At 61.6% G+C, this 115,343-nt stretch carries 95 protein-coding genes and 2 pseudogenes (2 of these 97 only partly in view); 50 read left to right on the top strand and 47 right to left on the bottom strand.

The features are described 5' to 3' along the window. The 21 genes and pseudogenes from G6P99_RS13750 to G6P99_RS13850 form a co-directional block, all read right to left on the bottom strand. A protein-coding gene (locus G6P99_RS13750; RefSeq protein WP_165128506.1) for a xanthine dehydrogenase family protein molybdopterin-binding subunit crosses the window boundary here: on the bottom strand, positions 1 to 1,250 show its 5' portion. 952 nt of this gene lie to the left of the window's left edge; the window shows 1,250 of its 2,202 coding nt (coding positions 1-1,250); its start codon is at positions 1,248 to 1,250; the stop codon falls past the left edge of the window. A 12-nt stretch (positions 1,251 to 1,262) separates the two neighbouring features. Next, positions 1,263 to 2,243 (bottom strand): FAD binding domain-containing protein, encoded by a 981-nt coding sequence (locus G6P99_RS13755; RefSeq protein WP_029078379.1) that lies wholly within the window; start codon positions 2,241 to 2,243, stop codon positions 1,263 to 1,265. Beyond that, the gene (locus tag G6P99_RS13760) at positions 2,240 to 2,914 is read right to left on the bottom strand and encodes a 2Fe-2S iron-sulfur cluster-binding protein (protein ID WP_035976062.1); all 675 of its coding nucleotides are present in this window, start codon (positions 2,912 to 2,914) and stop codon (positions 2,240 to 2,242) included. The genes G6P99_RS13755 and G6P99_RS13760 overlap by 4 nt, the downstream gene beginning before the upstream one ends. 514 nt (positions 2,915 to 3,428) lie before the next feature. Beyond that, positions 3,429 to 3,803, bottom strand: a complete 375-nt coding sequence (locus G6P99_RS13765; protein ID WP_205751492.1) for a TolC family protein — start codon at positions 3,801 to 3,803, stop codon at positions 3,429 to 3,431. Continuing rightward, positions 3,800 to 4,858, bottom strand: coding sequence for an efflux transporter outer membrane subunit (locus tag G6P99_RS13770; protein ID WP_256434753.1), 1,059 nt, complete (start codon positions 4,856 to 4,858; stop codon positions 3,800 to 3,802). The genes G6P99_RS13765 and G6P99_RS13770 overlap by 4 nt, the downstream gene beginning before the upstream one ends. A gap of 42 nt (positions 4,859 to 4,900) precedes the next feature. Continuing rightward, entirely contained in the window at positions 4,901 to 6,121 is a 1,221-nt protein-coding gene (locus G6P99_RS13775; RefSeq protein ID WP_205751494.1) for an HlyD family secretion protein, read from the bottom strand. An 8-nt stretch (positions 6,122 to 6,129) separates the two neighbouring features. Continuing rightward, the gene (locus G6P99_RS13780; RefSeq protein WP_205751495.1) at positions 6,130 to 7,680 is read right to left on the bottom strand and encodes an MFS transporter; all 1,551 of its coding nucleotides are present in this window, start codon (positions 7,678 to 7,680) and stop codon (positions 6,130 to 6,132) included. Between the two features lie 1,691 nt (positions 7,681 to 9,371). Continuing rightward, a complete protein-coding gene (locus G6P99_RS13785; RefSeq protein ID WP_156928362.1) occupies positions 9,372 to 9,707 on the bottom strand; it encodes a hypothetical protein in 336 nt (111 codons plus the stop codon). Between the two features lie 465 nt (positions 9,708 to 10,172). Then, positions 10,173 to 10,660 (bottom strand): annotated as a pseudogene (locus G6P99_RS13790) (GlcG/HbpS family heme-binding protein). A gap of 72 nt (positions 10,661 to 10,732) precedes the next feature. Continuing rightward, positions 10,733 to 11,065, bottom strand: a complete 333-nt coding sequence (locus tag G6P99_RS13795; RefSeq protein WP_029078373.1) for a c-type cytochrome — start codon at positions 11,063 to 11,065, stop codon at positions 10,733 to 10,735. A 13-nt stretch (positions 11,066 to 11,078) separates the two neighbouring features. Further along, positions 11,079 to 12,317: a molybdopterin-dependent oxidoreductase gene (locus G6P99_RS13800; protein WP_029078372.1), complete on the bottom strand. Its 1,239-nt coding sequence runs from the start codon at positions 12,315 to 12,317 to the stop codon at positions 11,079 to 11,081. A 673-nt stretch (positions 12,318 to 12,990) separates the two neighbouring features. Beyond that, positions 12,991 to 13,425, bottom strand: coding sequence for a hypothetical protein (locus G6P99_RS13805; RefSeq protein WP_165128508.1), 435 nt, complete (start codon positions 13,423 to 13,425; stop codon positions 12,991 to 12,993). Positions 13,426 to 13,576: 151 nt separating this feature from the next. Next, positions 13,577 to 16,690 carry an efflux RND transporter permease subunit gene (locus G6P99_RS13810; protein WP_035976060.1) on the bottom strand — a complete coding sequence of 1,038 codons (3,114 nt, stop codon included), beginning with the start codon at positions 16,688 to 16,690 and terminating at the stop codon, positions 13,577 to 13,579. Then, on the bottom strand, positions 16,687 to 17,868 hold the full coding sequence (locus G6P99_RS13815; RefSeq protein WP_165128510.1) for an efflux RND transporter periplasmic adaptor subunit: 1,182 nt from the start codon (positions 17,866 to 17,868) through the stop codon (positions 16,687 to 16,689). Before G6P99_RS13815 ends, G6P99_RS13810 begins: the two co-directional genes overlap by 4 nt. A gap of 70 nt (positions 17,869 to 17,938) precedes the next feature. Further along, entirely contained in the window at positions 17,939 to 18,727 is a 789-nt protein-coding gene (locus G6P99_RS13820; RefSeq protein WP_156928360.1) for a hypothetical protein, read from the bottom strand. Positions 18,728 to 18,846: 119 nt separating this feature from the next. Next, a complete protein-coding gene (locus tag G6P99_RS13825) occupies positions 18,847 to 19,062 on the bottom strand; it encodes a hypothetical protein (protein ID WP_156928359.1) in 216 nt (71 codons plus the stop codon). 113 nt (positions 19,063 to 19,175) lie between these two features. After that, positions 19,176 to 19,580: a cupin domain-containing protein gene (locus G6P99_RS13830; protein ID WP_051345988.1), complete on the bottom strand. Its 405-nt coding sequence runs from the start codon at positions 19,578 to 19,580 to the stop codon at positions 19,176 to 19,178. Continuing rightward, entirely contained in the window at positions 19,580 to 20,602 is a 1,023-nt protein-coding gene (locus tag G6P99_RS13835; protein ID WP_305852398.1) for an aldo/keto reductase, read from the bottom strand. Before G6P99_RS13835 ends, G6P99_RS13830 begins: the two co-directional genes overlap by 1 nt. A gap of 255 nt (positions 20,603 to 20,857) precedes the next feature. Continuing rightward, positions 20,858 to 21,304 carry a hypothetical protein gene (locus G6P99_RS13840; protein WP_165128512.1) on the bottom strand — a complete coding sequence of 149 codons (447 nt, stop codon included), beginning with the start codon at positions 21,302 to 21,304 and terminating at the stop codon, positions 20,858 to 20,860. A gap of 322 nt (positions 21,305 to 21,626) precedes the next feature. Next, complete coding sequence (locus G6P99_RS13845; protein ID WP_029078365.1) at positions 21,627 to 21,872, bottom strand: hypothetical protein; 246 nt, start codon at positions 21,870 to 21,872, stop codon at positions 21,627 to 21,629. 655 nt (positions 21,873 to 22,527) lie between these two features. Next, positions 22,528 to 23,460, bottom strand: a complete 933-nt coding sequence (locus G6P99_RS13850; RefSeq protein ID WP_084518264.1) for an NAD(P)-dependent oxidoreductase — start codon at positions 23,458 to 23,460, stop codon at positions 22,528 to 22,530. Positions 23,461 to 23,858: 398 nt separating this feature from the next. Here G6P99_RS13850 and G6P99_RS13855 point away from each other — a divergent pair, with 398 nt between their 5' ends. Then, a complete protein-coding gene (locus tag G6P99_RS13855) occupies positions 23,859 to 24,539 on the top strand; it encodes a response regulator transcription factor (RefSeq protein ID WP_029078363.1) in 681 nt (226 codons plus the stop codon). Between the two features lie 60 nt (positions 24,540 to 24,599). Continuing rightward, positions 24,600 to 25,967, top strand: a complete 1,368-nt coding sequence (locus G6P99_RS13860; protein ID WP_035976058.1) for a sensor histidine kinase — start codon at positions 24,600 to 24,602, stop codon at positions 25,965 to 25,967. Between the two features lie 169 nt (positions 25,968 to 26,136). On the opposite strand, the gene G6P99_RS13865 is transcribed toward G6P99_RS13860, so the two are convergent. Further along, positions 26,137 to 27,486 carry a PQQ-dependent sugar dehydrogenase gene (locus G6P99_RS13865; RefSeq protein WP_051345987.1) on the bottom strand — a complete coding sequence of 450 codons (1,350 nt, stop codon included), beginning with the start codon at positions 27,484 to 27,486 and terminating at the stop codon, positions 26,137 to 26,139. Then, positions 27,483 to 27,932: a DUF2231 domain-containing protein gene (locus tag G6P99_RS13870; RefSeq protein WP_029078361.1), complete on the bottom strand. Its 450-nt coding sequence runs from the start codon at positions 27,930 to 27,932 to the stop codon at positions 27,483 to 27,485. The genes G6P99_RS13865 and G6P99_RS13870 overlap by 4 nt, the downstream gene beginning before the upstream one ends. A gap of 276 nt (positions 27,933 to 28,208) precedes the next feature. Here G6P99_RS13870 and fdhD point away from each other — a divergent pair, with 276 nt between their 5' ends. From fdhD to cydB (G6P99_RS13885), 3 genes are all read left to right on the top strand, one after another. Continuing rightward, complete coding sequence (gene fdhD / locus G6P99_RS13875; protein WP_165128514.1) at positions 28,209 to 29,036, top strand: formate dehydrogenase accessory sulfurtransferase FdhD; 828 nt, start codon at positions 28,209 to 28,211, stop codon at positions 29,034 to 29,036. A gap of 152 nt (positions 29,037 to 29,188) precedes the next feature. Continuing rightward, positions 29,189 to 30,592, top strand: coding sequence for a cytochrome ubiquinol oxidase subunit I (locus G6P99_RS13880; RefSeq protein ID WP_165128516.1), 1,404 nt, complete (start codon positions 29,189 to 29,191; stop codon positions 30,590 to 30,592). A gap of 2 nt (positions 30,593 to 30,594) precedes the next feature. Continuing rightward, positions 30,595 to 31,584 carry a cytochrome d ubiquinol oxidase subunit II gene (cydB, locus tag G6P99_RS13885; RefSeq protein WP_029078358.1) on the top strand — a complete coding sequence of 330 codons (990 nt, stop codon included), beginning with the start codon at positions 30,595 to 30,597 and terminating at the stop codon, positions 31,582 to 31,584. A 239-nt stretch (positions 31,585 to 31,823) separates the two neighbouring features. Here cydB (G6P99_RS13885) and hemA read toward each other — a convergent pair whose 3' ends face one another. Continuing rightward, positions 31,824 to 33,083, bottom strand: coding sequence for a 5-aminolevulinate synthase (gene hemA, locus G6P99_RS13890; protein WP_165128518.1), 1,260 nt, complete (start codon positions 33,081 to 33,083; stop codon positions 31,824 to 31,826). 126 nt (positions 33,084 to 33,209) lie between these two features. Beyond that, a complete protein-coding gene (locus G6P99_RS13895; protein WP_165128520.1) occupies positions 33,210 to 34,673 on the bottom strand; it encodes a catalase in 1,464 nt (487 codons plus the stop codon). Between the two features lie 429 nt (positions 34,674 to 35,102). Between G6P99_RS13895 and G6P99_RS13900 the strand changes: the two genes are divergently transcribed. Beyond that, a complete protein-coding gene (locus tag G6P99_RS13900; protein WP_029078356.1) occupies positions 35,103 to 36,011 on the top strand; it encodes a LysR substrate-binding domain-containing protein in 909 nt (302 codons plus the stop codon). Between the two features lie 131 nt (positions 36,012 to 36,142). Here the strand turns inward: G6P99_RS13900 and G6P99_RS13905 are convergent, their stop codons facing one another. Further along, positions 36,143 to 37,390 carry a cupin domain-containing protein gene (locus G6P99_RS13905; protein ID WP_035976147.1) on the bottom strand — a complete coding sequence of 416 codons (1,248 nt, stop codon included), beginning with the start codon at positions 37,388 to 37,390 and terminating at the stop codon, positions 36,143 to 36,145. A 239-nt stretch (positions 37,391 to 37,629) separates the two neighbouring features. Between G6P99_RS13905 and G6P99_RS13910 the strand changes: the two genes are divergently transcribed. Then, positions 37,630 to 39,945 (top strand): FdhF/YdeP family oxidoreductase, encoded by a 2,316-nt coding sequence (locus tag G6P99_RS13910; RefSeq protein WP_165128522.1) that lies wholly within the window; start codon positions 37,630 to 37,632, stop codon positions 39,943 to 39,945. A gap of 4 nt (positions 39,946 to 39,949) precedes the next feature. Beyond that, positions 39,950 to 40,357: a thioesterase family protein gene (locus G6P99_RS13915; RefSeq protein WP_165128524.1), complete on the top strand. Its 408-nt coding sequence runs from the start codon at positions 39,950 to 39,952 to the stop codon at positions 40,355 to 40,357. Positions 40,358 to 40,453: 96 nt separating this feature from the next. Here the strand turns inward: G6P99_RS13915 and G6P99_RS13920 are convergent, their stop codons facing one another. Together G6P99_RS13920 and G6P99_RS13925 are read right to left on the bottom strand one after the other, a co-directional pair. Continuing rightward, a complete protein-coding gene (locus tag G6P99_RS13920) occupies positions 40,454 to 41,143 on the bottom strand; it encodes a helix-turn-helix domain-containing protein (RefSeq protein ID WP_205751497.1) in 690 nt (229 codons plus the stop codon). Positions 41,144 to 41,341: 198 nt separating this feature from the next. Further along, a complete protein-coding gene (locus G6P99_RS13925) occupies positions 41,342 to 41,782 on the bottom strand; it encodes a DUF305 domain-containing protein (RefSeq protein ID WP_165128526.1) in 441 nt (146 codons plus the stop codon). Between the two features lie 235 nt (positions 41,783 to 42,017). On the opposite strand from G6P99_RS13925, the gene rpoH reads away from it, so the two are divergent. From rpoH to G6P99_RS13950, 5 genes are all read left to right on the top strand, one after another. Then, complete coding sequence (gene rpoH, locus G6P99_RS13930; protein ID WP_165128528.1) at positions 42,018 to 42,926, top strand: RNA polymerase sigma factor RpoH; 909 nt, start codon at positions 42,018 to 42,020, stop codon at positions 42,924 to 42,926. Positions 42,927 to 43,151: 225 nt separating this feature from the next. Beyond that, on the top strand, positions 43,152 to 46,334 hold the full coding sequence (locus G6P99_RS13935; RefSeq protein WP_165128530.1) for an efflux RND transporter permease subunit: 3,183 nt from the start codon (positions 43,152 to 43,154) through the stop codon (positions 46,332 to 46,334). Continuing rightward, positions 46,331 to 47,596 (top strand): efflux RND transporter periplasmic adaptor subunit, encoded by a 1,266-nt coding sequence (locus G6P99_RS13940; protein ID WP_165128532.1) that lies wholly within the window; start codon positions 46,331 to 46,333, stop codon positions 47,594 to 47,596. The genes G6P99_RS13935 and G6P99_RS13940 overlap by 4 nt, the downstream gene beginning before the upstream one ends. 239 nt (positions 47,597 to 47,835) lie before the next feature. Continuing rightward, positions 47,836 to 47,997 carry a hypothetical protein gene (locus G6P99_RS13945; RefSeq protein WP_156928358.1) on the top strand — a complete coding sequence of 54 codons (162 nt, stop codon included), beginning with the start codon at positions 47,836 to 47,838 and terminating at the stop codon, positions 47,995 to 47,997. A gap of 36 nt (positions 47,998 to 48,033) precedes the next feature. Beyond that, positions 48,034 to 48,825, top strand: a complete 792-nt coding sequence (locus G6P99_RS13950) for a hypothetical protein (protein ID WP_165128534.1) — start codon at positions 48,034 to 48,036, stop codon at positions 48,823 to 48,825. Here the strand turns inward: G6P99_RS13950 and G6P99_RS13955 are convergent. Continuing rightward, complete coding sequence (locus G6P99_RS13955; protein ID WP_165128536.1) at positions 48,822 to 49,064, bottom strand: hypothetical protein; 243 nt, start codon at positions 49,062 to 49,064, stop codon at positions 48,822 to 48,824. The genes G6P99_RS13950 and G6P99_RS13955 overlap by 4 nt on opposite strands. A gap of 260 nt (positions 49,065 to 49,324) precedes the next feature. Here G6P99_RS13955 and G6P99_RS13960 point away from each other — a divergent pair, with 260 nt between their 5' ends. The 4 genes from G6P99_RS13960 to G6P99_RS13975 all read left to right on the top strand — a co-directional run bounded on the left by G6P99_RS13960 (position 49,325) and on the right by G6P99_RS13975 (position 51,125). Beyond that, positions 49,325 to 49,630, top strand: a complete 306-nt coding sequence (locus tag G6P99_RS13960) for a hypothetical protein (RefSeq protein ID WP_029078347.1) — start codon at positions 49,325 to 49,327, stop codon at positions 49,628 to 49,630. 12 nt (positions 49,631 to 49,642) lie between these two features. Beyond that, positions 49,643 to 50,050, top strand: a complete 408-nt coding sequence (locus tag G6P99_RS13965) for a CidA/LrgA family protein (RefSeq protein WP_205751498.1) — start codon at positions 49,643 to 49,645, stop codon at positions 50,048 to 50,050. Positions 50,051 to 50,068: 18 nt separating this feature from the next. Beyond that, a complete protein-coding gene (locus G6P99_RS13970; protein WP_165128538.1) occupies positions 50,069 to 50,782 on the top strand; it encodes an LrgB family protein in 714 nt (237 codons plus the stop codon). A 115-nt stretch (positions 50,783 to 50,897) separates the two neighbouring features. Beyond that, the gene (locus tag G6P99_RS13975; protein ID WP_156928356.1) at positions 50,898 to 51,125 is read left to right on the top strand and encodes a hypothetical protein; all 228 of its coding nucleotides are present in this window, start codon (positions 50,898 to 50,900) and stop codon (positions 51,123 to 51,125) included. Positions 51,126 to 51,190: 65 nt separating this feature from the next. On the opposite strand, the gene G6P99_RS13980 is transcribed toward G6P99_RS13975, so the two are convergent. From G6P99_RS13980 to G6P99_RS14000, 5 genes are all read right to left on the bottom strand, one after another. Next, positions 51,191 to 51,523: a cytochrome c gene (locus tag G6P99_RS13980; RefSeq protein WP_165128540.1), complete on the bottom strand. Its 333-nt coding sequence runs from the start codon at positions 51,521 to 51,523 to the stop codon at positions 51,191 to 51,193. Between the two features lie 10 nt (positions 51,524 to 51,533). Beyond that, on the bottom strand, positions 51,534 to 52,775 hold the full coding sequence (locus G6P99_RS13985; RefSeq protein ID WP_165128542.1) for a molybdopterin-dependent oxidoreductase: 1,242 nt from the start codon (positions 52,773 to 52,775) through the stop codon (positions 51,534 to 51,536). A gap of 45 nt (positions 52,776 to 52,820) precedes the next feature. Continuing rightward, a complete protein-coding gene (locus tag G6P99_RS13990) occupies positions 52,821 to 53,054 on the bottom strand; it encodes a hypothetical protein (RefSeq protein WP_156928355.1) in 234 nt (77 codons plus the stop codon). 172 nt (positions 53,055 to 53,226) lie between these two features. Next, positions 53,227 to 54,117, bottom strand: a complete 891-nt coding sequence (locus tag G6P99_RS13995) for a LysR family transcriptional regulator (RefSeq protein ID WP_029078341.1) — start codon at positions 54,115 to 54,117, stop codon at positions 53,227 to 53,229. 8 nt (positions 54,118 to 54,125) lie between these two features. Continuing rightward, positions 54,126 to 55,184: a YeiH family protein gene (locus G6P99_RS14000; protein WP_165129377.1), complete on the bottom strand. Its 1,059-nt coding sequence runs from the start codon at positions 55,182 to 55,184 to the stop codon at positions 54,126 to 54,128. A gap of 1,035 nt (positions 55,185 to 56,219) precedes the next feature. Here G6P99_RS14000 and G6P99_RS14005 point away from each other — a divergent pair. From G6P99_RS14005 to G6P99_RS14035, 7 genes are all read left to right on the top strand, one after another. Beyond that, entirely contained in the window at positions 56,220 to 57,125 is a 906-nt protein-coding gene (locus G6P99_RS14005) for a 3-hydroxyacyl-CoA dehydrogenase (protein ID WP_165128544.1), read from the top strand. A gap of 21 nt (positions 57,126 to 57,146) precedes the next feature. Continuing rightward, complete coding sequence (locus G6P99_RS14010) at positions 57,147 to 58,097, top strand: 3-hydroxyacyl-CoA dehydrogenase NAD-binding domain-containing protein (protein WP_165128546.1); 951 nt, start codon at positions 57,147 to 57,149, stop codon at positions 58,095 to 58,097. An 85-nt stretch (positions 58,098 to 58,182) separates the two neighbouring features. Then, the gene (locus G6P99_RS14015) at positions 58,183 to 59,400 is read left to right on the top strand and encodes an acyl-CoA dehydrogenase family protein (RefSeq protein ID WP_165128555.1); all 1,218 of its coding nucleotides are present in this window, start codon (positions 58,183 to 58,185) and stop codon (positions 59,398 to 59,400) included. 55 nt (positions 59,401 to 59,455) lie between these two features. Then, positions 59,456 to 60,277 carry an enoyl-CoA hydratase-related protein gene (locus tag G6P99_RS14020; RefSeq protein ID WP_165128557.1) on the top strand — a complete coding sequence of 274 codons (822 nt, stop codon included), beginning with the start codon at positions 59,456 to 59,458 and terminating at the stop codon, positions 60,275 to 60,277. Positions 60,278 to 60,313: 36 nt separating this feature from the next. Next, a complete protein-coding gene (locus G6P99_RS14025; RefSeq protein WP_165128559.1) occupies positions 60,314 to 61,528 on the top strand; it encodes a CaiB/BaiF CoA transferase family protein in 1,215 nt (404 codons plus the stop codon). Between the two features lie 73 nt (positions 61,529 to 61,601). Beyond that, positions 61,602 to 62,387, top strand: a complete 786-nt coding sequence (locus G6P99_RS14030) for an enoyl-CoA hydratase (protein ID WP_165128561.1) — start codon at positions 61,602 to 61,604, stop codon at positions 62,385 to 62,387. An 83-nt stretch (positions 62,388 to 62,470) separates the two neighbouring features. Then, the gene (locus G6P99_RS14035; RefSeq protein ID WP_165128563.1) at positions 62,471 to 63,061 is read left to right on the top strand and encodes an NADPH-dependent FMN reductase; all 591 of its coding nucleotides are present in this window, start codon (positions 62,471 to 62,473) and stop codon (positions 63,059 to 63,061) included. 3 nt (positions 63,062 to 63,064) lie between these two features. On the opposite strand, the gene G6P99_RS14040 is transcribed toward G6P99_RS14035, so the two are convergent. The 5 genes and pseudogenes from G6P99_RS14040 to G6P99_RS14060 form a co-directional block, all read right to left on the bottom strand. Continuing rightward, on the bottom strand, positions 63,065 to 63,514 hold the full coding sequence (locus G6P99_RS14040) for a hypothetical protein (RefSeq protein WP_165128565.1): 450 nt from the start codon (positions 63,512 to 63,514) through the stop codon (positions 63,065 to 63,067). 60 nt (positions 63,515 to 63,574) lie between these two features. Continuing rightward, positions 63,575 to 64,894: an NAD(P)/FAD-dependent oxidoreductase gene (locus tag G6P99_RS14045; RefSeq protein WP_414645593.1), complete on the bottom strand. Its 1,320-nt coding sequence runs from the start codon at positions 64,892 to 64,894 to the stop codon at positions 63,575 to 63,577. A gap of 116 nt (positions 64,895 to 65,010) precedes the next feature. Next, positions 65,011 to 65,517: a threonine/serine exporter family protein gene (locus G6P99_RS14050; protein WP_414645594.1), complete on the bottom strand. Its 507-nt coding sequence runs from the start codon at positions 65,515 to 65,517 to the stop codon at positions 65,011 to 65,013. A 60-nt stretch (positions 65,518 to 65,577) separates the two neighbouring features. After that, positions 65,578 to 66,304, bottom strand: a pseudogene (locus G6P99_RS47675) (threonine/serine exporter family protein); the annotation flags it as partial. Beyond that, a complete protein-coding gene (locus tag G6P99_RS14060) occupies positions 66,271 to 66,912 on the bottom strand; it encodes a hypothetical protein (RefSeq protein ID WP_245284509.1) in 642 nt (213 codons plus the stop codon). The gene G6P99_RS14060 and the pseudogene G6P99_RS47675, both read right to left, overlap by 34 nt. A gap of 88 nt (positions 66,913 to 67,000) precedes the next feature. Here G6P99_RS14060 and cyoA point away from each other — a divergent pair, with 88 nt between their 5' ends. From cyoA to G6P99_RS14105, 9 genes are all read left to right on the top strand, one after another. Beyond that, entirely contained in the window at positions 67,001 to 67,879 is an 879-nt protein-coding gene (gene cyoA / locus G6P99_RS14065) for a ubiquinol oxidase subunit II (protein ID WP_029078328.1), read from the top strand. Further along, a complete protein-coding gene (cyoB, locus tag G6P99_RS14070; protein ID WP_029078327.1) occupies positions 67,876 to 69,858 on the top strand; it encodes a cytochrome o ubiquinol oxidase subunit I in 1,983 nt (660 codons plus the stop codon). The genes cyoA and cyoB overlap by 4 nt, the downstream gene beginning before the upstream one ends. Beyond that, positions 69,855 to 70,490, top strand: coding sequence for a cytochrome o ubiquinol oxidase subunit III (gene cyoC / locus G6P99_RS14075; RefSeq protein ID WP_035976046.1), 636 nt, complete (start codon positions 69,855 to 69,857; stop codon positions 70,488 to 70,490). The genes cyoB and cyoC overlap by 4 nt, the downstream gene beginning before the upstream one ends. Beyond that, complete coding sequence (gene cyoD / locus G6P99_RS14080) at positions 70,487 to 70,882, top strand: cytochrome o ubiquinol oxidase subunit IV (RefSeq protein WP_029078326.1); 396 nt, start codon at positions 70,487 to 70,489, stop codon at positions 70,880 to 70,882. Before cyoC ends, cyoD begins: the two co-directional genes overlap by 4 nt. A gap of 173 nt (positions 70,883 to 71,055) precedes the next feature. After that, positions 71,056 to 71,856, top strand: a complete 801-nt coding sequence (locus G6P99_RS14085) for an acetoacetate decarboxylase family protein (RefSeq protein ID WP_035976044.1) — start codon at positions 71,056 to 71,058, stop codon at positions 71,854 to 71,856. Between the two features lie 114 nt (positions 71,857 to 71,970). Beyond that, positions 71,971 to 72,789: an acetoacetate decarboxylase family protein gene (locus tag G6P99_RS14090; protein WP_245284508.1), complete on the top strand. Its 819-nt coding sequence runs from the start codon at positions 71,971 to 71,973 to the stop codon at positions 72,787 to 72,789. A 236-nt stretch (positions 72,790 to 73,025) separates the two neighbouring features. Further along, complete coding sequence (locus G6P99_RS14095) at positions 73,026 to 73,613, top strand: helix-turn-helix domain-containing protein (RefSeq protein WP_198031100.1); 588 nt, start codon at positions 73,026 to 73,028, stop codon at positions 73,611 to 73,613. Beyond that, positions 73,610 to 76,459 (top strand): ATP-binding protein, encoded by a 2,850-nt coding sequence (locus G6P99_RS14100; protein ID WP_165128569.1) that lies wholly within the window; start codon positions 73,610 to 73,612, stop codon positions 76,457 to 76,459. The genes G6P99_RS14095 and G6P99_RS14100 overlap by 4 nt, the downstream gene beginning before the upstream one ends. A 114-nt stretch (positions 76,460 to 76,573) precedes the next feature. Continuing rightward, positions 76,574 to 79,465 carry an ATP-binding protein gene (locus G6P99_RS14105; RefSeq protein WP_165128571.1) on the top strand — a complete coding sequence of 964 codons (2,892 nt, stop codon included), beginning with the start codon at positions 76,574 to 76,576 and terminating at the stop codon, positions 79,463 to 79,465. 86 nt (positions 79,466 to 79,551) lie between these two features. On the opposite strand, the gene G6P99_RS14110 is transcribed toward G6P99_RS14105, so the two are convergent. Continuing rightward, on the bottom strand, positions 79,552 to 82,230 hold the full coding sequence (locus G6P99_RS14110; protein WP_156928353.1) for a LuxR C-terminal-related transcriptional regulator: 2,679 nt from the start codon (positions 82,228 to 82,230) through the stop codon (positions 79,552 to 79,554). A 329-nt stretch (positions 82,231 to 82,559) separates the two neighbouring features. Between G6P99_RS14110 and G6P99_RS14115 the strand changes: the two genes are divergently transcribed. Continuing rightward, the gene (locus G6P99_RS14115) at positions 82,560 to 85,514 is read left to right on the top strand and encodes an ATP-binding protein (protein ID WP_165128573.1); all 2,955 of its coding nucleotides are present in this window, start codon (positions 82,560 to 82,562) and stop codon (positions 85,512 to 85,514) included. Positions 85,515 to 86,090: 576 nt separating this feature from the next. Next, positions 86,091 to 86,906 (top strand): poly(3-hydroxyalkanoate) depolymerase, encoded by an 816-nt coding sequence (gene phaZ / locus G6P99_RS14120; RefSeq protein ID WP_029078321.1) that lies wholly within the window; start codon positions 86,091 to 86,093, stop codon positions 86,904 to 86,906. Positions 86,907 to 86,960: 54 nt separating this feature from the next. Here the strand turns inward: phaZ and G6P99_RS14125 are convergent, their stop codons facing one another. The 3 genes from G6P99_RS14125 to G6P99_RS14135 form a co-directional block, all read right to left on the bottom strand. Continuing rightward, a complete protein-coding gene (locus G6P99_RS14125; protein ID WP_051345974.1) occupies positions 86,961 to 88,862 on the bottom strand; it encodes a potassium transporter Kup in 1,902 nt (633 codons plus the stop codon). A gap of 127 nt (positions 88,863 to 88,989) precedes the next feature. Beyond that, positions 88,990 to 89,994, bottom strand: coding sequence for a cytochrome d ubiquinol oxidase subunit II (cydB, locus tag G6P99_RS14130; protein WP_165128575.1), 1,005 nt, complete (start codon positions 89,992 to 89,994; stop codon positions 88,990 to 88,992). Between the two features lie 2 nt (positions 89,995 to 89,996). Then, positions 89,997 to 91,415: a cytochrome ubiquinol oxidase subunit I gene (locus G6P99_RS14135; RefSeq protein WP_035976041.1), complete on the bottom strand. Its 1,419-nt coding sequence runs from the start codon at positions 91,413 to 91,415 to the stop codon at positions 89,997 to 89,999. Between the two features lie 408 nt (positions 91,416 to 91,823). On the opposite strand from G6P99_RS14135, the gene G6P99_RS14140 reads away from it, so the two are divergent. The 12 genes from G6P99_RS14140 (at position 91,824) to G6P99_RS14195 (ending at position 106,576) form a co-directional block, all read left to right on the top strand. Beyond that, a complete protein-coding gene (locus tag G6P99_RS14140) occupies positions 91,824 to 92,912 on the top strand; it encodes an AraC family transcriptional regulator (protein WP_029078318.1) in 1,089 nt (362 codons plus the stop codon). Between the two features lie 442 nt (positions 92,913 to 93,354). Then, entirely contained in the window at positions 93,355 to 93,819 is a 465-nt protein-coding gene (locus tag G6P99_RS14145) for a MaoC family dehydratase (RefSeq protein WP_165128577.1), read from the top strand. Positions 93,820 to 93,914: 95 nt separating this feature from the next. Further along, positions 93,915 to 94,343: a phasin family protein gene (locus G6P99_RS14150; RefSeq protein ID WP_035976129.1), complete on the top strand. Its 429-nt coding sequence runs from the start codon at positions 93,915 to 93,917 to the stop codon at positions 94,341 to 94,343. A 143-nt stretch (positions 94,344 to 94,486) separates the two neighbouring features. Then, a complete protein-coding gene (locus tag G6P99_RS14155; RefSeq protein WP_051345973.1) occupies positions 94,487 to 94,768 on the top strand; it encodes a DUF6489 family protein in 282 nt (93 codons plus the stop codon). A 56-nt stretch (positions 94,769 to 94,824) separates the two neighbouring features. Further along, positions 94,825 to 95,739, top strand: a complete 915-nt coding sequence (locus G6P99_RS14160; protein ID WP_165128579.1) for a bestrophin family protein — start codon at positions 94,825 to 94,827, stop codon at positions 95,737 to 95,739. A 179-nt stretch (positions 95,740 to 95,918) separates the two neighbouring features. Further along, entirely contained in the window at positions 95,919 to 96,128 is a 210-nt protein-coding gene (locus tag G6P99_RS14165) for a dodecin family protein (protein WP_165128581.1), read from the top strand. Positions 96,129 to 96,258: 130 nt separating this feature from the next. After that, on the top strand, positions 96,259 to 98,643 hold the full coding sequence (locus G6P99_RS14170; RefSeq protein WP_029078313.1) for a 3-hydroxyacyl-CoA dehydrogenase/enoyl-CoA hydratase family protein: 2,385 nt from the start codon (positions 96,259 to 96,261) through the stop codon (positions 98,641 to 98,643). Positions 98,644 to 98,691: 48 nt separating this feature from the next. Further along, positions 98,692 to 99,894: an acetyl-CoA C-acyltransferase gene (locus G6P99_RS14175; RefSeq protein ID WP_029078312.1), complete on the top strand. Its 1,203-nt coding sequence runs from the start codon at positions 98,692 to 98,694 to the stop codon at positions 99,892 to 99,894. A gap of 165 nt (positions 99,895 to 100,059) precedes the next feature. Further along, complete coding sequence (locus G6P99_RS14180; protein ID WP_051346004.1) at positions 100,060 to 101,397, top strand: NAD(P)/FAD-dependent oxidoreductase; 1,338 nt, start codon at positions 100,060 to 100,062, stop codon at positions 101,395 to 101,397. 34 nt (positions 101,398 to 101,431) lie between these two features. After that, complete coding sequence (locus G6P99_RS14185; protein WP_165128583.1) at positions 101,432 to 103,432, top strand: acyl CoA:acetate/3-ketoacid CoA transferase; 2,001 nt, start codon at positions 101,432 to 101,434, stop codon at positions 103,430 to 103,432. A 111-nt stretch (positions 103,433 to 103,543) separates the two neighbouring features. Continuing rightward, positions 103,544 to 104,755: an acyl-CoA dehydrogenase family protein gene (locus tag G6P99_RS14190; protein ID WP_029078309.1), complete on the top strand. Its 1,212-nt coding sequence runs from the start codon at positions 103,544 to 103,546 to the stop codon at positions 104,753 to 104,755. Between the two features lie 108 nt (positions 104,756 to 104,863). Further along, positions 104,864 to 106,576 carry a PHA/PHB synthase family protein gene (locus G6P99_RS14195; RefSeq protein ID WP_246709542.1) on the top strand — a complete coding sequence of 571 codons (1,713 nt, stop codon included), beginning with the start codon at positions 104,864 to 104,866 and terminating at the stop codon, positions 106,574 to 106,576. Positions 106,577 to 106,820: 244 nt separating this feature from the next. Here G6P99_RS14195 and G6P99_RS14200 read toward each other — a convergent pair whose 3' ends face one another. The 3 genes from G6P99_RS14200 to G6P99_RS14210 all read right to left on the bottom strand — a co-directional run bounded on the left by G6P99_RS14200 (position 106,821) and on the right by G6P99_RS14210 (position 108,627). Further along, positions 106,821 to 107,666, bottom strand: a complete 846-nt coding sequence (locus G6P99_RS14200) for an HD domain-containing protein (protein ID WP_029078307.1) — start codon at positions 107,664 to 107,666, stop codon at positions 106,821 to 106,823. Positions 107,667 to 107,880: 214 nt separating this feature from the next. Continuing rightward, entirely contained in the window at positions 107,881 to 108,162 is a 282-nt protein-coding gene (locus tag G6P99_RS14205; protein ID WP_334262028.1) for a hypothetical protein, read from the bottom strand. A gap of 102 nt (positions 108,163 to 108,264) precedes the next feature. Further along, the gene (locus G6P99_RS14210) at positions 108,265 to 108,627 is read right to left on the bottom strand and encodes a hypothetical protein (protein WP_029078305.1); all 363 of its coding nucleotides are present in this window, start codon (positions 108,625 to 108,627) and stop codon (positions 108,265 to 108,267) included. Between the two features lie 386 nt (positions 108,628 to 109,013). Between G6P99_RS14210 and G6P99_RS14215 the strand changes: the two genes are divergently transcribed. From G6P99_RS14215 to G6P99_RS14225, 3 genes are all read left to right on the top strand, one after another. Beyond that, positions 109,014 to 110,291 (top strand): OpgC family protein, encoded by a 1,278-nt coding sequence (locus tag G6P99_RS14215; RefSeq protein ID WP_035976039.1) that lies wholly within the window; start codon positions 109,014 to 109,016, stop codon positions 110,289 to 110,291. Between the two features lie 159 nt (positions 110,292 to 110,450). Then, positions 110,451 to 111,632 (top strand): OpgC domain-containing protein, encoded by a 1,182-nt coding sequence (locus G6P99_RS14220; protein ID WP_029078304.1) that lies wholly within the window; start codon positions 110,451 to 110,453, stop codon positions 111,630 to 111,632. Between the two features lie 171 nt (positions 111,633 to 111,803). Beyond that, positions 111,804 to 113,477 (top strand): hypothetical protein, encoded by a 1,674-nt coding sequence (locus G6P99_RS14225; RefSeq protein WP_051345971.1) that lies wholly within the window; start codon positions 111,804 to 111,806, stop codon positions 113,475 to 113,477. 144 nt (positions 113,478 to 113,621) lie between these two features. Here the strand turns inward: G6P99_RS14225 and G6P99_RS14230 are convergent, their stop codons facing one another. Further along, positions 113,622 to 115,343 carry the 3' portion of a winged helix-turn-helix domain-containing protein gene (locus tag G6P99_RS14230; protein WP_165128585.1) on the bottom strand. Its footprint extends 291 nt past the window's final position, so 1,722 of the gene's 2,013 nt are visible here — the last part of the coding sequence; the start codon falls outside the window, past its right edge; its stop codon occupies positions 113,622 to 113,624.

The raw sequence follows: 115,343 nt of genomic DNA on the forward strand, positions 1-115,343 counted from the left end.
TCCCATCCAAATCGGCGCGCACCTTCCTGCATACAGGCAATCAAATGGCGGCTCGAAAACGGGATGTGCTTTTCCGGGTCTTCGCTCGGCTCGTTTTGAATGCGAAGTTCGATCGGGTCGAGGTCGAGTTTTTCGGCGAGTTCGTCCATAGCGCATTCCAGCGCCATCAGCCCGACGGACTCGCCCGGTGCCCGCATCGAGGACGCGACCGGCATATCCAGCGGCGCCAAACGATGTCGCGTTAGCCGATTGGGCCCGGCATACAAGGTGCGGGTTTGGAGGGCGGCGCCCTCATAGGTTTGCTCACTGGGCAGATTGCCGGAAAATACATCGTGGCCGATCGCTAGAATACGGCCATCGCGATCAGTGCCAAGGCGTACCCGCTGGATGGTAGCGGAGCGGTGCGTCGTGACGTGAAAGATCTGCTGACGCGTCAGTGCGACTTTCACCGGCCGCTTGAGCCGCCGCGCGGCGATTGCCGCCAGTATGGCGTCGGCATTGACCCAGAGTTTGCCGCCGAAGCCGCCGCCGATGAACGGGCTGACGAGGCGGATGTTCTCGACGGGAATCTTCAGGGTTCTCGCGATGACCTGCTGACCCTGGTTGAGCATCTGATTGGCGGTGTGCAGGGTGAGTTTGTCGCCATCCCACATCGCGAGTGTGGCATGGGGTTCCATCATCGCGTGGCTTTGCAACGGAGTGGTGTAGGTCACATCGAGTTGCACAGGAGCGCTGGCGAACGCCCCGGCGAAATCGCCTACGGCGCTGTCAGCCGGCTGACCATCGCTCGGCCGCGGAACGCGAGCTTCGCCGAGGTTGGTGCGGAGCGCATATTTGCCGACGGCTCGATCATATTTCACCTCGACGAGATAAGCGGCCGCTCGGGCCTCTTCGAAGCTCTCGGCGACCACGAAGGCGACGGGCTCACCGTAATGCCTCACGCCCGCCCCGGTGAGGACCGGGTGCGCTTCCCGGTGATTGCCGGTGCCCTGTACCGGCGCGTTCTGATAGGTAAGCACCAGCACGACACCCGGCGCCTTCTCCGCCGCGCGGACGTCGATCGACTGGATTGTTCCTTTCCCGATCGAGGCTTCGACCACGAAGCCATAGAGCACGTTATCCTGCTGCATCTCGTAGGCGTAATGGGCCCCGCCGCTAACTTTTGCCCGGCCGTCGACGCGGTCGAGCGGCTTGCCGACGACGCCCTGTGCATCGAGTGCATTGGTGCCGACAGGTGAATTCATTTCCATGCGCTGGTCTCCCTAGGCCTGCGTCATCTCTGCCAGCACGCTGTGCAGCGTACGCCGCGTCAGTGGTATCTTGAAATTGTTTCCGCCGAATCCCCGTGCGTCCTCGAGAACTGCGTTTGCCGCCGCATCGAAGGCGGCTGCTTTCGCCGGGGAATTGACCAGAGCTTGCTCCGCGCGCGACGATCGCCAGGGCTTTGGAGCGAGTCCGCCGAATGCGAGCCGAGCCGAGCGAACCGTTCCATGCACGCTGTCGACTATTGCGGCGACCGAAACCAGTGCGAAGGCGTAGGAGGCGCGATCTCGGACCTTGCGATAGACCTGCACACCGGGAGGCGGTGGGGGCAGCGTCACCGACGTAATGATTTCGCCTGGCTTGAGTGACGTCTCGATCTCCGGAGTCTTGCCGGGCAGGCGGTGGAGGTCCTCGATCGGAATGATTCTGGCGTGACCCTCGCTGTCGACCGTCTCGACCTTGGCATCGAGCGCCCGCATTGCAACCGCCATATCCGACGGATGGGTCGCGATGCAGTGCTCGCTGGTGCCCAGGATGGCGTGAATGCGGTTGAAACCCGCAAGCGCCGCACAGCCGGAGCCCGGGTTCCGCTTGTTGCAGGGTTTCGTGACGTCATAGAAATAATAGCAGCGAGTTCTCTGCAGTAAATTACCGCCGGTCGTGGCCTTGTTGCGCAACTGCGCGCTGGCACCGGCCAGCAGCGCGCGGCTAAGGACGCCATAACGATGCCGCACGCGCCGGTCGGCGGCAAGATCGCTATTGCGAACCAGCGTTCCGATGCGCAAGCCGCCATCGGCAGTATCTTCGATCTTGTCGAGCGACAGATCGTTGATGTCGAGCAGCTTTGAGGGCGTCTCGACCTGCAACTTCATCAGGTCGAGCAGATTGGTGCCGCCAGCGATGATCTTTGTGCCGGGCTTCGCGGCAGCGGCGGCGGCATGCTCCGCCGTGTCGGCGCGCTGATAGGTGAAGGCTTTCATGCCGGCATTCCCCCGGCTTGCTTGATGGCGGCCACGATGTTGGGGTATGCGGCGCAGCGGCAGATATTGCCGCTCATCCTCTCGCGAATTTCCGCATCGGTGAGCTCAACGGCCGCCTGCGCCAGATCCTCGGTTACATAGCTCGGCATGCCCAGCTGGCTTTCGGCCAGCATTCCGATGGCGGAGCAGATCTGGCCGGAGGTGCAGTAACCGCACTGAAACCCGTCATGCTCGACGAACGCAGCCTGAACGGGGTGCAGATCATCGCCCAGCGCCAGTCCCTCGACGGTGGTGATGGATTGCCCGTCATGCATCACGGCAAGCGTCAGGCAGGAATTGATGCGGCGCCCCTCGATCAGCACGGTGCACGCGCCGCATTGGCCGTGGTCGCAGCCTTTCTTCGAGCCGGTTAGCGCGAGATGTTCCCGCAAAGCGTCGAGCAAGGTCGTGCGGGTATCCAGCATCAGGGAATGGAGGTGGCCGTTGATCCGAAGCTGGACCTTCACAGCAGGAGGGGGCGGCTCGTCGCCAACGAACGGATCTGTTGCAAGGGCTGCACGCGGCAGCGTGCTCAAAAGCAGGGCAGTGGCTCCGGTCTCAATCACCGTACGGCGAGTAACTTCAGAAGTGGGCCGTTCATCCGGCACGGTGTAGGAGTCTTGTTCGTCCATATTGGCTCCTTGCTTGCCTAATCAGCAGGAAACTCAGGCTTACGGCCCGCAGTGTCCTGTTGTCTGAGAAAGGACATCGGGCTTACGACCAGATGTCCTTGAACGTTGATGGGGTGTCACCGTGCTGCGCGCACGACGGCCCATCGAAGCGGTTCAATTTCGAGGGTTGATCTCCGTATGCAGGTCCGCGCTCCCGGCTCAGCTTCGAACAGGAAGCCAGGATCGAACTTGGCCGGAAATGACGATGTGGATCGCAGAAGCTCTGATGGTCTCCTCGATCAATTGGACCTTCACCAGAGAGTTAGGCAGCCGCAAATCGGAGGCCGACTAAATTGGAGTTTATGGAGTTCACTTCCAGTTGAACCGGCATTCTCTTGGGAGCGACCATGCGGTGCTTGAATCGATCGCTCGTATCGAATCACCTGCAGCGCTTGATCGAGGCCGCGCAATGGCAAGAAACGGCAGCTTCGGCTCGTCGACGGCGTGCCGCGGCGAAGGCGGTGACGGTCGCGCTCTAGGGTGCTACGATATCCTGTCGGGACGTGCCGTATGCGGTATCGACAATCTCCCATCCTCCGCCAAGGGCTCGATAGAGATTGACGAGGCCCGTCGCGATCTGCGTGTTGCTGTCGGCCAGATCATTTTCGCTCTGCAGCAGCTGAGTTTGGGAGGAGAGCACATTCAGAAAGTCGATCGCCCCCTCCGAGTAACGCTGCCGCGCGGCTTGCAGGGCGGCCTGATTTTCAGTGACGGCGCGGGCGATGTCGGCGCGTCGGCGTTGCGCTTCGCGATAGGCCGTCAGCGCATCGTCGACGTCCTTCCAGGCCCGCAGAACCGTTTTCTGAAACAGGACAGCTGCCTCGCGCTGTTGCGATTCCCGCAGCGTCAATGTGCTCCGCAGATCGGGATAGAAATCGCTGGCCCCACGGCGAATGTGGTCGATGCCGGGGAAAATAGGTTGCCCAGGCGCAAGCTCTCGACGCCGGCTGCGCCGTTCAATGTGACGTCGGGGTAGAAGTTCGCCACCGCGACGCCAGTCTGCGCCGTGGCTTCATGAAGTCTCGCCTCGGCCTCGCGCACGTCCGGCCGGCGGCGGACCAGCGTTCCAGGCAGACCCACTGGCACCCTGCGCGGAACGCGCGGCGCTATCTGGGGACGGCGCAGCTCGGCCTCGAGCGCGCGGGGCGCGTCGCCGAGCAGGAGTCCGATGGCATTGATGAGTTCCGCCTCCTGGACGCGCAGTGGCGGCAGGGTCGCGGCGATCGTTGCTTGTTGAGCCCGGGCTTGAGCGATGTCGAGTGTTGTCGCCACACCGTTGCCGAAACGTGTGTTCACGAGCTGCACATTCTCTTCGGAGAGATGAAGATTGCGCTTCGCAATCGCAAGTCGGTTCTGCGTTCCGCGCAACAGCATGTAATTTTGCGCCAGTTCGGCGACCGCCGCGAGCGCGACGCCGTGCCGGTTCTCCACAGCCGCCAAAGTGTTGGCGTCGGCGGCTTCCACGGCCCGACGGACGCGACCGAACAGATCCAGCTGCCAGGAGGATGTCAGGCCATCTCGAAAATCCGCATAATCCAGCATGGCGCCGGGGGCAGGTACGAACAAGGAGACCGGGCCGTTCGGGCTTGCCCGGTTATAGGTCGATGATGACTGGCCTTCGATGTGCGGCAGTCCCTGAGAGGCTGCGACCTGGCGCTGCGTAACGCTCTGAACTACGCGTTCTGCCGCCGTCTGAAGGTCTAGGTTTTGGTCGACCAGCCTTTCAACGAGCGAAGTGAGCCGGGCGTCCCGAAAACTTTTCCACCAGGTCAGGTCGACCGCGCCCGCGACTGTCCGGCTCGGCACGCCTGCGTCGTCTGCCGTCGATCTCGTGGGTGATGCGCTAATCTCCTGGCTTTGGAAGTTCGGCCCAACGGTGCAGCCGGTTAGCCCGACGCCCAGCATCGGCGCGGAAAGGTACGCCACGATACGTAAGACACGCACCCGTCAATGCCCGATCAAGCGTTCGCTCGATCTGCGCTGTTCGTCCACGACATCCTCCAGTTCTGTGTGGATTGTGGTCTCGACCGACAAGCCAACGCGCAGGAGCTTAGCCAAAGGCTGCCCCGGCGTCACCACGATCTTGACCGGCAGCCGTTGCACGATCTTGGTAAAATTGCCGGTGGCGTTGTTTGGAGCGATCGGTGCGAAGACAGCGCCGGAGGCCGGTGGCACGCCATCCACCGTTCCTTTGAGGTCAATGTTATAGGCGTCCAGATGAATGGTTACCGGTTGGCCGCTGCGGACGTGCAGCAACGCCACTTCGCGATAGTTCGCTTCGATATAGACCTGGTTGAGCGGCACAACCGTCATCAAGGTTGTGCCGGGGCCCACATAGTTGCCGACCTGGGCGGAGCGCTCACCCACCATGCCGTCGATCGGTGCGCTGACGCGCGTATAGGACAGATTGAGCTTGGCTTGCTCGAGTTGGGCCAGGTCGGCCCTGACCGCGGCTTCCGCAGCTGATCTCTGGGCCTTGAGCACATCCAGTTGCCGGCGTGCCGCATCGAGCGAAGCCTCGGCGCTATCCAGCGTGGCCTGACTTTGTTGAAGGGCACTGTCGGCTCGCTGGTACTCCTGCGTCGAGCCGGCGCCCGTCGTGGCGAGGTTACCGTAGCGGCTCGCGTCGTCGTGTGCGAAAGCGAGCGCGGCGCGCGCCGACGCAACGGCGGCTTGTTGCTGTTCTATGATCGCCGGCTGACGTGACACGTTTGCGGAGATCTCGTCGAAAAGCGATTGGTCGCGTGCGACCGTCGCCTCCGCGGAAGCTAGGGCGGTCTCATTGTCTTGCGGATCGAGAGTTGCAAGCACCTGTCCCGCCTTGACGACCTCGTTGTCGTCGACCGGAACCGTGGCGACCTTGCCGGAGATGCGCGGCGCGATCGTGGCGTAGTGGACCATCACATAGGCATCATCGGTCCAGACGTCCGGGCGTGGCCGTAAAATGATGTACAGCACCACTATAGCGAAGGTCGCCACCACGAGCCCGACAATGACAAGTGGCCAACGCGGCAGCGGTGCGGGGCGGGCAACTTCCTGCTCCTTCGGGTCCTTCGACTCCATGACGTTCAGATGAGGTTGATCGTGGTCTTCGCGCGGCAGGGCTGGCCTTTCGTTCCGCGTCAGATCGGCGGGCCGCGTTTCCAGTTCGGCGATATCCTCTGCCATGCGGGTGCCTAGCGCTTGGTAAAGAGGACCCGCGGCGGGACCGTGCGGACCGGCAATGTCATCACCACGACCATCATGCAAACAGTCAGGGCTCCGAGGATCAGGAAAGTGTCGCTCGTCGATAAAATCGCGACCTGCTGCTCCACCGCATGGCCAAAGGCTCGCAGGCTGTTCGGCATGCGGGGGTGGCCGTCCGGCGTCAGTGGCGGCGGATACTGCGGGAGCACCTGGTTGCCCTGAATCACCCGCCAGCGGTCCTGGCCGGCTTGATCGATGATGCGGTTGAAATGCAATGCGCCGCGCCAACGATCGATCAACGCCAGGAGCCACACGCTCGTTGCCTCAGCGACGGCGCGCAATGTGTTGACCAGTGCGGCCGCGAAAGGACCTTCTGCCGGGTTGGTCACGCTGTTCGTGGTCATCATAAGCAGCGGCATGATGACCATCGGCTGACCGACCGCCTGGAACAGCTGCCATAGATAGAATTGATCCCGGTTCCAATAAACCGTGAGAAAGGACGAACCGATGCAAGATGCGAGGATCATGGCCAGTCCGATCAGGCTGACGACGCGCGGACCGACCCATTTGTAATCCAGCAGCAGCGCCATGCTCGGCAGCATCGCAAGCTGCACCGCCGCGATCTCCAGCGTGATCAGGTTGGATTGCACCGGTCTGTAACCCTGGACGTCCTGCAGGTATCGCAACGGCACGGACGAGCCGGATTGGCCGATAATCAGAAAGATGAATAGGCCAAGAGCGCCGTAGGCGATGTTGCGGCGTCCGAGCATCTGCAGCTTCAGGAACGGCAAAGGGTGGAACCATTCGTTGACCAGGAATAGTGGGATGGCGATGGCGCTCACCAGCGCCAGCACACAGATTAGGCTCGAGTTGAACCAGTCGAGCCGATCGCCCTGATACAGCAGGGTGCTCAGGGCGCCGGTGCCCGTCACGAGAAGCAGCGCACCGCGCCAGTTCAGCATACGCAACCGCTCGTATTTCGGCTGATCCTGATCCAGGCAGTACCAGACCAGCACGCCGGCAAGAGAGCAGAGCGGGATCGTCTGAAAGAACACGAAGCGCCAGCCGACCATATCAGTCCAGAACGCGGACAGCGTTGCGGCCAGCGCGGGCGTGAAGGTCGCGCTCAAGGCGTACACCGCCAGGCCGTAAAGCCGGATGTTCGGCGTCAGGACACGAAGCGCCGTTGTCATCAGCAGCGGGATGATCAATCCCCCCGCGAGCCCTTGCAACAGCCGCAAGGCATAGATCGCCTCGATGTTGGGGCTGAACGGAATCAACATGCTCGAGGTCCCGCACAAAGCGATCGCAAAGATCGTCCATCGTCTCAACGTGAAGGTCACTAGCAGCCAGGGCGAAAACGCCATGCCGACGATCTGGGCCGACACATAAAGGCTTTCGATCCATGTTTGGGAATCGTGGCTGATCCCAAGCGCGCCGCTAACGTCGCGGAGTGCGATGGCCGCCACTTGGTCGTTGAATTCTGAGGTCATGGCAGCGATCAGGACACCGCCGAGACCAAACAAGGGCTTGATATCCAAGGAGCTACTTCCGCTGAGCTTATGGTTGCAATGGGACCCTGCGGTTCATCCAGAATGTAGAAGGGGCCACAGAATGAGCGGCGAAACCACAGAAGGGACATAGGATTTGGGAACAGGAAATCCAATTCGCCTTCCGCAGATGTTCGATTCATAAACTTGAATTTAATGGTGGCAACACATCGGCCCCCCATCTTCAGTGCATCACAGCTCGCAAGACACGAGCGCCCGGTGCTCGCCGGAAAAAAGCCGCGGCTGCGGGCACCTGCTTGCGGTGGTCGGAGCGCTGGAATTCACAGGAGCTTGGCATTGACCGGTTTGCATCAATTCAGCGTTTTCGCTGCAACACGAAACGAGGGTCTGCATCCGAAACTTCGGGCGTTGCTTGAGCGCGCGGCCGCCTCTCCATTTTCGGAGGTTTCGATACGCCATGATGGTTCGATCCAGGCCGGGCCCAGTCCGGGTTCGGAAGACGTTTCATCACCAGTCGAGCTGGTGTTGTTTTCACGAGAGTTACTTCACCCCTGTGGTCGCCGTGGAGCGGCGATTGGCGGCCGCGCGCCGGCGGTTGACGCTGCCGGATAACCGGGCATCGAGATGGCGCATGCAATTGCCGACTTCGATTCCCTAGTATGTCGGGAAAATGCGCTGTTCGTCGAATTATCTTTTTTTTGTCAATCGAAAAGGGCGGTGGCACGGCGGTTTTCGACCCCGATATCGTCTCCATAGCCGCAAAACTGCGATGGCCCTGTGGCCTCGCAACCCGCGTCCGCTCCTCCGAACGGCGGTCAGACTGCCGCCGTTCGGAAGCGTTCCCCCGACTCGAACTTCCGACAGATCGACGAGCGAAAGATGAAATTGAAGTCGATCTGCCAACTGATGAGGTTTGGTCGCAAACCTTATCAGTTCAGGACTCCGTAACGCTCGATCGGCAAACTAGCCGATCGTTCACGACCACTCGCTAGCAGTCGCGTGTTCGCGTCGATCTGACCGAACTGCTCAAAGCTGATGTTCGCCTCGAGTGATCTAGCGGACTCAGGGCAGGGCATTTCTGCTTGGGTGTTGTCTGCATGTCACGCGCGCGCATCAGCGGTTGCCGACGTAGCGGTTGATGACGCGGAATAGTGCGCAGAAGAGTTCTTGGTTCGTGGTGATCGAATCCAGGTTCCATGTCAAGAGACGATCATAACCGAGCTACGGGGGCTGTCGGGCGGGGCAATTCTATTGGCATTGCCAGAGCCCGCGCCCCATGACCACCAAAATTGCGGGAGGTAATTTGGGGCGCAGGATCATGGGCGCGAAGATGCGAGCCGAGACTACCCGCGGAAGGCCGACCGCGCGGAGGCACAGGAGTGGTCGATCCGCATGGAAGGTTACGGCGAGCCCGCGTCGCCGACGCGCGATGAAAAGCAGGGCCTAGTGCGGAAGTGGTCGGCTTTAAGGGCGAGCGCCATAAACCTTAGTATAGTTTCCGTGGCCCCTTTAGATGCCGGACGTTTACCTAGGTTCAATTGAGCCGCTGATCGCGATCATCTTAGCTAAGGTGTGCGGTAGCGCCCCGCTATCGCTGCCCTCCTTGGGCGTTTCCTCCCTAGACTTGGGCCGCTTGTGGCAACTCAGGCGGCCTATCTTTTTGTGTATGCCGTCACGTCCGCACCAATTCCGCGCTCGGGCCGCCTCAGTTGGTGCCTCTTTCATGATAGCCTTGGCCCACGCGGCGCGTGGCCTTCGCCGCGCGTCAAATGACCTTCGATGTTATCGGCGATCTCCTTGCAGACCGAAGCCAGCGCTAGCAGCTCGGCTTTAACGAGAGGATCGTCGGCCTGCTCGACAAGCTTCTTACACTTGGCCGTTTGATCACGCAGGTAATTAAGCCAATCATGTATGCCGAACACAGTACCGTTGGGCTTGGAGCGGTCACAATCCATGGCGGAGCTTTCAGAAGAACGCCGATGCGTGAAGGTGATGTAGCTTCGCAGGCTGCCGACAGTAAGGCCACTCTGTTGGCGGCCACTTTCGCGCGCGATCAACTTCGAAACAAGGCATTGTGACGTGACGAGACCGGGCAACCATGCAAACACAATCTAGGGCGCCCCAGTTGTCTCTACGCTCGGATCGGACGGCTTGGAGATCCACAGTGCTGTAGGTAAAACGCGTTGCTGAGGATCAGTGAAAGCGAAAGCGGCGAACGGCTGCCGCGTCACCGGAGCGGTGGCGCTGGCGTTCAAACCGCCGGACGTCCAGCAGGCGCAAGCTCATTTAGAGCGGCCGCTCGGTGTTGCGAGAGCGGATGGCCAAATCCTTCGAATTGAGGGCGGCCGAAGGCTTGGCCACACTTTCCCGGCGGAAAGGAAGCGCGCGGGGAGATCGGTTCCGCTGACATCAGTTCCTGGCCCATCGGGTCATTTCGCTGCCGTGCGGAATTTGATTGATACTGAAGCGCAATGGACTCTCGCGAGCTGTCAGCTCGGCGGCTTTATGGGTTCACGGTCAAGTTAGCTGACTTCTTCAACACAATCGGCGCGAAGCGCCGCCGCCGCGGTGTTCGCGATCCCGGTGTCCGCTTCGTTGCTCAAGCCGGCAACACCTACCGCGCCCACGACTTGGCCGTTTACGCGCATCGGAACGCCGCCGCGCAGAGCTGCGATGCCGGCAGTGACGAATGCCGTTCGCCTCGATTGATGTTGTCCTCGATCTCCTCCGTTGGCCGCTGCAGCCGCGCAGCCGTTCGCGCCTTCTCGATGGCGAGGTCTGCGCTTGCCGGGCGGACATTATCCATACGCTGGAAAGCAAGCAGATCGCCTGCGGGATCCACCACCGCGACCGCCGAGGGCGCATTCCGCTGCTCCGCGCCCTCCTTTGCTGCTCGCAGGACCTGCTGGGCTCCCGCTTGGTCAAGGGACATTGCGTTAATGGTCTGAGCCTCGACCGAGAAGCAGAAGACGGTCGTCAACACTCCAACGCTGATTCCAGGTTTCTTCATAGCGAGCCCATTTCGATTCGTTAAAGCTTAGGGGTGCGAGGATGCTATCGCTGAGGATCTATGTCACCAGGCCTATGAAGCGCCCTTGATGCGAACCAAATAGTCCACGATCGCCTTGGCGTCGTCAGGGCTAATAGGAGCCTTGTAGGCCGCAATCATCTTGTTGACGACCTCTTGCCAGGCTTCCCTGGACAACGAAGGCTGGTTCAACACATGGTCGGCCGAGTGGCAGGCGAGGCAGTTGTTGTTGATCGCATCAGATCCCGGACCGGCGGGGAACATCGCGTCACTGGTGGGGACATCCAGCTTCAGCGACTTCAATGTTGCGATCGTTGCAGTGTGGCCGGAATGTGCAAGCAGAACGAGACCGAGACCAGTGGCCATCGACAGAACAGCACGGAGCATTCCTGATTCCTTCTCAGGCCGCGACCACATGAGTCGTTTCAATAGTGTTGTACATGTAGCCGGCCGGATTCCAGATCTTGAAATCGGGCTGCGTCTCGTTCTTGGTGTTGGTGCAACGAACCATTAGGGTGCGCGCGCCGCGCCAAGGCAGCGCAACTTGAGTCTGCCATTGCCTGAAGCCGTATTTTCCCTGCTCGGCACCGAGCTGGGTCGGCTGCCAGCTCGTGCCGCCATCGATCGACAGATCGACGCGGGCGACGCCGCAATCGCCGCCAAAGGCGATACCCCGCGCCGAAGCATGCGCTCCCGCCGGCAGGCTATCGCCGTCACGGATGTTGGTGATGAACGACCGCGGAACATTGCGGGTCACCGGCACCATCTTGAATCCGGTCTCGCCAGGCTTGACGTAATTGTGCGGCGTATCGGGCACGCGGTAGCCCGTCGCCGTCCAGTAATTGGTGTCGGGCTGATCCAGCACTTCGATGTCGTTCAGCATCTTGATCCAGTAGACCCCGCACCAGCCGGGCACGACGAGCCGCAGCGGAAATCCGTTCAGCAATGGAAGCTGCTCGCCGTTCATGGCGAAAGCGATCATCACTTCGCCATCCCGAGCGTGATCGATGGTGAGCGACTTCAGGAATTTCGGCGAGTCCTGCATCACCGGTTCGTCCAGGCCGCCGAAGCGGACCTGAATGGCGCCAGACTTCACACCAGCACGGTCAAGCACGTCCTTGAGACGCACGCCGCTCCAGATCGCGTTGCTCATCGAACCATTTGCCCATTGAGCGCCGGCAACGCGTGGTTCGGCGAAAATCCGCGAAGCGCCGGCGCATTGGTTGACCGCGGCGATTTCGAATCTCGGCAAGCCCTGCAAAACATCCTTGAGCGACAGCGAAAGCCGCTGATTGACCTGGCCGCGAACCGTCAGGCGAAAGCTATCCACATCGATGTCGCCGGGAAAAGTCGCCCAGTGCCAGCTGACATAATGCTGGTCGTTTGGGGTGAACACGCCCTTGTCGAAGACTTCAAAGGGTGTCTCGAGCCATGGCGGGCTCGAACGCTGCAGTATCATTCGGCCCTTTTGCGGATAAGCCGTCGTGATCGTCCTTGTACTCGGACCGCCCGGCACGTGTAGATCGACTGTCTCTTGCGCCGATGCCCGCGAGGACATCAGTGCCAGGCTGGCGATCCCCATTCCAGCCAGCACGCGCCGTCGCGACAGTCCCTTAGGTGGCACGTCATAATCCTGCATCAGCTACGTCTGTCCTGTACCTGCGGTACGACAAGACAAGGTCCGCCGCGTCAGATTTGACGAGAGCCGACTTTCCTGGATCGATCCTGTTAGAGGAGCAGTCGCGCCGGGTGACCGCACCGCCTGCAAAACCGTCGATCGTACCGTTTTCTCGAATGTCAGACCTGTTTTCGAATCCTGGCTCTCGCTTTTTGTCGGAATGCAAGCCAAGAGCCTCATTTCCTGAAGTAGGAACAAATGAACACCATGCTCATCACATTTGAGTGCTCGGCGACGCTGCGGAAACTCGTTGTTTGAGGTACCGGGGGCAGAGCGGATATGCTCTGCCCAACCTTCAATCGTCGGTTTGTGTCAGCAGCGGTCGAAAGACGAGCCGTTCTCATTTTGCGACTATCCTTGGACGCCGAACGTGACGGAGCAGTCTCGAGCGGTGTCTCATCGCGGAGATGAATAAAGCAATCAACAGCTGGCCGATCAAGATGCGATTGGTGCATAAACTCGTCGGTCAGCGTCTGCATGAAGAGAACGAGCGGTGTCCGACAGACCCAAACGACTAACTTTGGTCGTTTTCACATTGGCGGTTGACTCCGGCGCTGGCCAGCAGGTCGTACCTTCGCCCAGATTATGGGGCTGGCAGCGCGCACGCCGGTTGCCCACGGCCTTTGTCAATCTTTCAGAAGCTTTCGCTGTTCCCCAGTCCGATTGCTATCCCATAGCAAAACGTATCCAAAAGATCGTCTTCTCGCTTGCTGTCCTTGTCGCCGATCCGAAAGCTTTCGATCTGGTCGACAAAGTGATTGCGCGATTTACGCTTGTGGACTGTAGTCTTGTCGAAGGCATAGTCAGTGTATTTGACACTCTCCCGGTAAACGTAGCCGGAAACCGAGAGGGCTCGCTCGTCCTTGCCCATGGCAGTCAGTTTCGAATCAATAGCGGTTGCTGGCCATTGGCTGCGGATAGCCTGCTGTAACAAGATAGTCCCGGAGTTCTTGTCCTCGATCCATACGCCAATCGAACCATGGCGGGCGCCGCAGAGCCGTGATAGGGTGAAATCGTCCCAGGGGCTCGGGTGTTTCTTGTCGAATAGCTCCGGGTGCAGCCGACGCATGATCCGCCATACCTTGCGGCAGAGCCTAGACGGGCATTTGCTCCGCCGGACCGGTCGACTTCGATACCGGCAGAGACGGGTCCGGGGCTTGACCGGAAGCCTGAGCGAGCGGGGAGGCGAGCGTGTTTCCGGGCCGATGAGACACGTGCGTCTATTCCGCAGGCGTCGGATAGACATCCTGCGACACCGCCTGGTGCCGTCGCGTACCGAACAGCCAGTTCTGCAATCGATCGAGGTAGAGATAGACGATCGGCGTGGTGTAGAGCGTCAGGACTTGCGACAGGGCCAAACCACCAACGATGGCGTAACCCAATGGCTGGCGGATCTCTGATCCGACGCCGGTGCCAACCATCATCGGCACGGCGCCCAGAAGCGCCGCCATCGTCGTCATCAGAATCGGGCGGAAGCGCTTGATGCAAGCCTGGTAGATTGCCTCCTCCGGTGCGAGCCCATCATGCTGCTCGGCCTGGATCGCAAAGTCGACGAGCATGATGCCGTTCTTCTTGACGATGCCGATCAGCAGGATGATTCCGACCACCGCAATCACGCTCAGATCGAAATGCGCCGCCATCAACAGCAGCAGCGCGCCGACACCGGCCGACGGGAGCGTCGAGATGATGGTGATCGGATGGATCAGACTCTCATAGAGCACACCGAGGATGAGGTAGATCACGAACAGCGACGCGGCGATCAGGACGGGCGTGCTCTTCAACGAGGCACCGAAGGCCTGTGCATTGCCCTGGAAACTCGTCTGCAGCGACAGCGGCGGATGCAGCTGCTTTGCGATGGCTTGAATGCCGTTCACGGCTTCTCCGATCGCCGCCCCGGGCGCCAGATTGAACGAGATCGTCACAGACGGGAATTGCCCCTGATGGTTCACGACGAGCGGCGCCACCTTCACGGCTGAATCGACCAGCGTCGAGAGCGGCACCTGCTGACCGCTTGATGACTTGACATAGATGCCGTTGAGCGCCTCGGGCCCATACTGGAACTTCGGATCGACCTCGAGAACGACATGGTATTGCTGCAGTGTCGTGTACATCGTCGAGACGATGCGCTGGCCGAAGGCGTCATCGAGGGTGTTGTCGATCGTATAGGGCAGAATGCCGTAGGACGAGGCGACGTCGCGCTTGATCGTGATGTCGAGCAGTGGCCCGGAATTGAGCTGATCGGTCGTCACGTCAGCGACCGTGGGCAATGTCTTGATCCTGTCGAGGAACAGGTTTGCCCAGTGGTTGAGTTCGCCGGGATCGGCGTCGTTCATGGTGTACTGGAATTGCGTCTTGTTCAGCCGCGCGCCGATGGTGATGTCCTGCGCGGGCTGCATATAGAGGGTGATGCCCTGGATTTTGGCGAGGCTGGCGCGCAGCCGCGCGATAACCTTGTCGATCGGATCGCGCTGGTCGGCTGGCTTGAGCTGAATGAACACGCGGCCGTCGTTGACCGTGGTGGTGCCTCCGCCGGCGCCGACCGCCGAGCCAACCGTGGACACGGCGGGATCGCGCACGACCGTATCGAGCATGGCCTGCTGGCGCTCCGCCATCGCCTGGAACGAAATGTCCTGAGCGGCTTCCGATTGACCCAGGATCAGGCCGGTATCCTGTTGAGGAAAGAAGCCCTTGGGAATGATGACGTAGAGATATCCGGTCACCGCGATGGTTGCGATCATCACGATCAAGGTGATGAAGCGATGCCGCAGCACGACCTTCAGGCCCGCCTCATAGGCATTGAGCAGTAGATCGAAACCGCGCTCTGACCAGCGATACAGGCGCCCGTGCTCATGGCTCTCCGGCTTGAGCAGATAGGCGCACATCATCGGCGTCAGCGTTCGGGAGATCACCAGGGAAAGCACCAGCGCGACGCTCACCGTGATTGCAAATTCACGGAACAGGAGACCGACATAGCCGCCCATCAGGAAGAGCGGAATGAAGACGGCGATCAGCGAGAACGTGATCGCCATGACGGTGAACCCGATCTCGCCGGATCCCTTCATTGCGGCGTCGTAGGGGGACAAACCCTCCTCGATGTGCCGCGTGATGTTCTCGATCTCGACCACCGCGTCGTCGACCACGAATCCGACGGCAATCGACAGCGCCATCAGCGACAGATTGTCGAGGCTGTAACCCATTTCGTAGAGGATCGCGAAAGTGCCGATCAGCGAGAGCGGAACGGTGACGGCTGGAATGATGGTCGCCCAGAAGCTGCGAAGGAAGATGAAGATGACCATCACGACAAGGGCGACCGTCAGCAGCAGCGTGAACTGCACGTCCGCAACCGAAGCGCGGATCGTCTGGGTGCGGTCCGACACGATGTTGATCTTGATCGCGGCGGGGATCGACGCCTGGAGCGTCGGCATCAGCGACTTGATCCGCTGAACCGTCTCGACGACGTTGGCTCCCGGCTGACGCTGGACCGAAAGCATGATGGCGCGATGGTTGTTGTACCAGCCCGCAATCAGATCGTTTTCGCCGGCGCTGACCGCGCGCCCGATGTCGCGGATGCGCACCGGCGATCCGTTGCGATAGGCGATCACGAGATCGGCATACTGATCGGGCTGGAACAGCTGGTCGTTGGTATTGAGCGTGTAGGTCTGGCGCGGGCTGTTGAGCGTCCCCTTGGCGAGATCGACGTTCGCCTGGCCGAGGACGGTGCGTACGTCCTCCAGATTGATTCCGCGTGCGGCAAGCGCCTGCGGATCGACCTGGATGCGAACCGCCGCCTTTTGCTGGCCGCCGATGCCGACGAGGCCCACGCCCTGGATCTGCGAGATCTTCTGCAGCAGAATGTTTTCGGCATACGCATCGACCGTGGTGAGCGGCAGGCTGTCCGAGGTGAGACCCAGCACAAGGATCGGTGTGTCGGCCGGATTGACCTTCCGGATCGTCGGCGGATAGGGCATGCCGGTCGGCAAATACGGGCTCGCCGCGTTGATCGCCGAAAGCGTATCGCTGACCGCACCGTCGATCTGGCGGCTCAGATCGAACTGAAGCGTGACCTGGGTGTAGCCAAGCGCGCTCGCCGACGTCATCTGCGTGAGCCCGGGTATCTCGCCGAATTGCAGCTCGAGCGGCGAGGCAACCGAAGACGCCATGGTCTGCGGGTCGGCACCCGGCATCTGAGCGGTGACGGTCAGCGTCGGATAGTTGACGTTTGGCAATGCGGCCACCGGCATCAGCGGGTAGGCGACAAGCCCTGCGGCCAGCAATCCGACCATCAACAGGGCGGTTGCGATCGGGCGCCGGATGAAGGGGGCGGAGATATTCATGGTATCGGCGCCTGCATCGCGTCCTGTGCTGCGGATTCCTGTGCGGCCTTGCCATGCAGCAGGACGACATGCGTTCCCGGTTGCAGCTTGTACTGACCGTCGACCACGACCTGCTCGTTGGCTTCGAGGCCGGAGTCGATCAGCGCCTGACCGTCGCTGATTTGCGCGACCTTGATCTGACGGATGGAGACCGTGTCGTCGGAATTGACGACATAGGCATATGCTCCGTTCGGTCCTTGCTGGACGACGGAGGCGGGAACGGTCAGGCCGTTGTGCCGCGTGTCGAGCAGCAGTCGCGCATTAACCAGCCCGCCGGGCCAGAGACTCCGCTCGGCATTCGGGAAATTCGCTTTGAGCTGGATCGAGCCGGTCGTCTGCAGGATCTCGTTGTTGACGAGTCCAAGCTGTCCCTCGCCGAGCCGGACCGTGTTGTCCTGATTGTAGGCCAGAACGGTGAAAGGCGCTTTCGTCTTTCGTTGCTGTTGCTGGATCTGCGGAAGCACGGTCTCGGGCAGCGTGAAGATCAGCGATATCGGGTTCAATTGCGTCACGACGCACAGGCCATTGGTACTTGAGGGGCTGATGATGTTGCCGACGTCGATTTGGCGAATGCCGACGGTGCCGTTGATTGGTGACGTTAGGCGCGTGAAGCTCAACTGCACTTTCGCGGCATCGATCAGGGCCTGGTCGGCTTTGATCGCAGCCTGAAGCTGTCCAACCTGGGCATCCTGGGTTTCGATCAGTTGAGGTGTGGCCCAGCCCTTGTCGCCCAACTGTTTGTACCGGGTTTGATTAGTTCGCGCGTTCGCAAGCTGCGCCTGATCGCGCTCGAGATTGGCGGTATATTGGTCGACCAGGGCCTGGTAGGGCCGCGGATCGATTTGTGCGAGCAGGTCACCGGTATGGACCTGTTGGCCCTCGGTAAAGTTGATGCTGATGATTTGCCCCTGTATCTGCGCCCGCACAATATCCGTGTTGTGGGCAATCACCGTGCCGACGCCGGTCAGGTAGATCGGAACGTCGTGCTGCGTCACCGTTCCGGCGACGACTGGAACGCGAGGGGGAGCGGGAGCGGCCGCGGCCTTCCGCATCGGATGGAGATCAGCAGAATGCAGCAGAGCGGCGCTCACGATGGCAGCGACCAGTATCGCGGCGGATATGACGATCTTCGTTTTCATGGATGTTGCTCCCAACGGCAAAGTGCACTCAGCAACTGCCTGGTAATCCCGTGGATGTGCCGAAGGACGGTCATTGAGACGGCACAGTCGAAGTCGTCGCCGGAGCGGTCATCGCCGGCACCATCGGGGCGGTCAACGCGACGCCGGCGGTCGCGACCGGCACGGCCGGCGTGGCAAGCACCGCGGCAGAGCTGACGCCGAGATTGCTGATCTCCGTCGAACCCAGGGGTACCCCGGTTCGCGGGTTTCCGCCGGGCGTTATCGGAGACGTCGCGGTGGGAGCCGACGATGCGGTGACGCTGGTTGAGCCGGATCCGCACATGCCCGACATGCCGGCGGTATCGAGCGTGCCCGACGAGGTCGACATCGTCGAACCTTGTGTCAGGCCCGACATGACCGAAGTCGATGAGGTGAGGTCGCCCGACATGGCTGTGTTGCCGGCGGCCGTCGCGACGGTTGAGTTGCCAATCGCAATTCCGCCGCCGTCATAGGTCGACGTTGAGCCATACATTGCGCTTGGCGAGACTCCGAGGATTGAGCACGGGCTGCCGGTCGCCGGAGCGGAAATGCTGCCGGTGACGGTTGGCGCGGGGCTCACACCTGACGAAGGCAGTTCGGTCGCGCCCAGGCCGATCCCCACCGGTGAAATCGGCGCTCCAGTCACGCTGCCGAGCGGAGAGGTGGCACCGACCGCAGGAGTCGGGAGAGCCATTCCGGTCATTTGCGCAACCGCCGTTCCTGACGCGAAGAAGGCAAGACACGCAGCCATCAACCAGCTTCTCACGTGCATCTCCATTGGAATGAGGGAGCTCAGTGGAAATCTATCGATTGCCGCGCGCGTGTCCTTGCCCGTTTGCACGAAAATCGTCCGGTGGATATGAGAAGACAAAATGAGACCCGCCGAAGCGGGTCCATTCTTCAGGCCACTGCTCTGCCTGCGACATCATCGCGCGCGGGCGCCGCAATCGCCCGGCAGCATCAGTTGTTCAGTTTTGGACCGCCGTGATAGGCGTGCTGATTGAGCGCGGGCGCCGATGCCGGCATTTGCGATTCGTGCGCGGCATACGGGTTGTGTGTGTAGACGACAGTTCGATCGGATTCGCGGGGCATATAGGTTGCGCTCTCCGCCAGAGCCGGCACGGCAAGTGCAACAAGCATTGCAGTGGATGTGATGACGGTCGATATCGTTCTCATGGTTTGCTCCTGTTGTTCGCCCCTCGTAAGCGATCTGGACACTTCATGATGGGAAGCAAGCCGGCGCGCGAGGAGTTGAACGCGTCGGTACGCGCCTGGGCCTGCTTGCCGGTTCACGACCAGAAGGCGTCCGGGAGATTGACGACGATGGGTGTCGGCGTGCTGCGCACCACGACCCAACGGAAAGGCTCGAGCCGTGATGGATTGAACTCCATGTGCGGAACGAAGGCTGGAATGTGAATGAAGTCGCCGGCCTTGGCGTGCGCGGAGAACTCGCCCTTTTCGCCCCAGCGGACTTCGCACCATCCTGACAGCACGAACGCGATGGTGTCCTGTTCGCCGTGGTGATGGATCCCGGTTCGTGCGCCGGGCTCGACTTCGAAGAGTCCGCCCCAGATGCTCGAAGCGATGCCCAGCGACGGTCCAATCGCAGCATAACGCTGGGCGCCGGATGTTTGGGCCGTCGCCAGGTCGAAGCGGTTCCGGGTGACGACATGGATCATGGGTCGGGTGGCCATCATGCAGCCTCGCGAGCGGGAGGTGCCATGAATTCGGGTCCGACAGGATCCTTGATTGTCACCTGAAGAATCCGGTCGATCTCGACCATCGCGGCCTCGTCGATCCGCCAGCCGAGCGCGTCGGCAATCGGTGAGAGCTGTTCCGCGCGTCGAGCGCCCCACAACGCAATGTTCAACTCGCCACGATCGAGCACCCAGCGCACAGCCAGATGAAGCACTCGCCTGTTGAAACGATCTCGCGCGAACTGGTCAAGGCGCCTCACCGCGTCCAGGTACTGCTCATAGCGCGGCGATCGAAACTTGGGGTCGCTCTTGCGAAGGTCGTCGCCGGTGAAAGCGCTCGGTGATGACATCGTGCCGGACAGCAGGCCGCGGCATAGCGAGCCGTAGGCGAGGAGGGCGATCTTCTCCTCCCGGCAATAGGGCAGGACGTCCTGCTCGATCGACCGTTCGAACAGATTGTAGGGCGGTTGAGCCGTATGCAGCGGCGCGACCTTGCGGAATTCGTCCATCTGCGACGGACTGAAGTTGCTGACGCCGACGGCGCGAATCTTGCCATCGCGGTGCAACGCGCTGATTGCTTCGGCGGTTTCCGCAATGGGTGTATGCGGATCAGGCCAGTGCACCTGATAGAGATCGACGACGTCGGTTCGAAGTCGGCGCAGCGAATTCTCGACTTCCTCGATGATGCGCGCCTTGCCGGCGTTGCGGAACGGTTTGTCGTTCTTCCAATCGAGGCCAACCTTCGTGGCTATGATGGCGTTCTGGCGGCGCCCGCCGGCAAGGGCCTTTCCAACAATCTCCTCGGAACGGCCAAACCCATAGACCGGCGCGGTGTCGATGAGATTGATCCCGCGGTCAAGCGCCTCCTGGATCGTCCTGATCGCATCGCCTTCATCGGTCCCGCCCCACATCCAGCCACCGATCGCCCATGTTCCGAGTGCGATCCGGGATGCACGGATTGACGTGCCGGGAATGTCGATGAACTCCATATTCGTGTTGGGTGCTTGGACGATAGTCATGGCTTGTTCCTGCTTGATCTAGGACCCGCTCTCGCGGCGCTGACGTCCGCGCGGACGTCGATAACGCGTGCAACACGTTGACGGTGTTGGAATGGGTCACTTGCGAAGCCCGCGCTTTGGCCGCCAGGATTGCGACGCCATTAAACTGGACTTCAGAATGGTCACTTTGGATTGAGGGCGGCGTCTGCTCGCCCACGCCGTCGGTCCGGACCTGTGCGAATGGATCCGGACCGAAGGCTGAATGCGACTTGCGCACTAGCTGCAGCTCAGCGGCAACGGCTGATCGGGGTGCAGCGCATACCAGTCGTTGCAGGAGGGATCGCTGTAATAGGCGCCGTACCCGCGCGAATATCTGCCGTCGTGATGCATGGCGTGGTCGTGGAAGCCGGCGCCAGGGTGATCGCCTCCGACGTGGATCAGGCCGCCGCTATGAACGCCTCCGCCGAAACCGCCGACGTGCATGCCGCCGATCGGCGCACCGGCACCCATGCCACCGAGATGAGCGCCGCCGCCGATGCCGCCCAGGTGCGCGCCGCCGCCAAACCCGCCCATGTGGCCGCCGCCGCCAAATCCGCCCATATGGCCGCCGCCGCCGCCGCCGAAACCTCCACCGCCGCCTCCGCCTCCCCGGGCGTCGGCCGCGCCGACAGCCAGCGCGGAGACAAGCGCGGCCGTTGCGAGGATGATCATTGTTCGTTTCATCAGAATACTCCTCTGTGCCTGGAGTCTTGCCGGTCAACGTTGGACAGGAGCGTCACCGCGTCACCGACCAGACCCTTCGATGACCAGACAACTAGGAACGATCGCCGGCCCTGCCATTAAATTTGCCTTCAACAATGGCTGGAAGGCTGCGTCATCGCGGCAAGTTGAGAATGCGCGATGCTGAGGAGGCGTTGATCTTCAGCGCTGAGGCCAAACGATCAACGAAGCGGGCTGGAACGGAGTCCAGCCCGCTTCGTGGTTCAGAACAGCGTTGCTTCGCTCGCGCAACGTGCGAGAGCAGGGCGACGCGTGTTGGGGCAGACTAGAACGCACCCGTGCCAGGTTCGCAGGGAACGTTGTCGCCGGTCCACGGCGCCGTCGCAAAAGAACCGACACGCGGCGCCGGAACGCAGGCGCGTTCGCCCTGATAGATCGGCGCGTTCGAGGCAGCGGCATTGGTCTCTACCGCGACCCGCCGGGTGGCGGCGCCGTGCTCGCGAGCCATTGCAGGCGTAGCGAGCATTGCGACCGCAATCAGTCCGGCCGACAGAATCTTGAGATTGGTCATTGAGCTTCTCCGTTGAAACAGCGGGCCAGGTCGATGGACAGCCCGCACCTGCAAGTGGGATCGCGACGGACCAGCCAAACACACGATGTGCTCACACGAGTTCAACGCGGCGTGAGCCGCGAACAGACGAAGCGGATCGTGACGAGAGTCATCCTGCTCGTGATTGTTGGGCGCATTCGCGTGGCGCGCATTACGCCGGAGGTCATCGATCACTTCGCGGTGCACCGACTGCCAGGCGTGCGAATTCGCAACATCGGCATCCATACGTCCGCACTTGAGGGATGTCAGGCGCGCCGCGCAGAGTCCTTCGAAGTCGCAGCGCGCGTACTCAAAGGAGTGTCTTATGTCTGTCAGGAGATATGGAAGAATTCTCGTCGCGCTGGCGCTGCTGACGACCAGTGTGCCACTTGCCTCGTACGTCAGCTGCGTGCCGAGGCCGGATCATGTCACGCGGCTTGATCATGTCAGGCGGTCTCATGTCCGCATTCATCGAAACAGGACTGCTGCCGTGCAAAAGGCATCGCCGGCGCGGGATCCAAATTACGATCCGTTTGCCGACATGATCTTGGGATGAAGTGCCTTCGGCGTAGCAGTGCGCTACAGAACTGAACCCAGGGGAGGCAACGCTCGAGAGCGTCTTGGAAGCTTCAGCGGATCAGAGCCCGGCTTCCTCCGAAGCGACGAGGCCGAGTGCAGTCCAGTCAAGCGTACCGTGACCGCGCGCGATTCCAGTAATCAGGCGGTCACGTACCACCCCAACAGACGGCATCGGAGCGCCGGCAAGCTCGGCTTCGGCCAACGCAAGGCGCACGTCCTTAAGTGCGAGGGGCAGAGCCAACCCGGCCTTGTAGCTGCCGGCGATGAGCCTGTTGCCGTAATTCTTGTGGACGCGGCTGTCGAACATCGTACCCGTCATGATGTCCACGAATTGCTGAGGGTCCTGTTCACGCTTGCGCAGCACGGTCACGATCTCCCCGAGCACTTCGAGAGCCGTTGCCGTCATCATGTTGCCGAGCAGCTTGATCAGATTGGCCTGCGCAGGGTCGGTTCCGATGACGATGGTCCGGCCCAGCGCGTCCGTCACCGACCGGCAACGGTCGCAGGAAGCTTGACTACCCGCGACAATGACCGACAACTGCCGGGCTTTGGCGGCATCCGGGTTGCCGAACACGGGTGCGGCAACATAGCCTTGGCCGCGACGTTCATGCGCATGCAGAAACTCAGTGGACGCTGAGGTGCTGATGGTGCTCATCGACAGATGGATCGCGCCAGGCTGCAGGCAGTTCGCAATCCCGGATGATCCAAAGAAGACGTCTCGCACCGCGGCGTCATCCGGCAACATGGTGATGATGATGTCGCTGTCGAACAAGTCCGACAGGCTCGTGGTTGCAGCCACTGCCAGTGCCCGCAGATCCCCGACACGTTCCGGCCGACGCACATACGCACAGACGTTCTGACCGTCGGCCGCCAGATTGGCGGCCATCGCCGAGCCCATCAGGCCGAGCCCGACAAATCCGATCTTGCTGGGCCTCAGCCAATCCACGTGCGGATTGTGTTTGCCGTCCCGTTCGTCAACATCGTCCAACATGGCGGCTCTCCCTTGATCGCTTGCCGATGAACGGTAGGCGGCCAACGGAAAGATGTCGTCTAAAATCGAGTTCAGTGTCGGGAAGGTCGCCGATGCCCGAGCGGACGCCGCAAGGTCCCGACTGGGCGACGCCTGGCGCCGGATCGGCCTGCTCTCTGAATTGCAATTTAATGGCTGGGCCTGGCAAGGGGGGCTATGTCTCTAAAAGGTGCCCCGCCGTGCTTTGCCAAGGCGGAGTACACCCGAAAGTGGATCGCACTACTTTCGCGCAGGTGAACGGGGTGGCGCGATCCGGCTCATTCTAACCATCTTGGCGGCAACCTATGACTTTGCCAGCGAGCGAGCATATGATTTCCTGCCGGTTGGCCGGGCGCTTTGGAATATCTGAGATCGAGGCGATGACGAAGGTTCTTCTGATCGAGGACGACAGCGGAACGGCCGAGGAGATCGTGGCCGAACTCAGCGAGCTTGGCTTCGAGGTCGAATGGGCGGCGAACGGGATCGACGGTCTGGACAAGGCCCGCACAGCCCATCCTGATGTCCTGGTCGTCGATCGAATGCTTCCTGGCATGGACGGGCTCTCCGTCATTGAGGCGTTGCGGAAGGACCAGGTCGGCACGCCGGTGCTGGTGCTGAGTGCGCTCGGGGCGGTCGACGACCGGGTGCGGGGCCTGCGAAGCGGCGGGGACGACTACCTCACGAAGCCCTTTGCCGTTGTCGAACTGATTGCAAGAATAGAAGCCCTGCTTCGTCGTCCGACGGATAGCCGCGAGACGACGTTGCGGGTCGGTCCTCTCGAGCTCGATCTGATCGAGCGGACGGCGCGGCGCGGCGAGCGCGACATTGAACTCCTGCCGCGTGAATTCCGGCTCCTTGAGTACATGATGCGGCGAAGCGGTCAATTGCTGACGCGGGCGATGCTGCTCGAGGAGGTCTGGAATTACAAGTTCGTCCCGGCGACGACCAACCTCGTCGACGTGCATATGGGCCGCCTACGGCACAAGGTCGACGGGGCGGGAGAGCCACAGATGATTCACAACGTCCGGGGCTCGGGGTTCATTCTGCGGGCACACCAATAGGACGTCACCGGCGCCCCAGCCTGACGATCGGATGGGTACGAACACCGACCGGCGAGATCGATGCAGCAGCTGCAGTTCATACGTTCGAACACGTTTCGCTTGGCTTCGGCGGTAGCCGCAGTCTTTGCGGTATTCGTGGTCGTGCTCTTTGGCTTTATCTTTTTGAAGATCGACGGCTATCTGATTGCCAGATCCGATCGCATGATCAGCATGCAGCTCGATTTCATGGCGACCCTTCCAAGCGGCCGCCGCGCGGACGCGATCTCTGATCACCTTGGGCAAGACTCCCGGAGCGTCCAGTTCGTCGGCTTGTTTGATTCCGCAGGCGACCGGCTGGCCGGCAATCTCGAAGGTCTTCCGCAAGGTTTCAAGGCTGATGGATCGGTGCAGCCCCTACGAGCGGTGCGAGTTGGTCAAGCTGCAGGTGGTGATGCGCTGATTCGGGCGGTCGGCAGGCGTCTGGAAGGCGGCGATGTGCTTGTTATCGGGCGGAACGTCGACGAGACGCATGAGATATCGAGCGTTGTCGGGCAGGCGCTTGCGCTCGGCCTTCTGCCGGCCTTCTGCCTCAGTCTGATAGCGGGAGCCTGGTTGAGCCTGCGCGCTCAACGACGGGTGGAAGAAGTCAATCAGCGGGTGCGGCGGATCATTGCCGGCGACCTGCGAGAGCGTCTGCCGCATCGTAACATCAACGAGCCGTTCTCGAGGCTGGCTGCGATCGTGAACGGGATGCTCGATGAAATGGAAGCGATGATCAACGCGCTCGCCGGCGTCGGCAATGACATTGCCCATGACCTGCGAACTCCCCTGACGCGCGCCCGGCTGACGTTGGAACGGGGCCGCACCCACGCCACCTCGCTGGAACAACTTCAGGAGGTCGCGGACAAGGCGATCGGAGGCATCGATCAGTCGCTCGCGATCATCACTGCGCTGTTGCGATTGACGGAAATCGAAAACAGCCGCCGTTCGGCGGGCTTCGGCAACGTTGCCCTTCATGAAATCTTGCGCGAGGTGTGCGACGTCTACGAGCCGATTGCCGAGGACAAGGGTATCAATCTTGGTGCCGATATCGACCGCAATCTGCACGTCTGGGGCGATCGGGATCTGTTGTTTGAGGCCATCGCAAATCTGGTCGACAACGCAATCAAGTTCACACCATCCGGTGGCAAGGTGAGCCTTGAACTGTTGCGGGACCAGAACAGAACGATTGTTTGTGTGACCGACACGGGACCGGGTATCAGCGAGCATGAGCGGGAAGCCGTGCTGCGTCGGTTCTACCGGTCAGACAAGATCCGCAACACGGCCGGCGTTGGTCTCGGACTGAGCCTTGTGTCTGCAATCGTCAAGCTGCACGGTTTTCGGCTGACGATCCACCCCGGTCCCGGGGGCCGCATTGAGCTCGTCTGCCCTGACAAGGACGACAACTAGAGCTTCGGTTCTGATTGAATCAGAACCGAAGCTCCAGCTCTTTGTTTTGTCGCGCTTCTTCACGCGAACCGGCGTCCACTTCGCTTGAAAACGCCCTGGTCCCCGCAACCGCCTGCGCCAGGAGGCCGGCGTCGCCCCGTTGGCGACGCCGACCTTCCAGCCCTGTCGGTCAGGAGGCGGGCTTGGCCGCAGCCGGCTTCTCCGCGGATGAGACGCGCCACACGGCATTGCCGACGTCATCAGCGACGAGCAACGCGCCGGAGCGGTCCACTGCCAGGCCAACCGGTCTGCCGTGAGTGTGATTGTTCGCGTCAAGGAAACCGGTGACGACGTCCTGCGCCGGGCCGGAGGGCTTGCTATCCTTGAAGGGCACGAAAACCACCTTGTAGCCGTTGAGCGGCGTGCGGTCCCAGCTGCCATGTTCTCCGACGAAAGCGCCGGCCTGATAGTTCGCAGGCAGATTGTGCCCGGACGACATCGCCAATCCGAGAGGTGCCACGTGCGAACTGAGCGCGTAGTCGGGCACAATCGCCTTCTCGACCAGATCGGGCCGCTGTGGTTGAACGCGCGGATCGAGATGCCGGCCATAGTAGCTGTACGGCCAGCCGTAAAAGCCTCCGTCCTGCACGGAGGTGAGATAGTCCGGCACGAGGTCTGGTCCGATCTCGTCGCGTTCGTTGGCAATCGCCCACAGCTTGCCGGTCGTGGGTTCCCATTGCAGCCCGGTCGGGTTGCGCACGCCGCTGGCGTAAATGCGGTGAGCACCGGTGGCGCGATCAACTTCCCAGATCGCGGCGCGCTCATATTCGGCCTGGAGGCCGTTTTCGCCGACGTTGCTGTTCGATCCGACGCCGACGTAGAGCTTGGATCCGTCCGGGCTCGCCAGTAGGCTCTTGGTCCAGTGGTGATCGATCGGGCCGCCCGGAAGATCGGTCAGCTTGGTGCCCTTGTCGGTGATGCTGGTCTGGCCGTCCTGATACGGATAACGCATGATTGCATCGGTGTTCGCGACGTAGAGATCGTGACCGACCAGGGCCACGCCGAACGGCGAGTTGAGATGATCGAGGAACACGGTGCGCGTGTCAGGGATGCCGTCGCCATTGGTATCGCGGAGCAGCGTGATGCGATTGGCATCTTTCGCCTTGGCGCCGGCAAACAACTGTACGACACCGGTGATCAGGTCCTTGGGACGGAAAACCGGCGCCTTCGGACCGTTGCTTTCGACCACCAGCACGTCGCCATTCGGCAACACGTAGAGCGATCGCGGGTGCTGCAGCCCGGTGGCGAGGGCGTGGACCTGCAATCCCTGCGGCACCTTGGGCATCTCGGATCCCCAGCCCACGGGTGTTGCGATTCGGATCGGAGGCACCAGGTACTGATGCAGCGGTGGCAACGCCGGGTTGGCGCCGATCTGCTGCTTCGGATCGCCGCCCGTATCATCGCAGCCCGCAAGTCCCAATCCGGCGACCGCGACCATCACGGCGGCGACGCGCGGCAAGCTCTTCTTGAATTCGGTCATGCTTTTGCTCCCGGGTGACGGCGATTGGTCAACGTCCAGCGCGGCGAGACCGTCGACAGCAGAAGGGCCAGGGTCACGCCCGAAAGTATCAGCCCCGCGGGGACGACCGCGGTGTAGCCGTCGCGGCTGTGAACGAGGACATTGAGAACAGACAGTACGACCGCGGATGCGTAGGCCAGTGCACGGGCCCATGCCGGTCTCTGGCCACGGAAGAGATCGATCACGGCAACGAGCGCGACCAGCGCGGCCATGACCAGTCCCCCGGCGATCAGCCAGATGGAAAAGCGTTCCCACGTCACCTCGGCGGTTCGCCAGTAGGCCAGGTCGGCGACGAACGCTGCGGCGAAGTAGGCGACTGGAAAGGGCACCAGTATCTGGTGAATCGGTTGTCTGTCGGGCTTTGCCCGTCGCTGGCCGGCATCGGCGGTGCTTGTCAGTTCGGTCACGGTTGTTTGCTCCGTTGGTTCAGGTTCGCGCTCTTGCGCCGGAGGAAGCAGCTCTATGGCCCGCATGCCCAAACGAAGGCGCCTGTCCTGGAAGTATCGTCACCTCGGGCGGATCATCTTTCGAATTCGCACGCACGCATCGCAGCCGCGCGACCTGACACGATCCGGGAACGGCGGATTCGCAATCGTGCAAACAGGAAATCGCCAGGCGTGATGTGAAATAACTTGTCGATGATCGGGGCAGTCTGCCCAGCAACGGAAGCCGGAAGGACAGCAATGATCGTCGATCGTTCGCTCAAGCAACGGGCCAAGCTCATCTGGCGGGGCGGAAACCCCACGCTGTCATCGCGGCTCGTTGCCGAGGAGAAGGCGATCGCGCTCACCTTTGGCGGATCGACCCACGCCGTGATGATGGCGACGCCGGCCGATCTGGAAGATTTTGGCTTCGGCTTTGCCCTGACTGAAGGGATCATCGAGCGCGCCGATGAGATCGCGAGCATCGAGTTCATCGAGAGCGACCTCGGGGTCGAGGTTCGAATCTGGCTGGACCGCGACCGTTCCGATGAGCTCAGGGCGCGTCGCCGCGCGATGGTCGGTCCGGTCGGTTGCGGATTGTGCGGGATCGAGAGTCTGGAGCAGGCCAGCCAGGCGCCGCCGAGCGTATCGAGCCAGGCGACATTTCATGCACGCGACCTCCTGCAAGCCATGGGGGCGCTCGCGCCGTTGCAGCAGCTGAATCAGAAGACACAGGCCGTTCACGCAGCGGCGTTCTGGCGACCGCACGGCGGCGTCGGCCTGGTGCGGGAAGATGTCGGGCGTCACAACGCACTCGACAAGCTCGCCGGCGCGCTCATGCGCCAGAACATCGCGCGAGCCGACGGAGCCGTTCTCCTGACCAGCCGGGTGTCGGTGGAGATGGTGCAGAAGACCGCGCGGATCGGCGCGCCTGTCCTCGTCGCGGTGTCGGCGCCTACTTCGCTTGCGATCGAGACGGCGGATCAGGCCGGGATTTGCCTGATTGCGGTTGCCCGTGCGGACGGCTACGAGATCTTTACCCACCCCGATCGCATCGACTTCTCGGAGTCTCGCACCGTCGCAGCCTGAACGCTGCGCGCGGTCACGCGCGGCCGCATCAAGGCGATGCTGCGCACGTGCAAATCCGCAAGAGTCATTCGCTCCGGAAATGGCTCGTTTGAAAGGCCGCCTACCTGCAACCAGGCGGAAACATACCGCCGGTCAGGTGAAGGACAGATCAGATGGACGCCACGGCGCTGCTACTCTCCCGGATACAGTTCGGCTTCACCATCTCGTTCCACATCATCTTCCCGGCCTTCACGATCGGCCTTGCGGCCTGGCTCACCGTGCTCGAGGCCATGCACCTGCGGACTGGCCGTCCGGTCTATCAGTCGCTGTTCGAATTCTGGCTCAAGATCTTTGGCGTTGCCTTCGGAATGGGTGTCGTCTCGGGGGTCGTCATGGGATTCCAGTTCGGGACGAACTGGAGCGTGCTTGCGAAGATGTCCGGCCCGATCCAGGGACCGCTGCTCTCCTACGAGACTTTCACGGCCTTCATGCTGGAGGCCAGCTTCTTCGGAGTCCTTATCTTCGGTCGCAAGCGGGTGCGGCCGTGGTTCTATCTGTTCTCGACCGCAATGGTGTCGCTCGGGACGACACTGTCCGCCTTCTGGATCATGGTCAACAACAGCTGGATGCAGGTGCCGGTAGGCTATCTGCTCCAGAACGGCTACTTTGTCCCGGACGACTGGACCAGGATCATCTTCAATTCGGTCGTCTGGTCGCGCTTTCCGCACATGTTGCTGGCGGCGTATCTCACCGGCGCGTTCTGCGTTGCCGCCACCGGCGCCTGGTACGTGCTCCGCGGTGATTGCTACGCGGAGTCGAGGGTGATGCTGCGAATGGGTCTCTTCCTCGCAGCGCTGCTGCTCCCGGTCCAGCTGCTGTTCGGTCATCTGGTCGGCGATTACGTTCACGACTATCAGCCGGCAAAGTTCGCGGCCATCGAAGGCCGCTGGCACGATGAGCAACCGGCGAGCGAGGTGCTGATCGGCCTGCCCGATGCGGCGTCCGGAAGCAACAAGTACGAAGTCAAGGTGCCGATCCTCGGAAGCGTTATCGGCAGCATGAGCCTGTCCTCGAAGGAGGTCGGACTGGACGATTTCCCGCCGCAGGATCGTCCTCCGGTGCTGATACCGTTTCTCACATTCCGCATCATGGTCGGCTGCGGGCTGATCATGCTCGCGGTCGCCTGGCTCGGGTCTTACCTCAGCATCAGGCGTCGCCTACGGCGGAACCGCTTGATGCTTTGGACGATCTTTCTCTGCTTCCCGCTTCCGTTCGTCGCAATCCTCACCGGCTGGTATGTCGCCGAGGTGGGACGGCAGCCCTGGGTGATCTACGGACTACTGCGCACGGCGGATGCCGTGACGCCGTTCCTGACGGCGCCGGCGGCGATGACCTCGCTCGTGCTGTTCGGCGCAGTCTATCTCTTCATCTTTTCGTTCGGCACTTTCTACATCTACCGGTTGCTGCGCGCCGGGCCGACGCGACTCGCGGTCGAGCCGCCGCATGGTGCCTCGCCAAATCGTCCGTTGTCGCTGGCCGAACCCGAACTCGTCGAACCGGCGACCGCAGGAGAATAGAGATGGTCTTGTTCTGGGTTGCACTTCTCGCCGTCAGCATCCTCATCTATCTGCTGCTCGACGGCTTTGACCTCGGTGTCGGCATGCTGTTCGGTCTCACCCGCAGCGAGGCGGACCGGGACACTATGCTGAACACCGTCGCGCCGGTCTGGGATGGCAATGAAACCTGGCTGGTCGTCGCCGGCGTGATCCTGTGGGGCGCGTTTCCACTCGTCTACGCCACGCTGTTGTCGGCTTTCTATCTGCCCGTCGTGGTCATGCTGCTTGGACTGATTCTGCGCGGCGTCGCGTTCGAGTTTCGTCACAGGGCGACATCGCGGTTTCGCTGGATCTGGGACCTGAGCTTCGTCGGCGGGTCACTGGCCGCGAGCTTCATGCAGGGCGTCACGGTCGGCGCCCTCGTGCAGGGATTGAAGTTCACCGACGGGGTCTATACCGGCGGCATATTCGGATGGCTCAGTCCGTTTTCCGTCCTGTGCGGCGTCGGGCTGTGTCTTGGCTATGCCCTGCTGGGCGCTTCCTGGCTGGTCCAGAAGTGCCATTCCGAAGTCCGTGACGCGGCGCGCCGCCAGATTCCCGTGCTGGCGACCGCCGTCCTGGCGTTTCTGATCATTGTCTTTGTGCACGCGTTGATCGAGAACCTTCCGATCATGCATCGCTGGCTCGACCGACCCTATCTCTTCGTGTTTCCGGCGATCGGGGCTGCGGCCGCGGTCGTGCTGGCAAGCAGCATCCTGCATCACAATGATCGCTGGCCGTTCTTCGCCGTCGCCGTCATCTTCAGCGCCTCCTTTGGGACCCTGGCGCTGTCGTTCTGGCCCTATATGATCCCGTTTGCCATTACGATTGACGAGGCGGCCGCGCCTCACGCCAGTCTTGCCTTCATGTTCTGGGGCGAAGGTCTGTTCGTTTTTCCGCTGATGCTGCTCTACGCAGCCATGGGATATCGCGTGTTCGGAGGCAAGGTGGGAACGAAGCCCGGTCACCACTGAACCGGCAAGATTGTCCGCGAAACGTTCGCGGCATTTCGCTCGAGCGCGGTGCTAATTCGTCTCGGAGGACGCAACGCTTCACATCGGGATTGGTGAACCGGACGATCGACACCACACGCCGCGGCGGCCTGTCGGTATCCTCGAGCGAGCGCCGCGCCGAAGCTACGCAGGCCATTCCACGCGACCACGCCCGTGTGACGGCGGTGTCGCTATTGGGTGATGGCGTGCTTGGGCCGTTGTCAGCTTGCGGCGAGAGCCAGTCGCAGCGGCTTCGTGTGCCGATTGCGTCTCGCCAAAGGAAGGTCGAGCTCCCGCCAGACCCAGATCAGGGCGTCGGTCAGTTGCTCGACCAGCCGGTCGTCATGTGCCGGAGTCGGCGTAATGCGGAGACGTTCGGTCCCCCGGGGCACCGTCGGGTAGTTGATCGGCTGAATGTAGATCCCGCATCTGTGCAGCAGCAGGTCGCTCGCCCACCGGCACAGCTCGGGATCTCCGACCATGACGGGGACGATATGTGTCTCGGTCGGCATGACCGGCAGGCCGGCCTTGCGCAAGGCGGACTTGGTCGCTGCGACGGACCGCTGCTGCCCGGCGCGCTCGCGGTGGGAAGCCTTGAGGTGGGCTATCGACGCCTTGGCCGCCGCGGCAATCGCCGGCGGGAGAGCAGTCGTGAAGATGAATCCCGGCGCATGGGATCGCACCGCGTCAATGACCGCGCTCCGCCCTGCAATGTAGCCGCCCAGCGTACCGAACGCCTTGGCAAGCGTTCCTTCGATGATATCAACTCGGTCCATGACGCCATCCCGCTCGGCGATGCCGCCTCCGCGTGGGCCGTACATCCCGACCGCGTGCACTTCATCGAGATAGGTCATCGCTCCATAGCGATCCGCGAGGTCGCAGATCTCCTTGATCGGCGCGACGTCGCCGTCCATGGAGTAGACGCTTTCGAAGACGATCAGTTTCGGGCGGTCGTGCGGTGCGCGCGACAGCAGATGTTCCAGGTGTTCGAGGTCGTTGTGCCGCCAGACCTGCTTGGTGCAGCCGGACGAACGGACGCCCTCGATCATGGAATTGTGGTTGAGCGCGTCGGACAGGATCAGGCAGTCGGGAAGAAGCCGGGCAATTGTCGCGATGCCGGTCTGGTTCGAGACATAGCCCGACGTGAAGACGAGCGCGGCCTGCTTGCCGTGCAAGTCCGCGATCTCGGCCTCCAGTTCGACGAGTGCGCGATTCGTGCCCGAGATGTTGCGCGTGCCGCCGGCGCCCGCTCCCATGCGGCGTGCGGTGCTGCACATCGCGTCGATGACGTTGGGATGCTGACCCATGCCGAGGTAGTCGTTCGAACACCAGACGACGACATCTCTCTTGCCGTCCGGACCGTTCCAGACGGCGTGGGGAAACTGCCCCGCCTTGCGTTCCAGATCGGCGAATACGCGGTATCGCTGTTCGCGCTTGAGAGCGCCGATGGCCTGTTCAAAATTGCCGACATAGTCGAACATGATCGAGTTCCTCGCGAGAGCATCCCATTGGTGGGCCCCACCTGGGGCGGCCCGCGTTGCCTGCTTCCGCCCGCACCGGTTGGCGCGGGCGGCCCGTTTCAGTGGCGGGTTGACGCCCGGCGATGACTAGCGCTTGTCCTGCGCGAGCCTGACCAGCGCATCCGCAACGCCCTTGCCATAGGCCGGATCCGCCTTGGCGCAGTTCGCCACGTGCCGTTCCTGGATGTGCCTTGCGGCCTGGCCAACCTGGCGCGCCGTGTTCTCGAACAGCGTCTGCTTCTGCGCCGCGATCATGTTCCGGAACAGGTCGCCGGCTTGCTGCCAGTGATCCTCGTCGACACGGTGATCCCAATGCGCGGCCGCGCCCGTGATCTCCAGCGGCGGCTCGTTCAACTGGGGCCGGTCCGTCCATTCGCCGCGGCTGTTCGGCCAGTAGGTCGGCGTGCGGCCGAGATTGCCGTCGGTCCGCATCGCACCGTCGCGGTGATAGCTATGGAACGGGCACTTCGGCGAATTGACCGGAATGTGGTGGTGGTTGACGCCGAGCCGGTAGCGCTGCGCGTCACCATAGGAGAACAACCGCGCCTGCAGCATCTTGTCCGGCGAATAGCCGATGCCCGGCACGATATTGGCGGGCGAGAACGCGGCCTGCTCGACCTCGGCAAAGACGTTCTCCGGATTCCGATTGAGCTCGAAATAGCCGACCTCGATCAGCGGAAACTCGGCCTTCGGCCAGACCTTGGTGAGGTCGAACGGATTGAACGGAAACTTCGTCGCCTGCTCGTCCGTCATCACCTGGATGAACAGCGTCCAGCGCGGAAACTCGCCTCGCTCGATGCTGCCGAACAGGTCGCGCTGGTGGCTTTCGCGATCCTTGCCGACCAGGGCCTCGGCCTCGGCGTCGGTCAGGTTCTGGATGCCCTGCTGGGTGCGGAAGTGAAACTTCACCCATACCCGCTCATTGCTGGCATTGAGGAAGCTGTAGGTGTGGCTGCCGAAGCCGTGCATGTGGCGATAGCTCTTGGGGATACCGCGCTCGCTCATCACGATGGTGACCTGGTGCAGCGCCTCGGGAAGCAGCGTCCAGAAATCCCAGTTGTTGTCGGCACTCCGCATGCCCGTATAAGGATCGCGCTTGATCGCGTGGTTCAGATCGGGAAAGCGCAGCGGATCGCGGAAGAAGAAGACCGGCGTGTTGTTGCCGACCATGTCCCAGTTGCCTTCCTCGGTGTAGAATTTGAGCGAGAACCCGCGGATGTCGCGTTCGGCGTCCGCCGCACCGCGCTCGCCGGCGACGGTCGAGAACCGCGCGAACATCGGCGTCTGCTTGCCGATTTCCGAGAAGATCTTGGCCTTGGTGTAGCGGGTGATGTCGTGGGTGACCGTGAAGGTGCCGTGAGCACCCGAGCCCTTAGCGTGCATGCGGCGCTCCGGGATCACCTCCCGGTCGAAATGCGCGAGCTTCTCGATCAACCAGACATCCTGCAGCAATGCCGGTCCGCGGCGTCCGGCGGTCTGGATGTTGACGTTATCCGTGACCGGGGCGCCCGATGCGTGGGTCAGAAACGGTCTTTGAGTCTTGTCGTTCATTGGGGGGTCTCCTGCATTGGTGTTGTGAGCAACCTTGTCACTCTCCAATCAATAGGAGAATGACAATGGTCTTATCGGATTGAGAGGCAATGCCTCATAATCGGGGTGGTCTCTCCGGGCCGTGCTTTCGATACGGAAGCTAAAATTCATGCCGTTCGGCTACAACGAGCGAAGTCAGCCGTTTCTGGCCAAAGGTCCGTCGATCCCGGCCATGGCGTGTCCGTTTGAGACGTCGAGAGCGCGTCAAGGGACGCTTCGGGCGGGCGGTTCGCGCGCGCCGGGTGAACCATGCGGGCGAGGCCTGCTTCGCAGCGTGGCAGGCCGTCGACCCGACTGAAATGGGCTCGCCAATCGATCCCGAACGCAGATTGATAGACGTTGGTCTCGTCACCATGTTCCCATAGGTGTTATCTATTGGAGCCGGGTGCGATGAACCTGAGTGGCCTGTCGCTGCGTGATCTCGAATATGTCGTCGCCATCGCCGACCAGGGCAGTTTCGTGCGCGCCGCGGAGCACTGTAGCGTTGCGCAGCCCTCGCTGTCCGCGCAGGTCCGCAAGCTCGAAACCTGGCTCGGCATCGCTATCTTCGAGCGCACCACGCGGCGCGTGATCGTGACCGCGGAGGGAAGGTCCTTTATCGAGCAGGCGCGCCACGTGCTGGCGGAGGCGCGGCTTCTGTTCGCGATCGCCCAACGGTCGGATAAGCCGCTCGGCGGCATGCTGCGGCTCGCCGCCATCTCGACCCTCGGGCCATATCTTTTTCCAAGAATCCTGCCGGGACTTCGCAAGAAATATTCCGAGGTCTCCCTCGTTCTCAGCGAAGGCCTGACCGACGATCTCGTGCCGAAGCTGATCGGCGGCGAGATCGATGCCGTGCTTCTCTCGCTGCCGCAGACAGATCCCGCGTTGGCGACGGCTGCCATCTTTTCAGAACCCTTCCTGCTGGCTTGCCCGAAAGGACATCCCGCCTCGCGGAGGGGCGGGCCGACCTGGGACGGACTGGATGTGGATGAACGGCTGCTTCTGGAGGAGGGGCATTGCTTGCGTGAGCAGGCGCTCGCCGGTTGCTCGACCTCGCGACGGAGCAATCGCCTGGGAACCAGCCTGGAAACCCTGAAATACATGGTCGCCGCCGGCGAGGGTTGCACGCTCGTGCCGGCGCTTGCCGTGTCTGAGCGTGATGCGGTGGTTTATTCGCGGCTGCAGGGCTCGACCTATTCCCGAAAGGTAGGGCTCGCCTGGCGCAGAAGCGATCCGCGCGCAACGGAGTTTTCGACGCTCGCGGCGAAGTTGAAGCAGATTGCGAATTCGTTCGACGTCGGCGTCGAGCCGATTTGACGCGGTCGCCTCGTCGTGCCCTGTGAGCACTCCGGATGACCGCTGAATGTCCGGGAAGCCATTGATCGAGATGGAATGATCAATGGCTTCCGGCATGCTCGGCTGCGATCGTTGATTGAACGAGATCGTGCCTAACTCTTCGGCATGATGCCCGGGCCCGTGTCCGGCCATTTCGCGATCGTAGCCTCGTCGACGTTGAGATGCTGCGCCACGAGCGCCGGCGGCGTGTGCGTGAGCCAGTTGGAGAGGGAGACCTCCTCGTAGCGCGAAGCGCGGAACACGGCGACGAATTGCATGTCGGTATCGCCGACATTTTCGACATAATGACCGAGATTGCGTTTGACATAGCCGATGTCGCCGGCATTGAAGTCCGTCGTCAGCGCGTTCGGTCCGGTATCGAACACGGTCATGCGCGCCTTGCCTTTGATGTAATACTGCCATTCGTCCGCATTCGGGTGCCAGTGCATCTCGCGAATGCCGCCTGGCCGGACCGTGACCAATGCCGCGGCGACGCCGGCGGAGACCTTGAAGTTGGTGCTGTCGGCGACTTGGAGGTATCCCGTATCTGACGACTTGACGGGGCGCGAGGATCCGAGCGGGAAGATGAAGGGATGCGTTGCGACGGGGGCATCCTTCTGAATGGCCGCACGATCGGCGACGAGATCGCCGGGGACGGTGCCCTGGAAGATCCACAGATTGTGCAACGGAATTTTCGCGAACGTTTCGGCGGGGACGCCGAAGTTCTTGGCGAGCACTTCGGGTGGGGTATGCGCAAACCAGTCGGTGACGAGCAAAGTGTTGAATTCGTCGGCATGGCCGTCATCGAAGCAGATGACGAATTCGCATCCATCCCGACCCAGGCCCTGAAGTGAATGCGGCGCTCCCGGCGGGAAGTACCAGAGATCGCCTTCCTTGACGTCGGCAACATATGGACGGCCTTGCGCATCGAGAACGGTCACGCGGCAAGTGCCATAGGTCATGATCGCCCACTCGGCAGCCTGGTGCCAGTGCAACTCGCGGATGCCGCCGGCGGTGAGGCGCATGTTGACGCCGGCGATCTCCTTGGAGATTGCAAAATCATCGACCGTGACCTGACGCGCCCATCCGCCGTTCTGAATTCGCTTCGGCGCATTGTTGAATGACGCCCAGGTTGTCGGCATGCCGCCGACGTCGGTTGCCGGAGGCGTTTGCGCCGACGGAAACTGACTGCCGAGCGCCTGGCTCTGGGGACCGGGATCAGCGAGATTCCCTGGTCCCTTGGCGTTGATTGCACCCTGCGGCGGCTCGTCCGGATTGCCAAAGGTCGCCGCCTTTGCCGCGGAGACCGTCATGGCCGCGCCCACCGCCGAGGCTGCCAGGAGGTTACGTCTGGAAATCATGGTCATACCCTCAAAAGGATTGCTCTGGAGCCGCCAGCGGCGGTCTCCTGCATCAACTTAGGCGAACGCTGGCAGGGCCCAATCCCGGAAAGGCGACAGGTTTTCCGGAACGCACTACGGCATTGTGCGTGATCGAACTCGCATGGCCGACGCTCCGCTGCGATCCGGGCATTTTCGAAAGAAAGCTCCGGGCGAGCGACGTAACTGATCTGACATCGGTATCCGCAGAGGTCCCCGCGATGTCGGAACGGAAGTCAATTCAGCCCTATCACCATCCCGCCGGAGGATGGGGCGCGCTCAAGGCCGTCGGTGCACACCTGATCGAGCAGGGGATTCCGGTGAAGGGCGCGGCCACGCTCGGATGCATGAACCAACCAGAGGGGTTCGATTGCCCGGGTTGTGCCTGGCCGGATCCGAAACATACATCGTCGTTCGAGTTTTGCGAGAACGGCGCGAAAGCCGTGGCGTGGGAGGCGACCGCCAAGCGCTGTACGCCGGAGTTCTTTGCCGATCACACGGTGACCGAACTGTCCGCCTGGAGCGACTACGATCTGGAAATGGTCGGCCGTCTCACGCATCCGATGGCCTATGACGGGGCCGCCGATCGCTACCTTCCCGTGAGCTGGAGCAAGGCCTTCTCGATCATCGCTCGCCATCTGAACGCGCTGCCTGACCCGAACATGGCCGAGTTCTACACTTCCGGCCGCACCTCGAACGAAGCCGCCTTTCTCTATCAGCTCTTCGTTCGGGAGTACGGCACCAACAACTTTCCCGATTGCTCGAATATGTGCCACGAGGCGACCAGCGTGGGCTTGCCGCAGTCGATCGGCGTCGGCAAGGGCACCGTCGTGCTGGAGGATTTCGACAAGACGGATTGCATCTTCATCTTCGGCCAGAACCCCGGCACCAACAGCCCGCGCATGATGACCGACCTGCGCAACGCATCCCGCCGCGGTGCGTCCATCATCTCGTTCAATCCGTTCCGTGAGCGTGCCCTGGAGCGATTCCAGGCACCGCAAAGCCCGATCGAGATGACAACCCTGAGCGCGACGCAGATCAGCTCGCGGCTCTACCAGGTGCGCATCGGCGGTGATGTCGCCGTCATCAAAGGCATCATGAAGATCCTGGTCGAGGAAGACGACGCGGCGCGCGCGCAAGGCGGGCAGGCCGTCCTGGACTGGACTTTCATCCGTGACCACACGGATGGGCTTGACGCGCTGGTGAGCGATCTGAAGGCGACACAATGGCCCGAGATTGAACGCTGCTCCGGGCTTGGCCGCGCGGACATCGAGTACGCCGCGAGCGTCTACAAGAAGGCCGAGCGCGCGATCATCGTCTACGGCATGGGCATCACCCAGCACCGGCGTGGCGCGCAGGCCGTTCAGCAACTGGCCAATCTTGCCCTGCTGCGCGGCCATATCGGCCGTGAGGGCGCAGGCATCTGTCCGGTCCGTGGCCATTCGAATGTGCAAGGCGACCGCACGGTCGGCATCACGGAGGTGCCGTCGCAAGACTTCCTTGATCGGCTCGAGCTTCGTTTTGGCTTCAAGCCGCCCCGTGGACATGGCCACAATGTCGTTACAGCGCTCGAGGCGATGATCTGCGGTGACGTGAAGGTGTTCGTCGCGATGGGCGGCAACTTTGCCGCGGCGATCCCCGACTGGCAGCTGACACAGGCCGCCCTCCGCAGCCTCGATCTCACCGTCCATATTTCCACCAAACTGAATCGCAGTCACCTGATCCACGGGCGCGATGCCCTGATCCTGCCTTGCCTTGGCCGCACGGAGGTGGACATCCAGGCAGCCGGCCCGCAATCCATCACCGTGGAAGATTCCATGTCGATGGTGCACGCGTCGGCCGGGCGCAATCAGCCGGCCTCCGACCATCTGCTCAGCGAGCCCGCAATCGTTGCGGGCATGGCGCGGGCGACCCTGGGCGGCCGTTCCGTCGTTGATTGGGATGGCTTCGTCGCCGACTACGACCGTATCCGTGATGCGATCGAGGATGTGTTGCCGATCTTCCAGGACTTCAACGCCCGAATCCGCGTACCCGGCGGTTTCCACCTTGTTCCGACTGCGCGAGAGCGCGTCTGGGCAACGGCGAGCGGCAAGGCCAATTTCCTGGTGTTCGACGGCCTCGGCGAGGATCCGAACGACGACCACCCGGAAACGCTCTGGCTGAGCACGATCCGCAGCCACGATCAGTACAACACGACGGTATATTCGCTGTCCGACCGCTATCGCGGCGTGTACGGCCAGCGCGACATCGTGTTCCTCAACCAGCTCGAAATGCACAGGCGAGCACTCAAGGATGGCGATCGCGTCGATCTGGTGACCGCATCGGTCGATGGCATCGAGCGCCGGGTGCGCAATTTCCTAGTGGTAGGATACTCGTTCCCGAACGGCTGCTGCGCCGCCTACTATCCGGAGACGAACCCGCTGGTGCCGCTCTACGCCCACGATCCGCTGAGCTTCACACCGTCCTCGAAGGGCATCCCGGTCAGGCTCGAGCGCAGCAGCGCGACCGTTGCGGGCGATCTGTCAGCCAAGGAATAGTGCAATGCAAGGCGAGCTTCTCAAGACGCGGGCGTTAGGCATGACCGCCGAGACCTCGATTGTCGTCACGGCAGAGATGACAGTCGGACATTTCGTTGCGGGCATGCCGAAGGTCTATGCGACGCCGATGATGATCCTGCACATGGAAATGGCCGCCGGTTTGGCGATCGCTCCCGAGTTGCCGCCGGGCTACGTCAGCGTCGGAATGTCCGTGGACATCAGACATCTCGCCGCGACGCCGATCGGGGGCAGGGTCCGGGCGTTTGCACGGGTCATCGGCGTGGAGGGGAAATGCGTGGCGTTCGAGGTCGAGACCTGGAACGATCTCGGAAAGGTCGGTGACGGCACGCATCGCCGCGGGATCGTCAATGTCGCCGAGTTCGAGAAGCGGTTCGGCGTTCGCGAAGTCTAGGCCTGACGGAAGTCTTGACCTGACAGAATCTTGGCTTGACTTCTGGCGTTTGGCACCCTCGCGCAGCCGGCGCTCCTGAGGGGGCCTATCGACAGATCAGGCGCGCTTTTCAAAGGAAGTCGGCAACGATAGGCTCCCGCTGGTGAGCGCAGGCAGGTCGTTGATGCTGCGCCAGCGTCTCGGCGTGCAACCTGCAAACCGCTTAAAGACAGTCGTGAAATGGGCCTGAGTCTGAAAGCCGACCGCGAGCGCGATCTCGACGATGGTCATCGTTGTTTCCCTGATCAGCTCCTCGGCCCTTCGAACGCGCCGCCGCAGCAGAAACTCGTGCGGCCGCAGGCCCGTTGCCACGCGGAACTGGGAAGCGAAGTGCATCCGGCTGAGCCCCGCAACAGCGGCCAGATCGGCCAAGGTGATCCTGGACGATATGCGGGCATCGATATAGTCGACGACGCGTTTGAGGCGCCACTTCTGCAGAGCCTGGATATGACGGCCGTTCGTGGATGATCGAACGGCCGCTGCTCCACCATGCGCCGGCCTCAGGCCAAACTGTCTGACGGCGATTGCAAGCTGGAGCGCATCGGCGGATTGGCGGTCATTGCCCTGCAGCGCCACCTTCATGGCATGAAGCAAGGACCGGATGACGTCGTCATCGGATTCGATTTCGTGGGATGCGCACGGCAGCGCCGGCAAGCCTTTTGCGAAGACAACCTTGTCATCAGCATCATTCCGGCCGGAGACAGGTTGCGCAAACATGGGCTGCAGATTGCAAGTCTGGACTGACATTCGAATCGCTCCAAAAGCCGATTTCGGATCAAGCGGTCATGAGCTAGGTAGGCCGGCCGGCTGCGGGTCCCACTAAATTGCGATTCATGAAGCTCGATCGAATCTGATCGGACCAGACACCGACGCGGCGCGAAGCCGCTTTGGCGAAGTCGCGAAGCGACAGTTGCCGCATCGCGCGCAAAGGCCGCGAAAGCGTGGTCAGTTGTGCGCTCTCAAGTCGAGGTCGGTGCTGCTCGACCGGGTCGAGCCAGCGGTGGCAGGCTTCGTGCCCCGCATGCAGGCGAGATCCTGCTCTGCCTGCCTCACTATTCTCTCGGCGAGCTGTCGAAGCGCGTCATTGTGACCGTACTTCATTTCAGTCCGCGCCATGTCGATGGCGCCCTGATGATGAGGAGCCATGATGTCGACGAAATCGCGATCGATGTCGCCGCTCGGCCTGGTGAGCAAGCTTCGGTTCATGTTGCTCATCGCGAGGTCGTTTTCGAAGAGAAATTGCCGCTCGCCGACGTCGCTCACCGTCAGGATGCGAGATCGATGCGTCGGGGCCTGGGCCAGCGCGAATGACGTTGCCGTAACCGAGAGGCTGGTTGCCAGCGAGATGGCGCGTCTGCGCACGAATCCGCGGGAGAACAGCGGCACGTCGGGCTCCATGGCGTTGATTGATCGGATGGGCGTCGCGTTCGTGCGATCCCAGCCTCAGACATGCCAAGCGTGATGCACGCGCTCAACTAAATACGGATTTAAGGTTCGCTCGGCCAGGTACTCTCTGCGCCGCCTGAAAGCGAATTCAGGTTTCTGAAGTCCAATTTAGTGGCTGCTCCGGCTGGGGGCTTCCTACAGTTGAGGTGCCGGACCCAAAACGCAGGAGCAGCAGATGCAATCTCAGAGCGTCGTCGTCAACACCAACCTGACCGGAGCGCTGATTCCGCAACCGGACGGTCTTCGCGCCTATTCCACGGCCATCAGGCGTTTTGGTCTGCTGGAACGCGGCCGCGAGCAGCAGCTCGCGCGGCGTTGGCAGGAGCGGCGCGACAAGAGCGCGACGGATGAGCTGATCACGAGTCATCTTCGCCTCGCCGCAAAGGTGGCGCGAGGCTACAAGGGCTACGGCCTTCCGATGGCAGACTTGGTCGCGGAAGCCAATCTCGGGCTCGTGATCGCCGCAGGCCGCTTCGAACCCGGACGCGACGCACGGTTCTCGAGCTACGCCCTGTGGTGGATCAAGGCGACCATCCACGAGTACATCCTGCGCTCCTGGTCGCTGGTGAAGATCGGGACGACGGCCGCGCAAAAGAAGCTCTTCTTCCGGCTGCGCGGCGAAATGAGGAAGCTTGGGGGCGATGTCGCGGTTCTTACGCCGGAAGTCGCACAAGCGGTTGCAGACAAGCTCGAGGTGACGGTCCGTGACGTCGTTGAAATGGATTGCCGGCTCGGTGGCGATCTTTCGTTGAACACGCGGGTCGGGGACGAAGATCGGTCGACCGAGTGGGAGTCGATGCTGGTCGACGAAACCGCGGATGTGGAGGCGATCGTCGCGGAGCACGATGAGACGGTCCGCAGGTCGAGGGCTCTTCACGCCGCGCTGGATGTGCTGACGGAGCGCGAGCGGCGCGTCTTCGAAGCCAGGCGTCTTGCCGAGCATCCGATGACGCTCGATCAACTCGGCTGCGAATTGTCGATCTCGGGCGAGCGGGTGCGGCAGATCGAGACGCGGGCTTTCGCGAAGGTCAGGCGGGCGACGATAGCGGCCACGCGGGCCAACTGCGACGCAACGGATGAGTAGACCACGGGAGCGTAGCGCGTGACATGCGTTCGCGCGCGCTCACGTTCGATTGAAAGACGAGCCGCAGCCGATCACGGCTGCCGGAATCATGAGTGAACTGTGAGGCTGCGCGAGGGCTTCGTTAGTTCATATTACCGCGAATAAACTTCATTTCAGTTGAGCGATCGACTGATCGACTTCATGTCTCTCCGAGGTCGCGCAACCGGGAGCTGGCAAGGATTTGACATGGGAATTGTTCGCTTCGCGCTGAGATTTCCACATACCTTCTATGTGGTGGCGGCCCTGATCCTGTTTCTCGGCGGTGCCGCGCTGTGGTCGATGCCGACCGACATCTTTCCGGAAATTCGCATTCCGGTGGTGACTGTCATCTGGCAGTACACCGGCCTTTCCACGCCCGAGATGGAACAGCGCGTCAGCACCTATAGCCAGTACTCCATCAGTGCCAACGTCAATGGAATCAAGAACATGGAATCACAGACCCTCAACGGTCTGTCGGTCCAGAAGATCTATTTCCAGCCGGACGTCAATCTCGACCTCGCCATCGCGCAGATCGTCTCGGCGACAAATTCCATTCGCGCGTTGATGCCGCCGGGCATCCAGCCGCCGATCGTCGTTCAGTTCAACGCCTCGAGCGTTCCGGTGCTTCAGCTCAGCCTGAATTCCGACAGTCTCAACGAGCAGCAGCTCTATGACTTTGGTATCTATCGCGTTCGCCAGCAGCTTGCTCCGGTTCCCGGCGTCACGCTGCCGACGCCCGCCGGCGGCAAGTACCGCCAGATCATGGTGGATATCGATCCTGACAAGCTGCTGTCCCGCGGCTTGACACCGCTCGATATCGTGAACGCGGTCAATACCCAGAATCTGACGCTTCCGTCGGGGACGGTCAAGATGGGAGGCACTCAGTACACGGTGCGCACCAATGCGACGCCGGCGACCATCGACGATCTCAACAAGATGCCGGTCAAGTTTACCAACGGTGCGACCATCCTGTTGAGCGACGTAGCGCAGGTGCGTGACGGATCGATGGTGCAGCAGAACATCGTTCGCGAGGATGGTCACCGCGCGGTTTTGCTCAGCATCATCAAGAACGGAAATGCGTCGACTCTGGCGGTCGTCAACGGGGTGAAGAAGGCGTTGACGTCCATTCGCGCCGCGGCTCCGGCCGGGCTCAAGATCACCGAGCTGTTCGACCAGTCGGTGTTCGTGACGAACTCGGTCAACGGCGTGCTTCGGGAAGGTGCCATCGCGGCGGGGTTGACCGCGATGATGATCCTGCTGTTCCTGGGGTCCTGGCGGTCGACCCTGGTGGTGATGATCTCTATCCCGCTGGCGATCCTGTCGTCGCTCGTCGTGCTCTATTTCCTCGGCGAGACCTTGAACACGATGACTCTGGGCGGTCTCGCCCTGGCGGTCGGCATACTGGTCGATGATTCGACGGTTACGATCGAGAATACCCATCGACTGTGGACGGAGGAGGGTATGCCGCTCGCGGACGCGACCTTGCATGGCGCGGCCGAGATCGCCGTCCCCACGCTGGTTTCGACCCTTGCCATCAGTTGCGTGTTTACTTCGGTGGTGTTTCTGGAGGGGCCCGCGAAGTATCTCTTTACCCCGCTGGGTCTTGCCGTCGTTTTTGCGATGCTGGCGTCCTATGGGCTGTCCCGAACCCTGACGCCGATCACGATCGGACTTCTGCTGAAGGGCGAGCGCCGGCATGGTCACGGTGAAGGCTCTACCGGCATGTTCTCGCGCATGTCTGGAGCCTTCGATCGCGGCTTCGAGCGGCTGCGTGGCGGCTACGCGCAGCTGCTGGCACTGTTGCTTCGACGTCGCGCCATCGTGCCCGCCGTTGCGGTCCTGATCCTCGGCCTCGGCGCGGTGATGCTGACCCTCGTCGGCAGGGACTTCTTTCCGCTGATCGACGGCGGCCAGATCCAGCTTCACGTGCGTGCGCCTGCGGGCACACGTATCGAAAGCACCGAGGCGATCTTCCAGAAGGTCGAGGACAAGATCCGCGAGGTCATTCCGGAGAATGAGCGCTCGCTGATCGTTGACAATATCGGGCTGCCGGCACGGGCTTACAACCTGGCCTTTGCCGATGGCTCGACAATCGGCGTCAACGACGGCGTCATCCTGGTCTCGCTCAAGGACGGCCACAAGCCGACCGCGGACTATATCAAGAGGTTGCGTCGGGTATTGCCGGCGGCGTTCCCCGAGGACACTTTCTATTTCCAGGCGGCCGATATCGTCACGCAGATCCTGAACTTCGGGCTGCCGGCGCAGATCGATGTCCGGACCGTCGGCTATGGCGCCAACAATCTGGCTGTCGCCAAGCAACTGCAGAAGCGTCTTGCTGCCATTCCGGGCATCGTTGATGCCCATCTCCAGCAGGAAATCGACGGTCCGGCGTTCTTTACGGATATCGACCGGACCCGGGCCGCCCAGCTCGGCCTGAACGCCAGCACGGTGGCGACCAACATCAACGTGAGCCTCAGCTCTTCCGTGCAGGTGTCGCCGAACTTCTGGACCGATTTGAGCGCGGGCATTCCGTACTATCTCGCCGTGCAGACGCCGGAATACCGGATCAATTCGCTGAATGCGCTTGCCAACACGCCCGTCTCGACGTCGATTGCGGCGAGCGGCCAGACGGTGCCGGGCATGCTCAGCAACATCGCGACGTTCAAGCGCGATACCGTGCCGACCAATGCCAACCAGAGCAACGTCCAGCCGGTCTATGAGGTCTATGCCAGCGTGCAGGGCCGCGACCTCGGCAGCGTGGCGGGGGAGATCGGCAAGGTCACCGCCGACCTGCAAAAGCAATTGAAGCCCGGCAATTCCATTCAGGTGCTTGGCCAGATCCAGAGCATGAACGATTCGTTTCGGGATCTCGGCATCGGCCTGCTGTTCGCGGCGGTGTTCGTCTATCTCCTGATGGTCGTGAACTATCAGAACTTCGGCGATCCCTTTGTGGTGATCCTGGCGCTCCCGGCGACACTCTGCGGGATCGTGACAATGCTGTTTGTCACCGGAACGACGCTCAACGTCCCCTCGCTGATGGGCGCGATCATGTCGGTCGGCGTTGCTTCGGCAAACTCCATCTTGCTGGTGACTTTCGCGCGCGAGCAGCAACTGAAGGGGCATTCGGCGTTTGAGGCCGCATTGAGCGCCGGCCACACCCGCATCCGCCCGGTGCTGATGACGGCAGCTGCGATGATCGTCGGCATGATCCCGATGGCGATGGGCGGCGCCGGCGAGGAGCAGAATGCGGCACTCGCGCGCGCCGTCATCGGCGGATTGTTGTTCGCCACGCCCACGACCCTGCTCATCGTTCCTTACCTGTTTGCCATGCTGCGCAAGGGCAACGACGGAAAGCCACACCATGGCGTGTTCGAGGAATTGCCGACATGACAGAGATTGATGTACGACCGCACGAGAACTTCGGGGACCTTGAGGCTCCGGGCACCGCGACGGGCCCAGTCTTGAGGACCGAGGGTAAACCTGAACGCAGATCCGGAACAGCCATCTTCGGGGCAACCGTGCTGCTGTTGCTTGTTGGTGGGCTTGGTGCCGGCGGCTGGCGCCATTACGAGGCCGAACGCGAGGTCGCCGCGACGGCGGCGCAGGCGCGCACGTTTGTGCCGGATGTTCGCGTCGCGAGCGTTCGTGCCAGCGACGGCACGGAGAAGGTCACATTGCCGGCGACGACGGCTGCTTTCGAGGCCGCAAACATCTTCGCCCGGACCAGCGGCTATGTCGAAAAGCGCTATGTCGATATCGGCGATCGGGTCAAGGCGGGCGCGCTGCTCGCCGAGATCGTCGCGCCCGAGCTCGATCACCAGATCGCGCAGGCCCAAGCCACTCTGGCGCAGAGCCAGGGAAACCTGCAGCAGACCCAGGCGAGCCGCGAGCTCGCGGAGGTCACCAACGGGCGCGACAGCAATCTGGTCAAGCAGGGTTGGCTCACCGCGCAACAGGGCGACAATGACCGCCTCACGCTGCGTGCGCAGCAGGCCGCGGAGCAAGCGGCGAAGTCGAATATCGCGGCCCAGCAGGCCCAGATCAAGGTTCTGGAGCAGGACAAGGCCTATCAGCGCGTCGTGGCTCCGTTCGACGGTGTGATCACCCAGCGCAACATCGACAACGGCAGTCTCGTGCAATCGGGATCGACCTTCATGTTCACGTTGATGCACGCGGATGTCATCCGCACGCAGGTATTCGTACCCCAGGACAAGGCTTTCGGCGTGGAGCCGGGGGTCGATGCTGTCATCCGGGTTCCGGAGATCCCGGGGCGGGCGTTTCCGGGAAAGGTCACACGCATCGCGACGGCGCTGCAGCCCGGCAGCCGTACATTGCTGACCGAGATCGACGTGCCCAACTCGGACGGCGCGCTTCAGCCGGGGATCTATTGCACCGTCGAGCTGCTGATTCCGCGCAAGACGCCGTCGATGATCATTCCGGCCGACGCCGTCGTCTTCGACGAGAACGGTCTGCATGTCGCGGTCGTGGAGGACGGCGCAGTTCATTTGCACAAGATTTCGATCGCGCGCGATTTCGGCAAGGATGTCGAAGTGCACGATGGCGTCAAGCCAGGCGATCAAGTCATTCTCAATCCAATGGTGAACCTGGCCGAAGGAAGCAGGGTTACGGTGCGCGGGCCGCAGACGAGCTGAATTGCCGTTGGCGATCGACGGCCGCGATGCGCGAAGCCAGCGCTCAAGAGGGGTCTCCGGATCAGACGTCCACCATTTTTCGATTCTGATCCGGGTCCTCTCTGGAAGTTGGCGCCCGCCAGCGCATATCCCGAGGCGCCGGCCGGTGATCGGCAGACTCCTCCACGAGGTGTGCGCGAAAATCGATATCCCGGCAGGAAAGCTCAGCTCAGCAACCAGAAGGCGGTGATGTGCCCGGCGTGGCCGAAGCGCCGTTGGGGTTGGAAGAAAACATCGACGCCGGATTGGCGAGGTTCATCGAAACGGCTTCGGTGCACGCAGGCGTGTTCGGCGTAGGCATCACGCTCGGCGCGGGACTTATGCTGGTGTTGGTCGTGTCGGGATCGGCCATCGGCGATTGAATGGTGCCGGGCGGCGGCGCTGGCGGAATATCGGGAGTGGAGACGGGCAACGCCGCGGCATTGATCTCCGTGTTGCCTGGTGCGGCCGTGCAGGAGCTCCCCGGCGTGGAGCTGCCGAGGGCGGACGGCGGCGCGATCGTGCCGGTCGTACTGCCCGTGATCGGACCCACGATGGTGACGGGCATGGCCGTCGCCAAGGTCAGCGGCAGGCCTGTACTCATCATGGATGGTGTCGATCCCGGCATGCCGGTGATGCTGCCCATCGTGCTCATCGCAGTCGGGCTTATGGGAGTGTTGGTGTTTGTGGAGGTAACGCTCATGACGGAAGGCGAAAGCTCCACCTCGGTGGGCGAGCAACTGATGCTGGTTCCGGGAAGCGTTGGATCTTGTGCCAACGGAGGTGAGGCCAAGGTGGTTGCCGGCGCTCCGGGAACGGTCGCGGCGGAGAAAAGACTCGAAAATGGACTCGGTCCCGCCAGGGCCGAGGAAACGATCGCGCCAGGCGTCGTCGGAATTCCCATGGCGGTCGTGCCCATGGTCGAGACCTGCGCGAAACAGCTGTTGCCGCTCAGCACGAGTGCAGCCGTCGCACAGAGAAGTGCACGCATTGGAGGCTCCGACGTTGGTTGGCAGTTGCAACAGGAGGTAAGCGGTGAGATCGGCGGCCTCAATTCACGTTCGGCTGACAATCGCCTTCGCGGATCTTGGTCAAACGCCCCGATCCGGCACGCGAGCTGCCACGTCATTGGCGCCCAAAGTTCGCGCGAAAGGCGGAGTGCGCTGCGGGTCGCAGCAGCACTCCGTATGCCTGTCCGGGCGTCCGCTTAGTGATGCCGCATCCCGAGATGGACGCTTTTGCCGACGAACACAGGTGCTGCGCCACCGGGGTACTCGAGGCCCATCCGGCCCGCCGGCGTCAAGGCGCCACCATTGAGCGCATCCCGGTTCGGGTACATCGCCGAGAAAGCGGCGGGCTCCTGGTCTGCGAAGGACCATGATGCAAAGGCTGATGGACTTGTTGCCGTCAGGATCAGCGCCGCACCAATCAAGGTCTTGAAGATAGTCATATCTGTTCTCCGTTGTGTTGTTCGTGCGGAGAATCTGCGACTGGCGATCTCTGCTGCTCTGGCGGTAGCGCTTCCCGATGAACTGTTCTGTACACGGTCATGTAGGTGTTGCCGGGCGTTGACGAGGATCACTCCTGCGAGAACTGTCGACGCCGGACTCTGTATTCTTTGTCATGATCGCTCTCGCGATCGTGCGTGGCCCGCGCGCATGTGGCGCCCAAATTCGAGTTCAGATCACCGCAGCATCTGGAGCAGCAATCATGAAGCTGATATCCCTTCTTTTTTTCGCCCTCTGTCTCATCCTTTCCGGCACCGAGGCTTTCGCCCGCGGCGGTATGGGGGGTATGGGGTCGCATATGTCGATGGGTAGCGGGCTCGGCATGGGTGGCGCGCTCGGCACGAGCGCCGCGACGCCAGGAACGAACTCGTTGGGCACGGCCCTTCCTTCGTCCGGTGTCGGCGGCCATGCCATGAAGGGGCCGCCGCTTGGCACCAACCCCGCCATCGACCAGGAGGATGCACAGCTTCAGAAGATGATCGAGAGTTCGATCTGTCGCGGATGTTGAGCCTGTCCACGAATGACGATACCCGCATTTCTGATCCTGCTGGCGTGCCAACTCGCCGGCAACCTGCTGTGCCAGGCGCTTGCGCTTCCCGTACCGGGACCCGTGATCGGGATGTCAATCCTCACCGTGGTCCTGGTGTTCAGGGCGGGAAAGACGACCAGCAAGTCGCCGACAGTCGACGGCCTCGAACACACTGCCGAGACGCTGGTCCGTAACATGGGACTTCTGTTTGTGCCGGCCGGCGTCGGTATCATCACGGAGATCGGAGCATTGCGGCTGCAATGGTTGCCGATCGCTGCGGGTTTGATCGGATCGACACTGTTGAGCCTTGCGGTCACCGGATGGGTCATGCATTGGAGTATCCGCCGGCGCGCGGCGAACCGGTCGGCGGTCGTCCTGCAGGCCTCGGAGAGAAGCTGAGCGAAAGCCTCGTCTGCCATGAGCGCTATTCAACATCTCTGGACTTCGCTCGGCGCGATGCAGGTATTCTGGCTCGCCGTGACGCTGGGGGCTTACATGCTCGGCAACGCGCTGCAGCGTGCGTGTGGCGGCTCGGCGCTCGCAAGTCCAGTGCTTGCGGCTATCATCCTCGTGGCTATCGTCGTGGTGAGCGGGACGGATTACAAGGTCTACGCAGCGCAGACCCAGTTCATGAGCTTTCTCCTTGGACCGGCGACTGTCGCGTTGGCCGTTCCGCTCGCGCGGAGCGTCCGGCTGGTCAGGGAGAACCTGCTCGGAGTCGGGTTGGCGGTGCTCGCCGGCTCGGTTACCTCGATCGGCTCCGGCATAGGTCTGGTGTGGCTGTTCGGAGGCTCCCGCATGATTGCCCTTTCCATGGCGCCGAAGGCGGCCACCACGCCAATCGCGGTCGCAGTCTCCAGCCAGATCGGCGGCGTTCCGGCGCTGACGGCTGCGCTCGCGATCCTTGGCGGCATTCTGGCGGCGGCTCTCGGTCGGAAGATGCTGACCATGCTGAAGATCGACGATTGGCGCGCCCATGGTCTGGCTGCCGGAATTGCCGGGAGCGGCATTGCCGCTGCAGAGGTGGCTGCCCGCAGTGAGCTTGGCGCCGCGTTCGCAGCACTGGGCATCGGGCTCAATGGTCTCATCATTGGGTTCATTGCGCCTGCGCTCGTCCAGCTCTGGAAGTAACAGGGACGAGAGAGCGGGAGCATGTCGCCAACGTGAACCGCCGAGCGGCCCGTGCGGGTTGGGAGCGCGTACGACATGCACTACTTGATGAGAGGGCAGGGGATGGAGCACGTCGATGCGTTTTCTCTTCTCTTTGGCCTTTGTGATCGCGATGTCCGGCCATGTGAGCGCGGGCACCCTGCATGGCAGGTACAACCAGCACCGGTTGACCGCGCATCATGGACAAGCGGTGCCGTCGGGTGCCTTCACACGTGGGCAACCCCGAATCGCCGTTCCCGGCTGGACCGATGAAGACACCGAGCGTTGGCTCGACAACGCCAGCTCGTCCTGGTCGCAGGCCTAGCGACGCGACCCTTCTCGCGCGCTCGAGATAGTCCGAAGCGTACGACCGCGGCCCGGCGATTGGCGCTAGGTCTTGCCCTTGGTCTTGACGAGGTAGTCGACGATTGCAGGCACATCGCTCTCATCAACAGGAGCTTTGTAGGCCTTGATCATCTTGCCGACCTCGGACTCCCAGGCCGCTTTTGGCAAGGGAGGCTGGTTCAGCACCATGTCTGCCGAGTGGCAGGCCAGGCAGTTGTTGTTGATCGCATCCGCGTCCGAGCCGCCGGGAAACATTTGGTCGCCCGAAGGAAGCTCAACGGTCGTCGATGTGATCGCGGGGGCTTGTTGAACCCACGCGGGGGTGGACGTCAGCAGGGCTGCGGACAATACGCCGACGATGATAGCTGCGTGTCGCATCGTGCTGCTCTTAGGTCGTCGTGATGTGAACCGGCTCGATGACGTCGCGCATGAAGCCGCTGTTGTTCCAGTTGGGCTCTGCCGGTTGAACATCGCCCGCCAGATTCGTGCAGCGCGCCATGAGAGAATGACGGCCCGTCGCCAGCGGCGGGAGATTGGTCTGCCAGCGGCGGAAGCTGTACTTGCCATGGTCCTCGCCCAGCGTCGCGGGTTGCCAGGTCTTGCCGTCATCGACGGAATACTCGACCTTGGCGACACCTGTGTCGCCGCCGAAGGCAATTCCCCGGATCTCGGCGCTTGCTCCCGACGGCAGTGACGCGCCGTCCGCGATGTTGGTGATGAACGATCGCGGCGTCATGCGGCTGATCGGGACCATCTTCACGCCGGTCTGGCCGGGTGTGACGTTGGCGTGCGGGGTATCTGGGATGGTATAGGCGGTGGCCATCCAGTAATTGTCGTCCGGGCGATCAAGCACTTCGATATCGCTCAGCATCTTGACCCAGTACGTCGAGTACCACCCCGGCACGATCAGACGCAGTGGGAAGCCGTTCAGCAGCGGCAGCTGCTCGCCGTTCATGGCAAAGGCGATCATGACCTCGCCGTCACGGGCGTGGTCGATGTCGAGCGACTTCTTGATGTCTGGCGCCTCGGGCACCACGGGTTCATCCAGTCCCTTAAAGCGGACCTGGATACCTCCCGATTTGACGCCCGCGCGATCCAGCACGTCCTTGAGCCGCACGCCGGTCCATCGTGCATTGCCCATCGCTCCATGCGCCCATTGCGCGCCGGGAACACGGGGCGCAAAAAAGCCTCGCGAATTGCCCGAACATTGATTGACCGCGGCAAGCTCCACCCGGGGCATCTTGAGCAGGTCGTCGATGGACAAGGACAGCACCTGATTGACGTGCCCGCGCACAGTGAGCCTGAAGGTGCTTGCATCGACCGAGGTGGGGATCACGGCCCAGTGCCAACGCACATAGAACCGGTCGTTCGGGGTGAATACGCCCCGATCGAACACCTCCATCGGCGTCTCCAGCAGTGGCGGTCGCGTGCGCTGCAGGATCATGTCCCGTTTCTGCGGGAATTCGTGCGTCATGGGCCGTTCCCGCGGTTCCCCGGCAAGCGGCAGCCGGATCGACTGATCGGCCCAGGCCGACGAGCTGGCAAGCGTGATGCCTGCAATTCCCATGGTGCGGAGCAGGGCACGGCGAGACAGAGCCTGAGTACGTGCATCGCTTTGATGATGTGTCATCGATAGCTCCTTTTCGGGATGGGTTGACCCGCTCTGCCCTGCCACTTATCCGAGGATCAGGTCGGCGAAGGGGGCGTCGGCATGGATTCGTGGTTGCTGCGCACGAGCGTTCGGAACTCGCACGTTCACACCGGGAAAGAGTTGCTCGGCGTGCACGGCGTCCCGGATGTGCGGGACATGCGTAGCGTTAGTGGCGGCCAGTGCGGCCGGCGCACCCAGCGTGCAAGCGGCGATGGCCAGCGAAGCAATAGCGAGAAGAGAGTGGCGGGATCGAAGCATTGTAGGTCTCCTTTGATTGCGCTCTGGCAAGCTGCGATTTTCAATGTGCTTGCCATGTCCCGAAGCGTAGAGCCTGGCTCCGTCGTGGTCTAACGCGATTGTCAGGTCATTCTGATCGTCTGCGGCGATTGAAACGCGCGAGCCCGGTACGCCAATCACCTCCTCGGCATATCTAGGGGGCAGCGCCAGTCGCAATGCTGGACATCAGTGCGGCTTCTGCCTTGCTCACGTGCCGCTCCTTGTGACGGAGGACGTAGAACGAACGCTTTGCCAACTCACTGTCCAGTTTGACCAGCCGCTTTGCCGCGACGGCCTTCTCGACGACCAGATCGGAAATTGCCGCGGCGCAGCGGCCCGTTTCAACCGCAGTTCGAATCGCCTCGTTCGACGCCAGTTCGAGTTGGACGGTCAGATCGGAAAGGCGTATCCCGCGTTTCTTCAACGCCCGCTCGAACATTGCACGTGTTCCGGAGCCGGGTTCGCGAAGGATCCATGGCGTCTTGCTCATCCAATCAGGCGGCAGCTTTCGCTGCTCCGCCAGCGGGTGCTGTGCGCCCACCACCGCGACCAGCGAATCGCTATCGATGCGACGCGCGGACAATGCGGGGTCGTCGATGTCGCCCTCGATGAAACCGACATCGGCCATGCCTTCGCGAACATCGGTTGCGACCTGCTCGGTATTGGCGATCCTCACGTCGATCTTGATACCGGGATGGACCGCCTGAAATGCGAGCAGCCTTGCAGGCAGCCAATAGCTGCCGACCGTCTGGCTCGCGGCAATCGTCAACTGTCCGGCCTTGAGCCCGGCAAAATCCCTCAGAACCTGCTCGGCGTCGTGGGCACGCGCCAGCACCGCCCGCGCCTCGGAAAGGAATGTGCGGCCCTCATGCGTGAGGACGATGCCCCGGCCGACCCGATCGAACAATTTGACGCCATAACGCGCTTCGAGCGCGGCGATTGCCGCGCTCGTAGCCGATTGGGTGAGGTTCAGTTCGCGGGCAGCCTTCGTCACGTGCTGCTTGTCGGCGACTGCGGCGAAGACCCGGAGCTGTTCGAGCGTCATTGAGCAGATCATCCCATGAGCTTGATGACCACAAGACTGAAGCTGGCGATGAAGAGGAAGGCCAGCGCGCCCAATATAGCCGGACGCAGGCCTGCAGCGTAGAGTTTCGACACGTCGGTCTCGAGGCCCATGGCGGCGAGCGCGATGGTAAGGAGGAATGTCGCCAGGGAGATCATCGCGCTCTTGGCGCCGCCCGGGATGGTGATGACGCTGTTGACGGCGACCACCGCGACGAAGCCGAGCGCGAACCAGGGGAGCGGCGGCTTCGCGGACTGTTCGCGAGTGCGCTGCACCGTGAACCGGGTCACGAGGCTCAGGGTCAGCACGACGGGTGCGAGAAGCAGGACGCGGGCGAGCTTGGAAACCGTTCCGATCTCGCCGGCGCGCTGGCTGTTCTGGAAGGAAGCGGCAGCCACTTGTGCAATCTCATGGATCGATGCGCCGCTCCAGATGTCGTAGGCGTGGCTGTCGAGATGCAGAAGCCGGGGCAGCAATGGATAGACAAACATGGCGATCGAGCCGAAGATCGTCACGCAGGCGATCGCGTAGGCGACGTCCTCGTCGGACGCCTCGGTGACGCTGTTGGTGGCGACCACGGCCGAGGCGCCGCAGATCGAGGTGCCCGCGGCGATCAGTTCGGTCAGCTTTCGCTCGACGCCCAGGGCGCGGCCTGCTGCAAGCGTGAAGACGAACGTGGCAACGAGTGTGCCGGCAACAATGAAGAGTCCCTTTGCCCCCACGGCTGCAAGCTGAGTCAGCGTGATCTGGAATCCCAGCAGGACGATCGCGAACCGAAGCAGACGGCGCATGCTGAAAGCGATTCCAGGGCGGACGGAAGATGGTGTGCCGACCAGATTGCGCACCGCAATTCCGATCGCGATGGCCAGGATCATGGGGCTGAATGTCGCGATCTGCGGAATGCCGCGCATCAGGTTGGCGCCGAAAGCGATGATCGTGGCCAGGGCGATGCCGGGGACGATCGTAAGGGCGGGCCTTAGATGCGGCAGGAGGGTGTCACGTAGGGAAGACTTGGCGGAGAAGTTGCTGGAGTCTGTCGTCATGGTCATTGGCGTGTCTCCTGGGTTGCGCCAATTGTGGTTCGCGACGACAAATCGATCCAACAGATTTATTTATACATTCTGATCGATCAAACCGATTGTTTCTGCTGCAGGACCGGACCGCATTCGTCTGACTGGCGCCGCAAAACGTGCGCGGCGCCTGGCGATCGTCTGGCCGAGCCCCAACAATACGTATGCCGTGACATACCGGCCGCGCGCGGATCGTGGTCTTCAGGCGACCAAGTGCCGGCTCAAACCCTGCCATCGCGGCGTGACTGAATTCGCGCCGGTCAGCAATCATGCGCGAGCCGCGCGATCCCTAACGAGAGTTTTAGTTGTGACGGGTTGATGGTCTCCCAACTTCAAAGTGTACACACAACCAAGGAGACGATCATGACGACCACAGCATCCGCATCTACGTTAGCGATGGATCACGAGGATTGGATCAGCTGCTCTCACTGGGGCATGTTTCCGGTGCCACGAAAGACGCGCTGAGGCCTTCCCGGTTCCGGTGAGCGCGGACTGCGGTACCTCATCGGCTCGAAGCGCGCCAGCAGCGCGTTGCCTTGCCCGGCCAGCGTCTTGGCGCGGCGCCGGCCTCACCGGCTATCGGGCGCTACTCAGCTCTCGTATCGAACCCATCGAGCCGCTCTGACAAAACGGATCTCGTCGCGTCGACGATCATCCGTACGGCGGCGGCGCATGCAACCTACACAACTCCAACCATCCGGCTTGTCCGTCGGCCGCGCTTGAATGTTTGGCGCGTTGTTTGGCGAAAGCTGCTGCCTTCGCATCGGCGATGGTCGTCGCGATGCGTGCTCAACTTCGTTGCGCTTGCCGCGAACGAATCTCGGTGCAAGCAGCCGAATTTGGCGGCCGGACGATTCTCGCGCTTATCCCGTCCCGATCGACGGAAGGCTCGCAGCGGATCGAGCAGCAAGCCCATCCCAGCGAAGACATTCCTGTCCAAGCCGCGCATCGGCGATCGGATCATAGTCGCGCTCACCTGACCGGTTCGTGGTCGGGCCACAATGCAGGTGCGATATGCCAAAAGCCGCTACGAGCCCATCCGCGAACGTCACAGTGCCGCGTCTGTTCGTGCTCGAACTGAATGCCGGATGCATTCACACCATGAATACGGATGGCTCCGATCGCAAGACCCTCGTGACCGGCTGCCACCTCCCGGACGGCATCGTCGTCGATGCCGAAGCCGGTCATATCTACTGGACCAACATGGGCATCCCCAACCTGAATGACGGGACCATCGAACGCGCCGACCTCGACGGCAAGAACCGCAAGACCATCATCGCGCAGGGAGCCACTCACACTCCCAAGCAGATCATTCTCGATAGCAGCGTCGGCAAGCTCTACTGGTGCGACCGCGAGGGAATGCGCGTCATGCGTTGCAATCTCGATGGTTCGCAGCTCGAGACGCTGATCGAGGCCGGGCGAGGCGAATCCGATGGCCGGGATCAGACGCGATGGTGCGTCGGACTGACGATCGATCCGAAATTCGGACATCTCTACTGGACGCAAAAAGGGCCTGACAATGCCGGGCTCGGCCGCATCTTCCGGGCCAATGTCGAAATTCCCGCAGGCCAGACCGCAGCCAACAGGTCCGACATCGAGATCTTCTACGACGGCCTGCCGGAGCCGATCGATCTCGAACTCGACCACGAGAACCGCGTCCTCTACTGGACCGACCGCGGCGATCCTCCACGCGGCAACACCGTGAACCGCGCGTCGATCGACAACAAGCCGGCCGAGCCGGAGATCGTGGTGACCCATCTCATGGAAGGGATCGGCATCGCACTCGATGTTCGGAACGACCGCATGTTCGTCACCGATTTTGCCGGCTCGATCTACTCCGCACGGCTTGATGGATCCGGCGAGCGAAATGTCCTCTTCGCTCAGGGCAACCTTACCGGCATCGCCTACGCCGAAATCTAACGAATCGATCGGAGATATGACATGACCGACACCAAACCCATTCGCCGTATCGCAATCATCGGCACCGGCGTGATCGGCGCAAGCTGGTCTGCGCTGTATCTTGCCAAGGGATTGCAGGTGGTCGCGACCGACGTCGCGCCGAACGCGGAAGCCGCGCTGCGCAAGTTCGTGGAGACTGCATGGCCGGCGCTCGAGCGACTGGGCCTGTCACCCGGAGCCTCACAGTCGAACCTGAAGTTTACGGCCGCGCTGGCGCAGGCGGTCGACGGGGTCGATCTCGTTCAAGAGAACGGGCCCGAGCGGATCGATTTCAAGCAGAAGCTGTACGGGCAGCTCGACGAATTGCTGAAGCCCGATGTGATCATCGCATCGAGTTCGTCGGGGCTCACCATGAGCGAAATCCAGAAGGGCGCAGCGGCCCATCCGGAGCGTTGTGTGATCGCTCACCCGTTCAATCCGCCGCATCTGATCCCGCTGGTGGAGATCGTCGGCGGGGCCAGGACCTCGGAAGCGACGATCCGGCGCGTTGATGAATTCTACACCTCGATCGGGCAGCGGACGGTGCGCGTCAACAAGGAGATGCCAGGGCATGTCGCCAACCGTCTGCAGGCGGCGCTAAGCCGCGAGGTTTACTACCTTGTCGCCGAGGGGGTGGTGAGCGCCGCCGACGTCGACACCGCCCTGAGCTGGGGCCCGGGCCTGCGCTGGGGCGTCATGGGCGGCATGATGCTCAACCATCTCGGCGGCGGTCCGGGCGGCATCGAGCACTTCTTCCAGCAATTCACCGGCCCGATGACGGCCTGGTGGAAGACCCTCGGCTCGCCGGTGCTGACACCGGAGGTGCAGAAGAAGCTCATCGACAGCGTCCATGCCGAGGCCGGATCACGCAGCATCGCGGAGCTGGAAGCGGAGCGCGACGAAGTCCTGCTCGGCCTGATTGAGCTGCGCAACAAGGTTGCCAGGAAAAGGTGAACCCCGGCGCACCTGCCGAGATCGATCAGCCATTCGACGTTTTCACAATACGCCGGCCGTCCGGCCGCAGCATCAGGAGTTCAACATGAGCACAGCCCCCGCCTCAGGCAAGGCCGCAGCGAAACCGGTCCCCGTACCCGATGGCGACTTTTATCAGCTGGTGGAGCATCTCACGCCGGAGGAGAAGGCGATCGTCGCAAAGGTGCGGGCCTACATGCAGACCAAGGTCCAGCCGATCATCAACAAATACTGGTCGGATGACGCCTTTCCGTTCGAACTGCTGCCGTCGTTCAAGGAGCTCGGCATCGGCGGTCTCGGTTTTGAGGGCTACGGCTGCGCCGGCGGCAGCCAGAAGCTGTTCGGTTTCGTCGCGATGGAGATCGCACGCGTCGACGCGTCGATCTGCACGTTCTGGGGCGTCCACAATGGCCTCGCGATGGGTTCGATCTATCTCGACGGCTCGGAGGAACAGAAGCAGAAATGGCTGCCGCAGATGGCGCGTTACGAGAAGATCGGGTGCTTCGGGCTGACCGAGCCGCTGGTCGGTTCGGGAACGAGCGGTGGTCTGACCACGACCGCCAAGCGTGAAGGCGATACCTGGATCCTCAACGGACAGAAGCGCTGGATCGGCAACGCACCATGGTGCGACCTTTCGATCATCTGGGCGCGCGATCTCGCTGACAACCAGGTGAAGGGATTCATCGTCGAGAACAAGTCGACGCCGGGCTTCAGCGTCGAGAAGATCGAGCACAAGATCGCGCTCAAGGTGGTTCAGAACGGCCAGATCACCCTCAAGGATGTTCGGGTGTCTGAAGCCAACCGTCTGCAGAGCGGCAATTCGTTCCGCGACACCGCGCGTGTGCTGCGGATGACGCGTTACATGGTGGGCTGGGCATCGACCGGCATCCAGATGGGCGCATTCGAGGCAACCCTCAAATACGCCCAGGAGCGACTGCAATTCGGCAAGCCAATCGCGTCGTTCCAGATGGTCCAGGACCTGCTCGCCAAGATGCTTGCCAATCTGACCGCGTGTCAGTGCCTGATGCTCCGCTTGGCGCAACTCGATGACGAAGGCAAGCTCGGCGACCATCATGCGGCGCTGGCGAAGGCATTCTGCACGGCGAAATCGCGCGAGACGGTCTCATGGGGCCGTGAGGTTCTGGGCGGCAACGGCATCGTCGCCGACTACAATGTCGCGCGCTTCTTCGCCGATGCCGAAGCGCTCTACTCCTATGAAGGCACGTATCAGATGCAGAATCTGATCGTCGGCAAGGCCATCACCGGCCACGGCGCCTTCCTGTGACGCCGCAGCGGTGCCGGCGCATTGCCGCCGGCCGCCACACCCAGGAGATATGACCATGGTTTCGGGAACTGCATCGCCCAATCCTTCGCAGGCTTTGACGCTTGCGAATGTCCAATACGAGAAGAAGGGGTCGATCGCCTATGTAACGGTCAATCGGCCCAAAGTGCTCAACGCACTCAACACGCCGACCTGGACTGATTTGCAGTCCGCATTCAGCGAAGCAAAGGCCGACGCATCCGTGCGCGGCGTGATCCTCACGGGGGCCGGGGACAAGGCCTTCATCGCCGGTGCCGACATCAGCGAACTCGCGCATGTCGACGCCTACGACGCCGAGGAATCGAGCCGGTTCGGGCAGGGTGTGCTCGACCTGATCGAGAATCTCGGCAAGCCGGTGATCGCAGCGGTCAACGGCTTTGCGCTCGGCGGCGGCTGCGAGACCGCGATGGCTTGCACGATGAGAATTGCGGCAGAGCACGCCAAATTCGGGCAGCCGGAAGTCAAGTTGGGCCTGCTGCCGGGCGGCGGCGGAACGCAGCGGCTGCCGCGCCTGGTGGGCAAGGGTCGTGCATTGCAGCTGATCCTCACGGGCGAAACGATCACCGCGCAGGAGGCCTATCGCATCGGCCTCGTCAACGAAGTCGTGCCTGCGGCGGACCTGATCGCGCGGGCGGAGACGATCCTGAACCAGATCGCGGCCAACGCGCCGATTGCCGTGAAGTTCTCGCTGGAGGCCGCCAACAAGGGGATGGAGACCAGCCAAAGCGAAGGCCTGGTGCTCGAAGCGTCCTTCTTCGGCATTTGCGCCGCCACTGCAGACAAGAAGGAAGGCACCGCTGCCTTCCTCGAGAAACGCCCGCCGCAGTTTCACGGTCGGTGAAGCAGCCCTCGCACACAGCGATTAGGAAACACAGCCATGGCAAGCGACAACATCTTCTCCGGACTCAAGGTCGTCGATCTGGCGAGCTTCATCGCGGGCCCCAGTGCCGCGGTGATCCTGTCGGATTTCGGCGCCGACGTCATCAAGGTCGAGCCGCCGAGCGGCGAGCTGTGGCGGCACGCCAACCACATGCCGCCGCAGCCGGTCGCCGAGGATCCCTATCCCTGGCACCTCGCCAATCGCAACAAGCGGGGCATCGCCCTCGATCTGAAGTCGCCGAGCGCCCATCAGGTTCTCGAGAAGCTGGTCAAATGGGCCGACGTTCTCATCGTCAACACGCCGCATCCGGCGCGCAAGAAGTTGAAACTCGAATATGAAGATGTGGTGGGGTGGAACCCGCGATTGATCTACGCGGACCTCACGGGTTTCGGCGACAAGGGGCCGGATGCGAACCTTCCCGGCTTTGACATCACCTCGTACTGGGCACGTAGCGGATTGCTGTCGATGACGCGCGATGCCGGTGCGCCGCCGACCTGGCCGGTGGCCGGCAGCGGCGACAATGCCACTGCCGTCGGGCTGTACTCGGCGATCGTCACGGCCCTGTATCGTCGTGAGCGCACCGGCGAGGGGGCGCATGTCACGACGTCGCTGCTCGCCGAGGGCGTCTGGTCGGCCAGCGTCTCGATCCAGGCCGCGCTGTGCGATGCAAAATTCTTCGGACTGCACGATCGCAAGAATCCTGCGAATGCGGCCATGAACGTCTATCGCGCCAAGGACGACACCTGGTTCGTGCTCATTGTCACGCCCGACAAGCTGGCCGCCGTCGCCAAGGCCATCGGCCGCCCCGATCTGCTGACCGATCCGCGCTTCTCCGATCCGGCCAAGCTGACGGCGAACATGCCGCAGCTCACGGCAATCCTCGACGAGACCTTCTGTGCCCAACCGATGGCACGTTGGTACGAGGTGTTCAACGGCGTGCACGTGACGTTCGGCGCGGTGCGTGGACCGCAAGAGGTGATCAACGATCCCCAGCTCCAGGCGAACGACATCATCGTTCCGCTCAGCGGTGCCGGCGGCAAGCTGACGTCCACCATCAGCAGCCCGCTTCAGGTGCATGGCGTCGCCAAGGTGCCGGCGAAACGTGCCCCCAACATCGGCGAGCACAACGATGAGGTCCTCCAGCAACTCGGATTCAGCGCCGCCGAAATCGCCGGTTTGCATGAGAGCGGGGCCGTTCCGAAGGCGAAGTGACACGAGACGACCCGGGCGGGCGGCGCGCGCCGCTCCGCCTGCAATCAAATTCACCGGCATCAGGACGTCGACAATGGATGATATCGTTACCGAACATGGCGGAGGCATCCTGCGCATCCAGTTGAACCGCCCGACCAAGCGGAATGCGATGACGTCGGCGATGTACCTGGCGCTTGCAAGCATGTTCAGCGAGGCGGCCGGTGACGACAGCACGCGTGCGGTCCTGTGGCACGGCGCGGGAGATTCGTTCTGCGCCGGCAACGACATCGAGGATTTCCTCAAGAATCCGCCGGGGCCGGGGGAATCACCGCAGTCCGCGCTGATGGATGCGTTGGTCAAGTTCGACAAGCCGGTGGTCGCGGCGGTCCATGGCGCCGCGATCGGCGGCGGCACCACCATGCTGACGCACTGCGACTTCATCTACGCGGGCGAGAGTACGCACTTCCAGATGCCTTTCATCAATCTGGCCGTCGTGCCGGAATTCGGGTCGAGCTACTCCGTGCCGGCGCGGATCGGCCACCTCCGTGCGGCGGAGCTGATCTTGATGGGCGCGCCGTTCGACGCCCGGCGTGCGGTGGAATTGGGTCTGGCGACCGCGGTCGTCTCCGACAAGGATGTGTTGACGAGGGCGGTTGAGACGGCCGGGAAGTTGGCGGCGAAGCCGGCGAGCGCCCTGCAAGCCAGCAAGAGGCTCATGAAGCAGCCGTTCCGCGAGCAGATCAAAGCCGCGATGCAAGCCGAGAACGCCGAGTTCAGCGCGCAGGTTCGCTCCGACGACGCAAAAGAGGCGTTCACAGCCTTCCTGGAGAAGCGCAAGCCTGACTTCACGCGGACGACCAAATCTTCAGCGAAAGCATAGGCGCGAGCCAGCTTCGGTTCGGTCCAGGACCTGGAATCAAGACCTGACATCAGGACCCGGACATCAAGATCTGGACATGGAGAATGACCGTGAATCCGATGAATGTGAGCGTGTTGGTCGGAAGCCTGCGCAAGGCGTCACTCAACAGGATGCTGGCCAACGAGCTGATCTCGCTCGCGCCATCCTCAATGCGGCTCGAGGTCGTCGAGATCGGCCATCTGCCTTTCTATAATGAGGACCTTGAGCGGGTGATTGACCCGCCGCCGGCGGAATGGACTACGTTCCGCGGGTGCATCAAGGTCGCGGATGCGGTACTGTTCGTCACGCCTGAATACAACCGATCGGTGCCGGCCGCCCTGAAGAATGCACTGGATGTCGGATCGCGGCCGTATGGACGCAGCGTGTGGGACCGCAAACCTGCCGCGATCGTCAGCAGCTCGCCCGGCGCGATCGGGGGGTTCGGCGCCAATCATCATCTCAGGCAGTCGCTGGTGTTCCTGAACGTGCCCACCATGCAGCAGCCCGAGGCCTATCTCGGCCATGCCGACAAGCTGTTTGATGAACATGGCAAGCTGGCCGGTGACGGCATCCACAAACTCCTGCAGGGATTCATGCAGGCGTTCGCGAATTGGGTCGAGACGATCCGGTCTCATGACCGACAAATCGCGGGCTAACGGTCAAAAATGGACCGGTTGCAGTCCCTCGAATTCGTCGTGGCATGCGTCGCTGAAGCCTCGTAACAGATCGATCGAACCGTCGATGGCCATCTGACGCAGCTCGACGAAGCTCTTGTCCGGCTCCAGATAGGTGTCCAGGATCTTCCGGGCGACAGCTTCGGCCTGGTGGACCACCTGCTTCGAGGACAACGCCCGCATCCTGCTCAGCTTCGCGTAGAGACCGACCAGGCTGGCGATATCGGCCTCACCGTGCTGGAGCGCATCGATGTAGCACTTGGAGGCTTCATCGATAAAATCCCTGTAAAGGAGCTGCCGGCGGGTCGTCTCATGCAGAATCCACTGAGCGCGGACCTGGCTCCGGTGATTCAGCCAGTTGGCAATTCCGCTCGTCAGGCCGCCAACCGCCGCTCCGGTCAGGGCGGCGAGGGCGGAGATAATGGAAGCGTCCACAGGTGCAATCCTGAATTTGCCGCGGAATCCTGCGGTAATGACCACCGGCCGTGGTCACTGTTACGGCGCGGACGGCCGTGTTCCCTCGGAAATCAACCGTGAGCTCCGCTGTCCGGACAGATAGGACCACAGCCATTGCGTCTGGACGCGGAAGCGGTTCTGGAGTTGCGGCAGGGCAAGCACATGCAGCGCCGCCCAAACCAGCCAGGTCAAAAACCCGCTGCTGCGCAAATGGCCGGACTCGAGGATGGCGAAATTCTTGCCGACCACGGCCATATTGCCTTTGTCGCGGTAGCGAAACGGCCGACCGTCCTCGTGTCCCCTGACCCGATTGGCGATCACACGCCCGACAAATCGTCCCTGCTGAATGGCAGCTTGCGCCACGCCGGGCACGGGATGGCCGTCCTGGCTCATCGTGGCTGCATCTCCAGCGACAAACACGTTGGGCGCTTCGGGGATATCCATGAAGGCGCCAACGAATGCGCGCCCGGCGCGGTCTGTCTGGGTCCCGAGCATCTTCATCACCGGCGAGGCGCTGACCCCTGCGGTCCAAAGCACGGTGGCGCTGGCAATCCGAACCCCGCCCGCGATCACGCCCTGATCGTCGACCTTCTCGACCTTGACGCCGGTTGAAACTTCCACTCCGAGCTTGGCCAGACGCTTCGCTGCCTTTTGTGACAGCGACTCGGCAAAGGTCGGAAGGATGCGGGCGCCGCCATCGAGCAGCAGAATTCGGCTCTTGGCTGGGTCGATCCTGCGGAAGTTGTTGCGTAGAGTCACCGAGGCCAGTTGAGCAATCGAAGCGGCAAGCTCGACGCCGGTCGGGCCAGCGCCCACCAATACAAAGGTCATTTGGCGAGCGCGTTCCTTCGGGTCGTCGGTCGTCTCAGCCAATTCAAACGCACTCAGGATCTTGGTTCGGATCGTTTCAGCGTCGTTAAGGCTCTTGAGGCCTGGCGCAAACCGCGCAAACTCATCATGACCGAAATAGCTCGGACGCATTCCGGTCGCGATCACCAGGAAGTCGTACTCGAGCTTTCGACTGCCGATCTCGGGGCAAACGGCCTCGATGGTGCGAGCTCCCAGGTTGATGCCCTTGACCTCGGCCAGCATGACGCTGAGATTCTTCTGCTTCGCCTCGAGCTGCCGGATCGGCGCCGCGATCTCGGATGACGACAGGACAGCGGTGGCGACCTGGTACAACAGCGGCTGGAAGATGTGGTGGTTGCGGCGGTCGATCAGCGTGATGTCGACATCAGCTCGCTTCAGGGCGCGCGCCGCCGCGATACCTGCGAAGCCACCGCCGACGATCAGGACACGTTTTTTGCCCGGGACCGCTTTTGTCGAAAGCTGCGTTTCCGGCGGGAACGATTTGGTCAGAACTGTAGTCATGGATGTACCGACGCTCTCGAGGGGCAGGTCCGATCACATCGGGTACCGCGGAGCCACCAGCTATTCTTGGACGGCGCTGCGGCGCATTGAACGGCCGTGCCTCATCATACCGAGGGCAGGAAGCGCTCATACAACATGCGTGGGAGGATCAGCCCAAACGTCATCGCCATGACGATCAGAAATGCCGTGGTGCCGCTTGCAACGATGCCTGTCAGCAGAGCGGGCGGCGCGCTCGGCCCGATCGAGAGCAATTCGACAAGGCCTGTCGCAGCGTTGAACAGGAAAAAGCCCGGCATCAATGAGACAACGGCGGAGAAGGCGAGAGCCGCGAAGGGCAGATGCCGGCGATCGGCGACCGGCGTCGTAAGGATGCCGACGAGCGTGCAGGCGACGAGCGCGCCGGCTGGCGCGCTTCCTCCGGCGACGGAGATCACCGCCCAGCGTGCTGCGTGCGCCAGCATGCCGACGGCGATGGGGAATGGCAGCAGACGCCACGGCATCGAGAAGAACGTGCCGAAGGAAGCGACGGCGCATCCTGCCGCAATCACATCGATGGCCAGGGGTATGGGCGGGGACGATCCGGCTATCGACAGGTTTGCGCCGACGGCCATGAATCCGAACAGGCCACCGGCGCAGATCAGCAGCACGATGACGCCGGCATAGGCGAGGCGCGCGATTCCCAGCGCAATGCGGGTGCGTGCGAGGTCGATGGCGCCGTTGAGGATATGCGGACCGGGGACCAGCACCATGCAGGGACAGAAGGCGACCAGCGCCGTTGCTACCGGGAGCTGGAAACGGCTCGCAACGGCAGCGACGATGCCCGCGATGAACGCGGCGCAAAGCGGTTGGATCAGCGGATTGTGGCTGAAACCGGACAACCAGCGACGCACGAGCGCCGATGGCGGCGCTGCCCGCGATCAACAGCAGGCTGGCCGCATCCAGTGTCCCGAAGATGACGCCAAGTGAAGCGGCGCCGATAGCCGCGAACAGGGTGAAGCGCGACGTCGAGGCCGGTAGCAGCCGGCCAGCCGCCTCCAGCGCCGACTGCGCAGCCTCGACCGCCAACGAGCCGCTGCAGACCTGATCGATCACCGTCGTGACGGCCAGCACTCTGCTCATGTCGACGCCGAGCGGCTTGGCTGGAACGATCTGCGAAATAGGCTCGCCGTCGAGCACGACGGTGAGCTCGCCCCAGTACGGGAGGACCCTAACCGTCACGCCGAATGCGCGCCCAAGCCGCTCGGCGGCGGCTACCGTGCGCTCCGTGGTCTGGCCGTGAGCAAACAGGAGCGTGGCCGCCAGCGCGGTCGTTCTTAGCATCGCCTCGCGCGCGAGCGGCTCGGCGCACGGTGTCTCGCCTTCGGTCAATTGCGCTGCGCGGTCCAGTAGCCCGAGCATCGCGCGCCGCCCGCGCGTCCGCTCCACTTTCCGCCTCCCGAGGTTCCGGACAGCCGGCCGGTGCCGGAAGCGGATTTATCGTGAACCGTCACCGACGCGCGAACCGAACCGGACCTCGAAACATATCCCCTGAACTTGACGAGGTTGGGATGGGTCACAATGCCGTCGGAAACATTGACGGTGAAGTTGTAGCTGGGATCGCACGCGCCGCGTTGCGTCACGAACACGAGGTCCCAGGAGCCGTCGTAGGCCGAACGCGCGTGCGCCGTCGAAGCCGAGACGATAGAGCAGGCGGCTGCAAGCAGCCAAAACGAAGACGCCTTCATCGATAGTTCTCCATGAGGCAAGCGGTCGCTTTCGATCAAGCGGAACAGCGTCATCGATATGTGAACCGCGATGCGGCGTGCTGCCGAACGATGACCTGCTTTTAGAAAAGGCTGGCATGGCGCGCCTGTCGAAACGTGCTTCAGATTATCCTGAAAAGGTGCGATCGCAACCCGTGTCGTCAGGTCCGTGCCGGCCGGCGGCCGGTTTTGAGCATGATTGGCCCCAATCGAGCAGCCACGTTCAATCGCGCCGAAGGCGAGCGGCATATTGAATGCGCGCACCGACGGCCGCTCGAACCGGGCACGTCAGCCTGCATTCCCGATTAAGCCTGGAGCATCGCGATGAACATCACGTCCGGCGAGGTCTGACATGCGATACGCTTTGCCGGCCATGGTCTTGATCGGAGCGGTGACGCTTGGCGGTTGCTCCGACGGCGTGCTCGATCCGAAAGGGCCGATCGCCGTTGCCGAGCGGCAGATTCTGCTCAATGCGCTTGGCATCATGCTGGCAATCGTGATCCCGGTGATCCTTGCCACGCTCGGTGTTGCCTATTGGTTTCGTGCCTCGAATCAGCGTGCGCGGTATCGGCCGGATTTCGCATATTCCGGCCGTCTCGAGATGCTCGTCTGGTCGATTCCGGCCATGACCGTGTTCCTGGTTGGCGGCGTGGCGTGGGTCGGCTCACACGATTTGAGCCCGACCAAGCCGCTCGCATCCTCGGTGAAGCCGTTGCGGATCCAGGTTGCTTCGCTCGATTGGAAATGGCTCTTCATCTATCCCGATCAGGGTGTCGCCAGCGTCAATCAACTGACGATTCCCGTCGGCACCCCGGTCAGCCTCGAGCTGACCTCGTCTGGCGTGATGAACAGCTTCTTCGTGCCGCAGCTCGGCAGCCAGATCTACACCATGGCGGGGATGATCACCCGCCTGCAGTTGCAGGCCGACCATCCCGGGACGTACCGGGGATTCTCCGCCCAGTACAGCGGCGAAGGATTCTCCGACATGCACTTCAACGCCGAAGCCGTGACGGGCGAAAAGTTCGCCCAATGGGCCGCTGCGGCGCGCAATGCCGGTCCGTCACTGGATGCGGAGACCTATGCGGAGCTGGCGAAGCCAGGCCGGGCGGTAGCGCCGTTCACCTACCGCTCGGTAGCGCCCGGTCTGTTCGACAGGATCTCGGTCTCGGAGATGCAGTCCGACGATGCGATGTGCCGCAAGTCTCCGACGTCAACAAGGGCGGAAAAATGAATCTACTCGGCAAGCTCAATTGGAGCGCGATTCCTCTCGACCAGCCGATCATCATGGGCGCGTCGGGCGGAATGGTGCTGGTCATCGTGTCGATTCTTGCATGGGTCACCCTCAAGGGCTACGTGCCCTATCTGTGGCGAGAGTGGCTGACCTCCGTCGACCACAAGCGCATTGGCATCATGTACATCATCCTGGCGCTGGTGATGCTGCTGCGTGGCTTTGCGGACGCCATCATGATGCGGGCGCAACAGGCGGTCGCGGCGGGTGGCGCGCAAGGCTACCTGCCGCCCGAGCACTTCGACCAGATCTTCTCGGCTCATGGCACGATCATGATCTTCTTCATGGCGATGCCGTTTGTGATCGGAATGATGAATTTCGTGGTGCCGCTGCAGCTCGGTGTCCGCGATATGGCGTTTCCGACCTTGAACTCGGTGGCCCTGGGGCTGACCGCGTCGGGTATTCTGTTGACCAACATCTCGCTGGCAGTCGGCGAATTCTCGAAGGCCGGCTGGGTCGCCTATCCGCCGCTGAGCGGGCTGCAATTCTCGCCCGGGGTCGGCGTCGACTACTATCTCTGGGCGTTGCAGATCTCCGGCGTCGGCACGTTGATGACGGGGATAAACTTCGTTGCGACGATCCTGAAAACGCGTGCGCCGGGGATGAGCTATATGCGCATGCCGGTGTTTTGCTGGACGTCGCTCGCAGCGAACCTGCTCATTGTTGCGGCCTTTCCGGTACTGACTGCGACGTTCGCGATGCTGCTGCTCGATCGTTACCTCGGCTTTCATTTCTTCACGATCGACGGCCAGGGCAACGCGATGATGTACGTGAATCTGTTCTGGGTGTGGGGGCACCCGGAGGTCTACATCCTGGTGCTGCCCGCGTTCGGCATCTTTTCCGAGGTCGTCTCAACCTTCTCCGGCAAGCCGCTGTTTGGCTATCGCTCGATGGTGGCCGCGACGATGGCAATCTGCGTGTTGTCGTTCGTGGTGTGGCTGCACCATTTCTTCACCATGGGCGCAAGCGCGAACATCAACGGGTTCTTCGGCGTCATGACCATGATCATCGCCGTGCCGACGGGTGTCAAAGTCTTCAACTGGCTGTTCACGATGTACGGCGGCCGCATCCGGTTCACCGTCCCGATTTTGTGGTCGATCGGCTTCATGGTGACGTTCGTGATCGGCGGCATGACCGGCGTGCTGATGGCGGTGCCTCCTGCGGACTTCCAGCTGCACAACAGCCTGTTTCTGATCGCGCATTTTCATAACGTCATCATCGGCGGCACGGTGTTCGGCCTGATGGCGGGCTACAATTACTGGTTTCCCAAGGCGTTCGGCTTCAGGCTCGACGAACGCTGGGGCAGGGTGTCGTTCTGGTGCTGGCTGATCGGCTTCTATATCGCCTTCATGCCGCTTTACGCGCTGGGTCTGATGGGCATGACCCGCCGCATGCAGCATTACGACGTCGCCAGCTGGCAACCGTGGCTGGTGGTCGCGGCGGTCGGCGTCGTCGTCATCCTCGTTGGCATCGTCAGCCAGGTCATCCAGCTCGTGGTGTCGATCCGCGACCGCGAGCAGCTGAAGGTGACCGCGGACCCGTGGAACGGCCGTACGCTGGAATGGGCGACGGCTTCGCCGCCGCCGGTATGGAATTTCGCCGTGCTGCCGCAGGTGACCGACATCGATGCCTTGTGGAAAAAGAAGCAGCGCCAGCGCACGCAAGCCCAGCCGGCGAAGGAGCGCAAGTTCGAGCCGATCGAACTGCCGAGGAACAGCGCAACCGGCTTCGTCGTCGCATTCTTCTCGGTTATTGGCGGCTTTGCGATGATCTGGCACATCTGGTGGATGGCGGGTGTCGGGGCAATCGGCATCTTCCTGACCATGCTTGCCTTCGCATTTCGCGACGAGGAGGAAGTCGAAATTGCGGCCGAGCAGGTTGCACGATTCGAACGCGCGCACCAGGCGGAGATTGCAGTATGAATGTCGCAGTTGCAGTTGACGGCGAGGTCCGCGACGAGGCGCGGCCGCATGCAAGCGAGGCCGGACCCGCCGCGAAGCGGGTCGTGGTCGGCTTTGGCTTCTGGATATTCCTGTTGAGCGACATCGTGATGTTTGCGGCGATCTTTGCCGCTTACGCCGTGCTGGCGCACGCAACCGCCGGCGGGCCAAGCGGCGCGCAGCTGTTCAGCCAGGGCAGCGTTGCGATCGAGACCGGCTGCCTGCTCGCGTCAAGCTATACCTGCGGACTGATGTCTCTGGCGGTCAGCGCGCGGCGCTATAGCATCACCTATCTGGGAGCGCTCATCACCTTCGTGCTGGGGGCCGCGTTCCTGGTCCTCGAAGTGCGGGAGTTCGCCGGCATGATCGCCGCCGGAGCAGGACCGCAACGCAGCGCCTTCCTGTCCGCGTTCTTCACCCTTGTCGGTTGTCACGGGCTGCACGTCACCGCCGGTCTGGTCTGGCTGACGGTGATGATGGCGCAGGTCGCGATCAAGGGCTTTCGTGCGAATGTCGAACGGCGTCTGCTCTGCTTCTCGTTGTTCTGGCATGCGCTCGACATCGTTTGGGTATGGCTGTTTACGGTGGTCTATCTGATGGGAGTCCGTTCATGACCGACACAGGCTACGATCGCGCACCCGGCGATGCGGCGACACTGCCCGACGTGGAACAGGGTACGTCGACCGGCGCACTGGTCTACACTATCGGATTGGCTCTTGCGGTGGGCCTCACGGCCCTGTCGTTCTGGGTCGCCAACACATCGTTGCTCTGGGCCGGCGGTGTCTCACTCGGTCTGACTGTCCTTGCGATCGCGCAAATGGGCGTCCATCTGGTGTTTTTCCTGCACGTCACCACGGGCCCGGACAACACCAACAATGTAATGGCACTGGCGTTCGGTGTGCTGATCGTCGTTCTCGTCGTCGTCGGATCGCTCCTCATCATGGCGGATCTGAACGACAACATGATGCTGCCTCCCGAGCTGATGAACCTGCAGATGCAGCGCTGAACGCGCCAGGCGAGGCATGATACGCGGTGCGGTCCCGCCGGGGTTGGAGCGGTGATCGACCTCGGCGCGCATGAACCACCAAGTCCTCGCACGTTCGTCCAAGCGTCGAGGACGATGCCAACGCTAAAGTTCCACGTTGAAAGACCGCGCGCCGCTGGTGGTGGGGACAAGACATGCTGAAGGGATTCACGGCCCCCCGCTCTCCCCTCGGTGTTGCTGCGCTGGTGCCGCCGCCGCCCTGGCACTTTGCAGGCGACGTTCTGGCTGTGGAGTTCTGGAATGATCCTGACGCGTCGGTCCAGATTCTTCCGGCCGGCGTCGAGCTTGACGAGACGAGCCCAGGCCACTCTGTTGCACTGTTCACGGACTACCAGTTCACCGCGCAGAACGATGAGTATCTCGATCCTGCCAGATATCAGTGCCGCGGATTTAGCATCCTGCTCGACGCGATGTGGAAGGGACGACGAATAGCATGGTGTCCATATTGCTACGTCGATAATGACGCCGCGTTGATGAGGGGGTGGATTCAGGGCTATCCGAGAAAGCTCGGTATTGTGCATCAGACCCGGACATTTGGAACCGCCGGCATGGCTTCGGCGCCGCTCGCGCATGACGGTAGGTTTTCAGCCTGCATGTCCGCCCACGGCCGTTTGCTGGTGCAGGCCGGTGTCACCTTGCGCGAAAAGGCCGAGCGTCTGGTCGGCTTGCTCGATCGGCAGATTGTCGGACGACGACATTTTCCGCGGCTATCCGCGGGGATGCACGATAAGCCAGCCGTCGACGAACTCGTTCGATCGGTTTCGGATCATCTGCTGCTCACGAATATCTGGGTCGGCGAGGCGCAACTCGATTTCCCGGAAGCCTACGGCGAGGAACTGGAGATGTTGGGCCCGCTCAAGGTGGGGCGCGGATATCGGTTCTCGGTTTCCTATTCGGTGACCGGCATCGAGGTTTTGGCAGACCTGACCGCCTAGCCAATCGCAACTGCCACCAACGAGCGTTGCGGAATTGCGGCAGAAATAAACAAGTCGACGCATTTCAAGCAAATTAATGATGCGCTGGTTCCAATAGTCTCCGTGCCACAGGTGATGGACCAGGACATGGGAATGCTCAAGGGCTTTACGGTTCCGAAGTCGCCATTCGGCCAGGCCGCGCTCACTCCATCGCCACCCTGGCATTATGCCGGCGATGCCGTCGGAGTTGAGTTCTGGGCCGACCCGGCCGCCACGGCAGCGACACTGCCGAACGGCCTTTCCCGCGATCCGAAGTCGAATGGGCACGCCGTGATGATGTTTCTGGACTGGCAGTTCACGGCCCAGGACGACGAATATCTCGATCCGGCGCGTTATCAGTATCGCGAGGCGTTGATTTTGGTCGATGCGATGTATGGCGACGTGCCGGTCATGTGGTGCCCCTACATTTATGTCGACAACGACGCCGCGCTTGCATGCGGCTGGACGCGGGGGTTTCCGAAGAAGATGGGCAGTATCTTTCAGACGCGCTCCTTTGCGGCTTCAGGTCCGGCGGCCGTGCCGGTTGCGTCCGGCAGCCGCTTCGGTGCCAGCCTTTCCGCGCATGGCCAGCGTCTTGCAGAGGCCTGCGTCACCTTGCGAAAGCCAGTCGAGGACGGATTGTCCCTCCTCAGCCGCCCGACCGTCCTGTTGCGATACTTCCCGAGGCTGGCGGCCGGTTCCCGGGACCGGCCGGCGGTCAACGAACTGGCGATGTCAATCACCGACAATCTTGCCGTTTCCGGCGCGTGGGTTGGCAAGGCTGAGCTCAATTTTCCGGAAGCGCGAGGTGAAGAACTTCACGCGCTCGCGCCGAAGCGGATCGACGGAGGATTCCGCTACTCGCTGTCTTACTCGGTCAGCGATCTGAAAGTGCTGGAGGACCATGGATCCTAGCGGAGCCGGCGCCGACCTTCGAGCTTTGGGCGGCCCTGTCCGGATCCTCAGGAGTTGCCGGAGGGTGTTGCAATTCTGACAATGTGGCGGTCAACCCATTGTTGTTAAATACGAAAAATGCCCGGCGCGCACACCGCGACATTAACCTTCCATAACGCTGATTAACGCGCCAAGCGCGACCCCGTGCGGCATTCTCTCGTCGATCCAAGGTTTCGGACGGTCGTGGGAGAACGATGATGGCAGCACTTCAAGCGACCGCACCGGAATCGTCCCCTGCCGCTGACCAGCAATTTCACCTGGTTGCGAACAGCGTGGCCAGGCTGCTCGAAACCGCAAGGCGAGAGCTGGAGTGTGACCGGGAGGCGGCCAAGGCGTCGCTGGCCACGGCGTCCCACATCCTGCAAGCCGAGATCGACCGCTGTTCGTCCGCCCATGACGCTTCAAGGGGCGGTCTGGCGGCATGGCAGATCCTGCGTGTGCGAACCTATGTCGACAGCAATCTGCACCGTACCATACATATCCGGGATCTCAGTATGGTCGCGCGCCGAAGCCCGGCGCATTTCTCCCGGAAATTCAAACTGGCGGTCGGCCAGTCGCCGCATGCCTATGTGGTCAGAAGGCGTATCGAGCGCGCCTGCCACCTGATGATGACAAGTACGGCGTCACTGAGCGAAATAGCGTTGAGTGTCGGCTTCTCGGATCAAGCCCATCTGTGCAGGCTCTTCAGGCAGGCCTTTGGTCAAAGCCCGGCCAACTGGCGGCGCGAGCGCGGAATTCCGGGCGATGTCACCGCCAGAATTGACGCGGACGCGAGCGCCGCATGAACGATCCGCGGGGCAGGGTGCTGAGCTTTGGCCCTTTCGAACTCTCGATCCGAAACAGGCTTCTGAGCAAAGACGCAACGGTTGTGCCGCTCGGCGCGCGCGCGATGGATCTCCTCATCGTCCTGGTGGAGCACGCCAATAGGGTCGTCGGCAGACGGACTCTGATTGAGCGGGTCTGGCCGAAGCGGGGAGCCGAGCAGGTCAGCCTTCGCGTCCACATCTCGGCGCTGCGCAAGGCTCTCGATCAGAATGATCCCGGCAGGCGCTATATCGCGAATGTGCCCGGTCGGGGGTACAGCTTCATCGTCCCCGTAACCGCGCTTTCCCCACCGGCGTCGGAGGATTACCGCCCTTCAAAGCACCGGCTCCCTGCGCGCCTGATGCGGATGCTTGGGCGAAGCGATGCCCTGGCTGTCATTCAGATGAAGCTGGTCGAGCAGAAATTTGTGACGATCGTCGGGACCGGCGGCATCGGCAAGACTACATTGGCGGTCGCCGTGGCTCATGAAATGAGCTCCGCTTTTGACGGCCACGTTCATTTCGTCGACCTGAGCACGCTCGGTGACGCTTCGCTCGTCGCCCCGGCCTTGGCCGCAGCTCTCGGCGTATCGGTACGAACAAACAATGTCGTGCCGGCCTTGATCGATCGTTTGCGGGAGACGCCGGCACTTCTCATTTTCGACGGCTGCGAACCGTCTATTGAAGGTGTGTCCGCTGTTGCGGAAGAGCTGGTTCGAAACGTCCCGACACTGCATCTGCTCGCGACCAGCCGGGAGGCGATGCGTGTCGAAGGTGAACATGTCTACGAACTCGGCACACTTGATTGCCCTCCGGAAGATGGCGGCCTGTCGGCGCGAGACGCGCTGCAATATCCTTCTGTCCAACTGCTGGTCGACCGCGTGCGGGTTGTGCGAAACGACTTCGCGTTGACCGATCAGGAAGCGCCGATTGCTGTGAGAATTTGCCGACGGCTCGATGGCATTCCATTGGCGATCGAACTCGCAGCCTGCCGGGTTGACATATTCGGCCTGTCCGGGACCGCCCGCCTTCTCGATGAGCGGCTAAACCTGTCATGGCCAGGCCGTAGAACCGCCCCGTCGCGGCACCAGACACTGAACGCCACGTTGGAGTGGAGCTTTGATCTGCTTGGCGAGGCAGAGAAGCGGGTCCTGAGCCGACTTAGCGTTTTTGCCGGTGGATTCACGCTGGAAGCGGCGGTCGCGGTTGTGGCCGATGAGATCGTGGAAGAAGCGAGCGCTTCGGATTGCGTTTGGGAGCTGCGTTCCAAATCGATGATTGCAGCTCAGGGACAGGATGGGCGGCTGCGTCTGCTTGACACCACGCGCGGGTTTGCCCTGCAGCGATCGGCCGAGAGCGGCGAGCAGGATCTGTTTTGTCGCCGTCACGCGCTTTATTTCACCGACCTGTTCAGGCAGGGCGCGGCGATGGATGGATCGGGCGGATCCAAGGCGCTCGCGATCGAGATCGACAATCTCAGAGCCGGCCTGAACTGGGCATTTTCGGCGACAGGCGATGCTAAAATCGGCGTCGAACTCGCTGCGGCATCCGCAAGTGCCTGGATGGCTATGGCGTTGCTCACCGAATGCCGTGACTGGATGGGGAAGGCCATCAGCCATCTCGACCGGATGAATTCGGGCACACGGCAGGAAATGGTCCTTCAGGCAGCATTCGCCAGCTGCGTGATGTTCACAGGTGGCATGACGGATCGATCGTACACGACCTGGGCCATGGCCCTGCGGCTCGCCGAAGGGCTTGGCGATGTCGATTATCAGGTGGACGCCCTGCTTGTGTTGTGGGCGCACGAGTTGCGCGTACCGAATTATCCGGAAGCGATCAGACTGGCCGACCGCTGCGGCGAGGTTTCGCAAGGAACGGGTCATCTCGGCGCTGTCGCGACCGCCAATTACATGCGGGGTATCACGTACTACCATACGGGCCGAATTGTCGAGGCTCAGGGCCTGCTCGAATTGTCGCTGCATCGCGACGACGAGGCTTCCCGGCAGTTGCTGATCAAGCGATTCGGCTACGACCGCAAGGTCGATAATCTGGCCGGCCTCGCCACCCTGGCGTGGTTGCGCGGCTCTCCGGATCAGGCCCGCAGGTTCAGCGGGATGGCTGTCGCTGAGGCGCGGCAATCCAATCGGGCCGTGAACCTTTGCGGAGCGCTGACCTTTGCATGCTTCATCGCATATCTGACCGATCCGGATGACGGCGAAGCCGTGGCACTTGTCGGCGAGCTTGCCGGCTACGCCGACAAACACGCGCTGCATAATTACCAGGGATTTTGTCTCGGCATGCAGGCCTTCTATAAGGTAAGGCAGGGAGGGGAGATCGGCGCCGCTTCGGCAATGCTTCAGGCAGGTCTCGAGAAGCTGTCGACGGCACGCTACGGAATCTTCGACTGGTTCCTGCAGGCCGAGTTTGCGCGATGCCTGGCCCAGGCGAACCGGCCGAGGGAAGGGCTCGAGGCCTTCGAGCGGGCGAAGATCGATCTCGATCAAAGCCGCTGGTATGGCCCGGAACTGCATCGCATCAGGGGTGAGCTGGCGCTGGGCAATGGCGAGGGATTGGCGGTCAGTCGGCAATATCTTCTGCGCGCGCTCGAGTTGGCAAACAGGCAGGCGAGCTTGTCGTGGGCGCTCAGGGCTGCGACCAGCCTTGTTGTTGCAGAAAAATCGGAAGGGCGAAGGGAACCGGCATGGCATGCCCTGCAATCCACTTACGCGAAATTTCAGGAGGGGCTTGATACGCACGATCTGCGCTTGGCAAGGCACGTGCTCGGCGGTCCATCCCAGCGGGACGGTGTCGTCGTCTCGATGCGGTAACGGCTTGTTGCTGAAGGAGGTTTGGGCTAACACTGGATGGCCCGGGGAGTTTGCACAATACTGACGACGGATGGTGCAACAACCAGATCGTCGACGGTCTTGGCGGGATAATTCATGTCGCTCCAACCAATTGGCTCACCGGGTGCAATCCGGCTGCGGTTTGGCCCATTCGAGTTGAATGTCGCCGAGCGCTCTCTCACCAAGGCAAACCAGGTCATTTCGCTTGGCGGCAGGGCTTACGACATCCTGATCGCTCTTCTCGAGAAAGCCGGTGAGGTTGTCCCGAAGTCCGAATTGATCGCAAAGGCATGGCCTGACGTCACCGTCGAAGAAGGGAGTCTTCGGGTCCATCTGTCGGCGCTGCGCAAGGCGTTGGGCGACGGACAGTTCGGCGACAAGTACATCACGAACCTTCAGGGACGTGGCTACAGCTTCATTGCGGCTGTCACCCGCCCGCCCGCGGACCGTGACGACGCAGCTTCCGGATTGTCCAACGTACCGCCGGCACTGGGCCGCATGGTCGGTCGTGACGATGTTGTCTCCGAGATTCTGCGTTTGCTGGGGGCTGAACGGCGTCTGGTTACGATTTTGGGTACAGGGGGCATAGGCAAGACGACGGTTGCTTTGTCGGTCGGACACGGCGCACTGGCCGACTTCTCGGGTGCCGCATATTTTGTCGATCTCTCGACCGTAAGCGATGGGGCGCATGTGATCGGTGCGATCGCATCCGCTGTTGGCCTGGACTCGCGGTTCGTCGATCGCGCGGATGTGCTACTCGATTGTCTGCGCGATCGAAGGGCCCTGATCATTCTCGACAGCTGCGAACACCTGACCGAAGGAATCGCGCAGATCGCCGGCAGCGTTGTTCAGAATGCGCCTGATGTGCGCTTGCTTGTAACCAGCAGGGAGGCCCTGAAGGTCCCGGGTGAACATCTGCTCCGCCTTGCTCCGCTCGATTGCCCGCCGGAGCAGCCTGGGCTGACGGCGTCGGAGGTGTTCGCCTATCCCGCTGCACGGTTGTTCGCCGAACGTGCCAGCGCCCGCGGCGGCAACCTGTCGCTCGGCGACGAAGAAGCGGCCATGATCGCCGAGATTTGCCGCAAGCTGGATGGCATTGCGCTCGCCATCGAGCTCGCCGCGGGAAGAGCCGCCGTCTTTGGCGTCGGCAATACCGTGGCGAAGCTGGGTTCGCGCCTCGATCTGCTGAGGTTTGGTCGCCGAACGGCCAATCCGCGGCATCAAACGCTCGAGGCGACGCTGGACTGGAGCTATGATCACCTTTCCGAGCTTGAACAGACAGTGTTGCGGCGCATCGCGATCATGGTCGGGCACTTTTCATTGGAGACTGCGATCGCCGTGGCGGAGCAGACCGGACTTGACCGGTCTGAAGTCGCGGGCGCGGTCGAAAATCTTGTCGACAAATCGCTCGTCGCGGCGTGGCCCGGTTACCAAGGGACGCGGTACCGGTTGCTCGACACCACGCGCTGCTATGCCTTGGAGAAGCTCGCCGCGAGCGGTGAGCGTAATTCGGTGGCGGAACGCCACGCGCGCCGTCTCGACCGATTGCTGGAGAGGTACAGCAGCGATATCCAGCCCGGGCCATCTCTGGCGAGCGCCATGGAACATTATCTCGGGGATGTCCGCGCGGCACTTGAATGGAGCTTTGGACCGGACGGCGACGACCGCGCTGCCGTACGAATGGCAGCGGCCGCCTCCCGATTGTTCCTGGCGACGTCTCTCTTGGCCGAGTGCCGAGGCTGGATGGAGAAGGCGATCGATCGGATTGCCGCGGACTGCGATCCGCGTGACCAGATGGAAATCCACGCGTCGCTGGCGCTGTCGCTGATGTTCACCGCCGGAAACAGCGAGCGGGTTCGCGATGCCTTCAACACAGCGTTGGCGCTTGCGGAGCGCTGCGAGGATGCCTACCAGCAACTGCGTCTCCTGAGCGGGCTGTCGATGTATTTTCACCGTACGATCGATGCGGGCCGCAGTCTCGAGATCGCACTGCGCGCGGAGGCCGTCGCGAGCACGACCGGCGACCCCGATGACGCCGCACTTGTGGATTCGATGCTGGGAGCGGCGCATTACATGCTCGCCGACCATGTCAACGCGCTGAAATACCTTGAACGGTCCTTGCACAGGTCTCCAGCGCCCCGGCGCTTCAATGCAACTCAGCATTTGTTTGATCTGCGCAACGCTTCGCTGTTCAACCTGATGCGGTCGCATTGGTTCGCCGGCAATCTCGACAGGGCTGTCGGCTGCGCGGAACAAACCGTCGAGGAGGCCGAGAGATCGGATCATCCGATCGCTCTGTGTCGCGCTCTGATTCTGACGATGCCGCTCTATTTCTGGATCGATGACATGGGGCAGGTCGAACGGAATCTCTCCAAGCTCGAGTTGATCGCGGAGAGATACGCGTTAGAACCATTCCGTGCGGTCGCCATGGGACTTAGAGGACGGCATTTCGTTCGCGCCGGTCAGGCGGAGCAGGGTGTGTGCTACCTGCAGGATAGCTTGGAGAAGCTGCAGGCTCTACGATACGAAATGCTTGTGACGGATTTCGTGTCCGAATTGGCGGTCAGTCTGGCGAAGCAAGACCGGCGCACCGAAGCGCTAACCCTCATCGACGAATCGATTGCGACGCAATTGAAGTTGAACAGGCCGCTGCATCTTCCGGCGCTCTTCCTGGCGAAGGGCGAGACGCTGGCGTACGGGGGAAACGGACAGATTGATGCCGCTCACGGCTGTTTTGAGCAGGCGATGGCGCTTGCAGGGCAACAATCTGCGCTATCGTTCGAGTTGCGAGCGGGCTTGCAGCTTGCGCGGCTTGGGATCAAGCGGGGGCAGGTCCGTGGCGCGCACGGTCTCATTGCACCGCTCTACGGCCGATTCACCGAAGGTTTTGCGACACCAGATCTCATTGCAGCAAGGCAGATCCTCGAACAGGCCGACGTGTCGGCGCAAAAGTCCCGGGGCGGGCTGCGAAATCATCGGGTATCGTGAAGGGCTTGAGCGAACCGCCCGCGCTGAATCCGGGGCGATCGGTCGTTCGCTGGTTCTGTCGTCGATACGAATGGAGGTCCGGCCTGTCAATGCGTGGTGACAAGGCCAAGGGTCTGAGCCCGTGATACCGCCTGCGCACGCCGTTCGACACCCAGCTTGTTGAAAACGTTCTTGAGGTGCGACTTCACGGTTTCGGGGCCGATATCGAGGTTGCGGGCGATTTCCTTGTTGGACAGGCCCTCGGCGATCAGCTTGAGAATGCCGGTTTCGCGACGGCTTAGTGCGCTCAGAACCGGTGCACTGAACGTCGGCGCTAAACGATCCTGGCCCGTCTGCTGCAGTCCAGCCTCGATGCGATTGACATACGGGATCAGATCCGTCTTGAGATTGCCACTCTCCCGGGTCGCCCGGAGCAAGCCGGAAACGACTGGCCCCTCGTCAACGACGCTCTGATATAGGCCGGCTGCAGCGCACGCGCTCAGCACGCGCCCGAAGCGGCTCACGGCCTCCGCGACCTTGCCCGCGGCGAGCTGTACCGCCGATAGGCGGATCGCAACCCAGATCAGAAACTGACGATGCTGCATTGCTTCGGCTTCGCGCTGCAGCTGCTGCAGAATAGAGATGGCTTGTTCGTGGTGGGCTTGTTGCGCAAGCAAGCCGGCATGCGCCAGCCTGTGATGCCACCCGATTTCCGTCCACGCGCAAGGCCTTGGTGCCGGGTACTTCAGCGCGAGGTGCTCCAGGCGGTCGACGCATGCGGCGGATTCATCGAGGCGGCCAGCGTTGATGTGGAGCCGCGCTTGCTCGGAGATCACGCCGGCTGAAAGCCGTCCCCAACCTCGTGCGACGCCGAGATTTTCAGCCCGCTCCAGCAGCGTGCGGGCCCGCTCGAAATTCATCCGGGCGGTTGCGACTCGCGATATCACGAAATAGGCGCTCCACACGCAGTCGAGCATCGTGGCGGAGTTGATCAGCGATGCACGATCGATGATCCACGCCTCCGCCTCATCGAGCTGGCCTCGTTCATAATCAATTCGCGCGATCAGACTTGCAGGCAAGGCAGCCGCAATTGAATTCGGCCCGACGTCCTGCTCCGCAATCCGCAAGCCCTCGCGGTAGTGCCCATCGGCCGCTGCGAGACGTATCTGCCGTTCTTCCGCGAGTCCGTTCAGGCAGTGTCGATACACCGAGGCAAATACGTTCCTGCGATCCTCCTCGACCGAATAGGCGATCCACGGCGTCGCATGGAATTGCTTGAGGTCGCCGGCTTTCAGATGACCGAAACGAACAACATTCGAAGCAACGTTCGCAGCCCATGGGTCGGACGAACGGTTCACGCAATCGTTTGCCAGAGGCAGCGCCTGCTCGCTGTCATCCTTCAGCGCGATGGCAACACTGCGGATTGCCTGACATTCGTACAGCAGATTGTCATCCGACGGACGAGTTGCGGCGATATCGCGCTCGATGTCGGCTGCAAGCTTCAGCGCCTCGTCAAATCGCAGCGCGAGCGCCAGCCCCCAGGAAATTGCCAACCGGACTTCGCACTGGCCCCGCATGAGTTCATCGGGAAACTGGCGTTGCCATTCGAGCAAAGTGAAGAGATCACCTCGCTTGATCAGAGCCATTGCGCAATTGTTGATCCAGCCGATCGCACGGTCCGAAGCGCCGGCCGCGATCGCGTGCTGGACTGCGTCAGTCCAGAGTTCGCGGGAAGCATACCAAAGAGCCGCGCGTCCGTGCAGTTCGGGAACTTCAATGCCGCGGTCCGCCTCCAGCCGCTGTCGGAGATATTCGGCAAGCAGCGTGTGGTAACGAAACCAGACACCATCATTGTCGAGCGGCGTGAGCAGCATCTGACGCTGCGCAAGGGATGCCAGGATTGTACGGCTCGAGCTCAAGCCGGTGACGGCCTCGCAGAGAGGACCGGAGAGCCGGTCAAGAATGGCCGTTCGCAACATGAAGTCGAGCATTTCGACCGGAAGCGTATCCGACATCTCCGACAGATAGGCTGCGATTGGACGCTGTGAACCTGAGAGAGAGTGCACATACTCCTTGAACGCCAGTTCGGATTGCGACGGCATCGACGCAACGATGCGCAGGGCCGCCGGCCACCCCTCGGTCTTGCGTTGCAGCAGCTGCACGTCGGAGAGCTCCACGCCGCCGGGCCTGACGCTGTCCAGAAAGGCGTGTGTCTCCTGCATGTCGAAACGCAGGGCTTCGGCGTCTGTCTCGATCAGCTGATTGTGCGCTCGCAGGGTCGCGAGCGGCAGGGGAGGCTCAGTGCGCGTTGTCAGTATCACGTGACAGTGAGACGGTGCGTGCTTCACGAAATACGCGACTGTCTGATGGATGCGGGAAGCGCTGAGGCAGTGGTAGTCTTCCAGGAACAGATAGACATCGTCGTCGATCTCGGCGAGGTCGTTGATCAGGCTGGACAGGACAGCCGTCGGGTCGATCAGATTGTTCTCAAGGATCAGCTCAATTGCCTCGGCGCCGACGTCCGGACAGGCACGGTGCAGAGCCTGAGATACATAAAATAGAAACCGCGTAGCCTCATCGTCGTCCGAATCGATCGTCAGCCACGCGACACAATTGCCGTCCTGCCTGAGCTGCTCTGCCCAGGCAGCAGCCAACGAGCTCTTGCCGAATCCCGCCGGAGCCTTGATCACGCCAAGCCGCTTGTCCGTGAGTTCAGCCAGGATGGCGAGAAGCCGAGGGCGTGCAACCAGCCCTTCGAATCGTGCCGGTACGATTTTGGTCGACAAGAACGGCAGCTCGGCCCTGCCGGGCAAGCTGCCGGTTCCGGGTGCAGGATGGCTCGAGTGCGGCCGGACCAAGGGGCCCCCTTACGTGCGACGGCGCTCCCCCATTCGGGGGGTGCGCACAGAGCGGCAAATGTACGATCTCTGTTAGCGGGAGGGAAGCGCCCCGGCATCTCGCTATTCATTCCGCAATCGGTCGCCATCGCTGATCGCTTTGGGTAAAGGCTGTGCGCAGAGTGCCGAAGCAGGCACATGTCGACAAAGGACACGCCTGGGTTTTGCGCTTCCGGTCGGGCAACCCGAAACGGCATTTGACGTCCTTGTTGAGAGCCATGGCTGACGGTTTTGACAGCGATCTGCGTTTCGGCCCGTTTGAGCTTTCGAGCCGGCAGCGGGTGCTGCGGCGCGAAGGGGTGGAGCTACCCCTGGGCGGCAGAGCCCTCGACATCCTGCTCTACCTTGCTGCGCGTCCAGGCGAGGTGATCACAAAGCGGGAGTTGATCCAGCACGTCTGGCCGGACGTAACGGTCGAAGACGGAAGCATTCGCGTCCACGTGGCGGCGATCCGCAAGGCGCTTGGTGATGGGCAATTTGGCAATCGCTACATCGCAAACATCAAGGGACGTGGCTACTCATTCGTCGGTACCATCGTGTCTCTCGCACACAGTCGTGAGGGCAGGAAGGAGAGGTCCCGGCGGGGAAGTCGGCCGCTGGACCGACCGCTGCCGACGATCGGGCGCGAAGCCGTGGTCGGCCAGGTCAGCGGCACGCTCCGGGATAAGCGGTTCGTCACGCTGCTCGGCCCCGGTGGCATCGGCAAGACGACGGTCGCTCTGGCTGTTGGCCGCGCCGTTGCCGATGAGTTTGACGGGGACGTTCATTTTGTCGACCTGGAGAGCCTGACTGATCCGACCCTGGTGACAGGGGCCGTCGCGACATCCCTCGGACTTGCGCTGAAATCGAAGGATCCCGGACCGGAGCTGGTCGAACTGGTTCGGCCGCGGAAGCTTCTCGTCATTCTCGACAGCTGTGAGCACGTGATCGAGGCGGTCGCGCTGGTGGCCGAGCAACTCTACCAGGGAACGGAGCGGGTGCACCTGCTGACGACGAGTCGCGAGTTGCTGAAAGTCGAGGGCGAGCATTGCTTCCGGGTGCTTCCCCTTGATTTTCCACCAGACGGTTCACACCAGACGGCGCATGCTGTGCTGCGATTTCCGGCTGCGCAGTTGTTCGTCCGGCGGGTTGCGGCGCGGGCGGGAAGCGTCACTCTCACCGATGAGGAGGCGCCGCTTGTCGCAGACATATGCCGAAAGCTGGATGGGATGCCGCTGGCGATCGAGTTGGCGGCCGGCCAGGTCGCAGCACTCGGTCTCAAGAACACGGCGGCGCGCCTCGGGTCTCAACTGCAAGTGTTGAAACTAAGCCATCGGACTGCCGTTCCAAGACACCGGACCCTCAAGGCGACGCTGGACTGGAGCTACAATCTGCTGTCCGACGGGGAGAGGATTGCGCTTCGACGCATCGCTCCCTTCGCGGGCCATTTCAGCCTTGATGGCGCAGTAAATGTCGCCAGCGAGCAGGGTTTCGCCGACGCGGAGATTTTCGACGCCATCGCCGGCCTGGTCGAAAAGTCGTTGGTCGCAACCCGAACCGACGAAACGCAGACACAATATCGATTGCTGGACACGACCCGGGCCTACGCACTCGAGAAGCTGGAGGAGCATGCCGAAGCCGATACGGTGCTCCGCCGGCATGCTGAATACGTCGCTGGAAGCCTGGAATCGCAACGAGCGGCGCTGGCAAAGGCGGAAAGTGGCGCTGGCTCTCCCGGCCGGTTGGGCGCGATTCATCCCGCGGCAGAGCGCAACGATGTGCGACGCGGCAACAGCGGGGTCGCGGCGGGACTCGCCGCCGCTTCGGCGCATCTCAGCCAATTGGGCAACATCCGCGCGGCGCTGGAATGGAGTTTCGGGCCGCATGGTGATGACGAGATCGCGACGAGGCTCGCAGCCGCCGCGACGCAGCGACTTCTCGAATTGTCACTGTTGATCGAATGCCTGCTTTGGGCTGAACGAGCGGTCGACCGGCTCGGAGGACAGTATCGGAACTCTCGCCGTGAGATGGAAATCTACACGTCACTGTCTTTTGCCCTGATGTACTCCGAAGGGAGCGGTGAGTTGGTGCACAAGGCATTTTCCCGGGCGCTGGACGTTGCGTCCATACTGGGAGACCCTGCCCACGAGCTGCGGCTCCTGAGCGGGCTGTTCATGTACTATCGCTGGAATACCGACATTCATGCCGCGCTTGATATCGCTTCTCGAAGCAAAGACACGGCTCTGAAGACCGGGGATCACGACGATCTGGCGCTGGCTGAATCGATGTTGGGTGTCGTCCATTTCTTGATCGGAAATCACCCCGTCGCAATCAAGCATTTCGAATCAGGGCTGCAACACTCGGCATCCGGGTCGCGATTTCGCGCGGGGCAATACTTGTTTCATGACAACAGCCTTTTGCTCATCGGGATCGCGCGCAGCCTGCTGTACATGGGCTTGCTCGACCGCGCACTTGATTGCGCGAGACGAGCCGTGGACGAAGGAGAAAAATCCAATCACCCGGCCACGCTGTGTCGATCTCTGAGCTTCGTTCTTCCGGTCTATCTGGCCCTGGCCGACTCGCGCCGGTCGGAACGCTATATCGCACAGTTGACCAAGCTCGCCGCGGCCTACTCCTTGAAGCCGTTTCGCGCAGTTGCGACGGGTCTGCGAGGCCAGTGGTTGCTTCTTCAAAATGATCTGCGGGAGGGAATTCCGCTGCTCAAGAAGGCCTTGGAGGAGCTTCACACTCATCACCACGATTCGCTCAATATGGAATTCGTCTGCGACCTCGCTGCAGGTCTTATTGCGATGGGCGAGCACCAGGAGGCGCTGACGATGATCGCCAACGCAATTGATGCGCAACATCGCGGCGGGAAGTTCCTGTACATGCCCGCCTTGTTCAGGATGAAAGGACTCGTCCTGGCATCGCGGTCCGATGAAGATTATCCCGAGGCGGAACGCAACCTGCTCTCGGCAATCGACTGGGCGAAACGCCAGTCCGCCACGCTGTTTGAACTGAAGGCCGCAACCGACCTTGCCGAGCTGTCGCTGAAACGGGATCGCTCACCAAAAGCCCTCAAGCATCTCAGCGCGGCTCTCGAGCGGATGCCGGCCGGAATGGCATTTCCAGCCCATGAACGCGCTATGCAAATCCTCGGTCAATTGCAAGCGCGCATCGGAGCCGTCGGTTAGACCGTGCCGGTTCATTGCCGAACGTTGCGAGCGCAGCCGGGTTCAAGTTTTCGCATTCCGATACAAGCGGGACCGTGAGCTGATCACGGCGGCGCCCTTTCCGTTGCTCGCATGCGGCAGGTGCATCGAAGCCGACGAATGTCGTCGCCTGCGTGGAGGGCGGAAGCGCAGTTCGACTGCAATTGACGAGGAGCGAGACCAGCATTCTGTCCGACAGGCACCGGAAAATGGCCATCGACAACCTGTGTTCACGTCCCTTCTGAGCTAGCTTTCGATGGGTTCGCTCGAATCAACGGCGCGTCCGTCGTGGGCGAGCGAGCTACCAAGGGGCATGGTCGTGGCGGCAGCTGGTGATACCAAATCAACACACAGCTATTCGCTCTTCGGCACCCCCGCCGTGAATTCGGTGAAAGACCATTAGCTGCGTTCCTGCCCGTCGGGGCGATGGTGATGCGAGTGGAATGGGAAGTTGTCCTCGATGTCGGGCGTCCGACGCTGCTTCGAGACCAACGATGCGACGAGGCGCCATCCATCGGTGCCGATGAGCGAGAGATACCGCAAGGAGAGTGCTGAGAGATGTCGATGAAATCGAACCGGCCCGATCTAGAAATCCGCACCATGAAGGTCGGGGATCGGATACTGCGCGTTGGTATCAAGCATGGACCGGACGACATGCCGCCGTTGCTGCTGTTCAACGGCATTGGAGCCAGTCTCGAACTCGCGGCGACGTTCATGCAGTCCATGACGAGCAAGGTCGTCATCTTCGATGTGCCAGGTATCGGAGGATCGCCAGGTTTCGAGCTGCCGTATCGGTTGTCTACGATCGCAAGGCTCGGTGCCGATCTGATGAAGACACTTGGCCATGATTCGGTGGATGTCGCAGGAGTATCCTGGGGAGGCGCCGTCGCCCAACAGTTTGCCCAACAGTACCCGCACCTGTGCCGCAAGCTCGTCCTGATCGCAACGGCGCCGGGCTCGATCATGGTGCCTGCCAGACTGTCGGTGCTCCTCAAATTGGTCAGCCCGCGGCGCTATATCGACCGCAGCTACATGGCTGCGATCGCGGCCGAAATCTACGGCGGCGCATTTCGCGATAATCCGACCCTTGTCGCGAGTTATGCCAGCGCCACCAGCAAGATTAACGGCCTCGGATATCTCTATCAGCTTCTGGCGGCAGCGGGGTGGAGCAGTCTGCCATGGCTCCATTCCCTGCGTCAGCCGACGCTCGTGGTCTCAGGGAGTGACGATCCGATCGTTAGACCGATCAACGGTTGGATCCTTTCGGCGCTAATTCCCAACTCCACGTATGAAGTGCTCGACGACGGCCATCTCTTCATCGTCAGTCAACCCGACACGGTCGCGCAAAAGGTGGGGTCATTTTTGCGAAAGTGATCCGAAGCGACCGCATCTCCGGAGCGGTGACCTACCGATGTGAACCGGTCCGTCTCAGATTTCAATCTCGGTGCCGAATTCGACAACCTGCTGAGCGGGAACGCCGAAAAACGCCGCCGAGCCCTTGGCGTTGTGCTGCAGGAACGCAAAAAGCGTCTCGCGCCAAACTGCCATCCCGACCACCGTTTCGCTCGGGATGATCGTTTCACGACCAACGTAGTAGCTGACCTCCGAAGGATCGACGCACAATAGCTTACCTTGACCGCAGGCGAGGATGAGGCCTTGTTCGATCGTGGGGCTCTCCATGAACCCGAAATGGAGAATGACCCGCGAGAGTCCTTCGACGACTTCGCGAACCTCGACACGACTCTCATCAGCAACGCGCGGGACTTCCTCGATGCTCACCGTCAACAGCAAGATGCGTTGATGCATGACGTGATTGTGCCTGATGAACTGCGTCAGCGCGAGCGGGACGCCATTGGCCGCCGATGCCAGGAATATGGCCGTACCAGGCAATCGCGCCTTGCATCTGTTTGTAGCGGTCTCGATCAGATCGGATTCGGGCTGGCGCAACTTGGTGCGGGCGGTCTCCACGAGCCTGGTGCCTCTCAGCCAGGTGATCATCAGGAATGCGACTGTGCCCGCGAGCAGGAGCGGGAACCAGCCACCATCGAGCACTTTTGTTGAATTGGCGGCGAAGAAGATCAAGTCGATGATCAGGAAAAAGCCGTTCACGACGGACACAACGAACGGCGAATAGCCCCAGTGAATTGCAACCAGCGCCGCAAGAAGTGTAGTGATCGCCATCAGTAGCGACACCGAAATTCCGTAGGCCCCGGCCAAGGCGTCCGATGTTCCGAATCCGATTACGGCTCCGAGCGTGGCCGACGCGAGCAGCCAGTTTACCACTGGTAGGTAAACCTGACCGATCGCATGACTGGTGGTATGTCGGATCTGCATCCGCGGGAGAAACCCGAGCTGGATCGCTTGCTGAGTCAACGAGAAGACGCCGGAGATGATCGCCTGAGACGCGATCACGGTCGAAGCCGTCGCCAGGACGACGAGGGGATAGTGCGCCCAGCCGGGCGCGAGCTGATAGAACGGATTTTCAAGCGCGGCAGGATCGGTGATCAACAGAGCGGCCTGCCCGAAATAGTTGAGTACGAGCGCGGGGAGAGCGATCGTGAACCATGCGATCCGGATCGGATGCCGACCGAAATGACCCATGTCGGCATACATCGCTTCTCCGCCGGTCACGGCCAGGAATGCCGCGCCGAGCACGGCGAACCCGATATGCAAATTCCGATGCGCCAGAAAATCGAGCGCGTAGGTTGGGTCGACCGCCAGTAGGACCACGGGAGCGTGTACGATTCCGTTGATGCCGAGCAGGGCGATCGCGAGAAACCAGCCGAACGTGACGGGTCCGAAGATGCGTCCGATGAAGCCCGTTCCCTGCCGCTGCATGAGGAATAGTGCGATCAGAACGACGATCGTCAGGGGAACAATCAGGGGCGCGAGCGCAGGCGCATCGACCTTCAACCCTTCGACCGCGCTGAGCACGGAAATCGCTGGCGTTATTGCACCATCGCCATAGAGCAGCGCGGCGCCGATGAGTCCGATGATCAATAAGCGCGCTTGCGGCGTTCCCGGCTTCGCATTCCTCGCCGAAAGCAGCGCCAACATTGCAACGACGCCGCCTTCACCGCGATTGTCCGCGCGCAAGATGAGCAATGCATATTTGACGGAAATGATCAGGATGAGGGCCCAGAAGATCAGCGACACGACGCCAAGAACGGCATCGACACCGACCGATCCGTCGGGGGCCGCGGCTGCCTTGACGGCCTCCTTCAGTGCGTACAGCGGACTGGTCCCGATGTCGCCATAGACGACGCCGAGGGCGCCTATCGTGGCGGCGAGTTGCGAACTCCCAGTCAATTCACCTGTGCGAACGGTCATAAGATCCTCACGGGCGATGTTGTGGTCCGCAATCCAATGCGCTCTGGTCGATCGGCGGACGCCGGACGGCTTGAGGGTTCTCGATCGTATCCTCGGCTCTTGCGTGCACGTCCGCAGGCGCGCCCGTCTAGTGATAGCCGTGACCGGGTATAATCTTGCCTCGAAACGTCCAGTAGACGAACGCCGTGTAGACAAGAACGAGCGGCAACACGAACAGCACCCCGAGCAGTCCGAAGATCGAAGAGGCTGGGGGCGCGACGGCACTGTAGATCGTGATTGTCGGCGGCACGGCGTAGGGGAAGATGGATATCCCGAGACCCACGAAACCCAACAGGAAGAGAGCTATCGCTCCCAGAAATGGTGCCAGCTCCCGCCGTCGCCGCAGTGATTCATAGGTGAAGACGGCAGCGCCGGTAGTAGCCAGCGGCACTGGCCAAAGGAATGCGAGGTTGTGTCCAGCGAACCACCGTTCCGCGATACGAGGAATCTCCGAAGGTGTCCACAGACTGACCACGACGAGAAACAGCAACACGAGGGCCAGCGCCGCCTTCGCGTAACGGCGGCCTCGATTCTGGAGGAGCCCGGTCGTCTTCAGGTTGAGCCAGCACGCACCGAGCAAGGCATAGCCCGCTACGATTGCGGCGCCGCAAAAGAGGCTGAAGGGCGTCAGCCAATCCAGCGACCCGCCGGCGAACTCGTTGTTTTCGACCCTCACGCCCTGGACGAGGCCGCCCAGCACGCATCCCTGCGAGAAGGCGGCGATGAGGGATCCCCAGAAGAACGCACGGTCCCACCAGCCATGATGTGGCTTGGCCACCCAGCGGAACTCGAACGCGACTCCTCTCAACACGAGGCCAAGCAGCATGACGAGAATCGGAACATGCAATGCCGGCATCAGGATCGAGTAGGCGAGCGGGAATGCCACGAGAAGACCACCGCCGCCGAGGACGAGCCAGGTCTCGTTGCCATCCCAGAATGGCGCGATCGTATTCATCATCTGGTCGCGCTCCGTCTCGATGCTCGTCGACGGAAATAGAATGCCGATGCCGAGGTCGAAACCATCCAGGATGACGTACATAGCGACGGCGAATCCGAGAAGGACGCCCCAGATCGTAGCGAGTTGGTCTTCCATGGTCACTCCGCGGAACGAGCCGCGACCGCGCCGCTCTCGGATGAGCGGACGTCGTCAGCGAGCGCGGCTGAAATCGGACGGTTCGCGAGCGCCTCGAGCGCCTCTGCCGGATTCGTTTCCGGTCCCTTCCTGATGAGATGGCGGATGTAGCTGATGCCGGCTCCGAACACCACGCCATAGACCAGCATGAAAAGCGCGATGAAGATCGCTATGTTCGCCGAGGGAATGGGAGAGGACGCGTCGGCTGTCCGAAGTATTCCTTGAGCCACCCACGGCTGGCGGCCGACTTCCGTGGTTGTCCATCCGGCTATGACGGCGACAAAGCCCAGCGGCCAGCACGAGCGGAGGGCCAGTAGATAGATCCGCGTGCGATCCAGCCTGCCGAACAGCCACAGGATGCCTCCTGCGCCGGCCATGAAGATGAACAGGAATCCTATTCCGACCATGATGCGGAACGATAGGAAGATCGGAAGCACCGGAGGCCGATCTCTCGAGGCGAAGTCCTTGAGTGCCGGAATCGGGCCGGTGAGGCTATGCGAAAGGATCAGGCTGCCGAGATAGGGGATCGCCGCTTCGTGGTCGTTTCGCTCCGCCTTCTCGTTCGGTAACGCAAACAAGACCAGCGGCACGGGGCCGTCGTTCTCCCAATGAGCTTCGATGCCGGCGATCTTGGCCGGCTGGTGTTCGAGGGTGTTCAGGCCGTGCATATCGCCGATGAGCGCCTGCAAGGGCGCCAGAATGAGCGCCAATCCCAAGCCCATTCTCAGCATGGTTCTCGCCAGAGCCGGGTGATGGCCTTCGAGCGTATAGCGCGCGCCGACTGCTGCGACGACGAACGCCACCGTAAGATACGACGCGACCATCATATGGCCGAAGCGGTAGGGAAAGCTTGGATTGAAGATGATGGCGATCCAGTCGAGCGGATAGGCGACCCCATCGCGCATCTCAAATCCCGCCGGCGTGTGCATCCAGCTGTTGGCGGAAAGGATCCAGAAAGCTGACATCGTGGTGCCGAGAGCGACGGAGACGGTCGCGGCGAAATGCAGTGCGCGCGGTACCCGATTCCAGCCGAACAGCATGATGCCGAGGAACGTTGCCTCGAGAAAGAACGCCCATACGACCTCGTAGCCGATCATCGGCCCGATGATGTTGCCGAGATTGCGCGAGAAGCGGCTCCAATTCGTGCCGAGTTGGTACGACATGACCAGCCCGGACACGACGCCCATGGCGAAGGATACGGCGAAGAGCTTGGTCCAGAATCGCGCCAATTGATAATAGCGATCGCGTCCGGTCGACAGCCAGAGCGCTTCGAGCGTCGCGATCCACGCAACCAGTCCAATCGTGAAGCTCGGAAAGATGATGTGAAACGCCATCGTAAAGGCGAATTGAGCGCGCGCCAGAAGAACGGCGTCACCGAGCATTGTGAAGCTCCTCCGGCGCGGTACGAAGAGCGTCGTCCTCGTTCGGTCGCCACGCATGCACGGGCTTCCGTCGAGCGGGCAGGCGGGGACCGCCGAAATCTCCTGAGCGATCCCTCATCCGGTCCTCCCTCGCGTGTCCCCTCGAAGCCGGTCGGTAGTGCGCTCGCGCGCTATCGCAGCTCCGCCGGCATTTGACCTAACCATCTCCGGCCCACTCATCCTGTTCAAGGTTGATAGAGGTCACCGCAAGGTCATTCGCGGCCAAGGTTGCGCTTCGACAGGCGCCGCTTCATGATCGGCGTTCGATGATCGTCCGACCCGAACAGGTCAAGGGCGCTGACGGAAGGCTTCCATTCAATTCCGTCGACTGCTCCCGCCTTTGCGCTTCGGACCCGTTCGACTAGGTTGATGGAAGCCAAGACCAATTCCGGGGGGACCGTGGAAGCAACGATTAAGATAGGGTTTGGAGAAAAGCTGCATTCGGCGACCAAAATTGCGGCCGTGATCGAGGCGCTGTTGGAGGAAGGGGTTTCGCCGGCCGAGGCTCTGCGCGGGGTTCACTTGCAAGCCGGTGAGCTCCATCTGCCCACGACGCGCATCTCTCTCAATCAAATGCTCGAGGCTTGCCGAAATGCGATGAAGCTCTCACGCAACCCACATCTGGCCTTCGATGTAGGTTCATCGATACATCTCTCGACCTACGGAATGTACGGCTATGCCATGCTCTGCAGCACCGACTTCCGAAGGACGATGGAGTTCGCCGTCCGATATCATCAGCTGGCGACGCCACTGACGAACATCGTCTTCGAAGAGAAGGGAAAGTACGCAACGTGGACGATCGTGCCGCTTGCGCATCCTCGAATCGATGCCCCCCTCTATCAGTTTGTCACCGAGCTGCAGATCGGCATCCACATCTCGCTGATGCGCGACGTGATGGGAGCGTCGTTCGCGCCGACCAGGATTGCCGTTGTCTGTCCCGGCTCGGAGACCCGGCTGACGCAGGAACTGGTAGGTTGCCCCGTGCTCGTCGAGGAGCCCACGACCCAGATCGTCCTGGATACCGCGTGGCTGGACAAGGCGCCGACCTTGGGCAACCGCGTGACGCATGCGGCGGTGCTTGAGATCTGCGATGGCCTTCTCGTGGACCTCGGTCAGCGCAGCGGCGTTGCGGGAAGGGTCCGGGAGGTGCTGCTCGAGAACATCGCTAACCGCGCCGACTTCGAAACCGTGGCGAAGCGCTTGCGGACCACCGAGCGTACACTCCGGCGTCAACTGCGTGCCCAGCAGACCTCCTTCCGGGAACTGGTCGATGAACTCCGCATGCAACTGGCGATCAAGTATCTTCGCGACACCGACATGACCGGCGAGGATATCGCTGTTGCGGTCGGGTTCAGCGACGCTGCCAATTTCAGACATGCGTTCCGCCGGTGGACCAGAGAGTCACCAAGCGAATTCAAACATCTCGCGACAGATGCAAAGCTTCCGTTCGATCGGTGATTGCTTCCGGCTTGACGACAAGTAAGAACGAAACTCCTGCTTTTGGCCGAATAGAACCGATCGACGACCGTTTGGAACCTTCACCTCCTTGTCAATTCGCGCAAGGCTGCTCCACAACGAATTTGATCACTCGTCGCTAGCTTCAGGCTGCCGTGACTAGCTCGCGGTGAATGGCGATCAAGAACGACGAATGGGGGGGACGCTTTGAGGCGCCATCGGCTGCGCAGTCGCTCGAGTTCGCTTCTGAGAAGCCGACGTCGCAGGCTGAGTCGAAAAGCCGTGCCATACATTCCGATCTCGATTCGAGGTCTAGACGCTCTCGGCTCACTCCGGTCGGGGTGGCCGGCGGACAGCGAACTGGCACGACCCTCCCAAATTGAAACGTCAGTGCCTCGCCCGAGCGAACGCTCGGAGAGACCAGATCAGGTGAAGAGGAGCAGACGTGACTGAAATCACCGTTGCGAACATCTCGGAATATACCGGACGCGAGCTCGGCGTGTCGGATTGGCTGACGGTGGACCAGGCGATGATCGACAAATTCGCTGACTGTAGCGGCGATCGCCAATGGATCCATGTCGATGTCGAACGCGCCAAACGCGAGAGTCCCTATCGTGGACCGATCGCCCACGGCTATCTGTCGTTGTCGTTCGTCGCGCCGTTATCGATGCAGGTCGGCGCGATCCCGCGGGGCGCCGCGGCCGCGTTCAACTACGGTCTGGACAAAGTGAGATTTCTTGCGCCGGTCAAGGCGGGTGCCCGGGTGCGACTGCGAGTGGCGATCGTCGGGGTCGAACGCAAGCAGGATGGGCAGTTGATTATCAGGTCGAGCAACACGTTGGAGATCGAGGGGACGGACAAGCCGGCTCTGATCGCGGAATCCCTCGCCCTCATCGTGCCGGAGAAGTGAGCCCCGGAAACATCAGTCGGCGACGGCCGACGCGAATCGGAGTCGGCGCGGCCAGCGCCAGTGAATTTCAAGTGGCCAGCAAGGAGAAGGAAACCATGACTGAAGATACGCAATCCTGGCTCGACAGGCTGAGGAAGTTCGGGGGGGACTTGGGACTTCCCAAGATCGATGTGGACCAACTCATCGACGCCCACCGCAAGAACCTTGATGCCCTCGACCGCTCGGCGCAGGTGGCTGCCGGGGGAGCCAAGTCGCTCGCCGGCAAGCAGCGCGAGATCCTGGAGAGCGCGCTCACCGAGGCTGCCGCGATGGCGCGCGACTTCAAGCCGACGGGAGACCCTCAGCAGATCGTGGCGAAGCAGACAGAATTCGCCAAAAAGGCGTTTGAGAGTGCCGTTCAGAATACGCGCGATGTCGCCGAGCTTGCGACCAAGACCACCACCGACGCGACGGCAATCATCCGCGACAGGCTGCGCGACAGTCTGAGCGACCTTAGGGCGGGGCTGCGGCGCTCCGACGGCTAGGCTGGCAGGGGGCTTGACTGCGCCGGACGGCGGCCTGTCCGCCAAATCGGGCGCTGTTTTCAGAACGAAGGTCGACATGACGCGATCGCGAGCGTCCGAGGAATCTCGCGATCGTGCAAAGCAGTACGGGGGAATGGATAGCCATGGACGTCACGATAAACATCAACCTCACTCCTGCGGAGGTACGGCAGCTGATGGGTCTTCCCGATGTTCAGCCGTTGCAGGAGGCGGCGCTGGCCAAGATGCAGGACGGGATCATGGCGCGGGCCGAAACGTTCTCGACGGACGGGCTGCTGGATGCGTGGTTCGGTACAAAAGCAAATCCGGCAATGGACGCATTTCGCGACGTCGTCGGCGGAGCGCTGTCACAGGGTCTCGCGCGAGGCATGGCGGCCTCGAAGCGGAAGGAAACCGGTCGAGAATAGATTCGTCTGTTCGGGGCGAGGCGGAGAGGGCGGTAACCAGCTGTAGGGGACGTGCGATGATCGTCCGTGGAAGACCGACATTCTGGGAAATATTCTACCTTTCCTTGGTGATTCCGCGGATCCTGCCGCAGTTGGCGGGCGTTCTGACTCTCTCGTTGCTCGTAGTCGTACTGTCCCGGCATGGTTGGGCGCAGATTCCATCTGTGCCGACCGTCGGGCTCACCGTCATCGGTGCGGCGCTCTCGATATTTGCGGCCTTTCGAAACTCGGCAAGCTATGAACGGTGGTGGGAGGCGCGCAAGAACGCCGGCTTGATCATCGTCGAGTTGCGAAATCTATCGCGTCAGGCCAATTGCTATATCGCGAAAGCACCCGGTGACGATCTGCCTCGTCGCTTCGGACTTCGTTGCATCGCATTCATGCAAGTAACGCGCGATTTCCTGCGTGATCGGCATAGCGAGGAAGAAGTCTCCCGCTATCTGTCGCCTGAAGAGAGCGCGGCAGTGGCTTCGAGCCGAAATGGGTCGAGTTGCTTGCTGGCACACTTCAGCGCCGACATCGCCGGCGCAGTCGCGGCCGGTCGGCTGTCGCCACAGATGGCGCGAACTCTGGAAGAGAAGGTGTCGGCCCTCGCCCTGGCCTGCGGCACGCTCGAACGCACAAAGGCCACGCCGATACCCTTCTCGTACACCCTGGCGCTGCGGCGCCTGACCTACATGTTCTGCTTTCTCGTTCCACTCGGCATTCACGACACGTCGACATACTGGACGCCTCTGCTCGCCGTGATCATCTCCTACATCTTCTTTGGTCTCGACGTGCTCGCGGAAGTCATGGAGGGCCCCTTCAACGACACGTCCATGGTGATACCGCTCGATGCGATGACTCGGGGGTTCGAGATCTACGTTCTGGAATCATTGGGCGAAAAGAATTTGCCCGAGCCGATTCGTCCGAAGGGCTTTGTGCTCACTTGATCAGGCATTCGGTAGAGCATTGACCGATTGTCAAGCCAGTATGGCCGGTTGCGACCTTTGCATTCTGGAAATTTGTGAAAAGGATCGACTGTCTGCTTGAGAACGTCGCGGCACGGGGTCGATGGGTTACGGCGGGCAAAAAAAGATCAAAGAAGAGCTATCAGAAAGGGAGGAACGACATGGCGGAGAGCGTCTACAAGATTATCGAAGTCGTCGGGACCAGCAGCGAGTCCTGGGAAAAGGCTGCGGCCACCGCCGTCGAGCGCGCGTCGAAGACCTTGAGAGATCTGCGCATCGCGGAGATCGCCGAGCTCGACTTGCAGATTGCAGACGGCAAGGTGCAGGCCTATCGCGCAAGGGTGAAGCTTTCCTTCAAGTTCGAGGATTGATGGCCGATCGGGCCGCGGCTTCGTCAGCAGACTGAGCAGCGGGCCGTGCGAGATGGCGCGTGCCTCGGCCGATAGCGGCGACCGATCTCCCGGCAATTCGACCGATGGCCGCATACAGAGAGGAATTCCCATGACGTTGCAGGTCAGGAATGTAGCGGTGTTAGGCGCCGGCGTTATGGGAGCGCAGATCGCTGCGCATCTCGTCAATGCGAATATCCCGGTCGTCCTGTTCGATCTCGCCGCGAAGGATGGCGATCCGAGCGGCGTCGCCAAGAAAGCGATCGAGAATCTGAGGAAGCTGTCTCCGCCGCCAGCGGCTGTGAAGGATCGCCTCGGCTATATCGAGCCAGCCAACTACGACGAGCATCTGGCGAAGCTCGGGGAATGCGACCTCGTGATCGAGGCGATCGCGGAACGGATGGATTGGAAACTCGATCTGTACAAACGAATCGCTCCGTACGTCACGTCGAATGTCGTGATCGCCTCCAATACGTCGGGACTTTCCATCGAGGAGATGGGGAAGGGACTCCCGGAGAACCTGCGATCTCGATTTTGCGGCGTGCATTTTTTCAACCCGCCGCGCTACATGACGCTGATTGAGATCATTCCCGTGGCGGCAACGTCCCCGGATTTGGTCGACGATCTCGAGAGTTTCCTGACGACGACCCTCGGGAAGGGCGTGGTTCGCGCACTGGATACGCCCAACTTCATCGCAAATCGCGTCGGCGTATTTTCGTTGCTTGCGGTAATGCGGCACACACAGGATTTGAAGCTGACATTCGACGCAGCCGACGCCGTGACCGGTCCCCTGATCGGGCGGGCTACGAGCGCGACCTTCCGTACCGCCGACGTGGTCGGTCTGGATACGATGGCGCACGTGGTCAAGACCATGAATGACCGGCTGCCCGACGACCCCTGGCACAAATACTACGAGGTGCCTGCATACGTGACCGCGTTGATCCAACGCGGCGCGCTGGGACAGAAGAGCGGAGCTGGCTTGTACCGGAGGGAAGGCAGAGAGACCAAGGTGCTCGACCCCGCCACTCAGGAATATGTTCCATCCGGCGCCACGGTCGATCCGGACGTCGAGGTGATCCTCAAGCTCAAGGACCCCGCGGAGAAGTTCGTCAGGCTGAGGAAGAGCGACCACCCGCAGGCCCAGCTTGTTTGGCGCTCATTCCGCGACCTGTTCCACTACAGTGCGTACCATCTCGGATCAATCGCCGACAATGCGCGCGACCTGGATCTTGGCGTTCGCTGGGGCTTCGGTTGGCGTGAGGGTCCATTCGAGGCCTGGCAGTCGGCTGGATGGAAGACCACGGCCGATGCCATCAAGGCGGATATCGCAGCGGACAACACGATGGCAAGAGCGCCGCTTCCCGCTTGGGTTATCGACGGTCGCGTCGGCGTCCATATGCCGACAGGATCCTACTCAGCCCGCGAGGCCGTGACCAAGCCGCGAACGATGCTTCCAATCTATCGGCGTCAGCGGTTTCCGGAGTCGGTATTCGGTGAGGTGCAGCAGATCGGCAAGACGTTGTCCGAGAGCGATGCGGCGCGCCTCTGGACAACAGCCGAGGATGGCAGCGATGACGTGGCCATCCTTTCTCTCAAGAGTAAGGCCGGCACGCTCGGGCCGGACGTGGTCGATGCGATCGTCGATGCCGTAGGGCGCGCGGAGGCCGGGTACAGAGGCCTGGTGATCTGGCAGCCGAAGCCGCCGTTTTCGGCGGGTGCCAACCTGAACGCGTTCATGGAATTCGCGGCGAAGAACGATTTCGGCGGACTGGAGAGCTTCATTGCGCGTTTTCAACAAATGACGGCGAGGTTGAAATATTCGCTGGTTCCCGTCGTGGCGGCCATCAACGGTGCAGCGCTCGGCGGCGGATGCGAAATCGCGATGCATTGCGCGCGCGTCGTTGCATCGCTCGAGTCGCAGATCGGATTGGTGGAAGCGGGCGTCGGTTTGGTACCTGGCGGTGGCGGATTGAAGGAGTTCGCGGTCCGGGCGGCGCGTTTGGCCCAAGCGACTACCATGAACGACCCTTTGATGTTTCTCACCGGACCGTTCCAGATGATCTCGGGCGGAAGGACGGCCACCAACGCACTCGACGCGAAGGAAATCGGATTTCTGCGCGAAAGCGACGTCGTCGCGTTCAATCCGAACGAAGTGCTCCACGTGGCGCAACAGATTGCGCGGTCGCTTTCCGAAGCCGGCTATCGACCTCCCTTGCCCCCGAAAGCCGTCAAAGTCAGCGGCCGCAGCGGAATCGCGACGCTCGAACAGACGCTCGCCAACATGCAAGGCGGCGGGATGATTTCGGAGCACGATTACCGCGTCGGCAGGGCCATCGCGACCGGACTCTGCGGTGGCAACGTAGAGACCGGAACGCTGGTCGATGAGGATTGGTTGCTGGCGGTCGAACGGAAAATGTTCGTCGAACTCGGCAAGACCGAGAAGACACAGATGCGCATCAAGACCATGCTGGAGACGGGCAGGCCGTTACGGAACTGAATCAGCGTGGTGCGGCTACGGATTGTCGATGATCGCAGGGAGAGAGAAGTGGTCAATCAGGTTCAAGATGCCTACCTCGTCGCCGCCGTCAGAACCCCGGTCGGAAAGGCCCGCGGGGCGCTGCGCAATGTCCGTCCCGATGACATGCTCGCTCACGTGATAAGGGCGGCGATGGATCGGGTGCCCGCACTCGATCCGAAGCTGGTCGGCGACGCCATCATCGGCTGCGCCATGCCCGAGGCGGAGCAGGGAATGAACGTTGCTCGCCTGGGCGTCCTGCTGGCCGGGCTGCCGGACAGCGTGCCCGGTCTTACGATCAACCGCTTCTGCAGCTCCGGTGTGCAAGCAGTAACGATGGCGGCCGACCGCATCCGTCTCGGTGAGGCCGATGTGATGATCGGCGGTGGTACGGAGACGATGAGCATGATGCCCACGATGATGGGCAACAAGCCCTCCTACAATCCCGCGATCTTCGAGAAGCAGGAAAACATCGGCATGGCCTACGGGATGGGGCTGACAGCCGAGCGGGTCGCGGAGAAATGGCAGGTCAGCCGGGAGGACCAGGATGCATTTGCGCTGGCGAGCCATCAAAAGGCGACAGCGGCAATCAACGCCGGCAAGTTCCGGGATGAGATAGCGCCAGTTTTCGTGCGCAGCCATGTGCCGGACTCCAGAGCGGCTGCTGTCAAGATCGTCGAGAACACCGTGGAGGTTGATGAGGGACCGCGGCCCGACATCAGCGCGGAGGCCTTGGCCAAATTGCGGCCCGTGTTCGCTTCGAAGGGAAGCGTGACAGCCGGCAACGCATCCCAGATGTCCGATGGCGCCGGTGCAGCCATCCTTGTCAGTGAGAAGATCCTGAAGGAGCACAATCTCAAGCCGCTGGCACGGTTCGTATCGGCAAGCGTCGCCGGCGTGCCGGCAGAGATCATGGGGATTGGTCCCATCGAGGCGATCCCGCGTGCGTTGAAACTCGCCGGGCTCAAGCACGACGACCTCGATTGGATCGAATTGAACGAAGCGTTTGCAGCCCAGGCTCTGGCCTGCATGCGGACGCTCAATCTCGACCCCGCGAAGGTGAATCCGTATGGCGGCGCGATCGCGTTGGGCCATCCTCTCGGGGCTACCGGAGCCGTACGCGTCGCCACGCTCGTCAGCGCCATGCAGCGAGATCCGAAGATCAGGTATGGCATGGTCTCGATGTGCATCGGAACCGGTATGGGCTTCGCGGCGATATTCGAACGGGTCTGAGATTCGGATTATTTTTTCGAGTGAAGCGACGAGGATGGCGGGAGAATGCGGGTGGCTGCCGGCGGAGATCGAGGCGATACGGCCGAAGTAGGCGGGGCTGCGGCTTCTGTGCGGGCGAATCGACGTTTAAAGGAAACGCCGACCGGATTCGTGGACTACGGTGAGATTCCGGAGAGCCGGCAAGGCCGGGAAGCCTCGCTGCACCGCGTGCTGATCGTCGGCGGCGGGGCCGGCGGGCTCGAACTTGCGACGCAACTGGGAGATCGTCTTGGCAGCCGGGGCAAGGCGTCGATCGCACTTCTCGACAAGACCCGGGTGCACGTGTGGAAGCCGCACCTGCACGAGGTCGCTTCGGGCACGCTCGATATCCACGTCGATTCGGTCGAGTACCTCGCCCACGCGCGCTCGCACCATTATCGCTTCCGTGTCGGTGCGATGTGCGGGCTCGATCGCGAGAAGCGCCAAGTCTTCGTGGAACCAATGCTCGATGAGGATGGCCGGCAGCTGATCCCGCCGCGGGTTCTAGGCTACGACACACTGATCGTCGCGGTCGGAAGCGTCGGCAACGACTTTGCCACGCCGGGCGTAAAGGAGCACGCCATTGCCATCGACAGCGCAGATGAGGCGGCGAGATTCAATCGCAAGCTGATCAACGCATGTGTCAGGGCCAACGCCCAATACGAATCGCTGCACGAGGGCCAGTTGCATTGTGTCATCATTGGCGCCGGGGCCACCGGCGTCGAACTGGCGGCGGAGTTGCACAAAACTATGCGCGACATTGCCGCCTATGGGCTGGACAATATCGACTTCGACAAGTCGATCAGGCTCACGATCATCGAGGCGGGTCCGCGAATTCTCGGCCCCCTGCCGCAGCAACTGGCCGCGTCGACGGCGGACATGCTGAATCGACTCGGTGTGCAGGTGCTGACGGGCAGGCAAGCAGCCGAGATAACGAAGGATGGGGTAAGACTGGCGAGCGGTGAATTCATTCCCGCGGAGATGGTTGTCTGGGCCGCCGGCATAAAGGCGCCCGATTTCCTGAAGGACATCGACGGGCTCGAGACCGACCGCATCAACCGGTTGGTGGTTCGCGATACACTTCAGACCACCCGAGACGACAACATCTTCGCGATCGGCGATTGTGCCTGCTACGTCCTTCCGGAAGAAGGCAAGCCGACCCCGCCGCGCGCCCAGACGGCTCACCAGATGGCTTCGCTGGTCGAGAAAGCCGTCCGCGCACGTCTCAAGAAAAAAGCCCTGCCGAAGTTCAAGTATAGGGATTTCGGCAACCTCGTGAACCTCTCCGAGTACGGGACGGTCGGCAACCTGATCGGGATGGTCGGGAATCGTAGCGTCTACCTGGAAGGCGTGTTCGCTCGCCTCATGTACCGATCGCTCTACAAAATGCATCAGCGAGCGCTGCACGGAACGCTGAAGACCGCGCTTGATACCGCTGCCAAGTTGATTTCGCGGCGCACCGAGCCGTGCGTGAAGCTGCATTGAAATTGGTCGCAGAACAGACAATTGGGGAATCCAGATGAGCGCAGCAATCGTTCCGACGGCAAAATCTGGCAAGACGGGAAAAGTTGTCACGGCGCGTGAAGCCGCACGGCTGATACACACGGGTGATACGGTGGCGATAGGCGGGTTCTTCGGCATAGGCCTCGCTATGGAAGTCGTTCACGAACTGGCGGCGATCTACGAATCGCACGATGCCGAAGCCGCGTCTTTCGGCAAACCTCGCGATCTGACGCTGGTATGGTGCGTCAGTCCCGGAGACGGCCAGCAGCGCGGAGCCCAACGCCTCGCTCACCCCGGTCTGGTCAAGCGCCTCATCGGCGGTCACTGGACGGCCGTGCCCGCACTTTATCAACTCGTGGCCGGAAATCAGGTCGAGGGCTACAACATTCCCCTCGGGCCGTTGTCGCAACTGTACCGTGATATCGCCGCGGGCAAGCCCGGCCATCTGTCACGTGTCGGGCTCGGTACGTTCGCGGATCCTCGATTCGGTGGAGGAAAGCTGAACGAGAGAACGACCGAGGACCTGATCGAGTTGATGGTCGTCGGCGACAAGGAATACCTCTTCTATAAGTCCTTTCCGATCGACGTCGCGTTGATACGCGGAACAACGGCTGACGCAGATGGTAACATCACGATGGAGCGGGAGGCGCTGACGGTAGATACGCTCTCGCTCGCGATGGCTGCGCACAACTCGGGTGGCCTGGTCATCGCGCAGGTCGAGCGTATCGCCGATGTCGGCACGCTCAATCCGCGACAGGTGAAGGTCCCCGGCGCGCTGGTCGACTGCATCGTCGTTGCGACCACTCCGGAACTTCACATGCAGACCATCGCCACCCCGTACAATCCCGCCTTCGCCTGCGAGGTGCGCGTTCCACTGACCTCGCTGGAGGCGATGCCGATGGACGATCGCAAGATTATCGCTCGCCGCGCAGCGATGGAGCTACGTCCCAACAGCGTGGTCAATCTGGGAGTCGGCATTCCGGAAGGGGTCGCCGCCGTCGCTGCCGAAGAGAAGTGCGCCGACCTCATGACGCTGACCGCCGAGCCGGGGGTCATCGGCGGCATTCCGGCCGGCGGCGTGAATTTCGGAGCCGCGACCAATGCGCAAGCCGTCATCGACATGCCCTATCAGTTCGACTTCTACGACGGTGGCGGCCTCGACGCAGCATTTCTCGGCCTGGCCCAAGCCGACAGGGAGGGGAACCTCAACGTTTCGAAGTTCGGTCCGCGTCTGGCGGGGGCGGGCGGCTTCATCAACATCAGCCAGAACGCGAAGAAGATATATTTCCTCGGCACGTTCACGGCCGGAGACCTCGAAGTCGCGATCGTGGACGGAAAGCTGCTGATCGAGCGGGACGGCAAGGCGAAGAAGTTCGTCAACGAGGTCGAGCACCGCACGTTCTCGGGCCCTTTCGCCGCGCGGAACGGCAAGGAGGTCCTCTACATCACCGAGCGATGCGTGTTCCAACTCACGAAGGACGGACTCGAGCTGATCGAGGTGGCGCCGGGGATCGACATCAAACACGACATTCTCGACAAGATGGACTTCGAACCGATCGTTCGTCAGCCGCGGGAGATGGACCCGAGGATATTCAGGGTCGAGCCGATGGGGCTGCGCGAAGAGCTTCTGCGGCTGCCGTTCGACGACCGGTTCAACTACGACGAAGAGCACAACATACTCTTCCTCAATCTTTCCGAACTCGCGGTGAAGACAAGCGACATCATCGAGCGATATCGCGAGCGGATCCGCTCGATCGTCGAGCCTCTGGGTCACAAGGTCTATGCTGTCGTCAACTACGACGGCTTCGAGCTCGATCGGGACGTTGAGGGTGAATATCTCGACGCCGTGAAGGAGATTGGGGACCGCTATTTCCACGGCGTCACGCGCTTTGCAACGAGCGCCTTCATGCGGGCGAAGCTCGGCGACTCTCTCGCAAAGAGGGGCGTCGCGCCGCACATCTACGAATCGGAGGACGAAGCGAAGGGTGTCGTGAGGGAGACGGTGGCCCGCACATGATCGTTGGTGTCCGGGCGCACAGGAAGCCGCTTGCTGACCCCTGAGGCGAAGTCGCGGAGCCGTGCTGTCAGCGCGTAGAGCGCTGGACGAGGAACAATAGGGAGGCACATCATGACTGATCCGATCACCGATAAACTAGCAGACAATATCGGCCGCGCGCGCGGCACTGACTACTTCCTGATGAAAGAGCAATTGAAGCCGGAGGAGGCAGAGATCCTCAGGGAGGTGCGAGAGTTCGGCGAAGCGGAGATCTTACCGGTCGTCAATTCATATTGGGAACGGGGCGAGTTTCCCTTCGAGTTGGTCCCCAAGATTGCGGCGTTGAACCTCATTGGGGACTACAACATGCGCGACCACGGATGTCGGCCGATGAGCGCGGTCGGCGCGGGACTCGTGATGATGGAGCTGAGCCGTATCGATTCCAGTGTCGCGACGTTCTTTGCAGTACACATGGGGCTCGCGATGCAGTCGATCAACCTGCTCGGTTCCGAAGAGCAGAGGCGCCGCTATCTGCCACTGATGGCAAAATTCGAAAAGGTTGGCGCGTTCGCGCTGACCGAGCCGGATCATGGATCCGATTCGGTGGCCTTGGAGACAACGGCGAGGCGTGAAGGAAATGAATGGGTGATCAACGGCCGCAAGCGTTGGCCGGGCAACGCCGTATGGTGCGACTACATCGTGGTCTATGCCCGCGACGTCGCCGACAAGCAGGTCAAGGCGTTCGTCGTCGAGAAGGACAATCCTGGCTACAAGGCGACCAAGATCCAGGGAAAGATTTCGTTGCGTATGGTCCAGAACGCCGACATCACGCTCACCGACTGTCGGGTTTCGGAGGATGCGCGGTTGCAGAACTGCAATTCGTTCAAGGATTGCGCGAGAGTTCTCATGGGCACCCGCAATACGGTTGCCTGGGCGTCCCTTGGCAATGCCGTCGCGGCCTACGACATCTCACTGAACTATGCTCAGCGCAGAGTTCAATTTGGCAGGCCCATCGCCAAGTCCCAGATGATCCAGTCGATACTGGTCAACATGCTCGGCGACGTCACTGCAATGCAGCTCTACTGCATCCGACTTGGCCGGTTGATTGACGAAGGAAAGCTGGAGGAAACGATGGCGGCGTTGGCCAAGTATTACTGCAGCGTCAAGGCGCGGGAAGTATGCCGGATGGCTCGCGATGTCCTGGGCGGGAACGGCATCACGCTCGACTTCCATGTGATCCGGCATATGTGCGACATGGAAAGCCTGGTGACCTACGAAGGAACGGCGGAAATCCAGTCCTTGATCGTCGGCCGGGATATCACTGGCCATAGCGCCTTCGTCTGACAGGGATGACCTCCGGCGACGGCAGCGCCGTCGGCGGGGGAAGGCCACGGCCATGCAATCGCTCCAGCGCGGTTCTCGCAGGGGCGGCGAAAAATCGGGGAGGGATCGGTGTCGGCAGGGAAAGCGTCAACTTCGGAAACGGCGGCGACCGGGCAGATCGATCTGGCCGAGCAAGCGACCGACGGTCTGCTCGGTCCGAATCCGTTCGTCGGCCTGCGGGCCGAGGACGTCGTCACGAGCTTCCGCGCCATCGGAGAGCAGGCGATCCAGCACCCGATGCTCGTGGTCGAGCAGGAGGCTGCATTGATCCGCGAGCTGATCGCGGTCATGGCCGGGCAGTCGGAACTTGCACCGCCGAAGGTCGACAAGCGATTCGGCGATCAAGCCTGGCAGGAGAATCCATTCTACCGGATGGTGCTCCAGGGGTATTTGGCCTGGACCAACGCGCTCCAGCAGTTCGTCGATCGTTCCGCACTCGATGATAGGACCAAGAGCCGGGCGCGCTTCGCGGTCTCGCTCATGACAGACGCGCTCGCCCCGACCAATACGCTTTTTGGAAATCCGGCCGCTCTGAGGAAAACCTGGGAAGACCGTGGCCAAAATCTGGTCAACGGGTTCAAGAATCTCGTCGACGACATCAACAGCAATGGTGGACTTCCCTCGCAAGTCGACAAGAAGGCGTTTGCCGTTGGCGGCAACCTCGCACTTTCTCCCGGCAAGGTCGTGTTCCGCAATCCAATCCTGGAATTGATACAGTATTCGCCCACGACAGACACCGTCTACGAACGACCACATCTCATCGTGCCGCCGGAGATCAACAAATTCTACGTCTTCGATCTATCACCCGGAAAGAGCATGGTGGAGTATATGGTCGCCCATGGCCTCCAGATGTTCGCGGTGAGCTGGCGCAACCCGACGGCCGAAGACCGGAATTGGGGCATGGATGCCTATGTTGCAGCTCTTCGAGAAGCGATCGCGGCCGTGCGCGACATCACCGGCTCGCCGGATCTGATCGTCCACGCGGCGTGCTCGGGCGCCATGACGGCTGCGGCGCTTGCCGGGCACCTGGCAGCGAGCGGTGACACCAGCATTCATGCCATGGTGATGATGGTAGCCGTTCTTGGGCAGACTTCCGATGGAACGCTCAGTCTATTCGCAACGGATGAGACCACGGCGGCCGCAAAGCTGAAATCGCAAACCGCTGGTGTGCTCGACGGCATGGAGATGAATCGCATCTTCGCCTGGCTGCGTCCAAACGATCTCGTTTGGAACTACTGGGTCAACAACTATCTTTTGGGCAACGCGCCGCCAGCCTTCGATATTCTCTATTGGAGCAACGATGCCACCCGGTTGCCGGCAGCACTCCACTCCGAGATACTCGATATGTTTACCGACAATCGCCTGGTCAGACCCGGGGCGATGAAGGTTCTCGGCAATCCAATCGACCTTTCGAAGGTCACTTGCGACAAGATGTTCGTCGCTGGGACTACCGATCACATCACGCCGTGGAAGGGCGTCTACGATTCGGCGCGCGCTTTCGGCGGGAAGACTGATTTCATCCTGAGCAGCAGCGGACACATCCAGAGTCTGATCAACCCGCCGTCAAGCAAGAAGGCGAAGTACTTTCTCAATCCGCAACTCGGCCCCTCGGCCGACGATTGGCTGAGGCTGGCGACGACCGAGAGCGGTTCCTGGTGGAGCTTATGGCAGACCTGGTCGAGCGAACGTTCAGGGGGCAAGCGCGAGGCGCCGACGACGCTTGGCAGCGAGCGCCTAAAGCCGATAGGACCGGCGCCAGGCAGCTATGTACTCGAACCTTGAGCTGGGCCTTGTGGAAGACGTGCGGATTACGCGGAGGCCCGAGAATGTGGATCGGGGCCGGGGAGACGCTCTTCGAGCGCGATTCGATCCAGTGAGAACGTTCATCATTTGATTGAGGCGGCTTCGGCAGGCTGGCCTGACGGGCGTCTTCAATGGGGAGAGCTTCCGCACGACTGAACGAGTGCGAGAGCAGCGCAGTTCTATTGTCTTTGGCACGAAATTTCGGACGATCGGATCACGATCCTCACGGCTGTGGTCCCATCAAGCGCTGGCCGTGCTCGGCACAGAGAATGTGGTTATGGAGGTTGGCAATCCACTGACGCCCAGAGGTCGTCAAGTTCAGATATTGGATTCCTGCCGACAAATGTATCGACACGCTGTTCCAATAGAAGGAGGGATACTTGTCGATGAGATCGGCGGGGGAGGAATATCCGAGTTGTCGATTCATGCCGATCTCTTCGAATTCACTATACAGCGCATTGGCCTTGCGCGAATACATGGGATCGCCGAGTTGCCCAATGAGATCTGCTGCCTGCACCAGCCTGGGCTCCAGATTGTCATTCGTGCTGCCCGGATCGATCGAGCATGGAAAGCGCGTGAATTCAATCGCTCTCGCTACTCGCTCGGCCTCGACAATCGGCGAATTCTCCAGTCGCTCGAAGGCAAAGAGTTTCGAACGATCGACGTGGTAGGGGGCAAGCGCAGCATCTGAAGCGCCGCGAGCGAGGGCAATGGTCCGTCCGCTTCCGTCCACCACGAACTCGGCTTCCGTATCTCCGGCCAGTATGCCGCGCATATAGCCGACATCGTGCAACAGGCACGCCACGATGAGATGACCATAGTCTTCGGGGGCCAAGCGTGTCGACAGCGCCAACCCTCGCAGTATGTCTCGCCCCACCAGGGTAACCAGCATCGTGTGCTCGAAGTTGTGATAAAGCGCATCACTCCGTGCCATGCACTCAATGATGCTTCTTGCGAGAGCCCCAAGGCGCTCTGCCTGATCGTCATGTGCCCGTCCGAAGAGTTCGCGAAAGTCCCTGACAAGAAAGCGGCCAAGCTTTCTTGCAGCCACAGCAGCGATCGTCTTCATATCGGCCTCCAACCTGCTCGAGCTCAGCTCACACGCGCCTTGAGTGTGTGATGTCGATGTTGGGCTCCACTCCACAGATCCATGATCTGGGATCAAGCTTCGCGATAGGTCAACCATTTAAGAGAAATTCCGTGGAGCCAACTGCTCCGATGGCCGAATTGCAGCTGGTGGTGGCCGGTAAGGACCCGGGATCCAGCGGCGTGCTGTGTCTCGCTTAGATCGCAGCTTCATTGCTCAAGCCAAACACCCGATGCGGCTGCGAGAAGCCGGCAATGGGAAACTCACCGAGGTCGGTCCAGCCGCCGGCCGAGACGCCTGCAAACGCGCTCGAGGCCATCACGGTGCGGCTGAGCTTACCGGCGATCTTCTCCAGCCGCGCGGTGAGATTGACCGAGGGGCGATTGCCGACGTAGGTATCGAGCAGCGATGCAGCTGTCCGACGTAGTGCAAAGATCTCCGCGAGTCGCGTGAACGGCAGAAGGGTGGATCGCAACACGGAAAAGATGGTCGTCGGTGAACCCGCCAGGCTCCTTCGTTGCCCAGCTCGCCGCGTGCAGCGAACCATCGGTGAAGTGCAGCGGCAGGACGACGTACTCCGTCACGCCTTCCGCGCGCATCTCGCCGAAGAACGGGAAGCGCGTGCTTTCGGGGTCGTCAAGCCGGTAGCCGACCTCACGGGGCTGGCGTAGAGGATCGCGAACGGACTCTGGTTGAAGCGGTCTGACTCCGGAAGGTCGAACCCTGCGGTATCGATCACGACGCCGGCGTCCGGCTGCCAAACGAAGCTCCGCCCGAATGCATCGGGATGCAGCGTCTGGACAAAGACACCGACGCGGCAGAGCGGCACACCGGCCGTCACCAGGGACTCACAGACCCGGCTCACTACGATTTCGGGCGAGGATACGCCACGTGCGCCGTCCGTGAGCCATTTTGTGAGATTCTCAAGTTCTTCCGTATTCATAGCTGGAATCCGCTAGCGAGCCGCCCGCGAAGCGGGCACGGTTGCGTTGCGTTTTGATGACATCAGCACCGGCTCGCCCAATACAACAGCAGGAATCGACAAGTCGGCGCAGGCTGATCAAATCAATTGTGGGTGCGGACGCGTGCGCAAGGTCGCACGAGGTCGACATGCCGAAGGGCTATGTAACGCTGCCGCGCGCTCTCTCCCGACCTGGGATGGGATCTTGAGACATTCGGCGATCGCGAGGAAGCCGCCCTCGCGACGTAGAAGTCCGATAAGAACCCATTTGTGTCCGTTTAGGCCGTGGAACATCGGCGTGAGCTGAAGCAGAGTATGCAGCGGGATGCCAATTTGAATGGCTCGTAGGCTCGAGCCGGGAGAGAGGGATGACGGCCCCCTTTAGTCCGCGGTTATCGTCGGTTGCCGACCGGGTTGCTGCCGTTGCGTGCGGGGGTGGCGGGCTCTCGACCATGCAGGCCTTGTCGCGGACTGCATCGAAGCCAATTTTTGCTCTCGGATCCGGCCAGCGGGAACTGCGGCTCGATCTGTTTCGCGGACTGGCGCTGTGGCTCATCTATATCGACCACGTCTCGCCCGACGTTCTGAGCTGGTTCACAATGCGAAACTACGGCTTCAGCGACGCTGCCGAAATCTTCATCTTCATCTCGGGCTACACGGCAGCGCTGGTCTACGGCAGGGCGACCTTCGAATCCGGATTCGTGATTGGAACGGCACGCGTGATACGGCGGGTGTGGCAAATCTACACCGCGCATCTGCTGCTATTCCTGGTCCTGATGGCCGAGATCGTCTACGTGACGACAATCGCGGAGAAGCCCTCGTTTTACATTCAGGAAATGGAAGTTGGGGAGTTCTTCAAGCAACCCGGCGCCGTGATGATCCAGGTCCTGTTGCTGCGGTTTCGTCCGCTGAACATGGATGTCTTGCCGCTCTATGTCGTGCTCATGGCCTTTCTGCCAATGATTCTGCAGCTTGCACGATTGCAAAGAGATCTGCCGATCTTCCTGTCAATCGGCGTCTACGCCCTCACGATCCGATATGATTTGCACCTGTCGACTTATCCCGACGGCTTTTGGTCGTTCAATCCCTTCGCATGGCAATTGCTATTCGTCTTTGGTGTCTGGTGTGCGCAAGGGGGTGGGCGGCGGGTATCGCTGGTCCTTAGCTCTCCGCGGATCCTCTGGGTAGCCATCGCCTATCTATGTGCGGCCTTTTTCGTGACTATGACGTGGTGTTTTCCGAGTCTCGAAAGCCTGATCCCCGGCTGGCTCGCTCGGCTGATCTATCCGATCGACAAGGCCGACTTCGACGTCTTGAGATTTGCCCATTTCCTGGCCCTGACTGTCGTCGTCCTGCGCCTCGTGCCGAGCGGTTGGACGGGACTGAAGTCGACCTGGGTGCGGCCTGCTGTTCTTTGCGGCCAGTATTCTCTTCAGATCTTCACGCTCGGGGTTGCTTTGTCGTTTGCCGGCTATACGCTGCTGATAGAGCTGAATGCGGGCCTCACGCTGCACCTCATCGTGGGCGTCGCCGGAATCCTTATTCTGTACGGGGTTGCCAGGATGTTCGCCTGGTACAGATGGGCGACATCGGAGCGCGAGCGCGCAAGAGCAGTTCCATCCAAGCTGACAACGGACGTTGCATGATAGATGTCTGCGACCAGTTCGGGAAGCCAATGTTCGGCTCGCGATCTCTTGAGGACACGCCTGCTTTTGTGATGACTGCCTTTCGACCGTGGTCGAAAGGTTGCGCAGGTTCCGAACCAAGGTTTGATGATCTCGCTAACTGACGGGATGGGGCCTGACATGGCAAAGCAGGGCACAGATCTTTTTGTCGTCGAACGGGACTTGAGGCTCGACCTGTTGCGCGGTCTGGGTCTCTGGATGATCTATCTCGACCATATCCCGGATGACGTCGTCTCCTGGTTGACGCTTCGCAACTACGGATTCTGCGACGCGGCCGAGTTCTTCGTCTTCATTTCCGGTTACCTGCTCGGTTTCATCTATGCGCCAATCGTCGCTGCCGGCCACTTCATGCCGGCGCTGAAGCGGTTGTGGCTGCGGGCCTGGCAGATGTATGTCGCTCATCTCATGCTCTTCCTCGTTTTCACGGCGCAGATCGCCCGCGCCGCGAGACGGTGGGACAATCCGATGTACAAGGACGAGTTCAACGTCGCCAATTTTCTCGCGCATCCCGATGAGTTGATCGGCAAGGCGCTCACGCTGCAATACAAGCCGGTCGATCTCGACGTGTTGCCACTCTACATCGTGCTCGTCTTGGCTGCGCCGTTCGTGGTGTGGTGCTTGGTGCGCCGTCCCAATTTGACTTTGGCCGGCTCGGTGGTGCTTTACGTGCTGGCGCGCTATTTCGACTGGAATCTGCCGTCATACCCGAAGGGCGCAACCTGGTACTTCAATCCGTTTGCATGGCAGCTCCTGTTCTTCTTCGCCGCCTGGTGCGGCCGCGGCGGTGCAGCGCAGATCTCGAAGTTCATGCAGTCGCGCATCGTGTTTGGCGTCGCGGTCGCCTGGATCCTCTTTGCATTCGTTATCGCCATGTCCTGGCATATTCCGATGCTGGAGGCTCTGACGCCGAAATGGATCGTCAAGATGATCTATCCGATCGACAAGACCGATCTGGACATGCTGCGGTTCACCCACTTCCTTGCGCTCGTCGTGATCATCTCGCGCTATCTCAAGCGCGATTGGACCGGGTTGAAGTCGAACTGGCTGCGTCCGCTCGTCTTGTGCGGCCAGCATTCGCTTCCATTGTTTTGCCTCGGCGTGTTCCTGTCCTTTGGTGCTCACTGGATCCTGGTGCAGTGGAGGAGCGCGGTGATCGAGCAATTGGTGATCAGCTTCGCCGGTATGGCGATCATGACGGCCGCCGCATGGGCTCTGGATCGGGCGAGGAGGGTTCCGAATCTTTTCGTGGACTCAGGACTTGGCGCGCAGCCGGACGCCGGAACACAGCCAAGCGCGGCATGAATCCGTCGTGAGGTGGCGTCCGGCAATGCAAGGCTCCGTCTTCGTCCCGACCGTCCACGCGCACGCGGCCACGTGCTCCGCTTGTAGTCGAACAGCTGGCGTATGAGACCCGAACATTCGTTCCCGCGGATCGAAGCTAGAGCAGCAGACGATCGCACGTCCGTGAGTGCAATGCTGGACCGGCAGGCCGGATGGAGCCTCCGGCTGGTCGCTCGTTCGAACGCTTATGATCTTCTGACCCGGGCGCTCCTCGCGGCTCTCGTGGTCGTTGCGTGGTTCTCCGTCAAGGATTACGCGATTTCAAACGATGAAGGGGTGCAGCAGCGCTACGGTGAGCTGATCATCGCCTATTACCGCAGCGGATTCACGGTTCGAGATCTCTTCACGTTCGAAAACCTCTACCTCTATGGCGGGCTGTTTGACGTGACCGCGGTCGCGCTTGCCTCTGTGATTCCCGTCGATCCCTACGAACTGCGTCATATTCTCTGCGCGTTGACTGGAATCGGCGGTATCGCCGCTAGCAGTGCGATTGCCCGATCGATCGCGGGGCCGCGCGCAGGTCTCTTCGCGGCGATTGCGCTTGCGTCGTGCGGCGTATGGTACGGAGAAATCTTCAATCACACCAAAGACATTCCGTTTGCCGCAGCCATGGCGGGGGCGATGCTGTTTCTGGTCCGTACGGCCTGCAAGTTGCCATCGCCTCGAGCAATCGACATTGCGGGCTTCGGTGCTATGGCCGGAGCAGCGTTGGGAATGCGTAGCATTGGCTTGTTGCTGCTTATCTATCTGGGTCTTGCGATCGTTCTTTATCTGCCCTGGCATGAGGGCGCCGGCGCGCGCTTGCGCTTTGTGGCGAATTCGATCTTGAAGACGTTGCCGTCCTGGGCATTGGCCTATCTCATCATGATCCTAGCGTGGCCGTGGGCCGCGCTGTCGCCGCTCAATCCAATCCGCGGCTTGGTGGCATTCTCGGAGTTTCACTACGCTATTCGCACCATGTTCGCGGGACGCGTCTATTCGATGGTCGATGTGCCGCGGCTCTATATTCCGGGGTATCTCCTGGTTCGCGTGCCGTTGATCGTTTTGGCAGGTGCCGTCCTGGGCGCGACAGTGTCCTTCTGGCAAGTTCGCGAACGAGGGAGGCAACAGCGGCTGCGCGATATCACTCTGCTCTCGCTGACCGTGATCTTGCCGTTGGCGTGCGAGGCGGTAGCGCACGGTCCCGCCTTCACGGGAATCCGGCATTTTCTGTTCGTGCTTCCTCCACTTGCGACGCTGGCGGGTATCGGTATCAGCGAAGGACTCGATGCGATTGCAGCCCGAAGCGCCCAGCTGGCGTCGGCTGCGCTGGCATTGACCTGTGCTTGCTTCGCTTGGGAGGGAGTGACGCTGTTGAGGCTGCATCCTTACGAGAGTCTCTCTTATAATCTCCTGGTGGGAGGCCTTCCGGGAGCATTCCGCCGATACGACCTCGATTACTGGTTCAACAGCATGCCGGAGGCGATCCGCACGCTGGAGGCGTTCGTGCGCGACAAGGTGCCCGACCAGTCGCTTCAGCCGCCGAGAATATATTCCGTCGCGGTGTGCGGAGAACGTCCGGCCTTTGATCACACCGTCACGCTGCCGCAATTGCATTGGGACTTCAGATCGGAATGGGACGAGTCGGAGTTCTTCATTGCGCCAACGCACATGAACTGCGACCGCGATCTTGATGGTGAGATCGTTGGTACTGTGGAGAGGTTGGGCGTTCCCATTGCCTATGTAAAGGATCGACGGGCTATCATGAAGCAGCCGTTGGCGACGGTTGCGTCGCCAATTCCAGTTCAAGGATCCGATCTTCGTTAGAAATGCCGTACTTCGAGCGCAGTGTATGACGTTGCTACGCAATTTGGACTTGCCGAAATTGTGGTCGACGAAGCTGAAGGTAGCGCGGTGGGCCGTGGGCAATGGGCGGAACCTGTCCGCTCGTGAGGCATGCCGGTTGGGATGTCATTCGGGCAGCCCGGCTTTCCGCAGTCCTTCCTCGTATCTCGTCAGGTCTTCAGCATGTCGATAAGGGCCAAGCACCTGCTTGAGCGTCGAAACACGCAGCGCGGAATTTAGCCGCTGCAGCCGGACCGTCGTCTCATGTGCTTCCTCGGTCCGTCCGGCGATTGCATTGCTTGCAGCGCTGATACGTACGCCCGCTTGAAAATCCGGATTGTTCTGCATTGCCATTGCAGCCCACGATGCCGCTTCGTCATAGCGGTCCAGGAAAAAATGTGCATGCGCGATCCCGCTTTGAATGTCTGCGAGCCACCAACCAAGGGGACTTAGGCGCGTGGCACGCGCAAAATGCTCGATGGCCAGTTTCGGATCTCCCAGCCAGAGTCTCATCCAGCCACTGCAACGCCACGCCACGGCCAAATTGGAATTGAGCATAAGCGCGCGATCGATGAGGCTTGTGCCAACGCCGAGGTCACGAACAACAAACGCCAAGGCCCATCCGCTCCCGCTGAGCACGCTTGCGTCATCCTTGCCGAGTTCAAGCGCTCGCTGAGCCAGCCTCGACGCTTCAGCGAGCTCGTCCGCTGTGCCTGAAAGCCAGCTGTTGGTCTTGGCATGGGCATAACAGTGACTGGCATGGCTGTACGCAAGCGCGAATTCCGGATCGAGTTCGATCGCCCTGTTGAACAGGCGCAACGCGTCGGCCGTGGCAAGCCGATTGCCGTACTGATAGAACTTGGCCAGACCCCGCAAGTAGATGGCATAGGCATCGAGGCTCTCGGTCGGCTTGTACCTGGCACGTTCTATTTCGGCTGTTTCAACCGCCGGGGCGATCGCGCCAACCACTCTCTCGGTCACTTGATCCTGCAGATCGAAGATGTCCCCGAGCCCACCGTCAAAGCGGTCGGCCCAAAGATGCGCGCCAGTGGCGGCATCGATGAGCTGTCCCGTGATACGGACTCGGTTTTCCGCCTTGCGAACGCTGCCTTCGAGCACGTAGCGGACCCCGAGCTCACGTCCCACCTGCTTCACTTCGACCGCGCGTCCCTTGTAGGTGAAACTTGAGTTGCGCGCGATGACGAACAGTGCCTTGAACCGCGAAAGTGCAGTGGTGATCTCTTCCACCATGCCGTCCGCGAAGAATTCCTGCTCCGGATCGCTGCTCAGGTTCTGGAACGGCAGTACTGCAATGGACGGTTTGTCGGGAAGCGAAGGGGCCGCACCCATCGGCGCGTTATGCGCTTGAGCGCATATCGCGTAGACGCGGACCGGCTTGGCGATGCTCTTGAACTGCTGCTCGCCGCGGTCCTCGAAGCCAACCTCCAACTTGCCCTCGACTTCGCTGTAGACCTGCTCGGAAATCAGGATGCCGCCTGGATCGGCGATCCTCTCCAGCCGGACGGCAATGGTGATGCCGTCGCCTAGCAGATCGCCCTCCGGCCCAACGATAGCGTCACCAACGTTGATCCCGACGCGTAACCTCAGGGGACTATCGCCTGACGCGAGATGGGCCTGTACTTCGACCGCGCATCTTAGAGCGGCCAACGGGCTCGCAAACTCGGCGAGCGCGCTGTCACCCGTAGTCTTGATGAGCCGCCCTTGGTGGCGGGAGAGGCTGGGCGCGATCGACTCTCGCTTCAGCCGCTCGTACTCGGCGTAGGTGGCTTCCGCCGCACGTTCCATCAACGCAGAGTAGCCGACCACATCAGCGGCCAAGATTGCCGC

The organism is Bradyrhizobium sp. 6(2017), from assembly GCF_011058295.2.
Classification (GTDB): domain Bacteria; phylum Pseudomonadota; class Alphaproteobacteria; order Rhizobiales; family Xanthobacteraceae; genus Bradyrhizobium; species Bradyrhizobium septentrionale.

Excerpts from the sequence above, each read along its gene's own strand:
- G6P99_RS14125 (WP_051345974.1), bottom strand. The coding sequence starts at position 88,862 with ATGACCGTTCGCACAGGTGAATTGACTGGGAGTTCGCAACTCGCCGCC.
- G6P99_RS13905 (WP_035976147.1), bottom strand. The coding sequence starts at position 37,390 with ATGATTTCCAGACGTAACCTCCTGGCAGCCTCGGCGGTGGGCGCGGCC.
- G6P99_RS13915 (WP_165128524.1), top strand. The coding sequence starts at position 39,950 with ATGCAAGGCGAGCTTCTCAAGACGCGGGCGTTAGGCATGACCGCCGAG.
- G6P99_RS13840 (WP_165128512.1), bottom strand. The coding sequence starts at position 21,304 with ATGAAACGAACAATGATCATCCTCGCAACGGCCGCGCTTGTCTCCGCG.
- G6P99_RS13955 (WP_165128536.1), bottom strand. The coding sequence starts at position 49,064 with ATGACTATCTTCAAGACCTTGATTGGTGCGGCGCTGATCCTGACGGCA.
- fdhD (WP_165128514.1), top strand. The coding sequence starts at position 28,209 with ATGATCGTCGATCGTTCGCTCAAGCAACGGGCCAAGCTCATCTGGCGG.
- G6P99_RS14030 (WP_165128561.1), top strand. The coding sequence starts at position 61,602 with ATGGATGATATCGTTACCGAACATGGCGGAGGCATCCTGCGCATCCAG.
- G6P99_RS13910 (WP_165128522.1), top strand. The coding sequence starts at position 37,630 with ATGTCGGAACGGAAGTCAATTCAGCCCTATCACCATCCCGCCGGAGGA.
- G6P99_RS13920 (WP_205751497.1), bottom strand. The coding sequence starts at position 41,143 with ATGTCAGTCCAGACTTGCAATCTGCAGCCCATGTTTGCGCAACCTGTC.
- G6P99_RS13810 (WP_035976060.1), bottom strand. The coding sequence starts at position 16,690 with ATGAATATCTCCGCCCCCTTCATCCGGCGCCCGATCGCAACCGCCCTG.
- phaZ (WP_029078321.1), top strand. The coding sequence starts at position 86,091 with ATGTCGATGAAATCGAACCGGCCCGATCTAGAAATCCGCACCATGAAG.
- G6P99_RS13755 (WP_029078379.1), bottom strand. The coding sequence starts at position 2,243 with ATGAAAGCCTTCACCTATCAGCGCGCCGACACGGCGGAGCATGCCGCC.
- G6P99_RS13935 (WP_165128530.1), top strand. The coding sequence starts at position 43,152 with ATGGGAATTGTTCGCTTCGCGCTGAGATTTCCACATACCTTCTATGTG.
- G6P99_RS14155 (WP_051345973.1), top strand. The coding sequence starts at position 94,487 with ATGGACGTCACGATAAACATCAACCTCACTCCTGCGGAGGTACGGCAG.
- G6P99_RS13865 (WP_051345987.1), bottom strand. The coding sequence starts at position 27,486 with ATGACCGAATTCAAGAAGAGCTTGCCGCGCGTCGCCGCCGTGATGGTC.
- G6P99_RS13850 (WP_084518264.1), bottom strand. The coding sequence starts at position 23,460 with ATGTTGGACGATGTTGACGAACGGGACGGCAAACACAATCCGCACGTG.
- G6P99_RS13805 (WP_165128508.1), bottom strand. The coding sequence starts at position 13,425 with ATGCGTCGGCTGCACCCGGAGCTATTCGACAAGAAACACCCGAGCCCC.
- rpoH (WP_165128528.1), top strand. The coding sequence starts at position 42,018 with ATGCAATCTCAGAGCGTCGTCGTCAACACCAACCTGACCGGAGCGCTG.
- G6P99_RS14140 (WP_029078318.1), top strand. The coding sequence starts at position 91,824 with ATGGAAGCCAAGACCAATTCCGGGGGGACCGTGGAAGCAACGATTAAG.
- hemA (WP_165128518.1), bottom strand. The coding sequence starts at position 33,083 with ATGTTCGACTATGTCGGCAATTTTGAACAGGCCATCGGCGCTCTCAAG.
- G6P99_RS14115 (WP_165128573.1), top strand. The coding sequence starts at position 82,560 with ATGGCTGACGGTTTTGACAGCGATCTGCGTTTCGGCCCGTTTGAGCTT.
- G6P99_RS14165 (WP_165128581.1), top strand. The coding sequence starts at position 95,919 with ATGGCGGAGAGCGTCTACAAGATTATCGAAGTCGTCGGGACCAGCAGC.
- G6P99_RS13825 (WP_156928359.1), bottom strand. The coding sequence starts at position 19,062 with ATGAGAACGATATCGACCGTCATCACATCCACTGCAATGCTTGTTGCA.
- G6P99_RS14095 (WP_198031100.1), top strand. The coding sequence starts at position 73,026 with ATGGCAGCACTTCAAGCGACCGCACCGGAATCGTCCCCTGCCGCTGAC.
- G6P99_RS13985 (WP_165128542.1), bottom strand. The coding sequence starts at position 52,775 with ATGACACATCATCAAAGCGATGCACGTACTCAGGCTCTGTCTCGCCGT.
- cydB (WP_029078358.1), top strand. The coding sequence starts at position 30,595 with ATGGTCTTGTTCTGGGTTGCACTTCTCGCCGTCAGCATCCTCATCTAT.
- G6P99_RS13895 (WP_165128520.1), bottom strand. The coding sequence starts at position 34,673 with ATGAACGACAAGACTCAAAGACCGTTTCTGACCCACGCATCGGGCGCC.
- G6P99_RS14035 (WP_165128563.1), top strand. The coding sequence starts at position 62,471 with ATGACCGTGAATCCGATGAATGTGAGCGTGTTGGTCGGAAGCCTGCGC.
- G6P99_RS14225 (WP_051345971.1), top strand. The coding sequence starts at position 111,804 with ATGCTGGACCGGCAGGCCGGATGGAGCCTCCGGCTGGTCGCTCGTTCG.
- G6P99_RS14005 (WP_165128544.1), top strand. The coding sequence starts at position 56,220 with ATGCCAAAAGCCGCTACGAGCCCATCCGCGAACGTCACAGTGCCGCGT.
- G6P99_RS14050 (WP_414645594.1), bottom strand. The coding sequence starts at position 65,517 with ATGGCCGTCGGCGCAAACCTGTCGATAGCCGGATCGTCCCCGCCCATA.
- G6P99_RS13770 (WP_256434753.1), bottom strand. The coding sequence starts at position 4,858 with ATGCTGGGCGTCGGGCTAACCGGCTGCACCGTTGGGCCGAACTTCCAA.
- G6P99_RS14135 (WP_035976041.1), bottom strand. The coding sequence starts at position 91,415 with ATGCTCGGTGACGCCGTTCTTCTGGCGCGCGCTCAATTCGCCTTTACG.
- G6P99_RS14190 (WP_029078309.1), top strand. The coding sequence starts at position 103,544 with ATGACTGATCCGATCACCGATAAACTAGCAGACAATATCGGCCGCGCG.
- G6P99_RS13995 (WP_029078341.1), bottom strand. The coding sequence starts at position 54,117 with ATGACGCTCGAACAGCTCCGGGTCTTCGCCGCAGTCGCCGACAAGCAG.
- G6P99_RS13965 (WP_205751498.1), top strand. The coding sequence starts at position 49,643 with ATGACGATACCCGCATTTCTGATCCTGCTGGCGTGCCAACTCGCCGGC.
- G6P99_RS13900 (WP_029078356.1), top strand. The coding sequence starts at position 35,103 with ATGAACCTGAGTGGCCTGTCGCTGCGTGATCTCGAATATGTCGTCGCC.
- G6P99_RS13845 (WP_029078365.1), bottom strand. The coding sequence starts at position 21,872 with ATGACCAATCTCAAGATTCTGTCGGCCGGACTGATTGCGGTCGCAATG.
- cyoD (WP_029078326.1), top strand. The coding sequence starts at position 70,487 with ATGACCGACACAGGCTACGATCGCGCACCCGGCGATGCGGCGACACTG.
- G6P99_RS14025 (WP_165128559.1), top strand. The coding sequence starts at position 60,314 with ATGGCAAGCGACAACATCTTCTCCGGACTCAAGGTCGTCGATCTGGCG.
- G6P99_RS14090 (WP_245284508.1), top strand. The coding sequence starts at position 71,971 with ATGGACCAGGACATGGGAATGCTCAAGGGCTTTACGGTTCCGAAGTCG.
- G6P99_RS14170 (WP_029078313.1), top strand. The coding sequence starts at position 96,259 with ATGACGTTGCAGGTCAGGAATGTAGCGGTGTTAGGCGCCGGCGTTATG.
- G6P99_RS13815 (WP_165128510.1), bottom strand. The coding sequence starts at position 17,868 with ATGAAAACGAAGATCGTCATATCCGCCGCGATACTGGTCGCTGCCATC.
- G6P99_RS14215 (WP_035976039.1), top strand. The coding sequence starts at position 109,014 with ATGACGGCCCCCTTTAGTCCGCGGTTATCGTCGGTTGCCGACCGGGTT.
- G6P99_RS13980 (WP_165128540.1), bottom strand. The coding sequence starts at position 51,523 with ATGCGACACGCAGCTATCATCGTCGGCGTATTGTCCGCAGCCCTGCTG.
- G6P99_RS13990 (WP_156928355.1), bottom strand. The coding sequence starts at position 53,054 with ATGCTTCGATCCCGCCACTCTCTTCTCGCTATTGCTTCGCTGGCCATC.
- G6P99_RS13800 (WP_029078372.1), bottom strand. The coding sequence starts at position 12,317 with ATGCAGGATTATGACGTGCCACCTAAGGGACTGTCGCGACGGCGCGTG.
- G6P99_RS13940 (WP_165128532.1), top strand. The coding sequence starts at position 46,331 with ATGACAGAGATTGATGTACGACCGCACGAGAACTTCGGGGACCTTGAG.
- G6P99_RS14200 (WP_029078307.1), bottom strand. The coding sequence starts at position 107,666 with ATGAAGACGATCGCTGCTGTGGCTGCAAGAAAGCTTGGCCGCTTTCTT.
- G6P99_RS13880 (WP_165128516.1), top strand. The coding sequence starts at position 29,189 with ATGGACGCCACGGCGCTGCTACTCTCCCGGATACAGTTCGGCTTCACC.
- cyoC (WP_035976046.1), top strand. The coding sequence starts at position 69,855 with ATGAATGTCGCAGTTGCAGTTGACGGCGAGGTCCGCGACGAGGCGCGG.
- G6P99_RS13775 (WP_205751494.1), bottom strand. The coding sequence starts at position 6,121 with ATGGCAGAGGATATCGCCGAACTGGAAACGCGGCCCGCCGATCTGACG.
- G6P99_RS14085 (WP_035976044.1), top strand. The coding sequence starts at position 71,056 with ATGCTGAAGGGATTCACGGCCCCCCGCTCTCCCCTCGGTGTTGCTGCG.
- G6P99_RS13860 (WP_035976058.1), top strand. The coding sequence starts at position 24,600 with ATGCAGCAGCTGCAGTTCATACGTTCGAACACGTTTCGCTTGGCTTCG.
- G6P99_RS13970 (WP_165128538.1), top strand. The coding sequence starts at position 50,069 with ATGAGCGCTATTCAACATCTCTGGACTTCGCTCGGCGCGATGCAGGTA.
- cyoA (WP_029078328.1), top strand. The coding sequence starts at position 67,001 with ATGCGATACGCTTTGCCGGCCATGGTCTTGATCGGAGCGGTGACGCTT.
- G6P99_RS14020 (WP_165128557.1), top strand. The coding sequence starts at position 59,456 with ATGGTTTCGGGAACTGCATCGCCCAATCCTTCGCAGGCTTTGACGCTT.
- G6P99_RS14010 (WP_165128546.1), top strand. The coding sequence starts at position 57,147 with ATGACCGACACCAAACCCATTCGCCGTATCGCAATCATCGGCACCGGC.
- G6P99_RS14150 (WP_035976129.1), top strand. The coding sequence starts at position 93,915 with ATGACTGAAGATACGCAATCCTGGCTCGACAGGCTGAGGAAGTTCGGG.
- G6P99_RS14000 (WP_165129377.1), bottom strand. The coding sequence starts at position 55,184 with ATGACCATGACGACAGACTCCAGCAACTTCTCCGCCAAGTCTTCCCTA.
- cydB (WP_165128575.1), bottom strand. The coding sequence starts at position 89,994 with ATGGAAGACCAACTCGCTACGATCTGGGGCGTCCTTCTCGGATTCGCC.
- G6P99_RS13975 (WP_156928356.1), top strand. The coding sequence starts at position 50,898 with ATGCGTTTTCTCTTCTCTTTGGCCTTTGTGATCGCGATGTCCGGCCAT.
- G6P99_RS14015 (WP_165128555.1), top strand. The coding sequence starts at position 58,183 with ATGAGCACAGCCCCCGCCTCAGGCAAGGCCGCAGCGAAACCGGTCCCC.
- G6P99_RS13795 (WP_029078373.1), bottom strand. The coding sequence starts at position 11,065 with ATGCTCCGTGCTGTTCTGTCGATGGCCACTGGTCTCGGTCTCGTTCTG.
- G6P99_RS14210 (WP_029078305.1), bottom strand. The coding sequence starts at position 108,627 with ATGAATACGGAAGAACTTGAGAATCTCACAAAATGGCTCACGGACGGC.
- G6P99_RS14185 (WP_165128583.1), top strand. The coding sequence starts at position 101,432 with ATGAGCGCAGCAATCGTTCCGACGGCAAAATCTGGCAAGACGGGAAAA.
- G6P99_RS14220 (WP_029078304.1), top strand. The coding sequence starts at position 110,451 with ATGGCAAAGCAGGGCACAGATCTTTTTGTCGTCGAACGGGACTTGAGG.
- G6P99_RS13760 (WP_035976062.1), bottom strand. The coding sequence starts at position 2,914 with ATGGACGAACAAGACTCCTACACCGTGCCGGATGAACGGCCCACTTCT.
- cyoB (WP_029078327.1), top strand. The coding sequence starts at position 67,876 with ATGAATCTACTCGGCAAGCTCAATTGGAGCGCGATTCCTCTCGACCAG.
- G6P99_RS13835 (WP_305852398.1), bottom strand. The coding sequence starts at position 20,602 with ATGACTATCGTCCAAGCACCCAACACGAATATGGAGTTCATCGACATT.
- G6P99_RS13855 (WP_029078363.1), top strand. The coding sequence starts at position 23,859 with ATGACGAAGGTTCTTCTGATCGAGGACGACAGCGGAACGGCCGAGGAG.
- G6P99_RS14100 (WP_165128569.1), top strand. The coding sequence starts at position 73,610 with ATGAACGATCCGCGGGGCAGGGTGCTGAGCTTTGGCCCTTTCGAACTC.
- G6P99_RS14105 (WP_165128571.1), top strand. The coding sequence starts at position 76,574 with ATGTCGCTCCAACCAATTGGCTCACCGGGTGCAATCCGGCTGCGGTTT.
- G6P99_RS13830 (WP_051345988.1), bottom strand. The coding sequence starts at position 19,580 with ATGGCCACCCGACCCATGATCCATGTCGTCACCCGGAACCGCTTCGAC.
- G6P99_RS14160 (WP_165128579.1), top strand. The coding sequence starts at position 94,825 with ATGATCGTCCGTGGAAGACCGACATTCTGGGAAATATTCTACCTTTCC.
- G6P99_RS13960 (WP_029078347.1), top strand. The coding sequence starts at position 49,325 with ATGAAGCTGATATCCCTTCTTTTTTTCGCCCTCTGTCTCATCCTTTCC.